The organism is Arsenicibacter rosenii, assembly GCF_001870735.1.
Taxonomy (GTDB): Bacteria; Bacteroidota; Bacteroidia; order Cytophagales; family Spirosomataceae; genus Arsenicibacter; species Arsenicibacter rosenii.
In genome coordinates this window covers 230,686-341,062 of record NZ_MORL01000003.1, presented here as the reverse complement: position 1 = coordinate 341,062, position 110,377 = coordinate 230,686, and the positions used below count along the sequence as shown (strand labels likewise).

Here is a 110,377-nt window from a genome sequence, read left to right as displayed (position 1 = left end):
CAGCTCCTCGTCGGCATCCTTCAGCAGCTGCTCGATTTTTTTCTGCTGCCGGTCGCGCTCCTGCTTATCGTATTTCTCCTCGATCTGCTTGAGCTCAACTTTCTCGGCACCGGCGATATTGGCCAGCCACGTTTTGCGCAGCTCAGCCGAGATTTTGGCATCGTTGGCCTTCTTCCGCTCCTTCTCATAGTTGGCTTTCACCCGCTCCAGCTCGCGGGTTTTCTCGTCGGCCTGCGCCTTTGCGCTCAGCTCGCGGATCGCCTCCTCGGCGTCTTCCTTTGCTTTGAGCCGCTCTTTCTCTTCCTTAGTCGGATCAATTTCGGTAGCGGTACCGGTTCCTGTTTTTGACGGGGGTATTCCAGCCGGCATTTTAGGGACGTCTTCCCCGAGCCGCGCCCGCCGCATCTCCCTGCGTACATCTAAGCTGTAGCCCTTAAGCCCTTTTAGTATTTCCTTCCGCTTTTCGATCTCCGCATTCAGCTCCGTTGTTTCCTGCTGGATCGCAGACAGCTCCTCATTGGTCATTTTACGGGTAATCTGCGCCTGACTACCGGCAATACCTCCGCCCCCGGGGCCGGCTTTTTCTGTTACCTCACCTTTGTTGAGATCCTTTACCCGTGCCGCCCGCTGCTTTTCCAGCTGGGCCAGCTCATTTTCCTGAGCCTTGATCGCGTCGCGGTTGAGGTACTCAGCCATATACTGCTGCTGCTCCATGAACTTCCGGGCCTTTTCAGTATTGATATCCATTGCCCTTCCATACTGATCGAAGCCGGAAGCAGCAATTGGCATAACCTGAGCTACCTTATCAACGGCCTTCCTGAGCTCATCCTGCTCTGTTTTCGAGAGGTTCGTCTTACTCTTAAGTTCGTCGATCCGGCTAAGTAATGGCCCGATCTGTGTATTTAGATTCTGAACCTTGTTTTTCTGCTCCTCAAACGCATGTATTGTATCTTCTGTCTCGGATTTTAATCCGAGCATTCTGACAGCAATGTCTGTCAACGCAGATCCCAGCCCCAGCAGTGTATCAGAGGTCAGTAAATTGGACACAAACTCGCCCAGCTTTTTCATGTTCACCGCCAGGGCGTAGTTACGCTTGCTGAACTCCCCGGTGATGCTGCTGGTCTGATCGATGCTGCTGCCGGCGAGCGCAATCTTCTGCTCGACCATGTCGGTATTAGTGGCCAGCTTCATGAAGATCTCCATGACCCCGGTTCCCGACAGGCCCATCTGGTCCATTTTCTTCGCCATACCGGTGGCCGACGTATCGCCGGTATTAAAGCCGCGGGCCACCGACAGCAGTGCGCCCATCAGGTCGTTATTGACCAGATCGGCAAACTGTTTGCTGCTTAGTTTCGCCCCGTCTGCACCAATAGCATACCGAGCAAATTCAGCCGGCGCCTTGGCCATGCCGTTCAGGATGTCGATTACCGCCGTTGAGCCCCGCTCGGCGGTTACGTTCATTTCCTGAAGGGCGGCCGAGAGTCCCAGCGTCTGAGCCGAGGTAAGGCCCAGCGGGATAGCCACCCCGCCGATCCGGCTGGTAAAGTCCGCAATCACGGGCGCCGTAGCCGCCCCCGCAGCTTCCAGTACGTTAATCGAGTTGGCAATGTGGAGCATATCCTGATCGGAGCGGTCGGTCTTGATGTCCTGGAGCGTATTGCGCAGGGTCATCATCTGGGTAACCGTCTGCTCGGCCCCGCCGAACTGATCGCCCAGCGCCACGTTGATCTTGTCGGCGCCCGCCACAAAGTCAGCCATCTGATCCTTCGCAATGCCGAACTGACCGCCCACTGCCGCCAGTTCGCGCAGATCCTTCGTGGCGGTACGGGTATTGAGTCCACGCAGCTCCTTGTTGAGCCCGGCGACTTCCAGATCGGTCATGTCGGCCGTTTTGGCGATATCGGCCAGCTGGTCCTTCAGTTCCATGCCACGCTGCGTGACGGCCGGAATCAGCCCCAGCATCTGCTGAAAGCCCATGGTCATCAGGTTGCCGCCCAGTACGCCCGCCGATACCTCGGCAAACCGCTGGCCGAACTTCTGCCAGGCGGTGGTGGTGTTATTAATCTGGGTGGCCATCTGCTTCTGGGCGGCCACCATCTTCTGGTATTCGGCGACCTTTGCCCGGTAGAGCTCGGGGTTGTCGGCCTCCTTCATTTTGATGATCTCCGAGCGCAGCCGGGCCGTGCTCAGGGTGATCTCCTTGAGTGATGTCTGGGCCTGCTGCCCGTTGATGACCAGGTTAATGACCGCCCGGTCCTGTTGTGTCATTCCCATGTTACGGAGTAAGGGTTATAGACGTTGATAAGGCGTTTTCAATCACGTCGACGGGTACCGTGACGTAGTAGCGGGCGGCCAGCTCACGCAGCCGGTGGGTTTCAAACGCCTTGCGCTTGCTGTACCAGCGTCTGGGCTGGCGGTTAAGCTCCTCGCCGTTGGCCTTGCGGCGGGCGTATTTTGCCAGCTGGTAATCCACGCCCCGCCCGACGCCCATGTCGACAAAGCGTCCGTATAACGGGAACGATAACTGCACCGCCCCGCCGCCGTTGCCGGCCGTTACCTGGCTGCGCCAGCTGTCGCGCAGCTGCCAGGTACGTTTCTTGAGCCACTTGCGCTCGCCCTGCCCGAACCGGTAGTTTTTGCCCAGGCTGGTTCGCTGCACGCCCCGGCGGTTGGTGATCAGCCCGTATACCTTGGGGGTGATCTCCTTCTGCTGAAAGCGCTGCTGCGCCACCCGGGTCCACGCCTGAAGCATGGCCCTCAGGTTAATTTTTGCGTTGATATCCAGATCGCGGTAGTCCATCAGATAATGTTATAGTCGTCGCCAGGTTCAAGCTGATACGTGGTGGTGTAGAACTGAAGGCCGGCCAGCATCGATCCGGACTGAAGCCGGTCGGCCAGTGTATTATTCTCCAGCACGGTCTGCGTGCCGGTGCCGTAATAAGTCTGGATCGTTTCCACGTCGGGCTGCGAAGAGCCTACTACATAGTCCACCTTTTTTCTGACCCTGAGCGGCAGTGACTGCACGGCCGCCGGGGTGATGCGCTGGCGCTCTTTCCAGCACTTCACGGTGATGGTAATGCGGCGCTCGACGAAGACCACGCCCGACTGCGAGCGCGAGGCCTGCGTGCGGGTTTCGGTCCACTCCACCCAGACCGGATCCGGAAATGACTCTGTGCCCAGGCTGATCGCTGCCGGCACGGTCTGAAACTCCCCGCGGACTTTGAGCAGGCCCGAGGGGCCCGGTGCTTCGGCGGTGATCTTGGCCGGCAGAAACTGACCCGGCTGGCGGTCAAACCACAGCATTACCGGCTTGTGCAGTTTCAGCGCGGCCAGCTCCTGCGCGGGAAGAAGCATGTCGGCCGTGACTTTGCGGGTATTGGACAGAAAGTAATAATACAGCGCCAGCCCGCCATGCCAGCCCCCGAAGCGGCCCGACAGGGCGGGGGAGAAGCTGCTGATCTGCGCCTGCGTCCCGTCGCGCACGGCCGACGTGGCCAGCGGATAGAGCGAACCGGCCGAATCCTTCTGCATGCCCATGTAGGAGAGCAGCCTGAGCCCGCAGCTGTTTTTGCGCTGGCCGTCGGTCACATACCGCGCCGAGGCCTGGTAGGCCGGATCCAGAATGTTGCCCGGCTGGCGCACCACCGGCACGATCCATTTAGCGGCCTGATTGTAGGGCGTCACCAGATAGGTGATATTGGCCGTACCGACGGGCATGGTAATCCGGTTTGCTCCGTCGCCGGATACGTAGGTTCCGGGCTGGCTCAGGGTCAGGCCGCCCTTGCCGTCGGGGACCTTATAGAGTTCATCCTCCGGATCCAGGTACTCCTCGATGGTGTAGCCCGATCCCGATGCCTCTTCAATGCCGTAGTCCGGCTTCTGAAAGCTCCGCCAGTCCCGGTCGGGCCGCTCCCGCCACACATCGGAAAAACACCGGATGGTGCAGGTCTTCTCCGTCGAGTTAAAGCCGAACACCAGCCCGAAGCGGGTTTTGACGGCCTTCAGAAAATCGCTGACGGTCATATCCGGCACATGGTAGCGGGGATAGACGTAATCGGGGAAAAGCGAGGAAAAGCCCGTCTTAACGCTCATGGCCGTCAGATTCAGCACCACCAGCCGGCGGATTTCGGGCCGGGAGAAAAAGTCCCCCTGCATGCGGTAGCCCGCAGCCAGCAGCACCTGTTCAACAATCCATGCCAGATAAAACTGCGGGCTGATCAGGTTGCCGGTTTTACCGGCCGAATCGACCACGAAATCATACCGGTCCCAGTTATTAATGTAGCTGCTGCGGGTAAAGCCCGGCAGCTTGTCGGCCCCGAACTCCGGCTCAATCATCAGCTCGTTGTACACCGGAAAAAACGTAAACGGGAAGGAGCCCGGCGCCATGGCGGCGATTTGTCTGAGCCTGGCCTTCAGCTGACCGGGATAGCCGGCCATGGGAATGCCGGCGGGCAGTACTTCCCCCAGCCGCTTCTCCTTGAGCTTTGAGAAGGCCTCGCCGCCGTCGATTTTCAGATACCCGTCAATTTTGGCGTCCCGGATCCGGTAGGAGAAGGTGCAGCGCCGGTAGAGCATGCCGGCCAGGTTGACGTTAACGGGCAGCTCCATCTGCGGGGAGATGTGGCCCGGCCGCCAGCTGTAGGACAGAAACCGCTCGTTGTGCTCGTTGAGCGGAGCGGTAATGGGGTAGGAGAAGGCGCCGGGCAGGTTGTCGTCCGACAGCCAGCCCGAGGCCTGCTCGACGGTGATGCCCTGCCCGGCGGAAAGCTGAAGGAATTGCCCCGCATCGTTACGGATCTGAATCATGTGGCTGCGGTTAATGGCCGGCGGGGCTGCGGGCTCCGCCGGCGGAAGAGTGAACGGTTACTTTGTAAGCTGCTGCCAGCCCCTGAGCTCGAAGTGCGGCATATCCGGCAGGCTGCGGAAGGTACCGCCCCACTGAATGCGGGGATCGGTCACCAGCCGGGCAAACTCGCGGAAGAGTTTTTCGTTCCAGTCGGTCTTCCCCGCCTTCACAAAAGCCACATCAAAGGCATAGCTCGGATTAAAGTTATGCGGTGACTGTCCGCCCCGGGCGTTGGTTACCTTCGGGCCGGGAGCCGTGCGGCCCTGCCGGTAGAGGGCGTCCTGCTCCTCGCGGGAGCGGTAGGTAGCCGTGAGCACGGGCTGGGCCAGCGACGGAAACTGCTTTTTCCATCTGGCAGAGGCATCCTGCCAGGCCGCGGCCAGAACAGGATGCAGATCGGATGTTGATCGGGATGGCATACTTGTTACGGATTCGGGGGTTGTTCTTCCTTCGGAGGCGCGTAGACCGGCACCTCAATGCCGTTTTTCATCAGCGTCATCTGTAGAATCAGCTTTTCCTTTTCCAGATCATAGACCCGCTGCTGAAGCAGGTTATAGCGGGTATCGGCGCGGGTTGTGTCTTCAATGTGCTTCAGCTTCAGCTCATCGACCAGTGTGTACAGATCCCGCTTGGTCTCAATATTGAGTTTGCGGCGGGTAAAAAAGAAGGTGATCAGCTGAAGGACGTTACCCGCACCGAGAACGGCAGTAAGAAATGTCCAGAAGTTGTCCGAAAGGGTGAAAAACTCAAGTAGTATCATGGTTGTTGGATTGGTTACGGGGTAATGGGGATCCGGCCGGCGGAATCAGTCAGCACCTGATCCGTCCGTGCCCAGACCTGAATACGATTCAGGGCGCGGACCGCCTCAGCCCGCCGCCGGCGGAACCAGCCGCGGCCGGCTATTTCCCGGAAGGACTGCGCCGATTCGGCGATGATGCGGTCTTTCCGGACCTCAGCTTCCGCCCGGATCGGACCGGTGCGCCTGTGCCAGGTCAGCTCGGCCAGATTAAGCGTGAGCTGCCGGTAGGCTACCGTATCGTAGCAGATGGTTAGCCGGGAGCTCACTGCCGGCAGCAGATACACGGGCGGGGCAGGCGCGGCACCGGTTGTCTGGTATACGTACCGGATCCGGGTTAAAAGCGGCAGGCGGCTGACTGAATCTTTCAGCAGCTGCACCTGCACGGCATCCAGCAGCTGCCGGCGCTGACTGGCGATGGCAATCTGCTGCTCGCGGGACTGAAGAGTCTGGTTTTCACTGACCAGCTCCGTATTGCGGAGCCGCAGGCTGTCGGCAAGGGCCGTGAGCCTGCTGACGGTGCGGGAGTGCCTGTAGGCGTTTACGCCCCAGAGCGAGCCCAGCAGCAGAGCTGCCAGCCAGAGGGGCAGGGAGAGATTAAGCAGTGTTTTCATAGAGTTACGTTTGGGTAAATACTCCGGCTTTCTCCCGCCGGCGGGGACTACAGATCGTTCTTCACCAGCTCGCCATACCGGAATACGGCATACGTCTCGCAGTAACTGTACATGAGCTCAACCTGCCACTGTGGCACACCGGCATCCTGTAGCGCGGTGTAGTACCAGGCGTTTGCTGTCTCTTCCGGCACAATCGCCAGCGAGCAGAGCCAGTCATGACCGAGTGACGGCAGAAAGCTCCGGCCGGCTCTCGGAATAAGCCAGTCCGGTACCCAGAAGGGGACCGATGCCCCGTCTGACACGAAGCCCGCCGGAATGACATAGCTGACACCATCGACGGTGATCGCTGCCTCCTCGGCCAGCTCCCACCAGTCGTATTTGGCGTCACTGTAGAGCTTTCGGACGGTTGCGTGCAGCAGATGGGCGGGCATGGCTACTGCGGGGTTTCGGTCTCCGGTTCCGGCTCTACAGGCTCTTCCGGCTCCACCGGCGGCTCCGGAATCACCGGATCAAGAATCGCCGGAAACGTGCCCCCGTTCTGCTCGATCAGCGCCGCCTGTATCGCCGGTTCATTCTGCACCAGATACCCCGCCACCCCGTGCATGTTCACAGGGTTCAGGCTGCTGATGCTCCTGAACGGCTTCGCCTCGCCGACAATATTCTCCTCGCTGTGCGGCCCGAACACGTACACCCGGCGGGTATTCGCGTTACCGGAGTAGTTGTTGCCGATTACCCGGCTGTTGAACGTCGCATCGACGACGTTTTCAATTACGCCACGTGCTTCCAGATCGGCTATCTGTTCAGGGCTTAGAAAGTCCCAGTTGCGTTTTAGGCTCTCTTTTGTTTCTTCGATTTGCATAGTGATTTAGTTGACGGAAGCCTGTAAAAATTGACTCGCCATTGATCGCGGGTAAATCCAGAGCTTGCGGATGTAGTTGTTGAACTGCTGGTCTCCGTTTACGAAAGATCCTAACCGGATTCCCGTAAACGGGCTTGAACTAAGCGAAACGGAACTTGATGTCAGGGATGAATTATTGCCGGGTGAAAAGGCCCGTACTTTCTCCCCCCGCCTGAATCCCACGGCAAACCGCTGCACCTGATTGAGCGAATAGGGGAGAAAGCCTGTGTTTCCTGCCCGGATATTTCGAAAATATATGAGCGTCGATGACTGCTGTACAAACCAGCTCCAATCCGTACCGAGCAAGGAAAGGAGACTCTGCCCAGCCCCTGCACTACCGTTAGAAAACTTGTTGATGTAGGTTTCCATGACGAGCGAAAACTGATCCTGATTGAACCATGACGGGTTAGCCGCTAATGATAGGTCAGTGTTTTCCCACTCACGGGTAACGGCGGCGGTTGCGGTTGGAATAGGAGACGTTGCAATAGAGCCAACTTCAAATTGTGCCGCAAAAAAAGCCAGTGTACAGGTATCTGTACTGGATGCATACCCGGCAATGTAATTTCCTCCGAGAGAAGGCGTTCCGGTCGCATCCGTCGTAAAGGTCATTATCGCGCGATACCAGCCATTCCCCCAGTCTTCCAGTGTTGCAGCTGCAATTGTTGCGCTCTTTGTCGTAGTTAGCGTAGCGAGGTTAAAACTGGCATTAGCCAGTCCGCTAGCACCCAATGTTACCTCCCAAACAAACCTCTTATTTGCCGTTGGATTGCTTGCAGCCAGGCACTTAAACAATATACTGCGTGTATAAGTAGTGCTATTTGCCAGAGTAAAGCCAGCCGCAAGGGGGATGGTAACAGCACTAAACTGACCTGATGTGTTAGTGAACGAAGGTACTAGCGAGCCGTCCGGCCCAATAGTCGCGTTTGCTGCCTTTATCGTGCTACCTGCCGTCGCCCAGCTACCGGGCGTAAAAGAGTTCTGGAAGTAGTTCGTCCGCTTCTCTTCAGTTAACAGCCCTCTACATGCCAGCGTGACAGGATCGTAGTCAATCCGGGGTACGTTGGCCGCTACCGTTTCCATTGCCCCCGCTGAATTAATCCGCGTTGCAATGCTGTTGCGGGTGAATGTGTAACCGGAAGGCATCACCCCTTTGGTGAAATCGTGAAATAACGACGGCGTGAACTGCCCGAACGATGATGCAAGGTCTCTCAGCATAGTGTTATAGCTTGATATAGGTTAACAGTGCCTCGGTGTTGCTGATGGCCAGAAAATGCAGCATTGTACGCCCCCCAACCGTAAGATTGAAATCTACCGCCGCCCCGCCCGGTGTCTTGATATCGCTGCCGAATGTAATCGAGTAGTTGCCTGATCCCCCCTGAATCACCGACAGCACCAGCACCCGCCCGAACGCCTTACCGTTCAGGTTGAAAGTCGCCACGTTGCCCGTCAGCGTGATTTCCTGCATGAGGTTGGGATCCGTCGCCATGTCGTAGGTCAGGGACGTATTCACACTGGCCGCCGGAATTACGTAGTTGGGCGTTCCCCGTCCGGCAGGTGATACGGTCCCGCCTGAAGCGATGCTTGCCGCCGCCGCTGCATTACCCACATAGTTGATATTTTGCAGCACGACGGTGGTAGCATTTGTCACCGACGACACCAGCATGTATCCCGCACCCGCGACGTACACCGCTATCCCGGCCGCCATCCAGGCCGTTGTCCCGACCGTAGCCGAAACCGTCCCGAGTACAGCCGGCATGGTGAAACCGGCTGATAGGCTAGTATAGGCGTTATCGCCTGTGTTGCCTTTTGCGGCAATCAGTTCGAGATTACTGGCACTGAAACTTGCGCCGGATGTGTGATCGGCCGTAACCCGGTAGGAGCTGCCGGTATTCGTTACGATATCATCTTCGTAGTACTGGGTAGTCGCAGCCCATGCACCGGCCGGATTCCAGCCCGACGCAATACGTGTCCAGTTGCTGCGGTTAAAGGTTGATCCGGACGTAAAATCCGATGTAGCCAGGTAGGCAGACCGGCGGAATACTACCAGATCGTTAAGCAGATAGTTTGTAGTCGCCGCCCACGAACCGCGCGGATTAACACCGGCAGCCAGTAAGTCCCAATTGGCTTTTGCGAAGGTAGACCCGCTGTTTCCGGCAGTCTTGCGCCGGTAAAACGAATTGCCATACAAAACACCGTCGCCGACGATGTAATCCGTGTTGGGTGCCCAGCTGCCCATATAGCGGTAACGGTTTTCCTGCGCGGCAATACGCTCCTGCTGGGCCAGCAGGGCCGATGCGGCAGCGTTAGTTTCGCTGGTTTTGGCATTATCTTCACTCGTTTTGGCAAAAACAGACGAACTGTAGGCGCTGTTCTTATAGGTGTTTGTCAGGTTCAGGTTGTTGCCAACCGTCTGTGTATCCGATGCTACCTGCTGACGGTCCTGATTAGTCGCCTGCCGGTCGTCAGCCGTCTGCTCCGACAACCCGATAATCACATTCTGACGGGTAATGATATCCTGCTGAATATCCTCCACGCTGCCCAGCTTCTCGTTTACATCATCCTGCACCCCCAGCATCTGCGCGATGATCTGATCCAGAAAGACGTAGACCATGTCACCGCCAAAGGTATGCAGCTTAAAGAAATCCTGCCGGGGCGTCTGTTCGGTGCGCAGATCAGCCGTCAGTGTGCCGCGCGTCTGCACCATACCGCCGTAGCTCAGCTCGACGTAGAGATTACTGTAATCCGATGCGGCCAGCATCTTGGGGCCGGAGATGACCAGAATCGCCAGATCCGGCCGGGTCTGGGGCAGGATAAACGCCGGCTTCAGGGAGGGAACAGGCGTCGGATCGTCCCCGAAATACACCTCTGCCTCCAGATCGGAGGGCACCTGCCCGCTGGCGAAGTACAGCGGAAGCCGGTACTCGTTCTGACGGTTGCCCGACAGTGACAGATTGACGAGTTTTTGTAGTGCAATCATAGTTGAAAATTAGGTTGTGATCCACCAGGGGGTACAGGCCAGCGACAACCAGCTGGCACCGATCGGTACGGATTTGATTGCGATATTGCCGTTTGGCGAAATCTGTATGCAGCCCTGCGTCGGAATCCTGAAGACAGTCCCCGCGCTGATCGGAGCCGTACCGGTCGAATACTCGTTTGCCGGTGCAGAGACGGTCAGTGTCCCTCCCTCGGTAAAATTCAGGTCGCGGAAAATCTCGGTCGTTGGCCGCAGCTCCGAGTCCGCCGGAATGTTGCCGATGACCGTGCCCGGTGCCAGATTGCCCCCGTTAATCATGCCGGTAAGAAAGACCATTTTCAGCCGCCCCTGCCGGAAGGCACGGACGACAGCTGACTCAAAGCCGGGCATTTGCAGCCAGCTGTTGCCCAGAATAATATTATAGTCCTGCGTGAAGGTAAAGCCCTCGTTAGGCGTCCAGAACTCGGGGCGCTTGCTGGCCGTGTCGTATACCTTCGTGCCGGACGGCGCGGCCGTCAGCAGCTCAAAAACCGTGTCAGCAAGCGCCTCCTCCGCCAGCACATTAATGCCGTTGGTAATCTGTGCCTGTAGCACGGTAATACCGGCTGTACGCAGATAGACGCGGTAAGTCGGCACGTTGATAATGACCGGAATGTAGTTTCCTGCCGTGTCTACCGCATCCGATCCGTCCGGATTTTTCTCGCGGCCTGCCACAAGCTGCATCACCGGTCCTTCCCGCAGTTCGCAGAAAACAGAGCGGCTTTCCAGCGTTGCCGGGCCGTTGAGGTGCTCGATTACGTCGATGCCGCCCCTTGTTTTTACAGAGAACAAAACAGCCAGATTCGTGCTGTCAGCCGCAAGGCCCCGCACACTGATCTGTACCTGACTGAGACTGCCGCCCGCGCGCGCATCGACGGTCGCCACGTAAAACCACTGGTTGCCGGATAAGCCGCCGCCGGCGAGCGTTTTCCACTGTCCCGGAGCGGTCTGCCAGAACTCGACAGCATCCATGCGGTAGCTGTCCGGCACATTCGGTCCGTTCTCGCTTCGGGTGCTGATCAGCGTGCTGGCATTGGCCACCTTGCCGCCCCTGCGGTTAAGTCCCTTGTCAAAAAACGGCAGACTCTCGCTGGTATAATTGAGCTGAATGCCGGGCGGTAATAAGTCTGTATCTGCCATTAGAATATTGATCCCTGCGCCGACCCGACCGGATAGTCAGAGGCGCTTTTATAGTTAAGCCATGCCAGTATTCTGCCCTCACCGGTTGCCGGATAGTTGCCGTTTTCAATGACGATATACTCGTCCCCGTCAACCTCCGTATAGATTTTCGGAGGCCCGTAGACCGTCTGATTAGGACCTGCCTGGATGCCCAGCCCCTCGTCCCGCAGCCACGGCACCGCGCCGTAACCACGGTGCATCAGTGTATACAGTATCCGGGAGGTGTAATTGGTCCCTACCAGATCGACCGACACCGTATAGGCGCTGTTGGGCAGCGGCACACGCATTTCGTTGCGGCCCGGCGCTAAATACCGTTTGATAGCGTAATTGATGCCCATGGGAATGGTCTGGTTACCGTCAATCAGGGCCTTCTGGCAGGGGATCACGCGTCCGGAGGCTATACGCCCCCCGTTCATAATGATATTGCCGACGTAGAGCGTGTTCCAGCCTTCTCCCAGTATCACCGTCCCCCCGTAGTATTCCATTGTCAGATTGCCGAAAAAAACCGGGGTAAAGTATTCGCCGGGGCCGTTGAGGTTCTTGAAAACAGGATACTCAATCACTTCCCCCGGCTGCTGGTCAGGATGCGGGTGTGTCCAGATTTCAGCCGAAAACGGGGCGTTATAGGGCAGGCAGTAGTCTCCGATCAGTACTACCGGGCCTCGCCCGTCCGTGTTGATGTAGTTGGTACCCTTCAGACCGCACCCCTTAAAACTGAAGTCTGCGCGGTCATCCGGACCCGTGCCCCGGTCACCTTCATAGGAAACCGGGGTAGCGCACTCGATATTAAAGTCGCAATCCTCACCCTGACAATACTCTGTAAAGTCACCTTTGCCGTTCAGGTGCTGAACACCGATCAGGTTGTCCATGAACCGGCAGTCCGTGTAACGCTGACCCTGAGCACCATTAAACTGTAAACCAATTGTGCCTGAATCACCTTTAAAGCGGATACTCCGGATGTAACAATGATTCAGCTCACTGATACCGGTTGTGTTGGGGATTTTCAGACAGACCCGCCGCCCGTACTCGTCCGGCTCAATTCCGCTATACTCAAAGGTCACCCCCCGGCTGATACCCCGCATGTTCAGGCCGAAATACCCGTTTGGCTTGACGAGTGTTCTGGTTAGTACGTAGGTGCCGGTACTGACGACCAGTTCCAGTTCGCGCGGCGCAACGTAGTTGATGGCGTTCTGCAGTGCGTCTGTCCAGGTGTTGCGGTCGTGTTTAAACCAGTCCGCCAGAACGGTATGCCCGGCGACCGGCGAGCGGTACCAGTAGCAGCGCGGGTCCGCATCACAGCGCAGGATCATTACCCCGTCCGGCTCGTCAAGGGCCACGCCCTGCTCATTGACCGGAAACGGTTTGCGCTCAAACCGGCTTCCCTCATGCGTCTGAATGCACTTCATTCGCCCCCGATAAGCCGGTATGTCTGACAGCTCAAAATGCCCGAAGTGGTTATGCAGGTAATTAATTGCCTCATACGCAAATTTGTAGGGCGTATCCAGCAATCCGCGCAAGTGCTCGTCATAGTCAGCAAGCTTGCGGTTTACCTTATTAATCCACGTTTGGTCACCCATATTTTACACCGGATACGATTCGTTAAACACCTCACAGGTAGCACCCTGCACGTTGATGGTAATCTGTTTGCCGCTCCACGGCTCGACCAGATACTTTTCAAATACATCCGGATTGCGGCCGGCGTGATACCACATCACTGACAGGTTGCGCTGCCCGTTTGCTGACTTATCCCGTAGCTTCAGCGCCAGACCACCGCGAACCTTGCCCGGTCCGGTGGCATTGTAGCCGTCATACATGGCAGCGATATCAAGAATCGTGGTTTTGTCTGCCTTTGGGTCTACCCAGGGCTCGTCGACCGGCGAACCATTTCGCTCTATGCACTTATACCGGCCGTCGCGCCACTCGACACCGGCCGTCGCAGCCGTGGTCTGATACATCTCAATCGCTTTGGGCGCAATCGACATGTAGCCCATCGGACTTTCCGGATAACCTTTGATGGCCGGATTGTAGGGGGCATTCGTATCATAGGTGCCGTCATTATTGCGCCAGCGAACCAGATTCGCCCGCTCCTGATTCGGGAACGGGTTGGGTTCGGTCATGTACTCCGGATTGTTGCCGTATATCTCAGAATTTTCCCAGTGGAAGTTATCGTTGATCGTTTCGCCGGTCGCCGCGATAACACCGATGGCGATGACAAACAGACAACCGGCCACAAATAATTCGTGATCCGCCTGCGGGTGTTCCGTGGTGACCACATGGCCACCTCTCGACGGAATCTCACGCCGGTAACGGGTCAGGTTGTGGATGGCCCAGGTAATCCCCTGTTCCGGTAGCTGCTCAATCTTGACCCAGAAATGAAACGCGTTCCGGTTTCGTGGCAGACCGTTATCCTGAAGCGTAGCAAACCTGCATACTTCGGCCACGTAGCATATCATGTAGAAATCCCGCCGTGACTCGAAATCTTCCAGATAGAATTTCATGTCATGCACCATACCCAGTTCATCATAGTTCAGCTGCCAGAACGGGCAGCTTTGCCGGGCAACGGCACGGTTCTGAAGCAGTGATTTGAAATAACTGTGTGTTGGCGGAACCGTCGTTCCGTCGATCCGGAATCCGAACTTCATCCGGTGCCGGAAGGTGTAAAAGGCTCCGTAGTTACATTTGAAGTAAGGCTTCCGGTTAGGGGCTTCACTGGCAAAACGTTCCTTAATCCGCGCGGCCATGCCCTGTTCAAATGCCGAAACGTGGTTACCCGATGTCTGCCAGCCGTGTTCCCGCAAATACCCTTCACCGACGCCCTCATGAGCGATTACCCCGGCCAGTTCGATGTAATTAGCGACGGCACGCCCCTGCTCATACGTCAGTTCGTAGGGCGTTGCATTCGGGTTAAAGTTGCCGCTGTTGTTCTGGTTAGGGATATACGCCTGAAAGTTCACCAGGATCGCCCACAGGTCATTGCCGATCAGCCACAGCCCTTTCGACGCCAGCGGAATATCAGGCTTTGACGGGTCCGGTTTAATGAGAATACTCACACCGGCACGTCCGATCAGATCAGACGGCGAATCAACCTGAATCACCTGATACAACATTGCCTTCGCGTTATCGACAACGGCAGCAATCTTGGGCCGGGTCACCCAGTCGGGTGCCCAGCGGAAGGTATTAAGCGGTGGTTTGTTGGCTACCGGCATCGTATGCAGCGTTTAACACGTTGACAATTTCCTCTTCGCTGCTGACCAGCTCCATGCGCGAGTTACCGGGGGCAATCTCTACGTGAATGGCAGGTGCGGCCATCAGGTTGGCGGAAAACAGCGGGTGTGTATTGTTGAGACGGAACAGGACAGCCACACCGGGCACCTGCTGGAAGCCCTGGCGGATCAGGGCCTCACGAAATTCGTTTGGTTGCATGAGACAGACAGTTAGACTATTTGAGCGATTGGTGAACCGGTCGGGTCGCCTGATTCGAGCATCAGTTCGGCAACCCGTGCGATTTGTGCGGTCGGGTCATACGGGTTCGACTTGTTGGAATCCATGACCTTGATCGACGTTTGCGTGTGTGGCGGCACCAGAATATTCACTTCGGATACGCCTTCACCTACGTGGGCATCTGAGTAATACACCTGCCACTTGCGGATGGCGGCCGGCAAGGTTGCCTGAACCCGCAGCCACTGACGGCCGGAGGCGGTAACCCATGTGAGCGTCGGATTGAAGAACGCATTTTCAGGGTCAGTATTGGAGACGCGGAACAGCTGGTTTGTGGTCAGGTTGTTGCCCTGCTGAAGTGCTTCCGGCCAGACCAGTGTTTCGACCGTACTGTTTGCCGTCAGCGGGGAAAGTACCGTATGAGTCAGCACGATCTCTGTAGTCTGTCCCTTGATCCGGAAGCGGACCGTCAGCGTCTCCCCGCCGGTCAGTTGTCCGAACGTAAATTCAAAGCGGCCGTTTGAGCCTTTCGGGATTTCATTCCAGATGTTTGTTTCAGGTGCAGTTGAGCGGTTGGCGATTACTTCAACATTCTGGGTGCCGGATACAACAGCCCCGAATGTTACATTGCCGTACGTGGTAATGCCTCCCATATTACCCGACCCACCGACGATGATGCCGCCGCCTGACGTGAAAAACCGACGATAAACTGCTGTTATCTGACTAGCTGCAACAGTTGCAGACAGGTTGAAACTGAACGATCCCTGCGACCCCTTGTCGCCGGTTGCCACAACACCGATTGTGCTGTTACCGGCAGCAGCAGCCGAACCACTCAACACAAATTCATTCGTATTGGTATCAAAGCTGATGGATACACCTGTAGGCACACCGGAATAGGTAAACGACTTTACTTCACCGGCCAGCCAGCCCGTGAAATCGGCCATCCGTTTGCTGATTGTCTGACCAACCAGTACGGGAACCGTACCCACGTTGGGCGGAACCAGCTGGTTTGTGCCGGTGCCTGCTGTAGGCGCTTCAGTCAAGAGCGGCGTAATGGGGGTATTCTGGACCGGATTGTAGTAGAAAAAGAAATCCTCACTGGTCGTGTCACCCGGCCGCTTCACGTCCACGGCATAGGCTTTGCCGCCGGCCAGACCACCGGTTCTCGGATTGAGCGAGAACGCATAGAAACCGGCCCGGAAATTGAACTCAGCGTTGCCGGTTGACGGAACCGCTGACTGAAAGTGACCCGCTCCGACCGGATCGGTACCTGTCTGGCTTCCGTTGGCCGCATTACCGGTATATACCGTGCTGTCCAGTGCCCGGAAGGCAACCAGAACTGCGTTCGTGTTTTCTGTCTGAATGAAAATATCAACGCCGCCCGTATTGACATCAATCCGCACAAAAACACCTTTCAGCCAGGCATTCACCGGATTCGGCGCGACAACCATCGTGAATTGCATGTCATCGGTCTGGCCGTCCGCATCTGTCCAGGTCAGCGTAACATAGTACTCACCAGGCAGGGTCGGGAAGCCGGGGAATTTGCCCGTTGCCGGATCAATGCTCAGGCCGTTTGGCAATCCGGCAGCCGCCCATGTACCGGTTTTGGTCACGCCGTCACCATAGCTTACCTGCGCCTGTAGCGGTGTCGTCTGACCCTGCACCAGCGTCAGGGCGGAAATCTGGGTAACAGTCGGCTGAGGCTTCTGCGGTACCGGGGCCGCCAGCACCCGGAGATTGAACGGCTTTCTGACAACATTGTCAGCCTGTAAGCCCGGGCCTACCGTACCGACCAGCACAAGCGGCCACGTGGTTTCTTCTGCAACCGTGCGGGTACCTGTCAGCCGGCGGCTGGCTGAAGAAAATGCAAAACCGGCCGGTGGTGTTTCCACCGCATATGAAACCGTGTAGGGGTATTTCGTGCCGTCCGCTTTGGTAAAGGCGGGTAAGGTGATGTTTAATGCAGCACCCGACGAAATAACAATATCAGCAATTTCGGCAGCAACCGGCAGTCCGGGGTCGACATCCTGCGTTTGCTCTTTATCGCCGGTCGCCAGCGCCATAAATTCGGCAAACGATGCCTTGAACGCAATTTTGCTGTCTTCACTGATGAGAAGAGGCGCAAACTTACCGGTGGCGGGTAACGGCTCCAGATCAAGACGCAGGCGGATTTCACCCTTATCGTCTTTCCCCTTGCCGATCACCTCTAAGCCGCGATGGGCCTTTAATTCAATTGTGGCACGATTGTCAATATCCAGCGCCTGATTGATGCCGTACGTATTGATCAGTAGTTTAAACAGCCCTTCCAGCTGCCCGCCGGCATCATCCAGCTTTACAAAGCCATCCAGCCCCAGCAAATCGCTGAGAATATCCTTCAGCTTCTCGTAGACAATAACCTTCACCTCTTTTTTTTCGCTCTCTTCATCCGGCCTGGTATAAGCCAGCAGTCCGGCCGCCTCTTCGGTTTCGGCAAAAGGAGCGGTCACCCCGCCCACCTCAAGGGGAGCATCCGGCGAGATGGCGTCCGATTTCAGGTAGGACAGATCGGCCTCGGTTCTGGTCAGCACCGTGCCCTTACGGGGAAACAGCAGATCGGCCGCAGAGGGGGAGAGCTTACCGGAGGTAGCGGCCGAGATCGCACTGATCTGGCGGATATAGCTCAGATCCTGGCTGGTGAGCTGGCGGGCGGCCGCGGGCACCGTGTTGTCCACAGCGGCGATGACCTGCGTCTGCTCGACGGTAATGGTGCCCACGCCCGAAAAGCCCGGTGGCGGGCCTTCGTCAAATTCGTCGTTGTCGGTGAAAAACATGTCCTGATAGAGAAACTGGAAGCTGAACGAATGCGCAAACAGCGAGTCCCCGTCCTTGGCCTGCTTAATGGATTTGCTGACCAGACCAACGGGTAAAACCTCACGCGACGGGCGGAGAAGGAACTTAACCGGCGAGCGGTAAAAGTCGCTGCAGCGGGTCAGAAAGCTCTCCGGCCGGAAACCGGTGGCTACTTCGTACTGCTGCTGGAGCTGCACGTCGTACTCGGCAAACTGCCCGTCAGTGAGGGAATACTGAAGGGGCAAAACACTTTCCGCCAGCTCGCTGACCCGGGAGAGCTCGGCCGAGCCTTTCCCGTAAGTGGTCAGCGTATCAAATGCGCCGAGGGAATTCAGGTAAATAAAATACCGGGTATAGGGCCGGAAGGCGTAGTCAATCGTGTAGCGGTATTCCGCACTGTAGTCGCTGCTCCCGTGGTGCAGCACCACAAAGTATTCGGTCAGGTATTTGCCCGCCGGCACCAGCTCCGCCAGGCCCAGCGCGTTAAAGCCGGTGGCAAAGGTGAGTTTGGCGCCTGCCGGAAAGGGCAGCTCCTCCACCAGATCAGTCCGGGTCAGCGAGCTGTTATCGTCAAAAATCAGCCGCACGGAGAGGCCGACGGTGGACTGAGCCGCATGAAAGTTAATAAATGTCAGGTAGGCCGGCTCGTTGAGCCGCACGTAGCGGCGGCGCGGGCCGTAGCGCAGCGCCCGGCTGACAGCCGGCTGAATGCCGCCCAGCTGCGGGAGTGAAAAACCGTCGCCGGCGGCATGAATGTAGTCCGCCCCGCCCAGATAGGCCCGTTTGACGGTGTCTTCCGTCACCAGGGCAACCTTCAGGGGAGAGCCCCACGCCTCGCCGTAAGCGACGTAATAGGGGCGGGCCGACAGGGTGTTTGCCTTACCGATCGCCTGCTCAAACAGGGGCAGATCGGCCGACAGGTGACTGTGCAGCATGGCCCCGCAGTCAAAGTCCGCGTAGCCGTCCGCATCCGTGTCAATCGTAGCGGCGTAGATGCGGTCAAAGTGATCCGGATCGGAGCCGTCAAGGCCGGGCCGGGCCACAAACAGCTCGACGTAGATGCTGTAGCGCTCGCGGATGATCTCGTCCTGACCGGCCAGAGCATTACCGGCCGACCAGTTGCCGCTCTGGCTGAGCTGGCGGATATTATAGACAGCACCCTCGCGGCGGGCCGTCAGGTTCACGCCCTCAACGCCGTTCAGGGCGCTGCGGAACACGGTAAAATCCTCCCGGAACGGCTGATACTGGCTCAGGTAATCCGCGATCGCGTCGGCATGGGCTGATCCGCCGTTACCCGCCGGCAGCTCGCCGGGTTCAGCGGGATTATTACGGATGGTCAGCGTTTCGGTCTTATCGCCCCACTGAAGCGTGATGCTGTTACCCTCTGCCAGCGGCCCGGTAATCACAAAGCCATTGATGGCAGCGGTACCGGCAGCGACCACGCGGCCGTCACCCTGAAAGCGGTAGGCGCAGCGGCCGCCCCTGGTGAGTGAAAGCGGATCGGGAGAAACGATTGTCGAGATGGCCATACGGGAGAAGAATGCTTGGTCCCGAAATAGCCTTCTTGCGGCCGCTGCTGCTCTGACAAACGTTGTACGTATCAGTCGTCCCAGCAGTCGTCGGGAGCGACCGACAGGGGAGCCGAGAGGGTAAACCCGTAACTCCAGCCCACGGCAATGCCGCCCAGCACCGGCGTGGATTCGCCCGTAAACGGCGGGGATAGCAGTACGCCCTTACCGAAGGCCTGTTTGCGGCAGTCGGCCCGGAAACGCCGCAGGATCTGGAGCGCTATCATCCGCGCCTGGTGGCGGGCGTCCCGCTGCGCCCGGCTGTTGCCCTGCTCAAAGCGGACAAGGACAGAAAAGCCGCCGGATACATTCACCCGGAAATTATCCTGACTGTCGTCCACGTCATCCACGTACTGATCCAGCAGCAGACAGGGCAGGTTTAGTTTTGTCCGTACTGCCTGCACAACCTCGGTATATTCATCGTTATCGGCTACCCAGAAGCGGGGGCAGGCTTCCGAGTGCTGAATGGCCGTATGGGCGGCGGCCAGCCCCTCAAAATAGCTGATGTACTGTTCTTCGGTCATGTTCGTCTGAGTTTTTCAAGTTCCTTCTGCTGCTGCTGATCCGCCCTGAGCTGCATGTCGAGCGCCCTGAGGGTCAGATACAGGTTGGTCTGTTCGTACTCCCGGATCCGCGTCGGGTCATATTTAGCCATCGACAGCGCCACATCCAGCCAGCCGGCCGACGGCTGGTTTTTTTCTCCCTCTGCCGGCGAAAACACATGCGGAAATGCGCGGGCGAGCACGGCAATGGTGCTCTCAAAGCTGTGGCGGACGGCGGCGTGTATCGCCGGATCCAGCGAGCGGAAGATGGCGGCCCGCTTATCGGCCCCGTCCGGATCAAACGGGCCGCGGACACCGTTTTTGGCCGGCCGGTAGAGAATCGCCGTCAGCGTAGCGTTATCAGCGGCCCGGTATGCCCGGTCGGCAAACATCAGCTCCCCGAAGGTAGCGTCCGTCATGGCCGGAGCGGGGCCGCACCAGACCTGACGGCGGAACAAACGGCCAATCAGGACCGCCGGCGTACCGAAGCGGTAACTATAGCGGGAAAACCGGGGCAGAAAACCCGCTTTTTCGTCGGGCCGCATCACAAAGCTGACCAGTTCCAGCAGCGACTGGCCCTGCTGGAGCAGCAGGGAAATCTCCTCCGGATCAAAGCCCTTATAGCGCAGCCAGCGCTCGTCGAAAAACCACCGCAGATGCCGGCGTTTCATGCCGAACAGCAGCGTCAGGGCGGGGAAAATACTCTCGGGGGCGTCGCTCAGGCGCTCCCGCAGCCGCATGAGCGCGATCCGCTGGCCTGCGGACAGCTCATGCCAGGCCGAAGGACCGGTAAAAAACAGGTCATAATCGGGGGTTTTGAGGTTGATGGTATGCATGGTGAGAATGAAAAAAGCGGCAGTTCTGCCGCTTTTTCTGGCTTAGATGGTGAATATTGCCCTACATCAGGGGTAAACATCGCAAAGGCAGCCCGCCGGATCCGGATTGGCAGAGTCGTTTAGGGAGCACGCAGACAAACAAGGAACCCGCCGTTTTGTGTGTAGTAGTCCGCAGCAGGTGCAGGTCAGCAATGGTTACGACTGAGCGTGCCAGATAGACCACGTAGCGGGTTTTCAGCGCAGGTTGAGCCGCAGGCCGGGCATTAACAGAAACAGCCGGCGCTGCATCAGTCTGACGGATGCTGTCAGCCACACGGATCGCCTGATCAGCGTGCAGCAGCGGGGTGATCGCAGCCTTGCCGGCCGCAGACAGCGAAACAGGGGCGCAGGAGAGAGCGGAATCCGGCGGATCCGCCGCCGTCAGCAGGACGGATACGCCCAGCAGAAGCCAGCCCAGGAGCAGAAACTTTTTCATGGCACTGAATCGGGGTTAAAGTGAAAACTATTACAGATACACGATCTTATCGCCGATCGGAGCGGGTGGAACAGGATCCTCAGTGTCGGGGGGCGGACTCAGCGCCGCCAGGGCATTATCCAGCGTCTGCCAGGCATCATCCGCCTGCCGGCGCAGCTTCAGTCCCAGCCGGTCGAGCAGCTCGGCCGAAGGCGCCGTAAAGTACTCACTGGCCCCGCCGTACTGGCTGGCCAGATTGACCTGAAGCGTCTGGCCGGAGATTTCGACGGCCAGATTGGGCATGCCGGCGGCAATGGTCTCAAACGCCACGGCATAGCGCAGCTGCTGCATGAGTGCCGTCTGCCGGGTCTGGTCTGTTACCTGACTGATCTGCGCCAGCCGGTCAGCCGCCGTCAGCTCGGCCCGGGTTAAAAAGGGCCGCAGCGCCCGGAACGTCAGACATTTTCCCTGAATCGGGTAGTAGGTGGCGAACTGCCGTGCCGACTGAAACAGGCTGCTGCGGTATTCATTGTAGCAGGGCGCATCCGCCCATGCCGTAAAGGTCTCTTCGTGCTCATCCAGGTGTGCCAGCAGCTTATCCAGCGCCTGCCAGCCGGACTGCGCCAGCCGGGCGGCCAGGTTGCGGGTCTGGTAGGAAAACGCGGCCTTACGGCCGTCAGCGGCCGAAATAGTCACTCCGTCGTCGCCGATCTGCGTCTCGGCAAAGGGCAGATACCGCTCAAAACCCAGGTTGGCCACCACCTGACGGAAATAGCTCACGGCCGGCACCAGAACGGGATCCGTCTGCACCGGAACGGCTGCTGCCAGCAGCTGCGCCGCCAGATCCGGGCCCAGAAAGCCCGTGCGGATATCCTCTTCCACCTGATCCAGATAGGGGCGAAGCGGCCCCACGCTGAAATTCATGGTTACCGGCACGTAGCGGCGGAAAAAGGCGGTATCGTCGGTAAACAGCGGCATCAGCTGACTACTTTTTTAGTGCCGGCTCCCGTATCCAGCGTGGTGAGTATCGTATCCCGGAAGCGGAAGGTCAGATTCGGGAAAGCGGCCTTCCAGCCGTTGTACTCGGCGATAAACTCCAGCGGTTCCAGCAGCATCTCCCGGAACGGTGCCAGCATCTGGAGGGCAATCAGGTAGGCCTCGCGCTTATCGGAGCCGCCGGATTTGGCCCCCATCTTATCGCCGCCGGCGAAGCCGACGATTGCCGGATCTACGCCGAGCGCGTAAAAGACATTCGCGGCGGCCTCCAGGTTGTCGTCGAGGAACTTGCCGTCTTTGGTCTTATCGTCGATGGTGGTGATCTGCACGTAATCGCGGACCTTGTTCTGGGCGGCAGGCTCAAAAGCGATTTCGGTCATAATCGCCTTGCCGGCATTTTCGGCGCTGGTCAGCGTATCGGTCAGCGTCTTGAGCCAGCCCTGAATTTTTGCCCGCTTCTCCTCGGCCTTGAGCTTATTCCAGACCTCCGCGCCGCCGAAGCGGATGGGCCAGTAGGCCTGATCGACCTTGATGTGGTATTTAACCGAAATCTGGTTCTTCAGCAGGTATTTTTTGTAGGCAGGTACGTCCAGATGCACATGGTACCAGCCCGACTGAATCAGCGCGTAGTGGTGGGCCAGCGAGTAGTAGCGCCGTCCCGGTGTGGGATAGCTGATGGGATACACGAACTTGTAAAAATCAGATTCCCGCACCCAGTCCACGCGGTCCCATCTGTAGGGATCCAGGGCGGTGAGTTTTTTGGTGTATCGCTCCTCGCTGATGGTCACGTTCGGCCAGGCACTGGAGAGATACACATGCGGCAGGTTGCCGTTTTCGTCCATGCGGCACCAGCGGCACTCCTCGGCGTTCAGCTCATGGATCTGCACGATTTTCTGACGATCCTTGGAGAGGATCAGCTCCGGCCAGGCGTTAAAAAACCAGGCGATATCGCCCGCTGATTCGCGCAGGTAGCGCCGGAAGTCAAGCTTCTGAAGAAATGTCCGGATTTCAGCAGCGACGGGATGATCTTTTGGCATCGGCACATCGGCCTCTTCGCCGGACTCGTCAACATCGGCCAGCACGGCCAGCACCCCGCGGCCGATCATCATCGAAGCGACCTTATCGAGCGTTTTGGGGATGATCGGATCGTTATTGTAGAGCACCGCCAGCTGCTGGGGGAAATCGTTTCCGTCGCCCCAGGGCATCACGTCGCCCACAGCCGAACCCATCAGGGCATCGGGCAGGGCGACGGCCGACGGAGCGGCGCCGGGCAGCGTCTCCTTTGCCAGCGCGAAGCTGACGCCCGGACTTTTTCCGGTGGCGGCGATGACGGCCACATCGTACTGATCCCCCTCAAAATATTCGATCATGCTACCGGGATGTTATTAAACCACAAAATCAGGTCCAGGTGGATCCGCACGGGCGCACGGGTGCCCCGCACGGAGCGGAAGTCCAGAATGCGCCTTGATGCCCGCTTTTTTGTCAGCAGCTCGGCCGACCGCAGCTCCCGCACCTGACCGCCCTCGCCGGTGGTCCGGTTGGCGGTGACAAAGGTGATGTCGAAGGGCTTGTCGGCACTGCGCATGCGCTGCACCATTTCCTGAACCGTAATCATAGCGGAAATTGCCCGGCCGGTGGCGGAAGCGGCCTGACAAACGTTGTACGCGGGAATTGTGTATTTTCGGCAAACCAATACCACCATGGCAAAAGAACTCACCACAAACCTGGCCTTTGCCCGGCTCATCGAGAGCCCCTACTACTGGAGTCTGACCGGCCTGGATAAGGGCCTCAGGCGCTATTACCGCTGCCAGCTGCGGTCGGGCAAAAAGAAAATCAGCATCGAGAAAAAGGAGGAGCTCCTGGAGAAGGCCGGCTTCAGTGTCCGGCAGGAAAAGACGTGGGACTGGCCGGAGTAGCACCTTTTTTAGTTACCTCATGTTTTCCTGTTAATACTTCACTGGGAAGCATGCCCACCTGAAAAGTTTACACCATGGTAAATATGCAGATTCCGGTCCCGGAATTACTACCGGAAAAGATCGCTGATGAAAAACTATTGAAAGATGCCGAACTGAGCCACGAGGCACTGGCAAGACTGGTTTCAATAGGAACCCATCTGATAGTATGGGAGACTGAGCGCACTGAACAGACTTTTGTAGAAGGAACGATTACGCTCGGTTTCCTGCGCCGTATCATTGAACTTACGGATTCGGTGTCGATTCTTATGCGGCATGCAACAGTCGAGCCTTGCCGGATTCTTGTCCGGGTGCTATTTGAGACAGTCCTTCAGTTTGAGTACCTGCTGAAAGATAAGACATATCTGCGGGCACACGCTTACGTATACTGTGTTAATCAGGCAAAGCGTAACAATTTGGAGCGGCACCATCCTGCACATAGGGGATATAAACAACTAAAAGAACATTACGAAAACAATTCATTTGCCAGTCCAGAGGTACCTGAAACCTCACTGAGTTCAGATCAGATAGATGATCTGAACAGGGCAATCAATCATGATATTTTCAAGGAAAAGCAGCCGGAAGACGGCATTTCGATCGAGCAGGAGTATATATCCAAAAAAAACAGAGACGTCGTTTGGTACAGCCTGTTTAACCCGAAGTGTGTTAATCTTAAAGAACTTGCTATATACCTGAACAAATTTGACCTTTATCAGGCTATCTATAAGCCATATTCAGAATCCACTCATTCGTCAAATACGTTGATGGGCAATTTTGAGACCAGTAACGGGAGGTTAACTATCGGAGATATCAGAAACGGTGATGAGCTTTTATTGGTGACAGAGCTAACAATCCGGCTGACGCAGATCGCATTCCGTTGTCTGACTGATAAGCTGCCGAAAGAGAAATGGCAGAATTATATATGGGAAATGCTGGTATTCGATAAACAGTTTCACAAACGAATTCACAGCAGGCTTGATGCGCTCAAACCTATACTACATTAAATAGATTTTATTTAACTTTATAAAGCTAAAAAAATCCCCCGATGGGCATCGGGGGATTTTTTTAGCGCCCTAAATAAACAACTAAACATATATTCACAATGGAGAAAGTAGATTTAAGCAGTATTAATTCATTTATGACATTTGAATCCTTTGATACGGATGTCGAGCTGGGTATGTATCTGTTTTCCATAACCAGCCAGAAGTACACTATTGCGCAGGCTTCAGAAAGAACCTGGGGACAAGTGCGGGAAAACGGTCTTTTCTATCAGATAATGCCGGAAGGGTTAGATAACGGCTTTTTTGACTGGTACATATCAGAGCGTCCCGACCATCAGTTTTTCCGCACGGTTGAAATGGCCGTTCTATACTTTATCTTTTACTGGAACATATGGAATAGTCTAAACCACTGATTCTGCCACACATGGAAAAGACTAACATCCACAAGGAAGAACCAATCACCGTTTTATCAAAAGATCTCACCAGCGAAGACATTAAGCTGTATGTAGAAAGCCAGGCAATACAGGACAATCCTCGCGTAAAATCTATCCACCATGCTTATGTGCAAAACAGCAAGATAGCTCACAAATTAGCTACATGCTGGGAAATTCATGATGAGCACAAGAAAGAGTTTCATCATTACGAACTTGAGATATTTCACTTCAAAAAATTCTCAAAAAAGGGTTGGGAATATGATTGTAAGTATCGGATAGATAATCTCGATCTGCTGTATAAAATCCATGACTTTCTTGATATTATAAGAAATGAAAAAATAGATGTTGCTGTCTTTCGAAATACAATTATACTCGATGAAAGGGAGTACAGACGTTTAAAGGAAATAGAGCAAAAAGGGCCTCAGGTTGATGATGTACTTGAAGACCCTCAAAGTTATGTTGAGCTTATCAGATCAGGAGGCGTAAAGCTACTGAAAGACTCACTCCGCTCTTCGATTACTGAGCGGGCACCGGAAGAACTCCAGCAGATGTTTGGTGAAATGACTCTAAACGAACTGAAACAGCTGCATAGCATGAGTGGAATTAGTCAGCTAAAAAACGTGCTTAAAATCTGGGATGAAAATCGGACGAATGACTCGGAGGAATTCTGGCAGCGCCTGTTTGAGAGTAACTCGTGGGTGATCTCTCAGATATTTTCCGCTCCGGCAGTCCTGCTATGTGAAAAAGCTTATGTAGGTGGTAAACGATTTGATAACAAAGGTGGCAACATTGCTGATTTTCTTTATGTCAATCAGCTTACATCAAATGCACTCATAGTAGAAATAAAAACGCCCACAAAGAAGCTTATGGGGAATGAGTACCGGAATACGTTCATTCTCTCTTCAGAATTATCCGGAGGTACAAATCAGGTTCTGAATTACAAAAATTCAATCATTACAAACTTTAATGCCTTGGTATCAGATGAGTACGAGCTGATAAGGTTTCATACGTTTGACCCTAAGTGCGTCTTGATTATCGGCAATTACAAAGATGAGATAGGGGATGACATCGGAAAAAGAAAGGCTTTTGAATTGGCAAGAGCCAACTCAAAAGCAGTAGATGTTATCACATTTGACGAATTGTTCGAAAAGATTCAGACAATGCTCAGACTCCTAGAGGGGATATAGCTCCTAAACAAACAAGCCCCGGCCGAATTGCCGGGGCTTTTCACTGCGGTACGTCAGGGCAGGGCTACCTGATTTGCTGCCGCGTATCCCTGCTGTAGCGGCCATACACCTCACTGACTGGATCCTGCGCAGCGGATCCGGTACCATTTGAATTATTGAATTGGTATGCTGCTGTCTGACGCTACCGGCGTAAGCGTCAGATAATATTCCTTGCCTGACTCGTACTGGCCGAACAGGGCCGGATTGGTAATCAGAAAATCCACGTTGCCCACCGGTGTATACTTCGAAAATGTTTTGTTTTCCTCGCAGTCAGCCGTTACCGGCTGAAAATACGGCCGCTGACTGCCTTCAAAGTGCTCAACCTTTATGCATTTAAGTTTTGCCTTCATGGTGATAAACCGGTTATGTCTCTATTATAGAGATCAAATTTCCCCCAAAAACAGGCGCAGCCGGTAGCCGTTAAATCAGAAGAAAACCGGCTAACCCACTGATACTGATATTGCAGCAAACGGCATCCGTTTGCGCCGGTCAACGGTATTCAGACCCGTTTTTATCGGGGTTTCGCTGAAAAACAGCCGGTTAGGGGGTGAAAACCCAAAAAAACGGCTCCGTCTGACACAGCGAACCCCGAGGCCACGCGCCTTTTCAAAATGCAATTGCACCGCCGGGCTGCACCATATATGATGAGGTGCTGGTGCATCCCGCACCTGCCCGCTGCCGCCTGAGCCGTCATCGTATCAGTGTGCCCGCTATCCGATCACATCGAACGATTCAGCACTCATGTGGCGGTGTACCTTCAGGGCACCCACCAGCAGCGTATCCGCCGAGTCCGAAAAGTGGGTGGTCTCGCGCTGATCCAGGTTCGGTTTGCGCTCATTGCCCTTATCCTTTTCGAATGCCCTGCCTCCTTCCTTGATAGACGCGTTCTGCATGGAGGTACGCAGGTACTCGGTATTGCCCCGGTTAAAGCCTACCTCCAGCAGCCGGTCACGGTTGCCCCTCAGACAGCTGCCCCATACCTCGTAGCGGTACTGATAGCTGGCTGTGTGCCCGATCCAGTAGGGCTCTACGGTCCAGCCAGCCTGGCTGAGCACATCCACGACGATATCCTTATAGGTCTGATCATCCTTAGCGTCCGAGCCGATAGCGGTGTGATCATAGTAGTAGCGCACATACTTGTTATGGTGATAGCGGTAGTAATTAGCAAACCCCAGCAGGGCATCGCGCAGCCGCTGGGGGTGGCGGGCATACAGCGCGTTGACAATGTTGTACTTCTTTCCCGCCGGCTGCCCCACACTGATACAGTTGATCGATGCCCCGTAATCCAGCCCGATCTCCAGCATCGCGTACGGATCCACATCAGCATCCTTACGCGAATCACGGAACTCCCCCTTACCGAATTCATAGGAGTCGATGTAGTCATAGTTGTAGGCGTCGTAGAAGTGGCGCTCATCCAGATCCGGATAGAAGGCGTTCTCGGTCAGAAACGGCCGCTCGTTGAGAATGGCCGTCCGGAAGATGAACGTCGGCAGGATCTGCCGCAGCCGGGCAATGTTTTTGCGCCCGAAGCCGTGAATGTTATCCAGCGTCGAGGCCTCGGAGAAAAAGACCGTACCGGCCCGAAGCTCATTCCATTCCTTCTGCCAGGCGTTAATCCGGCTCAGAATGCTTTTGCGCCGGGCCGGGTAGCACAGCAGCTGCTCGTAGAGCTTATAGATCTCAATCTGAATCGCCAGCAGGATCCGGATCCGGTCGGGATCCATGCGCTTCTGCTGCTCCAGAATCCACATGGCCTCCTTGGTGGTGGGCATGTCGGTACAGAACAGCAGGGAATGAAATTCGGGGATGCCGCCGAAATAGCGCTCATCCCCGCGGTTGGTCATTAACAGCTCGCTGTCGAGCTTCTGTTTATTGAGAAACTTGGCCTCATCCCCCGCAATCCAGTGTACGGTCTTGCCGTTGGCGCTGCCCGGCCGGTCCTGAGAGATCATGCTGGCGATCGCCCCGTTTCGAAAGAAAATGCAGTGCTCGGTGGTGATGGGCCCCACGATCGGCTCGGGGATGCCCAGCTTTTTAGGCGGCCGCTCCCGTATCCAGAAATCACGGTTGCGTTTGAGGCCCATGTTTTCCCAGCCCTTAATGACCGGTGGCAGCGTACGCTCCAGTAACTGCAGGTAGGTGGCGCCCACAAAGCAGCCGTGCGAGCGGGGCATCACCTGCATGTTGCGGTAGGTGCGGGGGGCAATCAACCCCTCGGATTTTCCGGTGCCACGGCCCCAGACGGCGTATTCCTCGTTGGCGCCCACCAGCATCGAGCGCAGCTGCGGCTTGTTGTAGTGCAGGTGGGTAATGTCCACGTCGGCCGCCAGCCCGCTTTCGGGCGCTTCCAGCCCGGCCAGCTGGAGCGTGGCGCCCAGATCATCGCGCAGCACGCTGTCCAGGGTTTTATAGGTGTCAGGCAGTAGTGTCGTCATCGTCCAGGGTGGTAAAGTCGCTGAATTCCTCCTCACGTTTGCGTTTATCGGCCGCTTTCAGGTTTTTGATCAGCTTCTCCAGCTGCTCGGGGTCGATCTCCTCGCCGCCCAGCTGCACCGGATTAAAGTTGAGCACGTTAATGACCGTTTTGTTTTCAACCTGCTCCTGGGGCTGATCGGCGCCGATCACCTGGGCATAGAGCTTGCTCAGGGAGGCGACCGCCTTGAAGTCTTCCGACCGGCGGGCGCGGCGGATATCTTCGCGGAGCTGACTGATCAGCATCACCCGCTCAAAATCCAGATTGGGTTTGCCCAGCACGGAGTAAAACCGCCTGGTGTCATCCAGCAACCGGCGGGCAACGCGTGCCTGCGTGCCGGGGTACTGCTTCTGTATGGCCAGTACCAGCTGCGATTCCTTTGTCTGGGCGCCGGATTCCATCAGCGCGTAGATCCAGGCCCACTGCCGGCGCTCCTGTTCCAGCTCCGCCGGCAGGGTAATACTGCCTGTCTCATCGCGGTACCAGCGGTAGACCCGGTCGAATTTATCCTCCCACTTAGCCAGCCCGCCGCCGGATGACGTTGTCAGCTCGCTGCTCATTGGACACGGATCTGATACGTGGTCAGCTCAGTACCGTCATCGCACTTAACCGGCTCGCCGGCAGGCTGGCAGACCAGGGCGCCGGATGCAGCCTGCTCTGCAAATGACTTCAGTAACTTACTGTCAATGCCGGCGGGCCGGGAGGAGATTGTAAATTCCAGACAGGGCCGGCCGTCGTCTGTTAATGAGAGGGATATCATCACGTTTGAGGGATAAAATTCACAGAAATCAATCAGGGGGTTCACAGGGTTCAATCCGCAGCGGCTTTCTGCAGCTCAGTTTCTACGGCAAACAGCTCGGCCCGGTAATGGTCGAGCTTGTGCTGAAGCCGGCTGATCTCGCCGGCCCCGTAGGCCTGCTGAAGCTGCTTGCTGTAGCGGGTCACGTAGGTCCGCAGCGTATTGCGGCGGGTGGTCAGCGCCAGGGGGGTGGTGCAGGAGGGGGGATCCGCATCGGGCAGATAGCCGTGCTGCTCATAGAAATCCTGCTGCCCGAAGTGCTCATCGAGCTGATCGTTGAGTGCCAGCACCTGAAAAGCCAGCTCCCGCAGCTGATCGCCGGAGGAGGTACCGCCCGCATGCAGCAGCCGCATGCGTTCCTTGAGCACGATCCGCTCGTCGAGCAGCTTTCCCGCCCGCAGCTTACCTTCGGCCAGCACCGGCGGCAGCTCCTGCTGCCGGGCCTGCTGCTCAGCCAGCAGCTGCGCATGTTTTTCGCTCAGCGCAGCTTCGAGCACCGAGCGGCTGTAGCTGTCTTCACCCGCCTTGAGTACCGAGAGTACAAAGCCGGTCCCGATCAGCCGCTCGTACAGCAGCACGCCGGCGGGATACACCGGAGCCTCCAGCCAGGCAGTAAGTCGTTCCAGGTCGGTCATACAAAAAAAGCCCGGGGGAAAGGCCGGGCTTTTGGTTACGGGTTGCGTGTCAGGTAGGGCACCTGCTCCGGAAACTGAAGCAGGTATTCCGCCTCCTCATCAGTGAGCCGGGCCAGATCGTAGCGTTTGCCCTCGAAATAGACCGGCATCTCATCCGCCGGCGCCAGACCCGTCACGCTGAAAAAGCGTGTCGCTGCCGGCTCGTTAGCTGGCAGGGGTGACTGGGACGGTCGCGGCATAGCGGTAGATGTAAGGAATGAAACCGGTCACTTCGAATTCCATGCCACGGCCGCGGCCGGAGTTTACGCCGGTCTTAAAATTCGGCGATACCCGCATCGAGAAACGTTCGTTACCCAGCTGAAGCATCTTGCCGTCTGGCAGCTCGGCGATCACGATGATCACATCGTTTTTGATCTGGTTAAAGAACGTGATGGCCGCATCCTCCAGACCCGGGTAGAACGCTTTCAGCACCGGCTTGAAGGACTTACCGTCCACCTCGCCGATCGACTGAAGCTCCAGGTCTCCGGTGTCCTGGGTGATATAGCACTCGTAAAATTTCTTGCCGGTTTTCATCTGAAAGGCCGACGTGAGAATGTAGGGGCTGGCCGGCGAAGCGGCCGGAGCGGACCACGTCTGGATATCGACCTTACGGGCGAACCACAGGCGCTCGGAGAGACCGCCCATGTTCACCTCTTCGCCGGTCGGCGGCAGCATATCTGCGTATGTAATAGCCATTGGTTAGTACTGGTTTACGGGTGAATACAGATCGGAATTACGCCTGTTCCGGTGTCAGCAGCCGCAGGTTACCCACGCCTTCCTTCACCAGCTCCTCAGCCAGTTTTTTGTTGGCCTTCAGCACCTCAAACGTTACTTCCTCGCCCTTCCAGCTAAAATCCGAGAGAAACTCGTATTCCTTCCTGGCGACGGTCAGCGTCGGTTTTGCGGGAGCCGTCTCTGCCGTAGCTTCGGCAGCAGTCAGCTTCTGGCGCAGCCCGGCAACCAGCCCGGCCGCAGCCGTCAGGTCCGTTTCCTGCGAGGCAATGGTCTTGTCCCTTGCGGCAATGACCTCGTCTTTCTTGATCAGCTGCTCTCTGAGATCAGCGATCAGTTTGTCTTTTTCGTCCATGGTAAAATCAGACGGTAACGCCCCGCAGGCAGGGCGTTACCGGAGGGTTAGCGGTTAAACCTGATCGTTGACAAAGAGCATATCCGGATCAGCGATCTGATAAGCCAGAATCATCTGGTACTTATAGGTCATGCCGTGGATGTGCGGAACCATGTTGCCGATCGAGTTGAGATCAGAGGTAAGATCCGTACCCATGTAGAGGTTTTCCATCTGGGTGGCGATGATGCGCTGGGAGCTGCCCATCCACGTGCACGGCTTGAGCTGCCATTTGTTCCCCGAGCCAAACACAAAGTAGTTCGGCGTACCCGGCACCTGGAAGGCGCTGGTACCATTGGTGAACTTATTGAGCAGCGAGAGCGCGTACTTCTGGTAGATGTCGTAGCTGACGTAGAAAAAGCCGCCTTTGGCCTTTTTCGCCGTAGTCATCGCGTTGTAGAAGTCCGTGACCTTGTCAAAGCAGTTGCTGCTGGTGATGGCGCCGGTAGCGATCTTGTTGGCCGTAGCCAGCCCGGAGGCGTACAGCTCGGCAATGATGGTACCGAAGCCCTTGGCCAGCACCTCACTGTCGCAGTCTACCCATTTGGCCGGGTTTGTCACCGGCGACTGGCCGGCCGTTGTGGCCGATACGCAGCGGTAAAAGACATTATCCGTAAACATCATCCGGTCACCCACTGCGTAGGTAGAGCCGGCATTGTAGGCAGCGATCGACTCGGAATCAACCCCGTAATAGGCGTTGTCGTTGATTTCGGCCTGAATCACGCGGCCCTGTTCGGCCCAGAAATACTGGGCAAAGCCCTGCGGATATTCCTTCTGATTTGCCGCCAGATCACGGCCCAGGAACGTCTTGCGGAGTTCTTCCGGAATGACATCCAGAATCTTCATCGACGTGCGCGGGGTAATGGTGCGCGTTGAGAAGCTGCCGGCTTTCCCCTTCGGCGTGCGGACGTCGGTATTCAGGGGACGCATGCCGCCGTTGCCGGAATACTTCGGCAGAATGCGGGGCTCGCGCAGGTTGCGGATCAGCGTCACATCGTTAACGATATCCAGACCATTCACAACTGACGCAATAATCTGGGACTGGTAGGATCCCGCGTAGCTGTTGATGGCGGAGATATCGTTTGTTGTGGTTACGATAGCCATAGTGGAAAGAGAGTGAGAAGTTACGGGTGAGTGTTGGTGAACGGTGGCTTATTTGCCCTGCTGTTTCTTCAGCATGCGCTGCATTTCGGCATCAGTTTCCGAGATCACCTGCGGCGTAGCGGTCGCCAGCGGCTCTTCGGCTTTCTCGACCTTGCTCGGCGTGGCACCCGGCTGCGAGCCGTAGGCCTCGGCTTTGGCCTTGTAGCTGTCGCGCTCGGCGGTCAGCGTGGTGATGGTGGTGTTGGCGGTGGCCAGGGCCGAAACGGCATTTTCTGCCTCGTTCAGGTAGCCGGTGCTGATCACCCGCACGCCGGTAATGCCCAGAGAATCGAGGTTGGCATTTACCTCGTTGAGCTGCTCGTCACTGACGGCAGCCTGACCGGCCAGAGCCGTCAGCTTTTTGTGTTTGTCGCCAAACATAGATGTATCGGGATTTTGGTTACTGGACTGAATTTGTGCGGCAGCTTCCGGGGCGTCGTCCGGCTCGTGCTCCGGATCCTCTTCCGGATCGTCATCCTCCTCGCCGGCATCGTCCGGGGCTTCGGATTTGAGGATGTCCTGAATCGTCTCGCCGGCGGCCATGCGGGCAATCAGCTGAAGGGCGCGGTCGGCCGTGCCGATCTCGTCGATGATGCCGTTTTTAAGGGCGTCGCTGGCTACGTACAGGGCGCCGCGCGTGGGATCATCGGCTTTGGTGATTTTCAGCTTACCGGCGCGATACTGTTTGACCGCAGCAATGAACAGCTGCGCTACCCGGGAGTTATTGGCCTCGTAGAGACTGTAATCCCCTTCCTGGGCGGCCCGGAACTCTTCGTTCTTGCGGTCCGACTCGGGAGCGTAGATGTCCTTCAGCGTAAAGCCGTACTGCTCCCAGAAGCCCGTATCGTCCATGAAGGTGCTGTAGACGCCGATCGAGCCGATGCGGTCGGTGGCACGGCTGGCCATGATGTAGTCGAATCCCAGGGCAAACCAGTAGGCGGCCGAGGCCATCAGGCCGTATTCGCACAGGGCGATTTTGGGCTTCTTAATCGCCTGGATTGTGTCAAACAGCTTATAGGCCGCCTGATCCACGCCGCCCGGCGAGTTGATCCTGCAGATAATACCGACGACGTTTTCGTTCATCGAGGCCTGCTGCAGCTGCCGGCAGAGCCAGTCGGCGTAAAAGCCGTAGAGCGGGTAGTCCACGCAGATAACCACCACCGAGCCCGGCATGGCGCCCTGCGTACCGCCGCCCATCAGGGACGGAGCCGAAGAACGGACGCCGGCATACGTAACGGCGGGTTCGGCCGGCTGTGCCTTGTTTTCAAGGAGCTGGCGGAGTACAAAACGGCCGGCCGCCTGATCAATCAGCCAGGTGTGCTGTATAAGAGAGGCAAGGGTCTGCATGCTATCCATGCCGGAAATTGCGCCCCCGCACGGCAGCTCTGCCTGACAATCGTTGTACGCAGAAAAAGCCGGACAGGATACCCGTCCGGCTTTATACGTTCCCAAAGTTCAATCAGTCAGTCAATCAATAAGGTCAGGCGGTGCGGTCAGCTGGCCGGCAAAGGTGATCCGGTTGCCGCGCCGCTCGCCGGGATTGGCACCCGGCGAAAAACTATAGCTGAAGGTAAGGCCCGCCCCGACCGCGCCGGCGCGGCGGACCAGCCCCTCGTTGTCTTCGCATTCAAGCACAAAGCGGCGGGTGGTCATTGCCGCCAGCCGGGCCCGGATAGCGGCCGAGTCGCCGGGCAGAAACGCCTGTACGCTCAGCTCCCAGACCGGCCCGTTATCGGTATCCTTCTGCTGCTCCTCCCAGCTGAGCGAGCCTTCCGAGCCGTAGCAGGAGAGCCAGCGGGCGCCGGCGGCAAAGGTTACCTCCGTACCGATGGCCGTAATGCTGTCGAGCGGGGCAAACCGCAGCAGAAACACCCCGCCGGTATTGGCGCTGCCGGGCGTAAAGTTCAGATCATTCATGGGCGTAAATAATCGGCGCGGCAGGGGCCGTCTCCCCGACAATCGTTGTACGCATCACCGAATCCCAGTCCGGCCGGCGGTAGGACTGCCGGTTACGGCCCGCGCGGGTACGGTAGTAGAGCTGCTCCAGACTGGCCTCCGAGAGGTCATCGTCCGAGAAATCATACCGGTCGGCAATGTTGCGGATCGCCCGCTGCACGGTCACGGCGGGATCCCGCGCGTCGATATCCCCCAGCAGATCGTCGAACATGAACTTAGTCACAATCCGGTTGAAGATCTGGAGCTCGGCGATGTTGAGCAGCAGCTGGGAGCGGGAGGTATGAAACTCGTAGATGCCCACCACGTAATTACGCGACATTTCGTCGAGCCGGTACTTGCGGTACCGTTTTACGCGGCCGCCGTGCTTCTGATAGAGGTGTACCTTTTCGCTTTGGGCCAGTGCCCACAGCCAGGTGCCGACCGGAGCATTCTCAAAGGTTGCCAGCAGCGGCTCACCGGCCAGCCGCACACGCAGATACTTATAGACGTGCTCGCAGACGGGCAGCGGAAAAATTACCGGATCGTTTCTCATTAGTTGACGGGGGTAAACCTGCCCCTAAGTTACCACCGCGGAGAGGGCAGGCGGTAGCCGCATAATCAGACTGCGGCACACGTAACCGCAAACCGTGAAAAACACAAAAATGCCGGATCAGCCCCGAAACAGGCCGGGAGAAGGGAAGGCGCAAAAAAAATGCGTGATGCCCAAAAGTGCGTAACGGTTTTCAAAATCCTCCCGCACTCCCGCAAATTCCCGCACGTCCCGCAAACTCCCCTGTGGTTTTTAATAGATAATAAATAATAAGTATATAATAATCAATAAGTTAAGTTAAGCAGGGAATTTGCGGGAGTTTGCGGGAGGATTTTCACGGGTTGCTACAGCTTTTCGTTTTTTCTCAAAAGCCAAAAACGACCCCGCTCAAAACGCCGGAAACGGCCTTTTTTATACATGACCATACGGTAATGGATGCGGGAGCGGTGCGGGACTTACTCGGGACAACTCGGGAGAACAGGGGAGAGCCTCCGGTTTTTGCCCCGGCAGGCTACTGTTAAGTTACTGATATTGGCACAGTGATAACTAAATAAATTAATTATCATTCATAATATCAAAATGGTGGATTTTGTAGACTAATCGGGCAAAAATTAAAAATGTCCAAAAAAAAAGGAGGCTTTTGCCTCCTTGTGTGATTTTGGGCTTGAAGCCCGTTCAGTCATGAAGATATTCCTTGACTTCTGCCCAGCTTGAAACGATAAAATTCGGGGTGTTCCAGGCGTTGGACAATTCTCCCGGATAATACTCGTCTCCGTTGCCTTTATCTGTCAAAACAACGGCTTTAAAAGATAACAAATCAGATTCATCTTCCCTGTATTCGTCTACTACTATCAGAAAAAGCGGATGCTTCTCTGTCCGCAGACGTGATTTAACGACAGTGCCTGGTTTAAACATGGTCCTTAAATTAATTAAATATCCTGTATGTAATATTTTAAAGAATCAATTCTATTTTAAGTGTCGGATAAAAACAGTAACACGAAATCGCATCGTTAATCAAGGTTGTCAGCGGCTCATACTGTGTCAAGCTCATATCCTCCACCGCTGACGCCATTTCCCTATCTGGATCATTGAAAGACTCCCCGTTGCTAAAATGATCAATTACAATCTGCCGGAGCGTTTCCGAATTGATTTCATAGAAAACCGGATCGCTCTTACACAACACCGCTCCCCGTTCGGCCAGATCCTCAATATCTACGTCACGTAGCTCTGTTACATTTTTATCGCCCTTCATTAGGCAATAATCGTATCCTTTTTCGATGGCCTCAGCCAGTGTCATTTGTTCCATAGCTTAATTAAATGTGTAGGGTTGGTAAATAATCGAGTTGCCATCATTACTCCAGCGGCCGATCGCCGGCGGATCCGGTTGCAGCAGTTTCATTTTTGGATCTGTCACCCAGTCCTTCGCTGCGTTATCCGGAGCGCCGGGCATCAGTACGCCGAAAACCTCATGCGGATACGCTGCCACGCAGATGCCGATCATCGCAATTTTACGGATCCAGTAGTTGGCTCCGATCAGAAACAGAATGTCATCGCCGCGCCGGAAATGGGGGCGCAGACCGCATATCAGGCGTTCGTTGGGCAGGAAACCTAAGGTTGCCAGCTGAGACTGAATTCCGGCTTGTGGATCTTCACCGGGCAGCCGGTTGCTGTTCTCTGCCTGAATCACTTCCGGGATCGATATCAGATCATCCCCGATTCTCAGCCCTCCTGACTTACATAGCAGGACAAGGTGCCGGTAGGCTGCCTGCCGTTCACTGAGTTCGCCGTGGCTGAAAATATGAAAGGTTGACCGGTTGACGATCGCTACGTTGTCCATGGTACGAAAGCCGCCGCCCTTCAGGGTATGCTTGTCCAGTGCCGGTACGTAGATTACCTCCAGATCAATTGTGCGGCCTTCTTCCTTGAGGTAGTATGTCCAGGTTACTTTCATGGTTTCTCGGCCAGCTCAAATTCATAGACAAATACCCACTTGTCATCCTGCCACGCCTGCGCCCCGCCCGTAACCGAGTGCAGGATGAATTCGAACCCGTTGCGGTAGCTGCCTTCGGGCGGATCTGTCCGGATCAGCTGCGCAACCTGTCCCTTCTCCAGCCGCAGGATACCGCAGTCAGCCCCTTCTGCCTTTGCGTCAGCCTCGCTGATCTGTCTGACCGGCTCGCAGCGTACCCCGGTGATCCGGATCCAGGCTCTGGCAGCTGATGCCGGCATGAACAGTTTGTTTTTCCATTTCACCTCACGGTTATCTCCTTCCCGGACCGGCCGGTCGAACCGGTAGATAAGCTGATTCGTTTCCGGATCTGTCTGATACGGCTCCTTCAGATAGAGCGTTTCGCCGGGCTGATAGCAGGGAAACACAAAATGGTACGTGTAGCCACGTTCCTTGTGCCGGAAAACGGCTACTTGTTTACGCCGGTCAGAACGTTTGAAGCCGTGAAAGGTGAGCTCATTGCTATTGCTGTCCACATATCCCCTCAAAACGTTCCTGTTGGTGGTATGCACTATAGAAAGAAGTTTTTCTCCCGGCTGTGCACCGGTGACGGTTAGCTTGCCGCTTTCATCGACCGGCCCGCAGCCAAGATGTAGCCAGGTATCGGCTGCTTCATTAATATATTCCAGCCCGCCCGTCCGGCGGGTCTGGGTCTTGATGCCGGCCACGGTACGCTCGTACATCTGCCGGATAAAATTGATGCCTTTCATATACTTTCTGTTTTGGGCTGCTCTCTGAGCTTGCCGTCGGGAGTATAATACTGATCGTGGAGCGCCTGATAGGCCTGCCACTTAACGAGCCATTCGTCACGGGAGCCGCGGTGATCGGCCGCTTCGGCGAAGGCCCGCCAGACAGCCTCCGGCATGGCCGGAGGGCATGGTCTGGCGCGGTAGGGCAGCGAGAAAATATCAGCTTTCATCGGCTTTGTTTGCGTGTTTCACCAGCTGCATGTACTGAATTTCCAGTTTAGCCATGGCAAAGAGCTTATCGACCTGATTGGCGATCTCGGCCGCCTGCGGGATGTAGCTCTTGTCAGCCTGTACTTTCCGGATGTTCTCCATCAGGATGTTCTTAATGTCGCCCGCTACCTGAAGCGACGCCGGTTCTCCGCTACTACGGCCGGCAGGGCTTCCTCGTCGGTTTCCAGAAACTGCTCCAGAAACCGGTCGGCGTTCACCAGCTCGACGGCCGGGAAGAACTTCCTGTCCGAAACCAGAGTCAGTCTGCCGTCCTGGATCTGGTAGTTTACAATCTTGTGGGCAAACGCATTGACCATGAATGTCTTTCCGATCATGGCCTTTACCCTGTTTTCAGTCTTCTGAATGCTCTGCGTTGTCATGTTTTATTAAGCGTTTAAGTTGTAATTGTGCCCTGCGGGCGTCGATGAGTTCGGGAAATTCCTTGAGCTGCTCGCGCAGCGCTGCGTTGCGGGGGGACATTGTCTGGGCCACATAGCCGTCGGTGAGCCGGATACTGCCCGAGTTTCGGATGGCGTTTTCCTTTAGGGTAATGAGCTCCAGGTTCTCCAGCCGGCAGTCCATCTGATCGCCGTTGCGGAAAACGACGATGTGTTTGTCCGGAATGGGACCGTTGGCCCGTATCCAGATTACCTGGTGATACTGCTGCCATTTGCCCATATCCAGCTTGATGTATTTGTAAGGGAGTTTCTGTCTTCCGGCACCGGTTTTAGCATGGCGGATCCTGACCACTTCGCCCTCATCGTAGATGGTATTCAGCGGCAGCTGCCCTTTTTTATAGTGCCCTGCATTAGGGCGTTTTCCGAAACGGCTGATCGCCTCTTTCGACCGCAGCAGATTGTAACGCCTGATAATTGACTTGACACCTCCTTTTGTCCGGCCCAGCTCCCTGGCAATTTCCTCGTTGGTCATCAGCTCGATGTTTTCCCTGACAAAGCCGATCTCGGCCTGGGACCAGATATTATCCTGCTTTTTAAACCGGTGATGGTGCTGACTGAACCAGCCGGCGGGGCGCGTTACCCTGAGCCGTTTATGAAGACAGGTCTGCACGGCCCCTTTCGTGCGGCCCAGTGCCACCGTCAGCTCCTCATTGGTCATGTGCAGGTAGTTGTCCTTCAGAAAATCAAGTTCCTGCTGACTCCATCCATCCGATTTTTTCCGGGACCGGGTCCGGAACCGGATGACCAGCTCCTTAGGCCGCTTCAGCTTCAGTCTGGCCGACAGCAGATCATTTACCGAGGCCAGGCTCCGGCCCAGCTCAGCGGCCATCTCCTGGTTGTTTTTCAGCAGGTAATTAGCCCGCACGTAACTGATCTCCTTCTCGCTCCAGCTAGCTGGTTTGCTTATATTGTCCGACGGGGTAAAAAAAGTAGGTTCATTGGCTGCGAGAGGTTAGAATGTCCATCAGCGTCATGTTCATCGTTACGCGGGCCATGCGGGCAGGCGGGTGACCGTTGAGTCCCCTGTTGCGGTATTTCTCCACAGCCTGATCGCGGGCAGCTGCCAGCTCTTCGGCCAGCAGCTGCATCTGGAAGTCCCAGGCCGTCCGGAATGCCTGTTCCTGTTCTTCGTTCACGGCTCACCTCCCTGCTCCCGTAGTTGTTTGTACTCAGACACGGTGATCTCGCTCATGTCGGGAAGCGGCGTGTAGTCCGCCCGCTCGTCGATGCTCACCAGATGGAAGTCCTTGCCGGTAAGTAGTCCGAAGCTGAAGAAATACCGGTCATCAACGCAATGGGCGACAAACCCGATGGCCTGATTCAGCTGATCCTGATGCACTTTCGGCAGCCTGCGGATACGCTCCAGAATAGCCTGATTTGCCTTTACGTTCCTTGGAAAATAAGCCGCTGCCCCGTGTCCCCGCTTCCTCACCCGCTTATAGGGCCATGCGGGCGGCTGCTCGCAGGTGATTGCTGTGATTCCGGTATCCACGTACAGTACTTCTCCATAATACCCGCTGCCGCCCAGTTCCTCCGTGACAGCAATTGCTTCCCTCTGACACCGCTTAATTTCAGCGGCGATGGCATTGATACGGGCGTAGGTTTCGGTCCCTGCCATTATCTTGAATTTCATACCGCACCCCCTTCCTGCACCATCCCCCGTTCACGCAGCCGGGCCCTGACGGCAAACAGCCACGCCGCCCGTACGTTTTTGGGATCGCGGTGCCCCATGTTGTTATTGTCACTGATCATGAGCCCCGCCCATTCCTCCTCCAGGGCGCGGGTATCGGCGCGCTTGATCACCTCCGCCAGCGGCCAGCTGCTCAGCAGCCCGAAGCGCTGAAAGATGACCATGGAGACGCGGTGCTCCAGATCCACCAGCTGCGGGAAGAACTGCTTCACCGGCGAGGGCATATCAAACAGGTAGGCCTCGCTGGCATCGTGCAGCAGGGCGGCCAGCTGGTGCTCGGCCGGTACCAGTTCCGCCACCCGCAGCGAGTGCTCAAGCACGGAGTAAAACCGCACCGTGTGCCCCGAAAACCGGCAGCGGTGGGAGAGCCCGTGGGCGATATCTTCCAGCTGGATATCGTCCTTTGTCAGGCCGGTTACGTCCACGTACCGGCCTGAATGAAGCCGGATTGTACCCGGCGTGTAGAGATTTTGTGTCGTTTCCATTCAGAATTGAAATGAGTATCCCCAACCCGGCGCATGGCCGGCTGTCAGTAGCAGAAAAATCAGGGAGCGTTAGGCGTTAGTAGCGGCGGGGACCGGATCCGGCTCCGCTTTCGGGGTGTTCTCCTGCTGCCAGAGCACGGAGCATTCGTTAGCAAATAATGTTGCGCTCAGCAGATAACCGCTGCCGTCGGGCATCACACATAGCAGGGAGGCATCCTGTAGGGAGCTCAGGATATTTACCGGTTTGCTGCCCTTCACCGGCAGCTTGCCGGTATGGATAAACTGCGTCCGGCGGGTTTTGCGGTTGGGCATCTGTTCGGCCCGCAGACGGGTTGCCGTCACGGCAACAATCGGTGGTTTTTCGGGATTGGTATTCATCGGAAAACTGGTTTAAACAAATTCATCAAAGGGATGGGTCAGCCGGCCACTGCCGATCAGGTAGTCAATCAGCTGAAGCGGCGTAACGGTATCGCCGCCGGCAGCGGCGTTTTCCAGCTCATGGCTGCGCACCGGTATCTCTTTCTTTGTGACCGGATCATAGACCGATATCGCTGATCCGAGGCGGATAATGGTAAAATCATCTTTCGTAAGTTTCGACTGCCAGGCCATGGGTTTTCAGATCAAGGTTAGTAATGAATAATTCTTCGAGGGTTTCGACCGTATCCCGCAGCAGCTGTGCATCCGAAGCGCCGTAATCGGCCTTGCTGCGGCGGATCACCGCATCGATGCCTCTGGCCAGCGCGTGCAGCAGGGCCGTGCTGCCTTCCGGGGTTAACCGGCCGTCGGGTCCGGTCCACTCTTCAGCATCCGGCGGCATCATCGCCGAGTAACCGACCCGCCAGCCGTGAAAGACGGTTTGCAGGGGCCCTGCCGTCAGGTCCATATCGACCGTTACCGTATACTGAAAGCGGGTCATGCGGCAACCCCTTCCCACGTTTCCAGCAGCTCTTTGCCGCGGCGTTTGGCGACCGGCAGCGTCAGCCCGGAGCGCATGATGATTTCCCCTTCGCGGCCCCTGGGCACCATGCACCGGTGAATAAACTGCGGGTTGACCAGATGCGATTTATGGATCCGGATAAAGCCCGGCACCGCCTGCTGCATCATCTTCAGGCACTTGCCCTGCACCAGCCGGGTGCCGTCTGTCAGATACACCCAGCTGTAGTTAATGTCGCCCTCCATGCGGACAATCTGGCTCAGGGGCACGGGAATAAACTTGCCGTTACGGCCGCGCAGGCGAACGACGGCGGGATTGGTTGTGATAGGCTGCATAGCGTTTTTTTATACGGTGAACCGGATCTGTGTTTTTAGCGGCGGCCGTCCGGGTAACCAGCCGCCAGCTGATCCCGCCCGCCAGTACCAGCAGGGCGGGCAGGGCTACGGGAAGCCACTGCAGCAGCGCTTTCATCAGAAGGGCAGGTCGTTATCGTCGGCGCCCGTCTGGCCCTGTACCAGGTTCTGCTGCGTGGTGTTAACCGGCGGTACCGCCGGCGGAATCGCTGACGTCCTGCCGTGGGATCCCGAGCCGAAAGGCTGTTCGGTTACCGGATCCCGCTGCGCAATCTGGCCGGCCATGCCCTGACCGGAGCCGGATTCTGATTCGGCTTTTTTGAAGACTTCCAGCCGCAGGGCCCGGACCTTGATTTTTGCGTGCACGAAGCCGTCTTTCTCATACTGCTCGGCAATGGGTTTCTGGGCCATCACCAGCACGCCGGCGCCTTTCAGCAGCAGCGGGGCTACTTTGGCGTTGTTGTAGGTCACATCGTACCAGTCGGTACGCTCCACGCGGTTGCCGGACTTGTCATTGTACGAATCATCGACAGCCACGGCGAAGGAGACAAATGAATCGCCGCCGGCGACCTCTACCACTCTGGCATCACGGCCCAGACGGCCCGAAAAAATGAACTGTTGCATGTTGGTACGAATTATTGGTTATCTGAAAAGTTTTACGTCCTGAATCGTTACAGTCATCACCGATTTGGCAAGGTCTCCGGTGTGATCGATCAGGTTGCGCAGCTGCGTGCAAAGCTGATCCTGCCTGACGCGGTCCGGACAACGCATGATTTCTTCCCAGTGACTCCGGAACAATGCCTGCAGGTCCGGATAATTAAGCCTGTTTCCAAAGACGGGATCATCAATCAACCGGCTGATCTGGCGGCGCAGCGAGTCGGTTTTCTGGATCAGCCGGATATCGGGTGCAAAGGTTTCCTGCTCAAGGTCAACACCGGCGCGGTTGCAGAAGCCGTTGTACAGCGTTCCGTCAGGTTTGACCTGCCAGAGGTCAATGTCATGCAGCACCAGTTTAGGTTCATCGGTTGTCTGCTCCAGTGTTGCGGTGATTTCCGGCTGTGAGCCGATCTGGTAGAGCTGATTAATCAGATTGTCGATTTCGGACAATTTCTCCTCCAGGGCGTTATTATGGAGGTCTGTCCATCCCTGCGGTCTCGGACCTTCGCTCAGCCGGAGCAGTAAAAGGTCGTCTCTCAGCCGGTAGAGCTGATTGCAGATACCGGTAATTGTTGGCTTTTCTGTCTGTTCTGCCATGTTGTTATTGGGGTTAAAATGGTTTACTCATCACTGCGCCACGGGGTCTCACCGCCCTGCTTCCAGCGGTTCACGGTCCGGGACCGGTTGGGCCTTGCGATCGTCAGCAGGCCTTGCGTCAGGGCGCTGCGGATCTCCTCCGGCAGGTATTCGTGCAGCAGCTGGGTCTTACACTCCAGCAGCTCCAGATGGGTTATCACCGGCCGGCCGCTGCGGAAGCCCTCGACCACCGACACCACCACCAGCCCCTCGCCGCTGCGGTTTCTCAGCAGCGTGCCGAATTTGACCAGCCGGAGCGGATCAGAAGACGGGGTCGCGCTGTTCAAATCCCTGTTCATAGGCGATGGTGTTTAGCTCCGTGACTTCGGTTACGTCCAGCTTGCGCAGGACGCCCTTGCCGGCAGCGTTCTGATACGGCTGCTCGCTGTAGGCACCGGAGACCTGGTAGCGGCCGCCGGGTTGCAGACCGGCATGGGCCAGATCCGGCGAGTAGCACTTGATGGCGTACTGATCGGTGTCGAAAATCTCCGACTCATGGTTTTTTATCATGGTAACCTGGAGCCAGAAAATGATCATGATCCCGGAGCCGGCGGGTACCTTCTCGATGGTTTTCACCAGCACGCCCGAAAAGCTCATCACCGCGCGGCTGTCGGGGCTCTCTTCCGGCGCCCGCTCCAGACTGATGCCCGAGCGTTCGGCCAGCATGTCGTAATCGAAAACCAGGGCGCTGGAGTTGGTGCCCTCGGTCCCGCGCTTGAACCAGATGCTGTTATTCCAGCCAATGTAGTAGGCCTGCTGGCGCAGATACACGGTCAGCGTCTGTTCCTTCATCGGCGTTTCGCCCTGCCGGCGGGCGTTTTCGGCGTAGGGCTTCCAGACGTTTTTCACCCGCAGGTACAGCAGCCGCTTCGGCTTGTCGAAGCTCTTCTCGTAGGCCTTCTTGTCGCCCCCGTGCAGCTTGACCGATGTAACGGTGTCGATGCGGAAATCCCAGCCGCCGGTAATCTCGGCGCGGTCGAGCAGATATTCCAGCATGCTCCAGAACGAGCTCAGCGCATCGGTTTCGGTCAGCAGCGCCGACATCTGCTTGATCATCTGAATGCAGTACTCCCAGATCTCAGGCGCCTCAAAGGGCCAGACCAGATCCTCCTTCAGCGTTTCGTAGACCGCCAGCAGGCAGGTGACGTTTTCGAACGTCCGGCTCTGGTACTGCTTGACCTCCAGCTGCTCCAGCCGCTCGCGCAGCTGCTCCTTGATTTTGCGCACCACGGTCTGATACTCCGTTTCCATTTTTTTCCGGAACGGCAGAATCTCGGTCAGAATGCCTGACAGGTTCGATTGCTGGAGATCCCGCAGCCGGTCGTAGTTGCGGATCTCTTCGTCCGTAAACGGATCGTCCTTGCGGTTGACAAACTCAAAGATCAGCGAGCGGCTGGTGACCGATCCGTCATCGCGGGTGGACAGGTACTGCCCCACAATCATCGGGGCGCAGTTCACATTCTGCATTTCCGATGACTGGGAATCATCCTTTTTCTGCCGCAGACGGCCCTCGTTGTCCCAGGCCGATTTGAACGCATCAAAGGCCCAGTCTTCCACCCGCTGATCGTCGAACTCGTTAAACACGTACGGGCAGTTGCGGTATCTGGACATTGCTGTCCAGAAGGCCGCTTTCGTGGGCGAGCTGGTAAAGTTGAGCGGTTTGATGAGCTTACCCGACGCGTCCAGCCCGCCGAAAACCAGGTACATGATCGATTCGGCAAACGTGGATTTTCCGGAGTCTCTGGGCCCGTAGCAGTAGATAATCGGAATCTTGCTGGATTTGAGCACCACGTCGCGGAACAGGGCCGTCACGGCAAAGACCGATCCGATGATCGCCCGCTCGCCGTATACTTTTTTCAGCAGGGCTGCCCACTCCCCGAAGGCGACCGGCGAGGGCTGAAACGACAGGTACTTATCAAACTGGTAGGCGTCGTCCTCCTGGCGGAAATTGGCGAAAATCGGGCTTAGTGCCGGCGAAAAGAAATGATCCCCGTTTTCCATCTTCACAATCCCGTGCTCATCGTAGTGCTCCAGATGTCCGTTGTACACCGCATTGCTCCAGGCAAAAAAACCTTCCGGCTGCCAGCCCAGCGTCTTGATGGGAAACACCTCCGGAGTCAATGCCATGATCTTGTTGGCAATGCGCTTGAGATGATCCCGCTTAAACTTCGCATCCGTCATAAAATGCCCGAAGTTGGAGACCTCCTCCTCGAAGCTCTGCACGGAGTTAAGCACCTTGGAGTTAATCTCGACGTACACCCGCTTGTGGCCGTTGGTCATCTCAACCAGCCGCCGCACGTTGCCCCGGTCTTTGATGTGATACAGCGGGGTGAGCACGAAGTTGGTCACCGGCATGCGGTCGAGCGAGCCCGACAGCGTGCCGAAGTAATAGCCCGTCGGCCACTGCTTATCGCCCTTGAGGCGCTCGGCAAATCCCCACTCGCGCACCTCGCGGGCTTCGACCCACTCGGGCAGCTCCCAGTGATCGTCGCCGTCATCGTCCCGGACCTCTTTGGCCGGGTTTTTCCGCTCCTGCACCTGTTTCCAGATGTCTTTCTGGTTCAGTCCGTATTTGCGGCGCTTGCAGAGCTCCGAGAGATACTCCTGCGCCCAGTGGCCGTCGCGCATGCTGGCCAGCATCTCCACGATGCGGCGGCTGCCCTCGACCCGCTCGTCGATCAGGTCCGTGCTCAGCAGCTTTTCGGCAAGGCTCAGAAAGCCGTCTTCCGATTCCTGCTCCACATAGCGGGCAATGCCCAGCGGGCGCTGGCAGTCTTCCAGCGGTGCGCCAAAGACCTTACTCACCCAGGTCAGCCAGTCGTCGGCATCGTGGAAACCGTCCGCCAGCCGGTAGATCTTGACCCTGAGGCCCGACAGCAGCAGGCTCTCCAGATTACTCTCCAGGGCCTTCTGGCCGGCGGTATCGTTGTCGTAGATCAGCGTCACCACGTCGCAGTGACGCAGCAGCAGCTCTGTCTGCTTCTGCGTCAGCGCCGTGCCCGATTTGGCCACCGCGTTCTCCAGCCCGGCGCGGTGCAGGCTGATTACGTCGGGCTGCCCCTCGACAAGAACCGCTTTTTTGGTTCGCTTCATTTCCCGGATCGCCCGGTGAATACCGTACATGGCCTCGGACTTTTCAAAGAGCACCGTGTTACGGATATTGAGGTATTTGGGCTGCCCGTCGGCGGGCTTACCCACCGTGCGGCCGGTAAAGCCCGTGACCCGGCTCTGCTCATCGCGGATCGGAAAAATGATCCGGTCGTAGAAAAAATCACGGTTGCGGCCGTTTTCGCTCACCACGACGCCCAGCTCCGCGGCCGGCTCAAATATGGCGTTCTCGATCAGCGAGGTCGTCAGGTGCCGCCAGTCTCTGGGGGCGTAGCCGATCTGCCAGTGGCGGATGGCGTCGTCGGTGAGGCCGCGGCTGTAGAGATACGCCCGCACCGGGGCGCTTTTCTCTTCCAGCAGGGTGCGATGGTACTTCTCGGCAACCTTCTGGTTGATCGTATAATAGTCATCATAACTGTATGTCCCGGAAACGGCTGGGTTTGTAGTCTGGGGATTCATATTCCACAACCTGGTGGCAGCGGCCGGCGATGTACTCGACGGCCTCGGTGAAAGTAAAACGTTTGAAATTCATCACGAACCGGAACACGTCGCCGCTCTGGCCGCACCCGAAACACTTGTATTTCTGCGTCTTCGGGTTGATGTTGAACGACGGGGATTTCTCTTCGTGAAACGGGCAGCAGGCCTTGTACTGGCTGCCGGCTTTTCTGATCTTGATCAGCTCGCCGGTGATCTGCACGATATCGGCCTGCTGCCGCAGGCGCTCGATAAAGTCAGCACGTATCATAATGGCGCATAAACGGGGTGTTATCCCACGGCTTGAGCACGGACGACGCGGCCGGCCGCAGCAGTACCGGCCGGCCGGTATCAGTGGTTGTCTTCGCTGCCGGCTTAATGTGGGCGCAATCAATTTCCAGCGCCTGTTCAATCAGCGACCGGAACGTGATATCGGGCAGCGCCCGCTCGTCGTTGAGCCGGCAGATCAGCTCCGCACGCTCCTGTTGGGGCAGGCCCTTGAAGTGCTCCAGATCCTCTTCAGTCATCTGCAGCCGGATGACATTGAAGAGTACAACGGGGTAGGTGATCTCGACAAGCATGGCTTAGCGGCGGGTTGTGTACAGCCGCTGACGGATGGCCAGCAGCAGATCAGAAATAAACGAGGTCCGTGCCAGGCAGCCCGGCTCCCCGGCCAGCAGAATCTCCCGGTCGTGGACAATGCTTTTCAGCAGCTCCAGCTCGCGGGTAGTCAGTACCAGCCGGTACTCGCGGCTGTCCCAGTCCTGAAGGTGACGCATCCGGATCCGCTCCAGTTGAATCCGGACGTCCTGCGGATTGCGGTCAAACAATTTGAGCAGGCTGCGGTCGTGGTGATCCGCCTTGCAGCAGGCACGGATAATTTCGTCGAGCGATGCCTGAAGCAGGCACATATGGGCGGTGGTGATGGTGACGGCGTGATCGTTGCGGTCAAAGAGGACCGGCGTGGGCCGTACCGACTGGACTTTGCAGGGTTTGGTAAGCATGGGAATCGGTGAGATTAGTCGTCGCATCCGGAGCGGATGGTCAGGATGGTTTCAATGTCAAGCCGGATTTTTTCCAGGGTAGCGTAGTGAACGCCGTCATCGGTCAGCATCTTGCCGGCAGTGACCAGCGCATCGAGCTGGTGGTCAATCCGGCCGGCCATCACCAGCAGCGCATCGGTCGGGTGGCCCCACAGATCGTTAAACAGCCATTCGGTATAGATCCGGTCCAGTGGCCAGTGGGTAGCCGTGAGTGACGGGGTATCCATACACGTTACAACCGGATGTGCTGTGTGACGCTAACCGTTACATCTCCTTCATAAAAGCCGCTATAGGCTCCTTTGTGATGTCGGATCTGCATACCGAGGCCTAACTCCTGGGCGAGCCTGACAAGCTGATTGAACTCTCTGGCTGATTCGTTGTAGCGGGCTTTCGCTGCCTTCAGCTTCTCAATCAGTTGCACCACTTCCTGATCGGCCGGTTCGGCGGCCGGGGGAGCTATGACCGTTTCATCCGGTTCTGACTGGCCACGGGCCTGCATGGCCTCGTCGATGACGGCCTTTTCGTCTCTGCGGCGTTTGATGTCCTCTTCAGCCTGGCTGATCCGGACGGTTTCCTGATTCATATCTGTGTTTATTACGGGTGATGATTGTAATGCTTCTTCGTAGTGTTTCTGCCGGTTGATCCAGAACTGAATGCTTGCACCCAGATAGATTGACAGCAGACGGGCAATCCCCGGGGTAACAGGGATCTCTGCGTCGAGCAGTTTCTGGAAGTCGGTGTCAGACAGTTCCAGTTTTTTAGCCAGATAACCCGGCGTGATTTCCTTCTCCAGCATCACCGACTTGATGGTATTGCCGGGTTTGGATGACCAGTCCGGCAGGAAAGGCTCCTGATCCGCGATCTCAGTATTTACTGTCTGGCTCATGCTTCAGCGGTTTGCAGGTTTGCGTTCTTCTCAAACAGGGGTGCCGATTCCGGCAGCAGCCGGACAAACGTATCGCGCAGGGGAGCGGCCGCATGGTACAGGTTATAGCCTGCCACGCTGGCCGTGCGCAGCCAGTGGTCAAACAGATCAGCCTTTTTCAGCTCCAGCTGAATTTCATCCCGTACCAGCTGATCCGCGTTCTGGTATAAGGTCCACAGGGCATTCTTGCTGCCCTCAATGCGTTTTTTCTTTCTTCCTGCCATAGTTGTTATGCGTTTTTCTCTGTGGTGGGACTGTGCTACAGAATACCGAGCATATTCAGGATCTGGGCAACCGACCCGGCGATCATCAGCAGCAGGACGACCGACACTAAGATCATTGTCTGCCACATGCCATCCGTAAACCGGCGGTAGGTGGCGTGCTGCACCTTGCCGGTCAGATACAGGCTTTCCATGCGTGTAATCTGCTGTCTGCTGCTCCGGATAAATACACCGTAACAGACGGCTGCTCCGGTGGTCAGCACCAGCGTGCCGATGAATTTGAGTAGGGGTGCATCCATAATCAGTTCGAGGCTACTGTTATTTTATCGGCTGTAGCACGCAGAATCATCACGGCCTGCGGGCGCTGAATATTCATAATCCAGTGCGCCTCATTCCAGTCAGGCTCACAGGTGAAGGCAATCACAATCGCAGGTGTCTCCTTCAGGCCGACATGCTTCTTGATAATAGCCTCGATCTCCTTACACATTGGTTGCAGATCTTTCATAAAATCAGTTGGTTAGTTGCGGTTTATAGCCGGTAAATCAGATGATTGTCCCGGAGATTGGTTACTACCCGGCGGCTTCGTTCTTTCGTGCCGATACTTAAATTTTGTCTGACGCAGTGCGGGATCACCGCGCCAGACGATTCACCGAAACGAAATCAAACCAATGAAAACCATCGCTCCGGATGCGTTGAAAGAGGGCTATCTGGCTTATCTCAAAGCAGGTAATGACCCCTCAGGAACTGTTAATCAATATCTCAATACCCGTGATGACTGCTGTAGTCTGCCGTTCCCGGAAAAGACGAAGCTGGGCGATGGCCTGCTCCGTGATCTGGAAGCCGAAGGGCTGATTCTGCGCGACCGGTATATGGCCAGACTCACCGAAACCGGCCATAAAGCCGCTGAAAAAGGCTACCGGAAGTGGCGTAAACGTCAGACTTTCGGTAAGGTTGTTGAAGCCATAGAGAAACGGGGTGTTTTGTCGAACATAGCGATGGCGTGCCTTGCTACTGCTGTTGCGGCCATCGTCGGATATTATACTGTTTATCCGCCTGCCAAACCTGCCCCCGTTTCAAAGCCTGATTCTGTTATCCGAAGCGATACCGGAGGTAAAGCGCCAGAAGCTGCGTTGAAATCAGGATCAGGTAAATAAAGCCCAGGAGGTTAATGCGTCCCCATTGCCGGTCAATTCGTTTGTTCTGGGTCTCAAGGTCACGCTCTACCTTTTGCAGCCTTCTGATAAGTGCGTCCTGTTCCATTGCGTTTATCTCTGTTTTAGCACCCGTCTGCCGTTAAATCACACTGCCTGTTTTTCTTGCCGCTTAGCCCCTCAAACTTGCCACTCGTTCATTTAAATGGCGTGCCCGGGGCTGTTTAGCTTGTTTTTCATCTACTCAGTGTATTCTTTTGCATTAGGTAATTGCAATAATTACAATGCAATAGTACTAAATATTTGCTATGTACGTCAATTATTTAAGGCAAAATATTTTTTGTGTGCATTCATTTATTCATTAAACGCCTATAAGTCAATGAGTTTTGATTTTCAAGAAAAGATACTCGCGTTACTGGATGAGCAGGGGAAAACCAAGAAAAGCCTGTATGACTTCCTTGGTTTGTCGCGTCAGGGCTTTGATGCTATGCTGAAGAACAATACTATATCAGCAGTCAAGCTCGCCGAGATAGCAGAATTTTTTGCTGTAGATGTGTCTCATTTTTACGGCACGGCAAATAATTCAGTCAAGAAGAGCTCTCTGGATAAGGGTGCTTTTGGTCAGGATGTACTTGATGCTCTGCAAAAATATTTCGAAGAAGAGCTTCGGGCGAAGAATGCCCAGATCGCTGGCATGCAGCGCACGATCGACGCATTGGTGGGAAAGTATGACGACGTAACAGTGGACCGGCTCCTGACACCGAGATTTATCCCGAAAAACAACCGGCAGCGGGCTAATGCCCGGGGCAACATGCCCCGCTACGTGGCTGCAAAAAATTTTTAGGGTTTACGAGGTTACGAGCGCGGTTACGTCGGGAAACCATAAAGAATAGTACCTTTGTGGCACGGTCAGAACCAAGGATTTAAGTGCTTAGACAGGGACAGACGTTTGACACCCTCTCTCTCTGCAAAAGCTAAAGCGCTCATAATCGAAAAGATTTTGAGCGCTTTTTTGCATTTACACCCTGAATAGGCCAGATGATATATTTATTATATGTTTGTTTGTATGGGACGATTCATTATATCAACAAGAAAAAATGGAGATTATCAATTTAATCTACAAGCGAGAAATGGCCAAATTATTTTAGCAAGTGAAGGCTATACTACTAAATCTGCTTGTGAAAATGGCATCCAATCAGTGATTAAAAATGGAATTATTGAGGAGAGATTTGATAAACGAATTTCTTCAAATGGTAAATACTATTTTAACCTTAAAGCAGGAAATGGACAGGTTATTGGCTCAAGTGAAATGTATGAATCAAGTTTGGCTAGAGATAATGGTATCCAGGCCGTTATAAAAAATCTTCTTAACTCTAATATAATTGATGTTTCGAACGAACACCCCTCAAATTATCTGCCATCAGTAAAAGATATAGGATCAATTAATTTAGAATTTCAACAAGATCTGAAAATTAACAGAATACAGATAAATAAAATAGGACCTTTTAACGAATTAAATATTTTTTTTGAAACGCCCCCTAACAATAATAGTGCTTCAGTATATATATTTACTGGTCAAAATGGAACAGGCAAGACAACACTTTTGCAATTATTAAGTTGTTGTGTGCCGCACTATGATAAAATGCTACTTAAGAAGTTTTGGAGTAAGAATGTAAATACAAGTAATTTCTTAATTAATTTTAGTGATGCAATCAAAACGAAATATGATAGCCAATACTTTGAGCATCTACTTGAAAAAGGTAGCATAGCAGTAAAAGATAACAAATTGATTAGTACTTTACATCCACAGATTAAAAATTATCTTGAGACAAGTGATTATGGGTTACATAACGTCGCATTTTTTGCTTATTCAGGCTACAGGAAGTTGTCAGACTCTAATGTCGACAGTTTAGGTAGTATCAATAGTAGTCCATTTGAGAATGCATTGGATTTTGATAAGTCTACCAATGCTAAAACATTTGTCAATTGGCTTGCTAACTTGATGACAAAAATTGCTTTAGCCACTGTTAAAAGAAGTGATACTGATCGGGATAGAGCTAATGAATATAGGCTAGTTTTATCTTACATTGAAAAGTCAATCTCTGATATTACTGATCAGAAAATAGAGTTTGAACTGCTAGAAGACCCAATTAAGATAATAATTATACTTGATGGTATACAACTTGAATTTGATCAGCTACCTGATGGCCTAAAATCAATTATAAGTTGGGTTGGTGATTTAATTATGAGGTTAGATCGAATTAAATGGATAAAGAATAAACCTATAATTGAGCAACATTTTATATTATTTCTTGATGAAATTGAAGTGCACTTACACCCGGCATGGCAAAGAAAAATATTGCCTGTACTTCAAAATTTATTTATAAACGCTCAGATATTTGTATCTACACACTCTCCTTTTGTTGTAGGCTCTGTAGATGGAGCATGGGTATATAGGTTTGTAAAAAAAGATAATGAAAGTATACTGGATGGAATGCCAGTTCTTTCTGAAGATTCTTATAGCTATGATTATATATTGAGCGAAATTTTTGGTGTCAAAGAACGCTTTGGACTTGAAGTCGAGAAAAAATTAGACGAGTTTTTAGAAATTAAAAATAAAATTTTAAATAATTTAGATTATGACCATGATCGGCTAAAGATTCTTTTAGAAGATCTTCAAAATCAAAGTATAGAAGTGCAAAATATCATTGGGATGGAAATGAGGCAATTAAATAGATTAACAGATCAAAGATTTGTAGATTTATGAAAGCTTTTAGCAGGTTATCATGCCCGCCGTTCTTGCTTGATGTAAGTAGAAAATTTAAGCAAGAAAGATGGGTGCTATATGGAGATAAATATAAACAAAATAGAATTAAAAATGCTAGTTTCATTTTTAAGTGGCCAACTCTAAATAAAATCACAATTAATCATTATATTCTACCTCAGCTACGAGCACAGACGGATGATCATTGTTCTTATTGTGATGGTTATCCTTTAAGAAAAGGAGATGAATCAATAGATCATTTTCTCCCAAAATCAAACAGTGATTTTTATCATTTGGTTTGTAGTTGGGAAAATCTATATCTTGCTTGTTCTCATTGCCAAGAATCTAAAGTCGAGAAAGTTGACCTTTTAGTGTTGAGACCTGATACAGTTGATTATTCATTTCAAAAATATTTCACATACAATTATATTTCTCATGAAATAGATATAAACCTTAAAGCTACCTCTGAAGATCAAGAAAGAGCAAAGGCAACTCGCAAACTTTTTGACTTTAATCATCCTGCAATGATCATAAGTAGGCGGCATGCATTTGAAAGGTATTGTAATGCGGCAAATCCTATATTGGAAGATTACAACTTTAGGTTTATGTTTGAATGAAGTTACATGAGCTGTTTTTTGGATGAAGGTGATATCATTACGCTCTATCAGATAAATGATTATCACTGAGGGTCAATGTCTTGGCTTACTAAACAGTGCTATTCTCCTATATTTATCGTTATAAGAAAGATTGATAGAACTTATCAAACATAAGTTTCTGTAAAAATGATATAGCATCTAATCTTCCTGCTTCCCCCTGAAAATCAATCCCCTAAGGCCTGGCATAATAGCCGGAATTGCCCTTTTCTGAGTAGTCTTAAAGAAAGGAATTTTTAGACTATTCTGCTATGCCCTCAGCCGACAACCCTTTGCCGCCCGCAAGTCCCGTTTACCGTGATGGCGTCAGTAGCGTCTACCGGAATTATGTCCTCTTTATGCTGACGCTGGTCTACGTCTTTAACTTTATCGACCGGCAGTTGCTCGTTATTCTGCAGGAGGCTATCAAAAAAGAACTGCTCCTCTCTGACACTCAGCTTGGCATGCTGTCGGGGTTTACGTTTGCCCTGTTCTACGTGACACTGGGTATCCCGATTGCGCGCCTTGCCGACAAAACCAACCGCCGGAATACGGTAGCCGTGTCGCTGGGGCTCTGGAGCCTGATGACTGCCTGCTCCGGTCTGGTGCAGAACTTCGGCCAGCTGCTGCTGGCACGGATCGGCGTCGGTGTCGGGGAGGCGGGGGGGAGCCCGCCCGCGCACGCCATGATCTCGGATTATTTCCCGCCCGAAAAACGGGCTACGGCCCTGTCGATCTATTCAAGCGGTATTTCATTCGGTATTCTGACCGGCTTTCTGCTGGGTGGCTACCTGAATCAGCAGCTCGGCTGGCGAACGGCTTTTTTGGCGGCCGGCATGCCGGGACTTGTGTTTTCGCTGCTGTTTTTTCTGTCGGTCAGGGAGCCGCGCCGGGGGGCCACGGATGCCAGCCACGTAGCCGGCCCTGCACCGGCTCTGCGCGAGGTAGTGGCACGGCTATATGCGTCTGAATCCTTCGTGTATCTGGCCATGGCAACCGGCCTGCATGTCTTTTGCCTGTACGGTGTGCTAAACTGGGCACCCTCGTTTCTGGCCAGGACCCACAAGATGCCGGGGGCCGAAATTGGTGCGACACTGGGACTGATTTTCGGTATTGGCGGCGCGGTGGGCTCATTCGCCGGTGGGTTTCTGACGGATTATTTCGGGAAAACGGATAACCGGCTCTACCTCCGCATTCCGGCCTATGCCATCATCCTGTCAATTCCGTTCGCGGCGGGGGCGCTTTTTCTGCCACATACCGGGCTGGCAGTGCTTTGTCTGGGTGTAACGGCAACGTTGCAGAACATGTATCTGGGGCCTTCCATTGCCGTGTCTCATAGCCTTGTTCCGGCATCCATGCGGTCGCTGACGTCGGCGATCCTGTTTTTTGTGCTCAATTTTATTGGCCTTGGTTTCGGCCCATTGACGGTTGGGATCATCAGCGATCTGCTTACACCAACCCTGGGGGCAGCATCGTTGCGCTGGGCTATGTCCATCACCCTCCTGATCAGTATCGGGTCGACCGCCCTCTTTCTGATTGCCGCCCGGAAGCTGGCTACGGGGCCGGTAAAATAAGCAACGTCCCGACCATACGTATGGCCGGGACGTTTACTTATCTTCCTGTAAGCTCCGTAAAGGGCCAAACTAGCATGAATTGCCTTGACCTGATATCGGGAATTTACGAAAACATACACAATTGTTACTGGCAGGATTGACCTGTAACATTGACATTCTGTGTTATTAGATCTCCGGCAGGTCCGTATACGGTCAACGTATAGGTTCCCGGCTCTTTTACGCCCACAGCTGATACACTACGGCTACCAAAATCTCTGTAGACATAGGTATATACATAACCGTTAGGGCCCGTAAAAACAAATTTGGTACCGTTACCTGTTCCCGTTAAGACGGCTGTGCAAGCTGGTGTACTACCAAGCGGAACGCTTACTGTTAGCCCTGAAGCAGCAGGTGCGGCGCCCACTGCGCCAGCGCAAAAGTTATCCCAATAAATATCATAATTAACACCTGCACTTGTATTATGGCCTTGTAAAATGACTTGTCCTAATCTAATGGTGCCATCAGCTGAGAAGGCGGTTGATGTTGCTTGAAGGTTACCTGCACTGTACTGAACTTCACCTGAAGCTAATACTTCCATCCTAAGTTTTACCCAACTATTGTAGGTAAAGCCCGCGGGTAGTCCCATATCAATCCAGCCATTATTTCCACCAACCGGATTATAAGCGCGGAATCTTGCTGTGCCGCCCTCGCTGGTAAACTCGATGATTGGGTAAGCTGATATATCATCATCAGAATTAGTGTTTGTATTGTAGCCAACTCCCCACAAACCTGCCATCCGCCGGCCTGATGTTTGCCAATCACTTGGAATATAAAGCTCAATATCCATACTTGTTACGCCGCCAGGTAAAATCAGAGATCGCCCTTGCGTTTGAAAGTAACTATCCGCAGTAGCTTCTGAACTAGAAATAGACTGCTTTAACCGGTTATCACCGGCGAAGTTAACCGGGGACGTAAAGGCATTGGGAGCTTTTCGGTCTACTCCCCAAACACTCGTTGTGGGCGTTGCACCAATGCTTATGGCAGAGGAAAAATCAGCTGCAACACTGCACACAGTTGATTGAGCAGAAATTGTTTGTAGAGACCCTAAAAGCAGGGCGACTGACTGAGCTGAAAGGAGCTTTCTTAACGAGAAAGAAGTAAAAGTTATCATGTGTTGGGAAAGTTAGTATTGAGCTTGATAAATAGGTGAGTATTGAAATGTTCTTTTGGTTACAAATTAATATAATTTTTTTAATAAATTAACTATAAACAATATAATAAGTTAATTTTTTTATAAAAATAGTTTATATTATATATCAGGATAAATGCGGGGACAAACTGTTCTTAACTGATCGCATGGCCATGACAGGTGTTGGATAGGAGCATGACTATAGGCAAAATTAAAGACATCTCTGCTTATTTGCCTGTAAGCTCCGCAAACGGAATCACGCCGATGCGCTGTGCCCATTGGCTATACTTCGCTTCCAGCTGTCTGACGCGGCCGGGGTCTTTGGCCGCGAGGTCGGTCAGCTCCGACCGGTCGGTTTTCAGGTTGTACAGGTGCCACTGATTGTCCGGAAATTCGGAGACCAGTTTCCAGTCGCCCTGCCGGATGGCGCGGTTGCCTTCGTGCTCAAAATACAGGGCGTCGTGGCCTTGCCAGGGCTTCCCCCGGAAAAGCGAAACAAGGCTGATCCCTTCGGCCGGCAGGATAGATTTGCCCTTGTACGTCTGCGGATAGGTGGCACCGGCCAGCTCCACGCAGGTGGTCATGACATCAACAATGTGCCCGGGCCGGTGGTCGATCCGGCCGCCCTGCACCACAGACGGGCCGTAGGCGACAAACGGCGTCGCCGTGCCACCCTCAAACTCCCAGTGCTTGTATAACCGGAACGGCGTATTGCTCAGATTCGCGCCCCGCTTGCCATAGGCCGTAAACGACGACCGGTCGCTGGCCGGTTTTTGACTGTCCTCCAGAATAGATGGCAGAAAACCGGAACCGTCGATGTCTTCGTGGCTGGCCCCGTTGTCCGACAAAAAGAGAATGACCGTATTCTGGTCTTCGCCCAGTTCTTTTAACTTTTGCCGTACGCGCCCGATGTTCTGATCCATGCGGTCGATCATGGCGGCATAAACGGCCATCTTATCTTCCCAGTCTGCCTTTTCGGCGGCCGGCAGGGCTTCCCACGCCGGAATCGACGGGTCGCGGGGCGATAGTTGGGTATCTTTCGGCAGGATGCCCATGGCTTTCATTCGGGCAAACCGCTCTTCCCGCAGTTTGTCCCAACCTTTGCGGTAAGCCGTTTTATACTTCGCAATGTCTTCCGGCAGCGCATGCAGGGGCCAGTGCGGGGCGGTATAGGCCAGATACAGGAAAAACGGCTTGTCTTTCGGGTTCTGCTCAATGAACTCCAGCGCATGGTCGGTGTAGGCATTGGTAGCATAATAGTCTTTGCCTGGCTGGTATACCTTATCATCCTGAATGATGGACAATTTCTGATTCGGGCGGTACGGCTGATCGCCGAAGTAACTGCCCGCGCCGTCGATCAGGCCGAAATAGCGGTCGAAGCCGCGCTTGACGGGCCAGTGTTGGGGCCTGGTGCCGACGTGCCATTTACCGGCCATGTAGGTCTGGTACCCGCTTTGTTGCAAAACCTCGGCAATCGTGACACACTGGTCGTTCAGGTAGCCCTGATAAGCGGGTTGATTGCGGGCATTGACCATGTCGCCGACACCCGCCTGGTGCTGGAACAGACCGGTCAGCAGCGAGGCGCGGGTCGGGCAGCACCGGGAGGCGTTGTAGAACCCGGTCATCCGCAGGCCGTTTCGGGCCATGTTGTCGAGGTTCGGCGTTTTGATTTCAGACCCGAAACAACCGATGTCCGAGTACCCCATGTCGTCGGCCAGAATCAGGATAATATTCGGCTTTTTGGTAACCGGCGGCATCCGGAACGCCAGGGCGACGGCGGCGACCAGAAACATGATGAACAGGTTCAGCTTCATTGTGTATTGAGCTCAGCGTAAGTATACTGAACCATCATTCAATAAAGCCGGGGGGGCGGATATTTACCCGTTACATCGTTACGCTCTGCCGCAATTACCCCGTTTTCTGTCGTTTTTACCCCTGTCAACTGTCACGATTTCGGCGGATATTTGTCAAAAACTAAACAACAATGCGAACACTGAAATTACAGGTACAGATGACCGTCGACGGGTTTATCGGCGGACCGAACGGCGAAATGGACTGGATGACCTTTGCCTGGGATCAGGAGGTGGTCGACTACGTGACCAACCTGATTGCACCGGTCGATACCATTGTGCTGGGCCGAAAACTGGCAGATGGCTTTATTCCACACTGGGCGGGCATTGCGGCCGATCCGGAAAGCCCTGAGAAGTCTGCCGGTGAATTTTTTACCAACACGCCTAAAGTCGTCTTCTCGCAAACGCCCCCTTCGCCGGACTGGGCGAATACGGTGGTCGCCACCGGTGATCTGACAGACGAGATCACGGCCCTGAAGCAGCAGGACGGCGGTGATATCATTGCCTATGGCGGGTCATCGTTTGTCGCGTCGCTGATCAAGGCAGGGCTGATTGATGCGTTTCATCTGTTCGTAAATCCCGTGGCCATCGGGCAGGGGTTGCCGATTTTCAACCTGCTTGACAGTAAACAACCCCTGACGCTGGTGAAGGCCACGCCGTTTGCGTGCGGCATTGTGGTACTGCATTATAAAAAATAAGCAATACCGTATCCGGATAAACAAAGCGGTCTGCGCCATCAACCGGCGCAGACCGCTTTGCAAAAATTACCGGGCAATTTTAAACCTGAATTTACCCTCAATTTCGGCAACTCCGTCAAACATAGGGTCGGTACCGCCGCTATACTCGATAATTCCTGCCTTCTTTAGGTAGAACGTTCCATACACTTTATCCCCGACACTGCCTCCGTTATAGAGAATCGTCAGATTACCGGGGCTTGGGTGGAGCGCTTTGTTCTGTTCATAATAGAAGGTGTAAAGCGGCTGGCCCTTTGGGTTAGTACTCAGCGTGATCATCGGAATCTGAAGCTCATTAGAACTATTTTCGAGTTGCCACGGCAAGATATAGGACGTGTTAAACCTGTTTTTAAGGTTGCCGGGCCAGTTCAGCGAAACCGTTGCCGATAATCCCTGCATGGTTACTCCCGTCTGAACCATGTGAAAATAACCGGTACCATGCTGAATCCGGCTCAACCCCAGGGGCGAAGTGGTGTAAATCCAAGGACCTTTGTTGATGCGGAAAATGAGTCCTTCCGGCATGATGAATATTCTTGCTTTAAGGGTAATCGTTTTCTCGCCGGATTTCAGGCGCAGACTCACGATGGCCGGATTTACGTCCGGAACCCGGTCCGGAGCCGTGTAGGTGATTCGGGTCCCCAAATTTTTCGACAACTTACCTTCGCCTTGTATTGACCACTGATCAACGTATTTGCTGTCGATTTGATCCATTCCTTTTAATAACACCTCTTTGTCATTTTCACTGATATCGGCATAGGCGTTGATATCGACGGATTGGCTGGGGTCAATAGCTGCCTGAGCCGGATCGATATAGGCCGTTTGCAGCATTGCCCAGTCGCTGAAGTGGGTTGTCTGCACCTTGATCGTGTGTGCGGTTGTGTCGAGGCTGTTATGGGCGGTTGCCATCCAGGTGCGGTCATTGGTCTGATAAGCAATACGCAGCAGTTCCGGGGCCGAGCCGTCGGTCTCAGCATCCTGATACCGGAAGCTGATGGTGGCCGGCTTCGCAAAGGTTAGTCCGTGCGGAAGTAGCCGGAAAGCAGCTCCCGTACCGCCGGGGCAGTTGTTTTTATCGAGTTCTTGTACCGAAACCGCCTGATTGGTCGTCAGGGCACCGGCCGGGATCGTGATCCGTACGGTCGAATCGGCAGAAAGGATCGTACCACCGGCCGGCCCGATGGTGGCGGTGGCCAGTTCGCCCGATGGTGTGCCTACATCCGTAACGGCGGGTGTATCGGGTGTTGTATTCGGGTCATCAGGGTTTAGTACATCGGTGGTTTTCTGACAGGAAAGGCTCGCGGCGGTTATCAGCGCGCCAAGGGTAAGCAGAGAAAACTTGTTCATCGGTCTGTTGTGTTGTTTACAGACCAAAATTGAGCACCTCTTACCGGATTGCCAGTCATCAACCCGTTGAACCGGTAAAATCTCCCTGTGAATCCGCAGACCTGATCTGTCAAACTGATCCGGATAAATAGTAAAAGCCCTGTACGGGTTTCAGACCGGTACAGGGCTCAGGTAGTAACGGGCTATACTTATTCTGCGTTGTAGGCGACTTTGATTGGCTGATCAAACGTGATGGTTCGCTGTGTTTGTTGCGGAACCGGGGCCGGTGTTTTCACCGTAACTGATTTTTCGTACGTGCCCGACTGGGTCACAATGCGTAACGTATACACGCCGTCATTTACGTCGCTCAGGTTGAACAACTGGGAAATTTGCTGCTTTTTCTTCGATAGCATACCGATGTACAGGCGCTGCTTGCTGTCGTTAACCAGCTCAATACGGGCATTTTTTTCTGTTTCAGGCTTGTCGATAATCAGCCAGAATGTCAGGGGTTCCCGCGCGGGAAAGACCGCCATCTGCACGTTTTCCGGAGCCGATTGTGCCCGGGCAATTAAGCCGAAACCAAACAGAAGTGCAAAAAGGAATGCCTTGGTTTTAGCGGTTTGCGTACTCATGAGTCATGTTGAGTTGTTGACAGCACAAAAGTACAAACCACTTACGATAGGCATTCAGCCCATAAATCAAGGTTTTATAAAGCCTTTGGCTGGCTCTTTAGCACCTGATTCATAGTTCCAATAAACAAGGGACGACAGCTGTTTAGGGGTACCATAGACAATTCGGTCTTTACCGGCAACCAAAGAATAGTTGGCTGCACTTGCTGATAAGGCCGGAATGAAGCCTTGTTTTAATAGATTATTTCGTGTTTTATCCAAATGTTACGCCTGCATGCCGGGCAATCAATAATACTCCAGCGTCGTGTTTGTGTTGTCGGTCCTGATCTGGGTCGGATAGGCCCCGGCGTTCAGCTTATAGGTTGCCGGAGGGGCGCTTTCCTGCAAATAAGGGCTCAGGAAGAAAGCAGATATGTAATGGCTGAGGCCTGTATAAGGGTTCTTTACAGCAGCATATTGATAGTTAAGAACCTGTACCGTTTGGCCGGCAGCAGCATTGGGCCGCGTCTCTTTAATAGCCGTGATGTTGTTATTACTGTCGTACGTTAGCTCCTGCGTTGAACTTAACTGCTTCGAGCCATCATAGATCTTTGCGGCGCTGAGCCGTTGCCGGTTGTCGTACACATAGTCGGTAACCGAACGTAGCTCCCACAAATTATTCTGCAACAGATAGGTTTTCCGGCTGCTGATTTTCCCCTCGCCGGTTGTTTCGATCTCATCGTAGGTATTCCAGCGTACGGGGCCGGAGCAAGTCGACGTACTGCGGTACATACAGTCGTTGGTAAATGTCTGCACATACCGCAGCCGGTTGTCGGCCGTGTAGCGGTATTGCGTGGCGGTCTGCACCTCGCCGTTCCGGTACATACGGAATTCTGCCAGCTGCCCGTTCGGGTGGTACCGCCATTCGCTGGATAGCTGTCCGGCGTTGTATTCTGTCTTTAAACGCCCCGATAAAGCCGCACCGCTCTGAACGGGTTCATAGCTGGTCGGCAGGTCGGCGAGGGTAGATACAGGATCAAAGTGTTTTGACGGCACTAATCCGGTCGTAGCCGGTTGCAGACTATCCTGGCCGGTACAGCCGGCTAAAAAAATAAGGAGCAGAAAAGGGAGGGTAGAGAGACGCATGGGTTGAGTTTTTTAAGAGGACCCAACACCACTGCAAGGGGTTGGAAATCAGGAACGCTTTTTTCGCAACCTGGCGACCCGCTCTACAGGGACACCTGCCATACCGGCTATTTTGTCATCACTAAAATCGGTTTCACGGATCAGGGCACGAATCATTAAGTCGAGGGCTTTCTTTTCCCCTTCAGCAAGGCCTTGCTGATGAGCGCGGGCTATGACAAATTCTTCAATTCCCATGGTTTGTGGCAGTTGATTCGTTAGTTGGTCTAGTCTTTCTTCAAAAATACGGTCTTTTATAGTATCTCCAAAACGTACGTACAGCTTCAGGAAATTCATCAACGCCCGAATTTTAGGTTTTGCATATTGCTTTCCCAGTAAATGTTTGGCCAGTGAGATTTTTTCCTCTAAAAGAGCATCTGTTTTGCGGCGTTTGTGGTGTATGGCTGTCCATGCTGTTAGAATAACCTGCGCAAACGGGTTGTTACTTTCTGCAAGCTTAACCGGATCCTGCTCCAGTACTTTATACGAATTGAAGGTATACTGTAATGTGGTACCCAGACACTGCTGTTTATATTGCGTCGGTTTAAACAGCTTGTTGCCATCCGTCAGAATGGCAAAGGCTGCAATCGGGTGGTTGTATTTGTCGTTGATGCGTGAATAGTAATGAAACATGCGGCTGGCAAAGGTTGGGTCTGAATTTCCCTGTACTTCAATGTGTATAAGTATCCATTGCTCCCCTCCGGTCTGTAGAAATACCCTGACTAATTTGTCCACATAACGAGGAGCCAAATCATCCGGGTTTGTAGGAAAGAGCTGTTCCAGTTCTTTATCCAGAAACTCAAAACCTTTATCCATCGCAAACAAACTGTCTGCTTCTGCTATAAAGAAGCGCAGGAAATCATCAAAGACATCCTCTAAAATTGCTTTCCACAAACTGTCATCCCGCTTCATGGGATAAAAGTATCATTTTTTTATTTGTTTGCGATAGGCGCCCGGCGACATACCGGTTTCCTTCTTGAATAGCCGCGAGAAGTAGGCCGGATCCTTAAAGTTCAGGAAATACGAGATTTCGGACAGGGAGTAAGTCGTATGAGTGAGGTACTTACGGGCTTCGTCGATGACAAAGCCGTGGATGACCTGCAAGGCTGATTTCCGGACCAGTGCCTGGCAGATACGATTCAGATGAACCGTGGTGATGTTTAGCCCGGCGGCATAGTCCTGTACGGACCTGACCTCATTGACCGACAGGCGGACGGCTTTCTGAAACGCCTGAAAATACGCCAGTGTCCGGTTGTCTGATTTGGGCAAAGGCATATCCAGTTCCAGACTCATCCGGTACAGACACAGCCAGAACTGCTGAAGTAAGAGTTGCAGACAGGTGTTTTTCTCGGCACGGTCATGGGTCAGCTCGTCACACAACTGCTCTTTCAGTTGATGCAGCGTTGATACCCCCGGATCGTCCGGCAGAAAGCGGAATAGTTTAAACCGGTTCAAGGCCAGTAAGATGTGTGGCAGGCTTTTAAACAACATGTCCAGCATCTGCTCACGGATGGTAAACACCTCCCCAACCATGTTGGCCGGAAAGGAAAAACCATGCAGGGTGTTGGCCGGAATCAGCACTACGCAGGGAGAAATCAGCTCAAGCCGGCGGCGTTCCGAAAACAAAACACCGCTTCCGGAACGGAACAGAAATACCTGCACCAGATCGGTATGCAGGTGCTCGTCAATGTCCCAGTCGTATAACCGGCTGCGAACCTCCAGCAGCTCATGATGAATAAACCCGTCTGCAAAAGGATGTTGCTGGTCACCGTAAAGGCCTTCAAAGTTTTTGAGTAGTTGCACCGGATGTTCGAAAAGGATAAAAACCGGCGTTAATTTCTTCGTAATGTTCGGTTTGTACAAGTTTAATTTTGGTTTATCCAGGATTTTTTATGACCGCGCTCATAGCTTTGCAGGTAAACATGCCTGTTAACCCGTACACCTGCCATGAGCCAGCTTGTATATAATGCATTCGACCGCGACGTACATCCGCCGTATCTTTCGCCCGACTATAAATCGACGGTCTTGCGGGCACCGTCTAAACCGTTGGTAGTAATCAAACACAGTTTGTCGGAACTGACGGGGCCGGTCTTCGGCGATATTCACCTCGGGGCACTCGATCACGATCTGACTAAAAATGCGAGAAAAAACGGCGAACCCCTGGGCGAACGCATTGTGGTACACGGGTATGTGTATGACGAAAACGGCCGGACCATTCCGAATACGCTGGTTGAAATCTGGCAGGCGAATGCGGCCGGCCGCTATGTCCATAAAGTTGATCAGCACGACGCCCCCCTGGACCCGAATTTTCTGGGCACAGGCCGCGTCATGACCGATGCCAATGGCTATTACAAGTTTTACACTATCAAGCCCGGGGCCTATCCGTGGGGGAATCACTACAATGCCTGGCGGCCGAATCACATCCATTTTTCCCTGTTCGGGCCTAACATCACTACCCGCCTGGTGACGCAGATGTACTTTCCGGGCGATCCGCTGCTGCAATACGATCCGATTTTTCTGGGCGTACCGCCCAAAGGACGTGACCTGCTGATTTCCGGCTTTGACTTGGGGATTACTGAGCCGGATTTTGCGCTTGGCTACCGGTTTGATTTTGTCCTGCGCGGCCAAAAGGCAACTCCGTTTGAGACTGTTTAACCTGAACCCGATCCGACAATGTTACAAACTCCCTCTCAAACGGTTGGCCCTTATTTTGCCTATGGCCTGACACCCGAACAATACCTGTATGATTTTAAAAGCCTCGTTGGCAATCAGCTGGTTAATCCGCTGGACGAGCCGGAGGCCATTACCATTTCCGGGCAGGTATACGACGGAAACGGCAACCTGATTCCGGACGCTATGATTGAAGTCTGGGATGCGTATAACCGGCGCTTTGGCCGCTTTGGTACGGGTACAGATGCGCAGAACCGGTTTGTGTTTCATACCGTAAAGCCTGGGTCGGTCGACGGGCAGGCTCCGCACCTGAGCGTGATCGTATTCATGCGCGGGCAGTTGATACACGCGTACACGCGGCTTTATTTTTCAGACGAAGCCGCCGCGAATGCTCAGGATACGGTCCTGAACCAGGTACCGGCCGAACGTCGTTCAACGTTGATAGCCCGGCAGACCGGCGGTGGCTATGTGTTTGATATTCACATGCAAGGGGAATACGAAACGGTCTTTTTTGACATTTGACAACGGGAAAAACCATCTTCCGCTAAACCGAAAACCATGAGCCTGTACACCAATCTGTTTTACAGCGAAGCCGCACAGCGTATCCTGAGCGATGAACAGCAGCTCAGCCGTATGCTGGCTTTTGAAGCGGCGTTGGCACAAGCCCAGAGCCGCGCCGGCCGTATACCGGACCCGGCCGCGCAGACGATTGCCGCAGCTTGTTCGGTGCAGGAACTGGATATTGACAGATTACGGCAGGAAACGGCCCTGGGCGGGAATGCGGCGATTCCGATGGTAAAACAACTGACCGGACTGGTGCGCCAGAGAGATGAAACGGCGGCGCATTTTGTCCACCTCGGCGCTACCAGTCAGGATGTGGTTGATACGGCGACGGTGCTCCAAATCCGCGATTATCTGCATTGGCTGCTGCCTCAGCTTGCCCGGATCGAACAGCTACTGACAGGCTTGACCCATACTCACCGCCAGACGGTTATGGTTGGACGGACACTGTTGCAACAGGCAAAACCGATCACCTTTGGTCTGAAAACGGCGTATTGGCTCGCCGCTGTCCGGAAGAGCCGGCAACAGATCGGGCAGGAGGGCAGGCGGATAGTGCAGGTGCAGGCAGGCGGGGCCGTCGGCAGTCGTAACGAACATATTACGGTGGAGGTTGTGGCCTTGCTGGCCGAAGTACTTGACCTGTCGGCGGCTACCCCCTGGCATACACAGCGGGAAGGGCTGGTAACGTTTGGTGCGTCACTGGGCTTGCTGACGGGAACGCTGGGCAAAATAGCCAAAGATGTGTCCTTGCTGATGCAGACCGAGGTGGCGGAAGTGCTGGAAGGGAAAGCCGCCGGAAAGGGCGGGTCGAGTACCATGCCCCACAAGCGTAACCCGGTCACGTCGGCGGCGATACTGGCCAACGCCACACGGGTACCCGGCCTGATCAGTACGCTCTATGCGACGATGCTCCAGGAACACGAACGGTCGGCAGGAGGATGGCATGCGGAATGGGAAACCCTGACCGACATCATGCAACTGACCGCCGGTGCCGTAGAAAAAGCCCTTGACCTTTTGACGCATCTCGAAGTAGATGCCAGCCGGATGCGGCAGAATCTGGAGCTGACCAACGGCCTGATTTATGCCGAAAACGTGTCGCTGGCACTGGCAGACAAGATCGGTAAAGCCGCTGCCCATGAGCTGGTTGAGCAGGCCTGCGCGGTGGCGGTGGCCGAAAAACGTCACCTGAAGGATGTTCTTACCGGTCTGTCTGTACCGGTTGCCGGGCTGGATACCTTATTCGCACCGGAACAATCGCTCGGGCAATCACTGGCTATTATTGATCAAATACTGGCAGAAGACGGGCAGTAACGCCGTGCCGGTACGGCTCCGGCGGAGTGCCGTTTACCTAATCAGACCATGAACCTCAACTATACGCTGCAAGGCACGCCCAATAGTCCGGTGCTGCTTTTGTCAAACTCACTCGGCTCTGAACAGATGATGTGGGACGAGCTGGTACCCCATTTATTGCCTTATTTTCAGGTGCTTCAGTACGATACACGCGGACACGGCAAGAGCCCCGTTACGCCCGGACCCTATACTATTGAACAGTTAGGGCAGGATGTGATTGCTTTGCTGGACTATCTGGGCATTCACCGGATTGATTACTGCGGTCTGTCGATGGGCGGACTCATCGGCCAATGGCTGGGAATACACCATCCCGAACGGCTGAGAAAGCTCGTACTCAGCAATACCGGTGCGAAAATCGGCAACGACGAACGATGGAACGGGCGTATCGCCACCATTACCGCACAAGGTATGCAGGCCATTGTTGACGATACGATGGAACGCTGGTTTACGGCGAATTTCCGCGAACACAATCCGGAGCGGGTAGCAGAGACGAGAGCGATGTTTCTGCGTAGTCCGGTGGCAGGTTACGCAGCCTGTTGTGCGGCCATCCGCGACGCCGATTTCCGGTCGGAGCTGTCCCGGATTCCGGTCGAAACGCTGGTCATTACCGGCGATGAAGATCCGGTAACCAACGTAGAGCAGGCGGAGTTTCTGGTCGCGAATATTCCGCATGCTCAGTTGAGGGTATTGCCGGCCCGTCATCTGGCGAGTACTGAGCTGCCGGCCCGCTATGCGGAGGTGCTGATTGATTTTCTGGTTGGCAGTACACCCTACGACCGCGGGATGCATGTCCGCCGGACGGTGCTGGGCGATGTACACGTCGACCGTGCCACTGCTCAAGCAACAGGCTTTACGGCTGATTTTCAGCGGTTCATTACCAATTACGCCTGGGGCGACATCTGGACCCGTCCCGGGCTTTCGAAACATACCCGTAGCCTGATTACCCTCTCGATGCTCATTGCCCTGAACCGGAAAGCGGAATTTCAGATGCATGTGCGGGCAGCCTTACACAACGGGGTTTCGGAAGATGAAATCAAAGAAGTGATCATGCACTCGGCCTTGTACTGCGGGTTGCCTGCGGCCAACGAGGCGTTTCATTCGGCCAGAGAAGTGCTTGATCAGGAGCGGATTAACCGATCAAACTAAAATGAAACACATACGGACACAGGTAGGGATTATCGGTGCCGGACCGGCCGGGCTGATGCTGGCCCACTGGCTGAAGCAGCACGGTATTGAGTCGGTTATTATCGAACACCGGAGCCGTGCGTATGTAGAAGCACGGGTGCGGGCCGGATTACTGGAACAAAATACGGTTGATATCCTGAAAGGCCTCGGGCTGGCCGGTCGCCTCGAACGGGAAGGGCACCTGCACCACGGTGTTTACCTGAGCTTCGACAGTGAGCGGGTACGGGTGCCGTTCGGCAAGCTGACCAACGGACGAAACATCACGATTTACGGGCAGCAGGAGGTCGTTAAAGACCTGACCGATGCCTGGCTGGCCGGGGGCGGGCAACTGTTGTTTGAGGCGCCGGCGTTGCAGATCGAAGGATTTGATTCACCAGCGCCGAAAATCCATTTTGAGCAGCAGGGCGAAAAAGGCGTGATCGACTGCGACTTTGTCGCGGCCTGCGACGGTTTCCACGGTATCGGCCGGAAAACACTGCCGAAACAGTTGTATACCGAATACTCGATCACTTACCCGTTCAGCTGGCTGGGTATTCTGGCCAATGTCGCGCCGTCGACCGACGAGCTGATTTATACCTATCATCAACGGGGGTTTGCCCTGCACAGCCTGCGTTCGTCAACTGTAAGCCGGTTGTACATTCAGGTGGATAACAACGATCACATTGACAACTGGTCTGACGATCAGATCTGGGACGAACTGTCGGTGCGGCTGGGTACGCCGGGATGGAGCCTGCAAACCGGCCCCATCTTCGAAAAAAGCATCACGCCGATGCGCAGTTACCTGATCGATACCATGCAGGCGGGGCGCTTGTTTCTGGCGGGGGATGCTGCCCACATTGTGCCGCCAACCGGTGGTAAAGGGCTTAATCTGGCCGCCGCCGACGTGAAGCACCTGGTCGACGGGCTGGTAGATTACTACAAAAACGGGTCAATGCGTAGCCTTGACCGATACACCGAAACGGCCCTGAAACGCATCTGGCGGGCGCAGGATTTCTCGAACTTCATGACCACGCTGTTCCATAAACAGGACGAACACGGATCGTTTCAGTATCAGCTTCAGCGGGCTAAGTTCCGGTATATCAGTCAGTCGGAGGCGTATGCTACCACCATTGCCGAGAACTATGTCGGCCTGCCGTTTGAGGCGTTTACTTAAACCACAAAGACCGTAAGACGTTAAGGGCACTAAGTTTTCTTTAATCTTCGTGCTGCTTCATTACTTAGCGCCTTCGTGGCCAAAACAATATGAAACAAGTACCTATAATTGACATAGAAACCGCCGCTGGCCTGGTCAACGAAGGCGATACGCTTCTTCAGGGCGGCTTTGGCATGACCGGCAACCCCGTTCACCTGATGCATGCCCTGGCTGAGCAGGGGACCAAAAACCTGACTTTTGTCGGCAACAATACCGGGGAAGCCGGTTTGGGAGGCGGCCGGCTGCTTCGGAACGGCCAGATCAGTAAGATGATCGGCTCCTTTTTTACCTCCAATCCCGACGCCGTAAAGGCCGCGCAGAGCGGGCAGGTAGCCTATGAACTGCTGCCGCAGGGTACGCTGGCAGAGGCCATCCGGGCGGGTGGGGCCGGTATCGGTGGTTTTTATACCCCGACTTCGGCCGGTACACCGCTGGCGCAGGGCCGCGAAACCAAAGTAATCGACGGCGTGGAGCAGGTGTTTGTGAAAGCCATCCGGGGCAACGTGGCGTTTATCCGGGCATGGCGCGCCGATACAGCCGGTAACCTGCAATACCGCATGACCGAAAATAATTTTAACAAGGCCATGGCGACGGCGGCCGATCTGGTAATTGCCGAAGTGGAAGAGATCGTGCCGGTAGGGGCCATTGCCCCTGAACACGTGCATACGCCCGGCTGTTTCGTGGACTATCTCGTACAGGCGACGCTGACCCTCGACGACCTGGGTTCGTCGGCGTCGGTGGCTTCGTCGAAAAAGGTCGACGAAGCGCGGATGCACATGGCCCGCCGCGCCCTGGCTGAGCTCAAAAAAGGCGATGTCGTCAATCTGGGTATCGGTATTCCAACGCTGGTCGCCGACCTGATTTCGGAAGAGCACGGTATTATTTTGCACACTGAAAACGGCATGTTGGGTGTCGGACCTGTACCGGCCGACGGCGGCGGGGCGATGGACTATCCGGTGAATGCCGGTAAAATTCCGGTTACGGCGCTGAAAGGCAGCAGTTATTTCGACAGCGCCGATTCGTTTGCTATGATCCGGGGCGGACATATCGACGTGGCAATCATGGGTGGCCTGGAGGTGGACGAGGCGGCGAACCTGGCTAACTGGGCGGTGCCGGGCAAACCGTTGTTAGGCGTTGGCGGGGCGATGGACCTCGCCAAAGGCGCAAAACGGCTCATCATCACAATGACCCACACGAACCCCGACGGCTCGTCCAAAATTGTGCCGTCGTGCACGCTGCCGCTGACGGCTACGGGTGTTGTGGATATGGTCATCACCGATCTGGCCGTGTTTGCCTATCCCGATGGGCAGCTCACCCTGATTGACCTCATGCCCGGCGCCACCCTCGACGAGGTTCGGGCGAAGACGGGAGCGGGCTTCATTGAGCGGTTGAGTGATTGAGTGATTTAGCGAGGGCTTTCGCCTGTTCAAAATCATTTACGAAACACTCAATCACTCATTCACACAAACACTCAATAAGCTATGGATTCATTCATTATAGATGCCGTCCGTACTCCGATCGGGAGCTTTGGCGGGAGCCTGTCGCCGGTGCGGGCCGATGATCTGGCGGCGTTGCCGATTAAGGAATTACTGGCCCGCAATCCGGCTATTCCGGCCGAAGGTATTGATGATGTGATACTTGGGTGTCACAATCAGGCGGGAGAAGACAACCGGAATGTGGCGCGCATGGCGTTGCTGCTGGCCGGTTTGCCGTATACCGTTCCGGGCGAAACCGTCAACCGGCTGTGCTCGTCGGGAATGTCGGCGGTGATCCACGCCAACCGCGCCATTAAAGCCAGCGACGGCGATGTATTCATTGCCGGTGGTATGGAGCATATGACCCGCGGGCCGTGGGTGATCTCGAAAACGTCGAAGCCATTCGGCAACGATGCGCAGATGTTCGATTCGAGCTTTGGCTGGCGGTTTGTCAATCCGAAAATGCAGGAGCTGTATGGTACTGATGCCATGGGCGTAACGGCCGAAAATCTGGTGGATCTGTATGGGATTAGCCGCGACGATCAGGACCTGTTCGCCTGGCGGTCACAGCAAAAAGCGGCCGTGGCGCAGGCGTCGGGACGGTTGGCTGAAGAGATTGTGGCCGTTGACATTCCGGCTAAGAAAGGACCGGCAACGCTGTTCAGTAAGGACGAGTTTATCAAGCCGGGAACGAGTCTGGAGGTGTTGGCGACACTGAAGCCGTCGTTCCGTAAAAATGGGACGGTAACGGCCGGGAATGCCGCTGGTCTGAACGACGGGGCCGCAGCGATGCTGGTCGCGTCGGAGGCGGCGGTGACGCGTTACGGCCTGACGCCTATGGCACGGATTGTCAGCTCGGCCGTGGTTGGGGTTGAACCGCGCATCATGGGCATCGGCCCTGTGCCGGCCACACAGAAAGCGCTCGCCAAAGCCGGTCTGACGCTGGCAGATATGGACGTAATTGAGCTTAACGAAGCCTTTGCCGCACAGTCGCTGGCGTGCATCCGTCAGCTGGGCCTGGCCGATGATGATCCGCGCATTAACCCCAATGGCGGGGCCATTGCCCTGGGCCATCCGTTGGGTATGTCGGGGACACGCCTGCTGCAAACAGCCGCGCTTGAGCTCCGGAAGCAGCAAAAGCGTTATGCCCTCGCTACCATGTGTGTCGGCGTCGGCATGGGCTATGCCGTTGTGATTGAGCGGGTGTAGTCTATAGAGGGGAGACTATAGTGGTGGCACGACTCAAAGTCGTGCCACCACTGAACATCAAGATTACTTTCTCCTGAGTTCTGTCAGCTTGATATAACCTGGCAGCGCTATAAGTGTCTCGCCCTTAAAGCAGGAATTATTCGTAATGCCGCTTACATAAACAGTATCACCTGCCTGAATATTCTTCTCTGTGAGTTTGTCGTTGTTACAAACTGTAAAAAAGTAGCCTCCTGTGCCTAACGTCCTGATTTGAGTGTTTGTATAAACGGCAAGCCTGTCCGTAAGTACAGTGCCGCCACTACCGTCGCAGCCGCAGTCTGGTTTAGCTTCCTGGCAGGCACTAAAGAGCAGGCTGACGCCAATAAGGTGTAGAAGATGTTTTTTCATGTTATCGGGTGTTTTGCACAAGAGTCTATGAGCGGTGAAATGGTTGGAATGGATTAATTAACGCGGGGTCTTGTTCAAGCCTTGCCACCACTGATTTCAGACCGTAATTTCGACAATGTTGTTTTCAGGATCCAGCACCACACTTTCGTAGTAGCCGTCGCCTGTCGCCCCGAAATACTGCGTATAAAATGCCTTCATCGTTTCCAGGTCGCTGACCCAAACGGCAATGTGTTCGATTTTCATTGTAGCCTTTATTGGTTTACTGAGTTACCTGCTCAGGATTCATAACCAGACTCTGTGTTCTTTGTGCAACCCTCTGTGAACCTCTGTGGTTAAAACTATACCTCACTCCAGCCGGTACACCTCAATCAGCACATGGTCGGGGCAACGCTGGGCGGTGGCAATAAAAACGGCCGTTGTCAGCCACATATACGCAGGAGCTGCCGTGTCAAACTGCATCGTAGACCGGAAATAATACGCCGACGGATCGACCTGCTCACCGCGTGCCAGTTGCCGCATCACGGCCGGCGGTCCATGCCGTATGCCTTTGTTGACCAGCGTGATCACGGCCCCGTCGTGGGTTTGCAGCAGATAACGGGCTTCGAGTTCGGCCACACCGTCGCTCCGGATCAGCTGCCAGTCATACCCGCCCGCCAGAATGTCGCCCCGGATGGCAGGCCCCTCAAAAGTACCGCCCAGAATCGGGATAACCCGCCGGATGCCCTGCGGGGTCGGGCCCAGGTCAGTCATTGGACCAACCAGAACCCGTAACCAGAACGCAAACGTTTGGTCAATACCTGTCATGGTTAAGTACCGGCGGTCCGTTTTTTGTTCAGCGTTTCCTTATCAAAGCCCGCCACCTGCCGGTAATTGTCCATTACGGCTTTCAGCCCGGCATACGGGATGGCATCGTCGGGGTTAGTAAATCCGTCCGGCGCGGCCTCCTCCATCATGTCCATGATCTGGTCAGGGCCTTTTTGCCGGTTCTGCAATACCACGCTGGTCGTGGCCGGAACACGTTCCCGGTCATAGCGGTCGAGTGCAGTCAGCGGGTCTGCCTCGGTCAACAGCGCGTTGGTCAGGGCCTCGGCATCCAGAATAGCCTGTGACGCGCCGTTGGAACCAATGGGGTACATCGGGTGGGCCGCATCGCCCAGCAGGGTGACCCGCCCGAAACTCCAGCGATCCAGGGGATCACGGTCCGACATCGGGAATTCAAATACGGCAGGTGCGTTGGCAATCATCGCGGGTACATCCAGCCAGTCAAACTGCCAGTTCCGGTAGATGTCCACCAGCCGTTGCTGATCGGCCTGCCGGTTCCAGTCGCGAACGGTTGTCTGGTTGTCGGGTTCCCGCAGATTCGCCACCCAGTTGACCAGCTGATTTCCGTCGGCATCAACTGCCTGAATAGGGTATACGACCATTTTCTGCTTTAAATGGCCGATCATGGCCATAGTCCGGCTGGTCAGGAACGGCGGCATAACGGTGGTGCCCCGATACAGCACATTCCCCGAAAAACGGGGTCCCGATTCTTCCGGATAAAGCTGCTTCCGGACGACCGAATGAATCCCGTCGCAGCCAATCAGCACGTGGCCGGTAGCGTTGCAAACGACCTCACCCGTCGTACGGTTGATGAACGTGGCAGTCACCCCGGTGTCATGCTGTTCAAACGAGACCAGATGATGGCCGGTATGCACGGCCCCGGCACCGATGGTTTCCTGTACGGTGTCGAACAGAAGCTGTTGAAAATAACCCCGATGGATGGAAAATTGCGGCCAGTGATAGCCTGCATGCCGGCCACGGGGCTCTTCCCAGAACAACTGGCCATGCTTGTTGAAATACCGGAGATCCTGCGTTTCAACGGCGATACGGGACAGTTTTCCCTGTAGGCCGAGGTCGGTCAGTACGCGGACAGAGTGCGGGAGCAGGTTGATCCCGACACCAAGGGGTTTCACCTGTTGGGCCGATTCAAAGACCTGCACCGAAAAACCGGCCTGGTGCAGGCAAAGGGCGGTGGTCAGGCCGCCGATGCCACCACCAACAATAAGTACATGCATGAGAAGTGAATTACGATGTGCGAATTACGATGTACGAGTTCGGGGTATCTGTTAATTTAACCGTTTCCGAAAAGCATGCGCATCAAGAGGTATAAAACAGACGGACACGACAAGCAACCGAGCCCTGTGTAGAACGTAGCAGTCAGGGCACCATATGGTACGAGCTTAGGGTCGGTAGCCGCCAGACCGGCCGACACACCGCTGGTAGTACCCATCAGCCCGCCGAAAATCATGGCCGTATGCGGGTTGTCCAGCCCGATGAAGCGGGCCAGAAACGGGGTGGCAATCGTCACAAAAACGGCTTTTACCACACCGGCAGCAATGCTCAGGGCCATGACATCGGAACTGGCCCCGATGGCCGCTCCGGTAACCGGTCCGACAATGTAGGTGCAGGCGCCGGCCCCGATGGTAGTCAGGCTAATCGCATCCGTGTAACCCCAGAGCAGCGCAACGAGTACCCCGCCGATAAAGGACAGCACAATGCCCAGAAACAGCGACAGGGCACCGACCCAGCCGGTTTTGCGCATAACCACAAAGCTGGCCCCCATGGCCGTAGAGACAATCGCAAAGTCGCGGAGCATCGAACCGCCCATGGTCCCGAAACCCGACAGGGCCTTCATATCGGCAATGCCTTTTTCGCCGCCGGTCACACGCCCGCCGATATAGGCCAGCACCAGCCCCATGATAATGGCAATGGCCGAGCCCGGAATCTTGCGGTTGGTAAGCCGGTCCGACAAAACCGAAGAAACGTAAGTAATGAGGCCTACGCAGAAAAACGCTACGATAAGGCCGTTTTTATCAAGAAACCGGACTATAATCTCCATGTTCAGGGACTTTTTTGGTGAGTTTAGCCAATACAGGAATCATAGCCAGACAGAGCAATACCGGCAGAATACCCGCCAGCAAGGCAATCAGCCCGCTTGAAACGGCAACTTTCACATTTTGGGTGGCCGACATTGCTACTACAATCGGAATATACATCTGGCTCCAGAACTGAATACCGTTTTCGGTCAGTTTATCCGGCCCGCCTTTTTTCGCGAACCAGTCGTTAATCAGAATCAGCAGGAGCATGGCAAAGCCCACGCCGCCCACATTGGCATCTATGCCCAGCGCCTTACCCAGAAATTCACCGGCCAGCTGACCGGTGATGTAGCAGAAGGCCAATATCGCAACCCCGTAAATAATCATCGAAAAAGGGTTTAGTTGGTTAAAAACAAAGGTTTGAGGTCGTTTTTGGTCACTTTGCCCATGGCATTGCGCGGCAGTTCGGCCACGATCCGGTACTGGCGCGGGATTTTGTAGCCCGGCAGGCGTTCCCGCAGCCAGCTGTTGATCCCGGCAGGTGTTACGTCCGTATCTTTCAGGATGAGCACCGCCGAAACCACCTCGCCCCATTCGTCGTCAGGAACGCCAATGACGCTGCAATCGCTGATGGCCGGATGGGTACGGAGAACCTCTTCCAGCTCAAGGGCCGAAATTTTATAGCCACCTGATTTAATGATATCAATGGAGTCGCGGCCAAGCATCCGGATATAGCCGTCCTCGTTGACCGCAATGTCGCCGGTGCGGAACCAGCCATCGGCGGTAAATGCTTTTTGCGTGGCTTCCGGGCGTTGCCAGTATTCCAGAAAGACGTTCGGCCCTTTCACCTGAATTTCGCCGGGTTGCCCGTCCGGAACGGGTTCGTCAGTCTCATTCACCAGCCGTACCTGCACGCCCGGCAGTGGCTGACCAATGGCCCCGACACGCCGTTCGCCCTCGTAGGGGTTGCTGATGCCCATGCCGATTTCGGTCATGCCGTAGCGTTCGAGCAGCGTGTGTCCGCTGATGACCTGCCATTTCTCCATGACCGTAACCGGCAGCGCTGCCGAGCCCGAAACCATCAGCCGGAAGCGGGCCAGCGTCGCCGAAATGGCCTGTTGTTCGTCTGCCGGCAGTTGCTCCCAATAGGCAATCAGCTTAAAATAGATGGTCGGCACTGCCATGAAGACGTTGATGGCCCCCTGTGCAAAAGTGTTAAAAACGCCCTCTGCCGAGAAATTGGGCATAAACTCAACCGTTGCCCCCGACCAGAGCGCACACGAAACGACGTTGATGATGCCGTGAACGTGGTGCAGCGGCAACACACAAAGAATGTGGTCGTCGGCCGACCAGTGCCAGACCGATACCAGCGTCGACACCTGCGCCTGAATGGTGGCATGGGTGGTTACCACGCCTTTGGGCAGGTTGGTTGTGCCGCTGGTGTAGAGAATCATGGCCCGCCGGTCCGGCGACAGCGCGGGAAGTGTCGGCTGACTATGTGTAGGCTCGTTCTGACCTAATACCAGCAACCGGATACCGCGTTCGGCGGCCAGCGGTGCCAATATCCCGGCATAGGCAGCGTCGGCAACAACGATGTCAGCCTCGGTATCGTCGAGTACGTAGCGCAGCGACGGGGGTGGGTAGGAGAGAGCGAGCGGCACGGCAATTCCGCCTGCCCGCCAGATGCCCCACTGTACGCGGACATAGTCGAAGCCCGGGGTAATCATGTAGGCGACACAGGTTTCGGCAAGGTCGTCTCGGCCATCGAGCAGCCAGCCTGCCATCGTTGCCGAGGCATCCAGTAACTGTTGGTACGTATAGGTTTGACCGTCGGCGACAATCGCGGCCTGGTCGGCGTGTTGGGTTGCGTTAATGATAAAGGGTTGCATTATGTCGGGCACCCGAAACGGATGAAATTTGTTATATTTGTTAACACACAGGTAAACGCTGTACGATATGGTTATCAGAATCAAAAAAGACGCACCGGCTTCGGCCATTGATGAAGCCCTGAAAACGCTCGCTAATCAGCCCAAAACCGCCCGCAAGGGGTTTGACCCGAAAAAATATGCCGGGAAAATAAAATTTCCGGCAGACGGATTAACATACCAAAAACAGGTAAGAGATGAATGGGAGTGAGGCAATGGATTTGCTAAAATTGACGGGCTACAACTGATTTTGCTGGAGCTATAACCGGTCAGCTGATGCTCTTCGACGAAATATAGATCGTCATCAGACCGGCCAGAATCGTCGGGACGGCATAAATCAGAAAGTTGGTCGCCATCGACAGGCCCATGCCGATCAGAACGCCGCCCACCGCCGGACCAATAATGCCGCCCAGCCGCCCAATGCCGATTGCCCAGCCGACACCGGTAGTCCGGAATTCTGTCGGGTAGAGACGGGCCGCCACGGCATACAAGCCAACAAAACCGCCCTGAATTCCGAAGCCTAACAGGCCAAATACCAGCAACAGCGCCGACGAGCCGAAGAACAGGCTGAAACCCGCCATGAGTACTCCCGTCATGATCAGAAATACCCCGATGGTCTTTTTCAGACCAAACCGGCTGGAGAAATACCCCTGCGTAACAATGCCGAAAAAGGCCCCGACGTTGAAAACCGTGCCCGCATAAATCGCCAGTTCGATGGAAAGGCCCGCGTTGGTCGCGAGTTTCGGAATCCAGCTGGTCAGGAAGTAAAGCGTGGCAAAGGCCAGAAACAAGGCTATCCACAACTGAATGCCCGATACCTTAAATTCGGCATTCAGCAGTGATCTGACCGGAATGCCGGACGATTTCGCGGGTTTGTCGGGTAAGGTGGCAAAAGACCCTGCCCCGATTTTCGTCAGGATTTGATTCGCGCGGGTAAGGGCGGCCTTCGGTTGTGATTTCAACAGAAAATCAAGCGATTCGGAGAGGAAAAAGTAGATCAGCGGCAGCGAAAAAAAAGTAGCCGCCCCAGCCAGCTGAAAAATGGATCCCCAGCCGGCTGCCGGAATGGTTTTGGCGGCGATCAGCCCCGACACCACGGCTCCCACCGGATAGCCTGCCACCACAAAGCTGACCCAGAAGTCGCGGGAGTGGTTAGGCGTGTATTCGGCGGCGAGTGCGGCAGTGCTGGCCAGCATGCAGCCGATGCCCAGCCCGCTCACAAACCGGAAGGCAATCAACGCGGTTATGGTGGTGGCGTAGGCCGTCAGAAAAATACTCAGTCCCATCAGAAAGGCGCTGAGCAGAATCATGTTCTTACGCCCGGTAACGTCGGCGTAGGGAGCCATAAACAGAGCCCCGAAGGTCATGCCGAACAGGCCCGAGCTGAACACAATGCCCAGCGCTTCGGGCGTAACGCCCCAGCCTTTGGCAATAGCGGGAGCTGCGTAGGAAATCACCATGACATCCATGCCGTCGAGCATGTTCATCAGGAAGCAAATCAGAATAGTAGCGTATTGCAGGCCTGAGATAGGCCGCTGGTCAATGAGTGACCGGACACTGACAGTCATAGCAGGTTAAGGTTAAAACGCTCCGCGTCCTGCCGGTGCACAACGCGGAGCGGAATGATGATAGGTCCGTTCAGATTAAGGGGTCCCCCAGACTTTAGTGGCGGTATTGACAACCAGTTCGATTTTGCGCCATTGGTCGTCGTGGGTCATGTCGTTGCCATGGTGCGTCGAGGAAAAACCACACTGCGGGCTGACACACAGATTGTCGAGCGGGATGTACTGTGCCGCTTCGTCAATGCGTTTGCAGAGGTCGTCGATGGGTTCCAGTGTGTTTACTTTCGACGAAATAATGCCCAGCACCACCATTTTGTGGTGGGGGACAAAACGCAGGGGAGCAAAATCGCCGGATCGCTCGTCGTCGTATTCCAGGAAGTACGCATCGACGTTGATGTCGTTAAACAGCACTTCGGCCACAGGCTCGTAACCGCCTTCGGCAAACCACGTGCTGCGGTAGTTGCCCCGGCAGAGGTGAATACCAACGGTGAGGTCGTCGGGGCGGTTATCAATCACCGAGTTGATGAGCCGTGCGTAGGTGCGGGGCAGTTCATTCGGATCTTCGCCGCGTTCGGCAGCGGCCGCCCGCATTTTAGGGTCGCAGAGGTAGGCCAGATTGGTATCATCCAGCTGCAGATACCGCAGGCCGGCCTGATAGAGGTGATCGATTTCCTCACGGTAGGCCGCCGACAGATCGGCAAAGAACTGGTCCATGTCAGGATACGACTGAATATCGATTGACTTACGGCCGCCGCGGAAGTGGATCATGGTAGGCGATGGAATGGAAACCTTAGGCGTCTGTGTCACGACGGTTTTCAGGTAGTTGAAATCATCCACCTGAATGTCTTTCTGATGCCGGAGTTTGCCGGTCACACTCAGCACGGGAGGCTTAAAGCCATCTTCGGCCACTTTGGCGTGCGGATTTGCCTCAATGCCGCCCGTTACGCTGACGCCCGCCAGCTCTTTCAGGAAATCGAGGTGGAAATAATCCCGCCGGAACTCGCCGTCGGTAATGGCGCGCATACCGGTGGCTTCGAGCCGCTGTACGGTTTCTTTAATGGCCTGATCTTCCACCGCGCGGAGTTCTTCGGCCGGAATTTCGCCTTTTTTCCACTTCAGGCGGTTTTCTTTAACGGCCGGGGTCCGGAGCAGACTGCCCACATGATCGGCACGGAAAGGAGGGGTTTTCATATAAATTGGTTAAGGGTAGTTTTCAGGGGTTAGCGTACCTGCCAGATTTCGATCACGACGTTGTCGGGGTTCCGGAACGCATTGGCAATGTAAAGGGCATCATTCAGCCAGGCATATTTACCGGCCGGGGCTTCGAATTTAGGCGCCGTCCGGAAGTAATATTCCGACGGGCTGACCTGTTCGCCGCGGCCGATGCGGGCGGCTACTTCGGGCGTGGCCACACGAAGGCCAACGTTTTTAATATAAACCGTGACACCATCATCGGTCCGGAACTGGTAATGCGCTTCTACCTCCGCAACCCCGTCCTTACGGACGATCTGCCAGTCGGCACCGCCGGGGAGAATGGTGCCTTTCAGTTGCGGGCCTTCGATGGTTCCGCCCGTAATCGGGATGATCCGGCGGAGGCCGTGGGCCGTTTCACCAACAATATAAGGCTGACCGATGGTTACGTTGAACCGTGCGACAAACGCAAGTTCAGGGGCTTTGGGCTGAGCGGTTACCCGGGTGCCTGTCAGGGCAAGTATCAGGCTGAGGCACAGCATGGCTGTCAGCCGGCAGGCGCTAAAAAAGCCAGTCATTACAATAAGTTAAGGTTAAGGAACAAGTCCGGCAATTGACTGGCAATAATTTAAAAAAATAGGCAGAAAGTCTAATTATTTCCGAAGTTCTTTTCAAAAAAAACAGCCGCAAAACGTCCTGTCGTTTTGCGGCTGCACCAATAGGGCATTCGTCGGAAAGCGATTAAGAAGGGAACCCGTCAATTTGCTTCCGGAGTTTATCCCGGCACCGCTTCAACCTCATTTTTACAGCTGATGGCTGCATATTCACTTGTTCGGCAATCAGCGGAATGCTCAGATTATGTTCGTATCGTAAGCGTAGAATTTCTTTTTCGAGATCGGGTAAGCTGTGTAAAATCCGAAAAAACTCATCAAACGGATAGTCGGCTACCGGTGCAGGCTCAGCCAGTGTAATGAGGTAGTCATCAAGAGCTACAAAGCGGAACGGTTTATGACGTCTTTGCTGGGAAAGACAATAGTTGCGGGCAAGGACATATAACCACGTTGAAAAACGACTTTTGTGTTTAAACGTGTGCAGGTTGATCAGGGCTTTTTCAAAAACAGTCTGTGCAAAATCCTGCGCTAAATCAGGGTCTTTTGTAAAGGCAAGACAATGTCTGAGTACTAATCCGTAATGGCGCTGATAAAGCGGTTGGAAATAGCGTTCCTGCGTTGTGTTCAGGTACAGCTTTACCAGCGCTTCGTCAGTAGCGAGGCGGAGAGATGATTGTTTCACAAGTTTATTGCTTTAGGAATGGCTTAAACCAATTGCTTGGCTTAAGTAAACAGGCTGTACATTTAAAGTAACTTGTAATTTTTGAATTTTGTTTCTTCCGGCTCGACTTCTTTCAACAAAAAGGACAATTCTGCCAATCTTTTTCTGAAAACCGGATCTATATAAATTAATTATAGCATTATCATTTCAGGCTTGGTTCAGATCAGCCGTTTTGACTGATTTGCCGTGAAAACACACAGGATTCGGTAGAATAAAAATAAAAAAAGAAACTGCTGTATTATATATGTAAAAATACTGTTGAGATTGGATGAGATGGTATATTAATGTAGTTGACCCCGGATTACAGGTCAGAGATACAGCTACTTATCAGATTACGTTGTTTACCACCGATAGCAATGAATTATTATGCCCGCACGATACCCACTGAGAATGACTGGAAAGAACTGTTTAGTATTGTAGAGCAAGGAGATTTAAACACCTTTAAGGCCAGGAAAAGTGTGTTTACCGAAAAGATACATCTGGGCAGAGCCTGCAAAGGCTGGCGATTTTTGTTTAACCACAACAACTGGGAATATTATCATTCTGCAGATGATTTCTGGGCATGGCTTCAGTCAAAACGTATCGTTGATGAACACGAACGATCGGTTGATTATGTCGAATTTCTAAAGATTGTTCTGGCAACAAAAGACGGTAAAAATGCCTGGCACTATAAGCAAAAATATCCACAGCTATACATCTATAAAGATGATGCCTTTTTTTTTGAAGATGTCGTATTTTTCTAAAACAATAACCCGACCGGTTATTAGTTGGTTTAAACTATAAATTGTAGTGAAAAATGACTGATCAGGCTGTTTCAACGGACAGAAAGAGTAGCGGGCCGGGTAAATGCGGGATTCCGGATAAAGGTGCTATCAGTGAATGTCAGCAGAAAGGCTTTCAGATCGGCTTTGTCGGCGGCGGTAAGCCGGAGGCCACCAGCCTGGCGGGCAGTTAGTTCGCGGCTGAGATTCGGACCGGCTTGTACGTGGTCACTGTAATGGTCGATCACCTGATCAAGGGTTGTAAACCGGCCGTCGTGCATGTACGGGCCGGTCAGGGCAATATTGCGGAGTGTCGGTACACGGAAACGCCCGCGATCAAGGCTCATACCGGTAACGGCCTCCCGGCCGGTATCAGTTATATGCCGGTCCAGACCGTTGTTATGGAATAACTCCTGATAGAGTTTAGGACCACCGTGGCAGTGAGCACAATTGCCGCCACGGATACCACGTGCCGGGTCAGGAGCCTGCATAAATAAGGCCATGCCACGGCTTTCTGCTTCCGTTAGCGCGGCTTTTCCGGCCAGATAACGGTCATAGCGGGAGCTGGCTGATATAAGCGTTCGTTCGAACTGGGCAATCGCCTTGCCGATCAGTGTATCGGTAAGGCTATCTGTTCCGAAAACCTGCTTAAACTGCTGCGTATAGAGAGGAACGTGCTGTATTCTTCGGGCGGCTTCGCCGGGTTTCATACCCATCTCACCGGCATGGTGTATTGGCATAATAGCCTGTTCCTCGAGACTGCCGGCACGGCCATCCCAGAACAACTGCCGGACCCAGAGCAGATTGGTTAGTGACATGGCGTTCCGGGACGTTGGCTGACCGTTAACCCCGATGCTTTTCGGCCGCCCGTCCGTAAAGGCGCGTTCCTGCCGGTGGCAAGTGGCGCAGGAGATGGTACCGGTATGGGAAAGCAGCGGATCGTAGAACAGAAGCCGGCCGAGGTAAACGCCTTCCTCAGTCGTCGGGTTGTCGGCGGGAATCGTAAACCGCCCCCCAAACGAAGCCGGAAACCGGAGCGCATAAGGCGTCAGCGGTGTATTAACGGCCCGCCAGCTCGTCCAGCCGGTCAGGGCCAGAGCCAGAGCTATTGCCAGACATCCGTACAGGCGGTATTTGCTGCTCATTTGGCAAAGCGGATATCAATAGACCTGACCTCGCGGACCCAGCGGGCGGGCCGCTTTTCATTTGGGACAACGATGCGGAAAGGACCGGTGCCTGCCGGTAAGGGGGCTCCGTCGACACGATTGGCCAGAATAATTACCTGGCTGGCAAAGGCCGGATCAAACTCCGGCAACGCAAACACGACTTCGTAGCCGTCAATGGCTTTCACAACGGCATATTTGGCCAGATTCTCGCCCCGCAGCTCACCTCCGGTCGTAACACCGGCCTTTTTGAGTAGTTCAATCACCGGCACACCTGAGAAATGAAGTTCCTTACCATCGCGGTCTTTACCCGTGACTTCCTGATGGGGAAGTGCTTTAATATCTTCGGCTGACAGGGTGACTGGTCTGGCAACTTCACCAGAGATTGTAAGCGTCTGGGCGTTCAGACGGGTGGCTAGGCAAAGCAGGCATAACGTGCATAAAAGGAATGGCTTCATAGGCTAATGCAATAGCGTTATTTTCGGTCAAATATAACGCTTGCCGCAGTGAATGCAAAGCCCGGAAATTAGTAGCAGGAGGTTATAAATGTTTCATTTAGTCTGGTCCGGAAGATGTACAGGCAGTTCCTGAAACCGGAGAGAGTCAGCCGCCACATCGGGCGTATCGATCCGCATCAGCCGCTGAAAAGCATCACGCCGGTGAGGCAGCGGGCCTTTATCGAAAATCTGATAGGTATCACGATCTACATAGGCAACATTATCGGGCGTCAGATAGCCGCCATGGGTCAGTTTGTCGCTATCCAGGGCAGGAACATAAACGACCGTCAGTGTGATCGATGAGGCTTCGCCTTTGGGATAATAAGTCCATGTTAATTTCATGATACTACTGACGGTTTAGTTTCTGCCGTAACAATCAATCGGTGATAGATGTTTCACCGGATTCGCGGAGGGCGGCGGCAAGACCCTCCAGCAGCGACGGCATTTCGCCTTCAGAACCGGTTTCGGGGCTGAGCGCCGAGAGTAAATCCGCAATCTGACCCAGGGATGTCCGGACATCGGTATCGTTTACCGGATCAGCCTGAAGCCGGGTTTTCAGCTGCGCCAGGGCATCGGCAATGGGTTTGGTATTTGGCGCTTGTCGTAACGGCCCGATCCACTCGTCCAGAATGGTAATACCGGCTTCGGGAGCCGGCGAATTACGCAGAAAATCGGTTGTTTGCTCCAGTAAGCTGGTCGCATCGGCTAATGTCATCATGTATGAATAACCAGGCCTGCCTCCTGATAGCTGCGGTAACCTATCAAATGGGCTCTTTCGGTTTCGCTGGCTTAGTAAACGATTTTTCTGAGTTTGGATGGTTAAAAGTAATGGAAATAACGGATATTTTTCAGGTAGATCGTTTACTTAAACGCAATATTTTGCCAAAATCGTAGCTCAAACCGGCCTATGTATTGACAGAATTTAAACCGGATTCTATTTTCAAGGGCCGCAATGTTACTGTTTCATGGAGAGACAGTGAGAAAATCCCATTGCTTGAAACCCCATGAAACGTACCTTTCTAATCTTTCTGATTAGCTTAACCTGGCATGTCGTTTTTTCACAACGCTGGCAACAGGTCGGTAAAGCCGGCGACTGGCAAAATACCATTGCTGTCGTTGCGCTGAACGGGCATCTGTACAGCATTGAACAAGATGGTACCTTGTTTAAAACCGATAAGCAGGGTAATTATGAACAAGTAGGCGCCAAAGGCGAGTTTGATCATGCCGAAATTCTGGTGGCCATGGATGGCGAAATCTGGACGATTGAGGACGGATCGCTGTACCGGACAAATCCTGCCTCCGGCGGATGGCGTCAGGTTGGTAAAACCGGTGATTGGCAGAATACCGAAGGTATGGTTGCCATGAACGGGAAACTGTACAGTATTGAAACCAATGGTACGCTGTATGAAACGGCCAAAAACGGCACGTGGCGGCAGATTGGTGGCAAAGGCGAGTTTGAGGATGCCGACATGCTCGAATCCATGGGTGATTACCTGTGGACGGTTGAAAACGGTACGCTGTACCGCACCAGCGTTCGCTCTATGACCTGGCAGCAGGTTGGCAAAAAAGGCGACTGGGAAAACACAGTGGCCATGGTGGCCGACCAGAATTACCTGTGGAGCGTTGAGAAGGATGGCACCCTGTTCCGGACCGATATAAACGGTAATTATGAACAGATCGGGCCGGAAGGTATCCTGAAAGATGTCAGCCTGATTGTGGCGATGGACGGTATGCTGTATGTAGTAGAAAACGGCACGCTTTACCGGACAAAAGGGTAAACCCGCCTGAACGGCAAAAATGCCGGCACCTGCGCAGGTGCCGGCATTTCGTTTTTATAACCCGAGCAGCAAACGGGCCTGTGCCTGATCCTTGCCTAACTGCTCAATCAGGGCCGGTAAGCCGCTGAATTTCTGCTCGTACCGGATAAACTCGCGGAACAGCAGGCTGATGTGCTCGCCGTAAATGTCCTTGTCAAAATCAAAGATGTAGGTCTCGATGGTCTGATGGGTTCCTGCGACCGTAGGCCGGAAACCAATATTAGTCATGCCGCCGAATGTCTGCCCTTTGTACAACACTTCGACGGCATACACGCCGTTGGCCGGAATGAGTTTGTTGGCATCATCGACCTGCAGGTTGGCGGTCGGGAATCCGATGGTACGCCCCAGCTGACGGCCTTTCACGACGGTTCCGTTCAGGTTATAGGGGCGCCCCAGAAACTTAACCGTGGTCTGCACCTGTCCGTCGGCCAGGGCGTACCGTATTTTCGAGGAACTGACGCCCACGGCATCAACGTCCTGACGCGGTATTTCCTCAACCTCAAAGCCGTACTCTGCCTGGTGTTTCTGAATATAATCGAACCCGCCTTCGCGGTCGCGGCCGAAGCGGTGATCGTAGCCGATGACCAGTTTTTTGGCCCGGATTTTATCAATCAGAATAGACTGGATAAACTCTTCGGAAGTAAGCTGCGAAAACGAACGCGTAAACGGAATGACAACCAGATGATCAACGCCTGCCTGTTCGAGCAAGGCAATTTTTTCGTCGAGGGTTGTCAATAACCTGAGGTTCTGGCTGTCATTCGACACCACCGTCCGGGGATGTGGCCAGTATGTAAGCAACACCGACTGCCCGTTATGGGTGCGGGCTACTTCTGTCAGCCGTTCCAGAATCTTCTGATGTCCCCGATGTACACCGTCGAAGGTACCGCTGGTCACGACGGAATAGGAGAGTTCCGGAAACGAATCTAAACTAGTATGAACAATCATAGTTAACAGGCGCACACCGGCTGGTAATCAGGCGGATTGCTCTTTACACTTCTCAATAAATCCCTCAATCGAATCGGCGTCTTCAATCCGGAAGGCCCCGATCCGGGTGCGGCGCAGGCTGCTCATGTAGGCTCCGTTCCGGAGCAGCAGGCCCAGGTCGCGAACCAAACTGCGAATATACGTGCCTTTCGAACAAACGATGCGAAAATGTAGCGTAGGAAACGGGTCTGTGCCCAGGGTGTCGGTCGTGATATCGAAGGCAGAAATCTCCACGGTACGGCTTTTGATACCGCCTTCTACCTGATCGGCGGTTTCGCCGCGGCGGGCCCGTTCGTACAGGCGCTCGCCGTTGACGCGGATGGCCGAATAAATCGGCGGGATTTGCTGAATACTGCCGGTCAGTTGTGCGACGGCGGCTTTGACATCGCCGGCGGTGATGGCAGACGTATCAAATTCGGCGTCGAATTCCGTCTCCAGATCGACCGACGGGGTGGTGCGGCCGAGTACCAGTGTGCCGGTATATTCTTTTTCCTGCGCCTGGTAGCTGTCGATTTCCTTGGTTTTTTTCCCTGTGCACAGGATGAGCAGGCCGGTGGCAAGCGGGTCAAGTGTGCCGGCGTGGCCGATTTTCTTGAACTTACAGGCCCACTTTAACTTTTTAACGACATCGAACGAGGTCCATTCGAGCGGTTTGTCGATCAGGATAACCCGCCCCGGATCGCCCGGTTGATTTTCTGGTTTCAATGCAGAATCAGTTGATATAAATACTGTATCGGGGTTGGGGTTGCCATGCTCAGTCCGTACCGGACCGGTGCTTAAATGACATCCAGTTTAACCCCCGAAGCTACCAGACCTAACAGGATCAGGCCAAGGATAATTCGGTAATACCCGAAAACTTTAAAGCCGTAGCGGGTCAGGAAACCGACAAATCCGCGGATGGCCAGCAGCCCGACCACAAACGCAATGGCGTTGCCGATCAGCAGCGTCTGAATATCGTCGGGGCTCAGCAGTTTGTAGGTTTTCAGCAGTTTGTAGCCTGTTGCCGCTGCCATTGTCGGTACGGCAAGGAAAAATGAAAACTCGGCGGCCTGTGTACGCGTAAGGCCCTGAAACATGCCGCCGATGATGGTTGCCGCCGAACGTGAAACGCCGGGAATCATGGCAATACACTGGAAGAAACCAATGCGCAGCGCTTCGGGAAAGGTCACGTCATAGTCGCGGGTGCGCTGCTGCATAATGCGGTCGATATAGACGAGCACAATGCCGCCAAGCAACAGGGAAATGGCCACCACTACCACGTTTTCGAGCAGCGAGTCGATGAAATCGTTCAGCAGAAATCCGATGACCGCTGCCGGTAAGAACGCCACGAACAGCTTCAGGTAAAAGTCGATGACCCCTGCAAACGAACCCAGCTTCTGCTGCACCGAAACCGGGAGCATGGTATACCAGCGGGCCAGTTCGGATTCGCGCGTACGGGTATCGATCAGGAAGCGGCGGCGGTACAGAACCAGTACCGACAGGATACAGCCAAACTGCACATTTACGGTGTAAAGCTTCGTGAATTCATCGCTGGCAATACCGGCCAGTGACGAGTAGATGATCATGTGGCCGGTCGACGACACCGGCAAAAACTCAGTCAGGCCCTCGATGATGGCCAGTAAAACAGCATGTAGGATGTCCATGAATGGTATAAAATGCAGAATCAGCGCAAAGCCTTACCGGTGGGGCAAGGCCTTGCGCTGATTGCGGATACGGATGATTAGGCCTGATTCGGCTTCTTCAGAATCGCAAAAAATTCAATAATGAAACCGGCCATGACGATCAGCGGGCCAACGGTGAGGCCCATGGCACCGAATCCGAAGGTTTCCTTGTCAAGCGACATGACGATAAACCCTACCAGAATCACCAGGATACCGGCGACCATAAGCTGGTAGTTTGCCTTGCCAAACGGAAGCGCTGCGGCTTTGTCGGGCTTCGGTGTGCTTGTAAACCGTGAAACAACCGGCTGGCTTTCTGCGACTTCCGGTGTTGTTGTTTCTTTTCCTTTAGGACTGACTTTTGCCATATGCTTACGAATTTATAGATGACCGGTGCTGGCGGGCGCCGGTTCGTTAATCAATTAATGCAGATCATCCAGGTGTACGCCCAGATACCGGTTAACGGCCTGAAATGTACTGAGCAGACCAATAAAAACACCCAGTAAAATGATGCCACCCAGCAGCAGTACCAGCTTTACCGGTTCCTGTAACACCGTAAGCTCCGGCAGGTTATAGAGGGCCAGCTGTAGCGTTCCGGCCACCAGACCGGCCGCAATGAGGCCGCTGATAAAGCCCTGGCTAACACCCCGAAGCAGGAAAGGCCGGGTAATGAAGCCGTTGGTGGCGCCAACCAGCTGCATACTCCGGATCAGTAACCGCTGCGAATACAGCGCGAGCCGGATGGTATTGTTCATCAGCACCACGATGATCAGAAGCAGAAAAACGGCAAACACCGACATCACAATGTAAATCTTGGTGATGTTGCGGTTGATGCTGTCAACAATATTTTCCTGGTACACCACATCGGCCACCCCGTCAATCTGATCCAGATCGTCTTTGATGGCTTTCAGTTTGGTTTCGTCGAAATAATCTTCCCGGAGCTTAATCCGGTAACTATCGCGGAGGGGGTTGTCTTCCAGAAATTCCTCGAAATTCTCCTTCGTCTCGGCAATGAAGTCGCGGGCCGCCTGTTCTTTCGACACAAACGAAACCTGAGGCGTGTCATTGGCGATGGCTACATAAGGCCGGCTCTTCAGCGATTCCTTGACGCGTTCGATGGCCGCGGGCTTCACGTCTTTGTCGAGAAATGCCCTTACCTCATAGTTTTCACGGATGTAGGTGACCAGACGCTTCGACTGAATAGCCAGTAAGCCACAAAAACCAATGAGAAACAGCGCCAGCGTCATGCTGAACAAAATCAGGCCTGCGGGATATTTGCCAACTTTTTTCTTTTTTCGAGCCACTGCTGCTTACCATTAAAACGTTAGACGGAGAGACCGTAGACAAGTGCATACTACCCGACCGGCAACGATGTCTGTCGGCCTAACTTATGCAAAAATAGGTCTTTTCCCCAAAAACGAGCGAACACCTGTACAATGTGCCGTATATTTAGGAAAATTTAAGAGTATAAAAGGTAGCCTTACGGCCTCTTCAGGTAAATAAACCGTAAGCCAGTAAAAACTGTCCTTGCGGCGGGGCACTCCCGCCCGTATGGTGTCCTGGTCTCCTGTCAATCCGGAAAGCTGATCTATTGCTCCATGTTGTCAACGTTTTATGTCATTCGTTCGTTCTGGCTCTGGTTGCCTCTTTTCACGGAGCCTGCTGCTGCAAAACTACCTGTCTGTCAGGGCGCAACGGCTGTTTATGCAGATACCACCATTGTTATCCGTGCGCTGGCGGGTCTTCAGTACGAACAAACGCGGATTGTGGTGAAGCCCAAAACACGCTTCCGGATCGTACTCGAAAATGCCGACGATATGTCGCACAACCTGGTGGTAACCCGTCCGAATTCGCGTATGAAAGTGGTGGAAGCGGCCCTGAAAATGGGAACCGAAGGCGCCAGAAAAAACTATGTACCGAACCTGCCGGAGGTGCTCGCCAACATACCGCTGCTGGAACCGGACCATACGGATACGCTGACCCTGACGCTCGACGAAGGGGCTTATCCGTTTGTGTGTACCTATCCGGGACACGGGTATGTGATGTACGGCGTTATTCATGCCACCCGCGAGCCGAAGCGTCTGCCGTCGGTTGAGGCAGATCCGTACGTGCCGAAACGCACCGGGGCGGGCGATCATAGCGCCCATCAGATGGCGTCGCCGCATCCGTACAAAATGACCTTTCCGGCCCTGTACCGCACCTTTATGCCCGAATGTGGGCCTGCCGCCATTGCCGTTGGCCTGCCGGCCGATGCCGCCGTCGGGCAGCAGTCGTATTGCTGGGATGCCGGATCGTGCCGGTTGCGGTATGTCTGGACGGGTGGTTTTGTCGATAGCTACGGCCACTGGGAAGGTAACGGTAACCGGTTGACAAAGGTAGTCGGTGATATTTATTACAACGACCGGTCGGGATTCCCGTTCCGGATCGGCAACACAACACCCGTGCCGCAGTTCAGAGGATATGAGCTGGTGAACCGTTATCCGAAGTTTATGTATTCGCTGGGCGGCATACAGGTGACGGAGCTGATTAAGGCCGTTCCGGGTAAACGGGGTCTTGTACGGCAGTTTACCCTGTCGGCCGGCAAACAGCCTGTTACGTTCCTGCTCGATCAGCAGGAGGGTGTACAGTACCAGACCCGGATCAATAATGTGGTGGCATCGGCGAAAAACGGCCGTTTGCTGCTACCGGCGGGTACCCGTCAGTTTACCGTAACCATGCTTGTTCCTTAACGACTTACATTCATGCTGCTGACACTGCTTGTATCAACTCTGCTGGCCGTTGCCGCGCCGGCCGATACCCTAACGGATTATTATACCGTCGAAACGATTCCGACGCCCGAAGGCCTGATTGTTGAAACAGGTGGCATTGCCTTTATGCCCGACGGGCGGCTGGTGGCCTGTTTTCACCGCGGGGAGGTGATGATGTATAACCCGAAAACCAGAAAATGGTCGCTGTTTGCCGAGGGGCTGCACGATCCGCTGGGCGTTTTGCCGGTGAGCAACAACGAAGTGCTGGTAATTCAGCGGCCTGAACTGACGCGGATTAAAGACGTGAACGGCGATGGTGTGGCCGACCGCTATGAAACAGTTACGGATCAGTTCGGCATGTCGGGGAATTATCATGAGTTTGCGTTCGGGCCGGTGAAAGATGCCAAAGGGAACCTGTATTTCAGCCTGAATACGGCCTCGAACGGGGCGGGTATCCGTGAGGAAATCCGCGGCCAATACGATTCGCTGGGCCGGCAGGGGCGTATGTATGCCTGTGTGCCATACCGCGGCTGGGTGATGCAACTGTCTCCCGACGGCAAACTGACCCCCTGGGCATCCGGCTTCCGGTCGCCGAACGGCATCGGTTTTGATGCCAAAGGCCGCCTGATGGTTACAGATAACCAGGGCGACTGGCTGGGGACGAGTAAGCTGTATGTCGTCGAAAAGGGAAAATTCTACGGTCATCCGGCGAGTCTGGTCTGGCGGGAGGGCTTTCCCGACATTGATCCGCTGACGCTGACGCCGGAACAGCTCGACAGCATGCGTACCCGGGAAGTGGTGGCGTTTCCCCATCAGCGGATGGCGCATTCGCCGACGCAGATGGTGGCCGATCTGACGGGTGGTAAATTCGGGCCGTATGCCGGGCAGTTGTTTGTGGGCGAAATGGATTTTCCGCGCCTGGTCCGGGTGATGTTCGATGAGGTTGATGGCGAATTGCAGGGGGCGTGCGTGCCGTTTATGGACAAGGTGGGGCTGCGGCCAGGTAATAACCGGCTGGTTTTTGCCCCGGATGGCAGCCTGTGGGTCGGGCAGAACGATCACGGCTGGGTTGGTGCCCGCGGCCTGCAACGGATTGTTTACCAACAGGGCATCCCGCTCGATGTGATGGCGATGCATCTGACCGCTACCGGCTTCGACCTGACTTTCTCGCAACCACTCGACGAGGCCGCAGCCCGTCAGTTGGCCAACTACGCCTTCCGCCGGTTTTATTACAAATACCACCGTGCCTATGGCTCGCCCGAAATGGATAGCCAGCCGGTGCCGGTTACGGAGGTGAAACTGTCGGCCGATAAACGAACCGTTTCGCTGGCCCTGAGCGAGCTGAAAAAGGGCTATGTCTATGAGCTGACACTGGGCAAACTGCGGTCGGCAGATGGCAAAAAAAAGGTAGCAAACCAATTGGTTTGCTACACGCTGAATCGCCTGAAATCATCCGCAACGGCTACCGTGCATACGAAGCCGTAATGGCCTGATACAGCAGAATTTTGAATTTGTCGCCAAGGTCGGGATAGCTGTTGGGTACCTTCTGGGTATAAATCAGCCCAATCACTTTTTCTTTGGGATCCGCCCAGTAGGTAGTGCCGAAATAGCCGCCCCAGGCAAATGACCCTTCAGAGACCGGAATCCGGGCTTCGCTTTTGTCGGATGTCAGGTTGAAGCCAAGTCCGAATTTGTCCTGTCCCAGGGACAAATCGCCGATCTGGTTAGACAGGACCGTCCGCACCGTAATCGGGCTCAGAATCCGTTTGCCGTTGTATTCACCGCCATTGAGGAGCATTTGCAGGAAAACCGCGTAGTCGTACATGGTCGACGACAGACCAGCTCCGCCCGAAAAATAGGTTCCGTTGGTGGCTTTCGGATAGTCGGGTGAGACGCCTCGGGTGCCTTTTTCAACCAGTAACGATTTGTCGGGCCCTTCGGTGTAAATCGGCGAGAGCCGGTTCTGTTTGCTTACCGGCAGGTAGAAATAGGTGTCATTCATACCGAGCGGATCAAATAGCCGCGTCTTCAGAAACTGGTCGAGCGGTTGGCCGGAAATGACTTCAATCAGATAGCCGACAACGTCGGTGCTCAGGCCATAGGTCCATTTTTCGCCGGGCTGGTGCATCAGGGGCAGTTTACCCAGACGAGCCATCACATCGGCAAGCTTGTAAGTTGGCGTACCGATGCCGCTGGGCACGTTGTTTTTGGCGTAAATGGCCACGGCTTCCTTGCTGCCGATAGACGGATAGCTAATGCCCGACGTATGCGTCAGCAGCTGGCGGATGGTGATTTCGCGTTTGGCCGGTACGGTCGTGTAGGTGGTATCTTTGGGTTCGTACTTATCGAGCACCACCGGATTTTTAAACGCCGGAATGTATTTCGAGACCGGATCGTCCAGCAGAAATTTACCTTCTTCGTACAGCGTCATCAGGCCCATGCTCACGATGGCCTTCGTTTGTGAGGCAATCCGGAAAATGGCGTCGCGTTTCAGCGGCTCTTTGGTGTCCGGATTTGCGTAGCCAAAGGCTTTGTGGTGCACGATTTTACCATTCCGGACAATCAGCACGCCGATACCGCCCTGATAGCCTTTGTCGATATAGTCCTGCATCACGCGGTCGAGGCGCTGGAGGCGTTCGGAACTCATGCCGGCCAGTTCGGGTTTTGCTTCCTGAAGTGTCTGAGGCGGAGCAACTTGAGCTGTGGCCTGAAGCAGCCATGCGGAAAGAAAAAGAAAGATTAGCGTTTTTTTCATGAATATTGGTTTTAGGGTAAGGCGAAGATACAATAAGTCAGGATTCTAAGGATGTATCTTTTTCCTGGATTCATACTGAATTGTGCCCCCATTTTCGTGAGATTCAGCTATTTTTGCGCCGTAAACAGATTGATTCTGTACCTGAATTATTTGCCACTGTGGAAACTGTACGTGTTTTTGCCCCTGCCACTGTCGCTAATGTGGCCTGTGGTTTCGATATTTTCGGCTTTGCCGTTGATCAGCCCGGCGATGAAGTAGTCCTGACCCGACGCGATGAGCCGGGGGTCACCATTGTTGCTATTCTGGGTGACGAAGGCCGCCTGCCGCGTGAGGCGGCGCGTAATACGGCCGGGATTGCCATCCAGAAATACCTGGAACATATCGGCCGGACGGATGTTGGCGTCGATGTGATTCTGCATAAACAAATGCCGTTGGGGAGTGGCCTGGGCTCCAGCGCTGCCAGTGCGGTAGCGGGGGTATATGCCATTAACGAACTGCTGGGCCGGCCGCTGTCAACGATCGACCTGTTGCCGTTTGCGATGGAAGGCGAGCGCGTAGCCTGCGGGTCGGCCCATGCCGATAACGTCGGGCCGTCGCTGCTGGGTGGTTTTGTGGTTGTCCGCAGTTATAATCCGCTGGATGTGATCAGGATTGATACGCCGACCGGTATGCATGCCACGCTGGTTCACCCTGATATCGAGGTGAATACCAAAGATGCCCGCTTTATTCTGCGTAACGAAGTCTCGCTGAAAAACACAATTATTCAGATGGGCAATGTGGCCGGTCTGATTGCCGGTTTGATGAAGCCTGACTATAGCCTTATCAGCCGTTCGCTGGTCGATGTAATTATCGAACCGGTGCGCGCCATTCTGATTCCGCAGTTCGACGAAGTAAAACAGGCGGCACTCGATAACGGAGCTTTGGGATGTAGCATTTCGGGTTCAGGCCCGTCGATGTTTGCCCTGAGCGCCAACGCCGAAATCGCACAGCAGGTAGGGAAGGCCATGCAGGAGGCATTCCTGAGCGTTGATATTACGAGTGAACTGTACGTGTCTGAAATTAACAGCCAGGGCCCTAAAGTACTCGAACCTGTGTCAAATCTGACGGTTTAGGGGGGGACGCTGTGTTGATACAGAAAAGAACGTTTTCCTGCCCCCACCCGAGGGGGAGGAGTAATCAAAAGTTAACGGCACAAAAAAGGCGGAGGGTCGACCCTCCGCCTTTTTTGTGCCCTGACGTCAACAGGGCTACAACTGTTCCCACTTCAGCCGCCAGCCTTCGGCTAGCTCGTCGCGGAGCGGAATCGGAACGCCCGGCTGTTTGGTGCGTTCAACGGCTGATAGTTTCAGCGGAATAGACTCCTGTGTCTTACCTGACATAAGCTTGTCGGTCCGCAGGTAAACCCGTCCCGAGGTCGGTTCGATCATGTCGACGTGTGCGTATAGCACATCGCCTACTGCCACCGGAATGCCGTTCAGTACATCCGGCCGGATAACTTCAAACATACAGATCTGTCCTTCGGCGAGCGGCTCTGTGCCGATACGGCGGGTCAGTAACTGATTGGCAGCGTCGGTAGAGACAAAATTGGTAGCGGCGGGGGCCTGTGACGGAATCGCTGCCGGAGCCGCGTCCGACAACGGAGCTTCTTCCGGTTCTGGTTCCTCGTCCAGGATCGACACTTCGGCAACGGCTTCCTGTTCGTCCTGCTCATCGGTCAGCAGGGCTACGGTTGCGGTATCGGTCAGCATCGGATTATCCGAAATAGAAGCGGTAAGGGTGGCTTCTCCGGGGCCGCCGTCGCCGCGACCGGCTTTTTCGGTTGATTCGTAGTAGGCCAGAATGGCTTGTTTTTCAGACGCAGGGAGGGCTTCTGTATTTTTATTGAGCTGGGCCAGCGCACGGTCGCTGAGGAAATCGCGGTAGGCGGACGGGCGGGTGAGCAACTCCTTAATGGCAACCGCCTGATAGATGTACGCTTTGGTTTCGTGGGCGCGGAAGGGAAGCGTGATCGGGTGGCGTTCGGGGTATCGTCGTTTCAGGGCCTGTATGTAATTCGGACCGGCATTGTAGGCGGCGGCTACCAGCATCCAGGAACCCAGCTGATCGTGCAGGTCATTGAGGTAGCGGCAGGCAGCATGCGTTGCTTTCGTCAGGTTAAACCGTTCATCCCTGCCCCGGGCAACACTCAGGCCCAGTCGTTTGGCTGTTTGCGGCATAATCTGCCAGAAACCGGCTGCTCCCCGTCGGGAAACTGCCCTGGCCACAACGGCGCTTTCGAGCAGGGGGAGGTATTTAAAATCTTTTGGAATGCCATACCGCTCGATAATCGGCTCAATGATGGGAAAAATGGCAGCCGCGCGGCGTTTGAGGGTAGTCAGATGATCAATGTACGAAGCCTGACGATTCAGGGTGCGTAACCAGCGTTGTGAGACCGAAGGCAGGTTTTGGGGAATGTTCTCACCGCAAAAATGGACTTCCGGAGCCGGTTGGGCAAATGTTGGCATACACCACGTCAATCCCGACGCAGCTGCCAGCAAAAATAATTTCCGCATAACAGACTAGTTAAGTACAAAACGAAGCGTTCTCCCGAACGTTTCTATATGAATTACGGCTGAACTAATCTCACGAAATTCCTGCTACACCTATTCTGACAGCCGTTACTGATACGCTCACATCGTGGTGACCAGCCACGTTAATTCACAACGAAGAAAAGAGGGCTTTTAGCGCCCGATGTTGTTTTTTAGCAGCATAAACGTATACTCCCTATGCTCTACAAGTTGCCAATGCTGGCCGGGATGGGAGGGCTAAAGTATAAAGGATATTGGATAAAAGCAAGAAGTTGTTTTTATTCGTGCAGATATGCGGCTGAAAATGAACAGGCCCGGTCTTATGTAATTTGTTTTATATTATATGTTTACATCCCGGACCAGGCCGGTCCGGGAGGCAGGAAACCGTTATTTCTGCGCTATGACTCCCGTTTCGGGGTCGACGACTTTGTTCCTGATTTTAGGAATAGTTCTGAGGTATTGGTAGATCGAACCGACCTCATAATCGGTTAGTGTAATGTGCGGAACCATCGGGTAACGCGTTACCGATCCGTCGGGCCGGGCACCTTGTTTCACTACCTTTATAAACTGTTCTTCGGTATATTTTTTACCGATGCCCGTTTCGTCATCGAACGTAATGTTGGCCGACGGAACCAGTTTTCCCTCCAGGTTCAGCATCGGATTTCCGCCGCCGTAGAAGCCCAGCGATTTTTCGGGTTCAATGTCGTTGAGGGCTTTAAAATCGGCCGAGTGGCAGGCGTAGCAACCCACCATGCCGTTGGCAATGTACCGGCCAAACGCCACACGGTCGGTGCTGTCGGGAATGGTAATGGCTTTTTGCGGATACGGATAGGGCTTCATGACAGTATTGGTCAGCGCCTTAATCAGGAAATTGTATTCTGTTTTCGGCGCTTCTTCTTTGGAAGGCTGTACCTCAATACGGTCCGAATGTAGCCAGGCAATGACTGATTTCAGGTCTTCGTCGGCCATGTTCGGGAATTTAGGCATCAGCGGATTGTAGGAGCCATCGCGCTGGATACCGGTTCGGAGAAAAAACGCCAGTTCACCGTCGGTCCAGGTACCGATACCGGCTTCCTTATCCTGCGTAATGTTGGCCGAATAAATCTGACCAAAATCTTTCGGCGCATCGGCAATGAGTTTGCCGGTCAGTTGGGCCCCTTCGCCCCGGTGGCATTGAATGCAGAGCAGCTGGGCAATTTTAGCCCCGCGTTCAATGCGGGCAGGTGTCACATCGACGTGGTAATCAGGGAGCTTCTGCGTTTCGTAGGAGGGAACCCCTCTGCCGGCAATGTACCCGACAATGCCGAAAATGATGACGGCAACAAGGCCAATAATCCATAAGACGATACGGATTGCTTTTTTCATGGTAGTAAAAGGTTGAAGAAATACAAACGGGGTAATCTATAAGGAGGTAGGATTCAAAAGCAAGTTATTTTACGAAGTGGTTAAAAAAGTTTCGCTTTGTAGCTACTAGCGTGTTAACAGAAAACTAATGTTGCGGTAAGGACGATCATAGCGCTTTTTTTGTTATATCTCCGGAGGCAGGTTCGAGTGCCTCAGAAACTTGAGTTTTTTATGCAGACATCAGCAGAACAAGGAACAAATGCATCTCTTGCCGCGCAGGCGGGGACGATTACAGTAGGTGATTTAACCGTAAACCGGATGGCATACGGCGCCATGCGTATCACGGGCGACGGCATCTGGGGACCGCCTAAAAACCATGATGAGGCGATTCGGGTGCTTAAACACACTCTTGACTTAGGCATTAATTTTATTGATACCGCCGACAGCTACGGCCCGCATGTGTCGGAAGAACTGATTGCCGAAGCGCTGTATCCGTATCCCGAAGGGCTGATTATCGGTACCAAAGGCGGCTTGCTGAGGACCGGCCCCAACCAATGGCCGGTAGATGCCAGTCCGGCGCACCTGGACGAAGCCCTGAAAGGCAGCTTACAGCGCCTGCGGGTCGACCGGATTGATTTGTACCAGCTGCACCGCTTCGATCCGAAGGTGCCGAAAGACGAGACGCTGGATTTCCTGAAAGAAAAGCAGCAGCAGGGCTACATCCGGCACATTGGTCTGTCGGAAGTGAGCGTTGCCGATATCGAATACGCGCGGAAGTTTGTGGACGTGGTGTCGGTGCAGAATATGTACAACTTCGGACAGCAGAAATGGAACGACGTACTGGCTTATTGTGAGCAGCATCAGATTGCGTTTATCCCGTGGTATCCGCTGGCGAGTGGCAATCTGTCGGCCGAAAAAGCGATTGAGAAAGTAGCGGCGCGCCACAACGCCACGGCCTACCAGATCGCCCTTGCCTGGTTGTTGGCGGCCTCGCCGGTGATGTTGCCGATTCCGGGCACCTCGTCGGTTAAGCACCTTGAGGAAAACACCGCCGCCGCCGCGATTCAGCTAACCGACGAAGATTTCAGCGACCTGCCAAAGCCGGTTGTGGGGTAGTGGGGTGTTGGTAATTAATGTTAGCAGCGAGTGGAGGCACGCACCCACTAAGTCGTGCCTCCACTGTCAGTATATATTGAGACGTGCTAATAGCTAATGATGATACTCTATAAAGACAGAGCATTTATTACCATAGTAACCACTTTAATATTGTCACAAAACCAATAAGTAATGCAACAACAACGAGTAATGCGAAAAGACTAAAAGCTAATCCAACTAACTTGCCGGAAAAGTAAGGACTGTTCTTTTTGATAATCTTTGGTACTGGCTTTTCAAAAACCGGATGAATGTATTGAATAAGTGTGTCGCTATGTTCATCTATCCAATCTTCATCGTAAATTAGTGAAATAGTGTTTTGATTAGCTGTTGAAGAGGTTAAATCTATATCCAGTGTTGACCTTAATAGTTGAAGCGCAAATAATTGAAGCCCTTCTGTGTTTGCTTTAATAAAGCTTTCGTCTGTATTATTACCATAGTGATAAATTCCGAAAAATGCTTTCTCTTTAAGCCTTTCTTCCGGGAATTGATCAATAATGTTTTGTAGCTCCTTTTGCTTTAGCATTATCTTTATGAAGTATTTATGTTATATGATTTTGATACTTTTGTGACTATCAAGTCATATATATTCAAGTGATAATTTCAAAGAAGTGATTACTTAATTGTTGAAAATATCTTTACTTCTTATAGCCAAAAGTTACCAATCGAATAGGTTTTGGCGTGTCCGCTGATGATGACCCGGTCGCCGAGATCTTCACAGTACAGGTGGCCCATTCGTTCGGATAGTTGCTGTGCGTATAGTTCTTTTTTGTGTAGCCGTTCCGACCAGAACGGAATCAGGGAACAATGCGCAGAACCCGTAACAGGATCTTCTAAAATCGAAGCCTGTGGCGTAAAAAAACGCGAAACAAAATCACACGCCTCGCCAACAGCCGTTATAATGACGCCCCCGGGATCAAGGTTGATCTGATCAAACAGGTGCCGGTCAATCGTGAGGTTCCGGATGGCTGTTTCGCTGTCATACACCAACAGATAGTCCCTTGATTTATACACCTCCCTCGGCGGATGGCTTAACGATTTGGCAATAGTCGCCGGCAAGTGGTCAGGAACAGGCATCCGCGCCGGAAAATCCATTTTATACAGTCCGTTTTCGGTCCTGACGATCAAATCACCACTTATCGTTTTAAACGTGATTTCCTGCTTTGGGTAGCCAAGGATTGCTTTTAGGCTATGTGCCGTTGCCAGTGTAGCGTGACCGCACAAATCCATTTCTATTTCGGGTGTGAACCACCGCAAGTGCACTTTTTCGCCTTGATCGACAAAAAAAGCAGTTTCCGCGACAGCATTCTCTTTGGCGATTTTTAACAGAATATCGTCAGATAACCAGTCGTTAAGCGGTACCACACAAGCCGGATTCCCTCCGAAAATTGTGTCGGTAAATGCGTCAATTTGATAGAGCGTAAATTTCACCGGTCTGTTACTGAAAGGGCTGTTTCTTTCCAAATATACAAAAGCGCTGCTTTCGTTCGGGGCGGTTGTCTGCAGGTTAAGGGCGTTCAATCCCAAAAACAAATTCTTCCCTGAACGTGAGAAATAACCGGGCGGTTGCTTATTTTTAAGTCCTTACCCAATTGTACGATGCATACGACTGGAGCTCAACGTTTCCTTGATGACTTAACTATTGCTAATGAGCGCTTTGACTTACTGACCAGGGCCTCCCATGATGTGATCTGGGACTGGGACCTGGAGCAGGATGTGATCTTCTGGAATGAAGCGTATCAGACGATGCTGGGCTATACCGACTACGAGTCGGCGAAGCCCATTGACTCCTGGTCCGACTATATTCATCCGGACGACAAAAAACAGGTCGTTGCTAAACTGAAAAAGGCCATCAGCCGCGGTGATACGCAGTGGAATGACGAATATCGTTTCCGGAAAGCGGATGGCACCTATGCGTATATCCAGGACCGGGGGTATGTGATCCGGCGGGGCGGGAAGCCGGTCCGGATGGTCGGTGCCATGCAGGACATAACCGACCACCTCCGCCTGCAACAGGATCGGGACAACAGCGTTTTTCGGGCCAATATGGCCATTGAAGCGTCGGGCATGGGCGTGTGGAGCGTCTATGCGCTGGAAGACCGCATGGAGCTTGACGACCGTTGTCAGGCCATTTACCACTGGCCCGGCCGGTCGCCGAAACTGACGGAGATGCTCGCCTGGATTCACCCCGACGACCAGGCACCGATCTATGATGCGATGGCCAGAACGCCCCGCTCCAGTCTGAATAAACCCGCCGTTATTGAATTCCGGCTGACCAGCCCCATTGACCGGAAAACCCGATGGATCCGCCTGATCGGGCGGGCCTATTTTAACGAAACCGGTCAGGCTCATTATTTTACAGGTATGGCTGCCGATATTACGGAAGAAAAGCGTAAAGAGGAGGCCCTGAAACAAGTCGAAGAACGCTTTCAGAGTGCTTTCGACCATGCGGATGTGGGAGTGGTTATCAGTGACCCGAAGGGCAAATTCCTGCTCGTCAACAAAGGCTACTGCCAGATGACCGGCTATTCTCCCGAAGCGCTTTACGAAGGTAGTTATGCCGACCTGAATCACCCTGAGGATGCTCCCCGTAAGAACGCACTGTTTAAGGAGAAAATGGAGCAGAAAGCGAGCTCATTTACCATCGACAGCCGTTATGTCCGGAAAGATGGCCGCCAGATCTGGGTGAATCACCATGTTACGCTGATTTATACCGCTGCCGGCGACCTCGACAGTATCTTCTCGATTTTACGGGACATTACCGAAGAGAAAAAGCAAAGCGAAGAGCAGCAGAAACTGCTGTTTCTGGTCGAAAACAGTTCCGACTTCATTGTGCTGTCGGACTGGAACGGGCGGGTAACGTACCTGAATGCGGCCGGACAGCGGATGGTCGGGCTGGATAACATGGAGGAGGCCAAACGCCAGAACATCGACTATCTCATGCCGGAAGAAATAGACCGGGTCATTCCGCAGATCGCGCCGAGCTTACTGGAGCATAATCGCTGGTCGGGGGAGGTGCTGTACCGTCATTTCAAAACGGGAGAGGCCATCCCGGTTCATGGCACGATGTTGCTAATAACCGATCCGGTAACGAAAAAGCCGATCGGGCGGGCGTCGGTCGTGCGGGATTTACGTCCGGAAAAGGCGGCTCAGAAGAGTATTCTGGAAAGCGAACGCCGGTTCCGCGAAATGATCACACAGGCCCCGGTGGCTATCGGGTTGCTGCGGGGTGAGCAGTTTGTCGTGGAGTCGGCAAACGAAAAGCTGCTGGCCATGTGGCAGCAATCAGACAGCCTGATCGGTAAAAAACTGACCGAAACGCTGCCGGCTGATCAGTACCAGTATTTGTTTACCATCCTGGATAAAGCCTACCAATCGGGCGAAGTGGTTCAGGTCGAAGAGCAGAAACTGGAACAGATACAGGATGGAAAACCGCAGCCGCGCTATGTAAACGTGACCTATAAACCGCTACAGGACGACCGGGGGGGCGTGTATGCCGTTCTGATCATGGCAATCGACATTACAGGGCGCGTACGGGCACGCCAGAAAAGAGCCGAAGCCGAAGAAGTACTCCGGGGGGCCATTGAACTCGCGGGCCTCGGGACGTGGTGGATGGATGCCCGGACAAACACGCTTTACTTCTCAGACCGGATGGTAGACTGGTATGGGCTGCCCGGAAACCAGGCTTCGCTGGACTTAATTGAACAGGCGGTGGATGTCTCTGACCGGGAACGGTTAGTGAAAGCGGCAATGCGGGCGTTCCGGCTGGGACTGAACGGGAAATACGAAGAAGAGTATACCATCCGTAACCTGGTGACGGGCCGGAAGCGGATCATCAGCGCACAAGGAAAGGTAACGCTGAATGCTGAGGGTGAGCCGGTGCTGCTGCGTGGAACGGCTCAGGATATCACGGCCCGGAAAATGACCGAGCAGGAGCTGGAACGTCAGGTCGATCTGCGGACACAGGAGCTGCGCAAACTTAACGCGTCGCTGCTGCAAACCAATCAGGAGCTGGAGCGGTTCGCCTATATCGCCTCGCACGATCTTCAGGAGCCGCTCCGGAAAGTGCAGGCATTCGGTAGTATTCTGGAAGAAGAATATGGGAGCCTGCTGGACACCCATGGCCTGCAGATGCTAAACCGGATGCAGGCGTCGGCAAACCGCATGTCGTTGCTGATCAAAGATATCCTGGAGTTTTCGCGGACCAGTCAGTTGCAGGGCGGCGCTACCTATGAACAGATTGACCTGGCTCAGGTGATCGGCGACGTACAAAAGGATCTGGAGTTGTTAATCACTCAGAAACAGGCTGTTATTGAGGTGGGTGAGCTGGAGCCCGTCGAAGGGGTTTCGTTACAGATGTACCAGTTATTCTATAACCTGATCGGCAATGCGCTGAAGTTCTCGAAGCCGGCCGAAGCACCGCATATCCGGATTCAGATGATCAGGCTGAGTCTGGCCGGACAGGCTGGTTATCCGATGATTTATCAGGGAAATGAGCACTGCCGGATTTCGGTAACAGACAATGGCATCGGGTTTAATCCGCTGTATGCCCAGCAGATTTTCGGGCTTTTTCAGCGGCTGCATGGCAAACAGCAATACGAAGGGACGGGGATTGGCCTGGCCCTTTGTCAACGGATTGTCATGAACCACCAGGGCGAAATCCGCGCTGAATCGGTTGAAGGCGAAGGCGCAACTTTCCATATTGTGTTGCCCTATAAACAGCCTGGTACACGCTAGCTGGCCGGACGTTTAAACGGAAGCTTGTCGGTTTCGTAACGTTTTTTGTCAGCTTTATGAGATTCGTCAGCAGGGAAGTGCCAAATGACGTGTTGTTTTGGACCATTCATTCATCTACTGACGAAAGATGGTTCGATTACTTGCACTTTGTATCTTATATAGCCTGACGGCACAGGGGCAGACCGTTGTGACCTCCGTGCAGGAAGCATTGGCACTGGCACAGAACCGGAATCCTGACCTGCAGAACTCGCTGCAAAACCGGCAGCTTCAGGATCAGCAAAAGACGGTGGCACGGGCCGCCCGCCTGCCGCAGGCGCGGGTATATGCCAACTTTGACTATAACTATGCCCTGCCGACGCAACTGCTGCCGGCTGAATTTTTAGGCGGAAAACCCGGTGAATTTCAGAAAATTCAGTTTGGAGTGCCTTATGTCTTTACGCCGACGGCCGAAGTTACCATGCCGCTGATAAACCGGCCTGCCCGCGTTGATCTGGCCATTACGGATCAGAACCTGAAAATCCTGGACGATCAGAAACTGGTGTTGCAGGACGACATCTCAACCCAGACCGCGCGTATTTACCATGCCACCTTGCTGGCCCGTGCCGCCATCCAGATTACGGGTCGCAACCTGTCCAGCGCCGATACGCTCGTACAGATTGCCCGCGACCGGCTGGACAAGGGCCTGATCGAACCCCTCGAATATAACCGCATCCGCTCCGTTCAGCTGACAACTGCTGATGTGCTCCAGCAAAACGAACTGATTTATGGCCGCAATCTGAACCAGCTCAAGGTATTGCTGGGCCTGACCGTGGCCGATAGCCTCGTATTGACCGAAAGTTTGCTACAGCCAGCCATGACCCCTGAGGGGCCTGTCGCCGGCATGTGGCCGAAACGACCGCAGATTACGCTCAAAGAATCGCAGCTGGCGCTTTACCGGCTGCAGCTCGACCGCGAGAAGGCGATGCGGTGGCCTACGCTGTCGGCCTACGGCCGTTTTGCCGAACAGGCGCAGCGCAAGCAGTTTGATTTTTTCAACCTGAATCAGCCATGGTATGCGGTTGGGGTTGCCGGGCTTCAGTTTAACCTGCCCCTGTATTCGGGCGGTTTACGGGACAGCAACATCGGGCGTGCCCGGATGCGCATAAAGCTGGCAGAGGCCGAACTTGCCTATGAGCAGATTAAACAGGACCTCGATCAGGCCGATCTACAGAATACCTACCGGCAGGCGGTCCGTTCGCTTTCGCTGAACCGGCAGAACTACGAGCTCAGCCAGCAGAATGTGCAGATTGCGCTCGTGAAATACCGTTCGGGCCTGTTTGCCTACGATCAGTACCTCAACGTTTTCAACGATGCCCTGACGGCACAGAACCGTTATCTCAACAACGTCTCAAACGCATTTATCAATCAGACCATTCTTCAGATTCGCCATGGAAAGTAAACGTCTGACCGGCCGCCGGCAACCGGCCGGCACTGCCCTGCTATTCTTCTCGCTGCTTACGCTCGTTTCTGTTTCCTGCAAAAAAACGCCGGAGGGTACATCGCCAACCTATCAGGATTTGACCGAAGCCGTGTATGCCTCCGGCTCGGTACTGCCCCGGGGCGAGTATACCGTTACGGCAGATGCGCAGGGAATTATCGAACAGCGGCTCATCAGCGAAGGCGATTCGGTGCATAAGGGGCAACTCCTGTTTACACTCGAAAATGCGTCGGCGCAGGCCCGCCAGCTGGCGGCATCGAGCGTCTTACGGCAGTCACAGGCCAATTTAGAGGCCGGTTCACCGGTATTGGCAGAGCAGGAAGCCCAGGTCCGTAACGCCCGTACCCGACTGCAGAATGACTCGGTAAACTATGCCCGTTTCCGTGATCTGTATGCGCAGAATGCCACGTCGCGCGCCGAGGTCGAGCGGTCGGAGCTGAACTATACGGTGTCGAAAAACAACCTGCGGGCGCAGCTCAATACGCTGCAACGAACGAGGAATCAACTGAAGGTGGAGGTCGAAAACAACCGGAGCCAGCTGGTCGCCTCGCAGGAGGCAGGGCAGAACACGCGGGTGCAAAGCTTTGTGAGCGGTAAGGTCTATGAGGTGTATAAGGATCCCGGTGAGGTAGTACGCCCGGGCGATCCGCTGGCGCTGGTCGGTAGCGGCAACAATCTGTATGCCCAACTGGCCGTCGACGAAAGCGATTTCAGCCGGATCCGGATCGGGCAGGAGGTCATGATTAAGACGGATGTATACCCCGATAAGCTGTTTAAGGCGCGGATCAGTAAAATCTATCCCAAACTGAACCGCGCGGATCAGTCGTTCCGGGTCGATGCGGAGTTTACCGGCGAACGGCCGGCGTCGTACTACGGCCTGACGCTGGAAGCCAATATTATCATCAGCCGGAACCGGCGCGTACTGACCATCCCGAAAGCCTATGTGTTTGGCAACGACAGCGTTTGGGTCGAAGACGGCAAGGAACCGAAAAAAGTACGCTTCCGGAAAGGCGCCGAAAACTTTGATCTGGTCGAAGTAAAAGGTGGCCTGACGAAGGAGACAAAACTAATTGTGAAAGAGTGATTGAGTGGATTCTGGTCCCGGACGAATACAGGCTTATTCTCCTCAATCCCTCATGGCAGCGGCTTTTTTACCGCGCCACTGTCGCTCAATCACTCAATCACTCATTTTCTATGAACCTACACATTGCGGCTGAGATTGCGAAGACGCATTTGCTGGCCAAAAAAAAACAGACGATGGTGGCAATGCTGGGCGTTACGTTCGGAATTGCCATGTTCATCACGATGATTTCGTTCATGCAGGGGGTAAACCAGTTTCTGGAAGATTCGGCGCTCGATGCGAGCCCGCATGTCCGGATGTACAACGAGGTGAATACCCAACGCCCCGGCCTGATCGACGAAGTAAATCCCGGCGGCTTCAACGTGGTCTACCACCAGAAGCCGAAGGATGAGCTGTCGCGGCTGAAAAACGGCATCACCATTGCGGAGCGCATTGAGAAAGAAGCAGGGGTACTGGGCGTATCGCCTCAGCTGTCGACCCAGGTCTTTTTCAACAACGGCCCGATCCAGATTTCCGGCACCGTGGCCGGGGTAGATATGGAGCGTGAAAACCGGCTCTATAACCTCAGTTCACGGCTTAAATCGGGTAGTCTGCGAACCTTGCAGAGCAATCCCGATGGGTTAATCATGGGCGCCACCCTTGCCCGGAAACTGAATGTACGCGTCGGCGACAAGGTTAGTGTAACCACACCGCTGGGTACCAACCGGATTCTGCGCGTGGTCGGCACGTTTAGCTTCGGCATCGGTACTGTCGATAACATCAAGAGCTACGCCAACTTGTCGACCGTACAGGAAATGCTCCAGAAAGACCCCGGCTACATTACCGATATTCACATCAAAATGGTCGATCCCTTACAGGCCATTCCGTTCGGGAAACGGCTGCACGCGATATTCGGCTACCATACCGAAGACTGGGCAACCGCCAACCAGGCGATTCTGGCCGGCGAGAATATCCGGAATGTCATGACGTTTGTCGTATCGTTTACGCTGCTGGTGGTGGCCGGTTTCGGGATTTACAACATCATGAATATGACCGTGATGAACAAAATCAAGGACATTGCCATTCTGAAGGCCACCGGCTTCGACGGGAAAGACATTGTCGCCATTTTTCTGCTGCAGGCTGTTTTTATCGGGTTGTCGGGCGGTATTCTTGGGTTACTGATTGGTTTTGGCCTGAGTTATCTGTTGTCGATTATGCCGTTTGACGCGGGTGATGTGCTGAGTCTGAAGACCTTTCCCGTCATATTTGCGGCCAAATACTACATCATGGGGCTGCTCTTCGGTGTAACGACTACGATCTTAGCCGGATTTTTTCCGTCACGCAAAGCATCCAGAGTTGATCCGGTCTCCATTTTACGCGGATAAAAAAAGAACATGGAAACAGTATTAAATGCCGCCCGCCTCAACAAGTATTTTTACGACCCTGAGAAATTTCAGGTACTGAAAGACGTGACTTTCGCGGTGAAAAAAGGTGAATTCCTGTCCATCATCGGTAAATCAGGCTGCGGTAAATCAACGTTGCTGTACCTGTTGTCGACGATGGATACCGAATACGAAGGCACAATTGAGATGGCAGGGACGTCGCTGACGGGCCGGAGTCAGGATTATCTGTCACACTTCCGCAACGAACATCTGGGATTTGTGTTCCAGTTTCACTTTCTGCTGCCTGAGTTCAGCGCGCTGCAGAATGTGATGTTGCCCGGGCTGAAGCTGGGTCGCTACAGTGAGAAAGAGGTAGAAGAGCGGGCTATGGAAAAACTCCGGCTGATCGGGATGGCCGACTTTGCCCGGAAACCGGCCAGTAAACTGTCGGGCGGGCAGCAACAGCGCGTCGCCATTGCCCGTGCGATGATCAACGACCCGACCATTATCATGGGCGATGAGCCAACCGGTAACCTCGACCGTGCCAATACCGAAAATGTATTTCATATCTTTAAGGAACTGGCGGGCATGGGGCAGACAATCATTGCCGTTACCCACGACCCCGATTTTGCCGCCGGCTGCGACCGTGTTATCGAAATGAGTGATGGGATGATTATCAGGCAATAAAATGACTTTCAGGAACACAAAATACATACAGATTGCCTTTCTCTGGTTTGCAATGCTGGGCGTACTGCTGCGCCTGTGGATTATTCCGGAGATCACGCTGGCGAAGAACAGTATCCTGTTCATGACGTCTTTTCTGGCCCTGAACCTGATCTGGTACATTCACCTGCGGATTAACAGCTACCTGGACCGCCGGTTACCATTCGAAAAATCGGTAACGTGGCGGTTAATAGCGCAGCTTTTCGGCGGCTGGACAGTGGTAAAAACCATTCTGTTTTTGTCGGGCCTGATCATGATTAATTACATACTGCCGGTGCTGCGGTTTTCGATGAACCGCCTGACACTGGTAACGTTTACGCTGGCGATCTTTCTGGCAAATATGGCGATCAGTCTGGGGCTGATTGCCTGGCAGTTGTTCCGCCGGTGGAAAGAAAATGAACTTAGGGCGGCTAATCTGGAAAAAGAAAAAACGCAGGTACAGTACGATAACCTGCGGAATCAGCTGAATCCTCATTTTCTGTTCAACAGCCTGTCATCGCTGGATGGGCTGATTGAAGATGATCCGGCATTGGCACGGCAATTCCTGCGGCAGTTGTCGAAGGTATTCCGGTATGTGTTGCAGCATAAACACAAAGCGGTTGTTGCTCTGGAAGACGAGGTGGACTTCATCCGGATTTACGTGTCGCTGCTGAAAACCCGTTTCGATGGAGCCTTTCAGGTAGCATTTGAATTAACCGATGAAGCGATGGATGCCGGTATTGTTCCTGTTACATTACAGGTGCTGATAGAAAACGCCATTAAGCACAATGTTATCAGCGACAAATATCCGCTGACAATCAGCATAAAAACGCATGACGGCTATCTGCTGGTGAGTAATAACGTACGACGGAAAGGGAAAGTCGAGACGTCGAATGGCGAGGGATTGGCTAATCTGAAGCACCTGTACGGTTTTTTGAGCACGCAGCCGGTTGCCGTGGTGGAGGAGGAAAATCTGTTTTGTGTCCGGATTCCGTTGCTGGCGGTCGGGCAGGAAACGGGTCTGCTGGCCGTTAAGGAATAGTTTTCTGTCATCCCGACCGGTACGCCGGGGCAGAAGGCGGGATGACAGAAAAGGAAATGACAGAAACGGTCTTTACGCGTGCAGGGCCGAAATTTTCGCAAAAGCGGCTTCGAGTTCTGTCAGCTGTTTATGCAGGTCTTCCTTGATATAGGCCGGTAAGTGCTCGTTTTCGATGGAATCCTTATAGGCTTCGATCGCCGCGTTTTCGCCGAATTCGACCGAGCTCAGAACGGTGTCTTTATCTTTACCCGTCAGCGCCGATTTGATGTCGATCCACGCGCGGTGAATTTTGCTGCTGAAGTCGGTAGAGGTAGCATCCGAAACGGCCTTACCATCAATCCGGACGATGTGGTCGGCAAGCTGGCTGCGGAAGTTCTGGCTCTGAATAACGTAGTGGCGGAAGAGGTCGTCGAGGTCTTTATCTTCGTTGTCTTCGATGGCTTTTTCGTAGCCCATGATACGGTCGTTGTTGATTTTCACCAGTTCGTTCAGTGCATCAACGATATCGCTGTTTTTCATTTTACTGTTTGTGTTGAGTTTATCCTATTAACCCTGCACCTGCCCGATTGTTTATGAATTTTCAATTAAACCGGATGCTTGATGATGACCATATTACTGATCGAAGATGAGCCGTTAGTGGCCAGAACGCTGGAGAAGATGGTGCGTAAACTCGAACCCGGTGCCGACATAGCCGGGCCGCTGGCTAGTGTGGCTGATACCTGCGCCTATTTGCAGACTCACCCGTCGCCCGACCTGATTGTGTCAGACATTCAGCTGGCAGACGGCGTTAGTTTTGACATTTTTCAGCAGGTAGATATGGCCTGTCCGGTAATCTTCACGACAGCTTACGATGAATATGCCATCCGTGCTTTCAAACTGAACAGTATTGATTATTTGCTGAAACCGATTGATCCGGAAGAGTTGCAGAAAGCCTTTGCCAAATTCCATCGCTGGCAACCCGACGGGCAGAATTTTAAGCAGCAGTTCCGGGAATTTCTGGCCGATTTGTCGAACCCGGGACAGGGGACTACGCGGAAATACAAGCGCCGGTTCACGGCCCATTACCTGCGGCAGATTGTGCCGGTTGCGCAGGAGAAAGTAGCTTGTTTTTGCCGCGACGAAGTAATTTACCTCCATACCACCGAAGGCCAGAAGCTGATTACGGATTACAACACCCTCGACGAGCTGGAAGAACTGACCGATCCGGCCGTTTTTTTTCGGGCCAACCGTCAGTATCTGGTTAATCTGGAGGCAATTGCCAGTTATCAGCCGCACTACAGCGGTAAACTGCTCTTGACGCTCCACAAGCCCAACACCGCCGAAATCATCATCAGCAAGGAAAAATCACCCGTTTTCCGGGATTGGTTTGAGGGGAGTGT

Annotated in this window: 126 protein-coding genes (2 of these 126 running past the window's edge); 31 read left to right on the top strand and 95 right to left on the bottom strand. The window is 54.2% G+C overall.

The genetic code is table 11. The annotated features are described in order from the left end of the window. The 21 genes from BLX24_RS08230 to BLX24_RS08130 form a co-directional block, all read right to left on the bottom strand. Positions 1-2,268, bottom strand: the 5' portion of a protein-coding gene (locus BLX24_RS08230; protein ID WP_177225802.1) for a phage tail tape measure protein. It extends 1,029 nt beyond the left edge of the window; only the first 2,268 of its 3,297 coding nucleotides appear in the window; the start codon lies at positions 2,266-2,268; its stop codon lies off the left edge, out of view. A gap of 7 nt (positions 2,269-2,275) precedes the next feature. Next, positions 2,276-2,800 (bottom strand): hypothetical protein, encoded by a 525-nt coding sequence (locus BLX24_RS08225; protein WP_071502631.1) that lies wholly within the window; start codon positions 2,798-2,800, stop codon positions 2,276-2,278. Next, a complete protein-coding gene (locus BLX24_RS08220) occupies positions 2,800-4,806 on the bottom strand; it encodes a hypothetical protein (RefSeq protein WP_071502630.1) in 2,007 nt (668 codons plus the stop codon). The genes BLX24_RS08225 and BLX24_RS08220 overlap by 1 nt, the downstream gene beginning before the upstream one ends. 57 nt (positions 4,807-4,863) lie before the next feature. Then, the gene (locus BLX24_RS08215; protein ID WP_071502629.1) at positions 4,864-5,265 is read right to left on the bottom strand and encodes a M15 family metallopeptidase; all 402 of its coding nucleotides are present in this window, start codon (positions 5,263-5,265) and stop codon (positions 4,864-4,866) included. 5 nt (positions 5,266-5,270) lie between these two features. Continuing rightward, positions 5,271-5,606 (bottom strand): hypothetical protein, encoded by a 336-nt coding sequence (locus tag BLX24_RS08210; protein WP_071502628.1) that lies wholly within the window; start codon positions 5,604-5,606, stop codon positions 5,271-5,273. Between the two features lie 14 nt (positions 5,607-5,620). Then, positions 5,621-6,256: a hypothetical protein gene (locus BLX24_RS08205; RefSeq protein WP_071502627.1), complete on the bottom strand. Its 636-nt coding sequence runs from the start codon at positions 6,254-6,256 to the stop codon at positions 5,621-5,623. A 47-nt stretch (positions 6,257-6,303) separates the two neighbouring features. Next, positions 6,304-6,687, bottom strand: a complete 384-nt coding sequence (locus BLX24_RS08200; protein ID WP_071502626.1) for a DUF1353 domain-containing protein — start codon at positions 6,685-6,687, stop codon at positions 6,304-6,306. A gap of 2 nt (positions 6,688-6,689) precedes the next feature. Continuing rightward, positions 6,690-7,115, bottom strand: coding sequence for a hypothetical protein (locus BLX24_RS08195; RefSeq protein WP_071502625.1), 426 nt, complete (start codon positions 7,113-7,115; stop codon positions 6,690-6,692). 6 nt (positions 7,116-7,121) lie between these two features. Beyond that, on the bottom strand, positions 7,122-8,369 hold the full coding sequence (locus tag BLX24_RS08190; RefSeq protein WP_071502624.1) for a phage head spike fiber domain-containing protein: 1,248 nt from the start codon (positions 8,367-8,369) through the stop codon (positions 7,122-7,124). Positions 8,370-8,373: 4 nt separating this feature from the next. Continuing rightward, complete coding sequence (locus BLX24_RS08185; protein ID WP_071502623.1) at positions 8,374-10,131, bottom strand: hypothetical protein; 1,758 nt, start codon at positions 10,129-10,131, stop codon at positions 8,374-8,376. A 9-nt stretch (positions 10,132-10,140) separates the two neighbouring features. Continuing rightward, on the bottom strand, positions 10,141-11,307 hold the full coding sequence (locus tag BLX24_RS08180) for a hypothetical protein (protein WP_071502622.1): 1,167 nt from the start codon (positions 11,305-11,307) through the stop codon (positions 10,141-10,143). Next, positions 11,307-12,923, bottom strand: a complete 1,617-nt coding sequence (locus BLX24_RS08175; RefSeq protein WP_071502621.1) for a hypothetical protein — start codon at positions 12,921-12,923, stop codon at positions 11,307-11,309. Before BLX24_RS08175 ends, BLX24_RS08180 begins: the two co-directional genes overlap by 1 nt. A gap of 3 nt (positions 12,924-12,926) precedes the next feature. Further along, positions 12,927-14,552, bottom strand: coding sequence for a hypothetical protein (locus BLX24_RS08170; RefSeq protein WP_071502620.1), 1,626 nt, complete (start codon positions 14,550-14,552; stop codon positions 12,927-12,929). Further along, a complete protein-coding gene (locus BLX24_RS08165; protein ID WP_071502619.1) occupies positions 14,524-14,769 on the bottom strand; it encodes a hypothetical protein in 246 nt (81 codons plus the stop codon). The genes BLX24_RS08170 and BLX24_RS08165 overlap by 29 nt, the downstream gene beginning before the upstream one ends. Before the next feature lie 11 nt (positions 14,770-14,780). After that, positions 14,781-19,142: an Ig domain-containing protein gene (locus BLX24_RS08160; RefSeq protein WP_071502618.1), complete on the bottom strand. Its 4,362-nt coding sequence runs from the start codon at positions 19,140-19,142 to the stop codon at positions 14,781-14,783. A 71-nt stretch (positions 19,143-19,213) separates the two neighbouring features. Then, positions 19,214-19,705, bottom strand: a complete 492-nt coding sequence (locus BLX24_RS08155) for a hypothetical protein (RefSeq protein WP_071502617.1) — start codon at positions 19,703-19,705, stop codon at positions 19,214-19,216. Then, positions 19,702-20,559 (bottom strand): GPW/gp25 family protein, encoded by an 858-nt coding sequence (locus tag BLX24_RS08150; protein WP_071502616.1) that lies wholly within the window; start codon positions 20,557-20,559, stop codon positions 19,702-19,704. Before BLX24_RS08150 ends, BLX24_RS08155 begins: the two co-directional genes overlap by 4 nt. A 61-nt stretch (positions 20,560-20,620) precedes the next feature. Next, positions 20,621-21,034 carry a hypothetical protein gene (locus tag BLX24_RS08145; protein WP_071502615.1) on the bottom strand — a complete coding sequence of 138 codons (414 nt, stop codon included), beginning with the start codon at positions 21,032-21,034 and terminating at the stop codon, positions 20,621-20,623. A 30-nt stretch (positions 21,035-21,064) separates the two neighbouring features. Next, complete coding sequence (locus BLX24_RS08140; RefSeq protein ID WP_071502614.1) at positions 21,065-21,991, bottom strand: DUF6712 family protein; 927 nt, start codon at positions 21,989-21,991, stop codon at positions 21,065-21,067. Beyond that, entirely contained in the window at positions 21,991-23,379 is a 1,389-nt protein-coding gene (locus tag BLX24_RS08135) for a hypothetical protein (protein WP_071502613.1), read from the bottom strand. The genes BLX24_RS08140 and BLX24_RS08135 overlap by 1 nt, the downstream gene beginning before the upstream one ends. Beyond that, the gene (locus tag BLX24_RS08130) at positions 23,376-23,729 is read right to left on the bottom strand and encodes a hypothetical protein (protein ID WP_143092606.1); all 354 of its coding nucleotides are present in this window, start codon (positions 23,727-23,729) and stop codon (positions 23,376-23,378) included. The genes BLX24_RS08135 and BLX24_RS08130 overlap by 4 nt, the downstream gene beginning before the upstream one ends. Here BLX24_RS08130 and BLX24_RS08125 point away from each other — a divergent pair. The 4 genes from BLX24_RS08125 (at position 23,710) to BLX24_RS08110 (ending at position 26,583) form a co-directional block, all read left to right on the top strand. Next, the gene (locus tag BLX24_RS08125; protein WP_071502611.1) at positions 23,710-23,925 is read left to right on the top strand and encodes a hypothetical protein; all 216 of its coding nucleotides are present in this window, start codon (positions 23,710-23,712) and stop codon (positions 23,923-23,925) included. The genes BLX24_RS08130 and BLX24_RS08125 overlap by 20 nt on opposite strands. 74 nt (positions 23,926-23,999) lie before the next feature. After that, positions 24,000-24,965 (top strand): DUF5677 domain-containing protein, encoded by a 966-nt coding sequence (locus tag BLX24_RS08120; RefSeq protein ID WP_071502610.1) that lies wholly within the window; start codon positions 24,000-24,002, stop codon positions 24,963-24,965. A 98-nt stretch (positions 24,966-25,063) separates the two neighbouring features. After that, complete coding sequence (locus BLX24_RS08115) at positions 25,064-25,375, top strand: hypothetical protein (RefSeq protein WP_071502609.1); 312 nt, start codon at positions 25,064-25,066, stop codon at positions 25,373-25,375. 11 nt (positions 25,376-25,386) lie between these two features. Beyond that, the gene (locus BLX24_RS08110) at positions 25,387-26,583 is read left to right on the top strand and encodes a Shedu immune nuclease family protein (protein WP_071502608.1); all 1,197 of its coding nucleotides are present in this window, start codon (positions 25,387-25,389) and stop codon (positions 26,581-26,583) included. A gap of 152 nt (positions 26,584-26,735) precedes the next feature. Here the strand turns inward: BLX24_RS08110 and BLX24_RS08105 are convergent, their stop codons facing one another. The 40 genes from BLX24_RS08105 to BLX24_RS07920 form a co-directional block, all read right to left on the bottom strand. Next, positions 26,736-26,972, bottom strand: coding sequence for a hypothetical protein (locus tag BLX24_RS08105; RefSeq protein ID WP_083421857.1), 237 nt, complete (start codon positions 26,970-26,972; stop codon positions 26,736-26,738). A gap of 360 nt (positions 26,973-27,332) precedes the next feature. After that, on the bottom strand, positions 27,333-29,057 hold the full coding sequence (locus BLX24_RS08100) for a hypothetical protein (RefSeq protein ID WP_071502606.1): 1,725 nt from the start codon (positions 29,055-29,057) through the stop codon (positions 27,333-27,335). After that, a complete protein-coding gene (locus tag BLX24_RS08095; RefSeq protein ID WP_071502605.1) occupies positions 29,038-29,655 on the bottom strand; it encodes a hypothetical protein in 618 nt (205 codons plus the stop codon). The genes BLX24_RS08100 and BLX24_RS08095 overlap by 20 nt, the downstream gene beginning before the upstream one ends. Next, the gene (locus BLX24_RS08090) at positions 29,652-29,855 is read right to left on the bottom strand and encodes a hypothetical protein (protein WP_143092605.1); all 204 of its coding nucleotides are present in this window, start codon (positions 29,853-29,855) and stop codon (positions 29,652-29,654) included. The genes BLX24_RS08095 and BLX24_RS08090 overlap by 4 nt, the downstream gene beginning before the upstream one ends. Before the next feature lie 50 nt (positions 29,856-29,905). Beyond that, positions 29,906-30,529 (bottom strand): hypothetical protein, encoded by a 624-nt coding sequence (locus BLX24_RS08085; RefSeq protein WP_071502603.1) that lies wholly within the window; start codon positions 30,527-30,529, stop codon positions 29,906-29,908. Positions 30,530-30,564: 35 nt separating this feature from the next. After that, positions 30,565-30,768 carry a hypothetical protein gene (locus tag BLX24_RS32085; protein ID WP_143092604.1) on the bottom strand — a complete coding sequence of 68 codons (204 nt, stop codon included), beginning with the start codon at positions 30,766-30,768 and terminating at the stop codon, positions 30,565-30,567. After that, positions 30,734-31,264, bottom strand: a complete 531-nt coding sequence (locus BLX24_RS08080) for a hypothetical protein (RefSeq protein WP_071502602.1) — start codon at positions 31,262-31,264, stop codon at positions 30,734-30,736. Before BLX24_RS08080 ends, BLX24_RS32085 begins: the two co-directional genes overlap by 35 nt. 37 nt (positions 31,265-31,301) lie before the next feature. Then, positions 31,302-31,655, bottom strand: coding sequence for a hypothetical protein (locus BLX24_RS08075; protein WP_071502601.1), 354 nt, complete (start codon positions 31,653-31,655; stop codon positions 31,302-31,304). A 54-nt stretch (positions 31,656-31,709) separates the two neighbouring features. Further along, positions 31,710-32,795 carry a hypothetical protein gene (locus BLX24_RS08070; RefSeq protein ID WP_071502600.1) on the bottom strand — a complete coding sequence of 362 codons (1,086 nt, stop codon included), beginning with the start codon at positions 32,793-32,795 and terminating at the stop codon, positions 31,710-31,712. 48 nt (positions 32,796-32,843) lie between these two features. Then, positions 32,844-34,181 (bottom strand): S49 family peptidase, encoded by a 1,338-nt coding sequence (locus tag BLX24_RS08065; protein ID WP_177225800.1) that lies wholly within the window; start codon positions 34,179-34,181, stop codon positions 32,844-32,846. A 120-nt stretch (positions 34,182-34,301) separates the two neighbouring features. Further along, a complete protein-coding gene (locus BLX24_RS08060) occupies positions 34,302-34,751 on the bottom strand; it encodes a hypothetical protein (RefSeq protein WP_071502598.1) in 450 nt (149 codons plus the stop codon). Further along, entirely contained in the window at positions 34,744-35,322 is a 579-nt protein-coding gene (locus BLX24_RS08055; RefSeq protein WP_071502597.1) for a hypothetical protein, read from the bottom strand. Before BLX24_RS08055 ends, BLX24_RS08060 begins: the two co-directional genes overlap by 8 nt. A gap of 672 nt (positions 35,323-35,994) precedes the next feature. Then, positions 35,995-36,234 (bottom strand): hypothetical protein, encoded by a 240-nt coding sequence (locus BLX24_RS08050; protein WP_071502596.1) that lies wholly within the window; start codon positions 36,232-36,234, stop codon positions 35,995-35,997. A 37-nt stretch (positions 36,235-36,271) separates the two neighbouring features. After that, positions 36,272-36,625, bottom strand: a complete 354-nt coding sequence (locus BLX24_RS08045; RefSeq protein ID WP_071502595.1) for a hypothetical protein — start codon at positions 36,623-36,625, stop codon at positions 36,272-36,274. Between the two features lie 3 nt (positions 36,626-36,628). After that, positions 36,629-37,270: a hypothetical protein gene (locus BLX24_RS08040; RefSeq protein ID WP_071502594.1), complete on the bottom strand. Its 642-nt coding sequence runs from the start codon at positions 37,268-37,270 to the stop codon at positions 36,629-36,631. Further along, positions 37,267-38,037, bottom strand: a complete 771-nt coding sequence (locus BLX24_RS08035; RefSeq protein WP_071502593.1) for a hypothetical protein — start codon at positions 38,035-38,037, stop codon at positions 37,267-37,269. Before BLX24_RS08035 ends, BLX24_RS08040 begins: the two co-directional genes overlap by 4 nt. Next, positions 38,034-38,246 carry a hypothetical protein gene (locus tag BLX24_RS08030; protein ID WP_071502592.1) on the bottom strand — a complete coding sequence of 71 codons (213 nt, stop codon included), beginning with the start codon at positions 38,244-38,246 and terminating at the stop codon, positions 38,034-38,036. Before BLX24_RS08030 ends, BLX24_RS08035 begins: the two co-directional genes overlap by 4 nt. Next, entirely contained in the window at positions 38,236-38,388 is a 153-nt protein-coding gene (locus BLX24_RS32645; RefSeq protein ID WP_177225799.1) for a hypothetical protein, read from the bottom strand. The genes BLX24_RS08030 and BLX24_RS32645 overlap by 11 nt, the downstream gene beginning before the upstream one ends. 23 nt (positions 38,389-38,411) lie before the next feature. After that, positions 38,412-38,666: a hypothetical protein gene (locus tag BLX24_RS08025; protein WP_071502591.1), complete on the bottom strand. Its 255-nt coding sequence runs from the start codon at positions 38,664-38,666 to the stop codon at positions 38,412-38,414. Further along, a complete protein-coding gene (locus tag BLX24_RS08020) occupies positions 38,638-39,609 on the bottom strand; it encodes an HNH endonuclease signature motif containing protein (protein WP_071502590.1) in 972 nt (323 codons plus the stop codon). Before BLX24_RS08020 ends, BLX24_RS08025 begins: the two co-directional genes overlap by 29 nt. Before the next feature lie 70 nt (positions 39,610-39,679). After that, positions 39,680-39,880 (bottom strand): hypothetical protein, encoded by a 201-nt coding sequence (locus tag BLX24_RS08015; RefSeq protein ID WP_071502589.1) that lies wholly within the window; start codon positions 39,878-39,880, stop codon positions 39,680-39,682. Continuing rightward, positions 39,877-40,377, bottom strand: a complete 501-nt coding sequence (locus BLX24_RS08010) for a hypothetical protein (protein WP_071502588.1) — start codon at positions 40,375-40,377, stop codon at positions 39,877-39,879. The genes BLX24_RS08015 and BLX24_RS08010 overlap by 4 nt, the downstream gene beginning before the upstream one ends. Then, a complete protein-coding gene (locus BLX24_RS08005; protein WP_071502587.1) occupies positions 40,374-40,919 on the bottom strand; it encodes an HD domain-containing protein in 546 nt (181 codons plus the stop codon). Before BLX24_RS08005 ends, BLX24_RS08010 begins: the two co-directional genes overlap by 4 nt. Positions 40,920-40,988: 69 nt before the next feature. After that, entirely contained in the window at positions 40,989-41,297 is a 309-nt protein-coding gene (locus BLX24_RS08000) for a hypothetical protein (protein WP_071502586.1), read from the bottom strand. A 12-nt stretch (positions 41,298-41,309) separates the two neighbouring features. Continuing rightward, entirely contained in the window at positions 41,310-41,528 is a 219-nt protein-coding gene (locus tag BLX24_RS07995) for a hypothetical protein (protein WP_071502585.1), read from the bottom strand. Then, on the bottom strand, positions 41,497-41,835 hold the full coding sequence (locus BLX24_RS07990) for a hypothetical protein (protein WP_071502584.1): 339 nt from the start codon (positions 41,833-41,835) through the stop codon (positions 41,497-41,499). Before BLX24_RS07990 ends, BLX24_RS07995 begins: the two co-directional genes overlap by 32 nt. Further along, positions 41,832-42,188, bottom strand: coding sequence for a LytR/AlgR family response regulator transcription factor (locus BLX24_RS07985; RefSeq protein ID WP_083421856.1), 357 nt, complete (start codon positions 42,186-42,188; stop codon positions 41,832-41,834). Before BLX24_RS07985 ends, BLX24_RS07990 begins: the two co-directional genes overlap by 4 nt. After that, positions 42,139-42,324, bottom strand: coding sequence for a hypothetical protein (locus BLX24_RS07980; protein WP_071502582.1), 186 nt, complete (start codon positions 42,322-42,324; stop codon positions 42,139-42,141). Before BLX24_RS07980 ends, BLX24_RS07985 begins: the two co-directional genes overlap by 50 nt. Continuing rightward, on the bottom strand, positions 42,324-42,830 hold the full coding sequence (locus BLX24_RS07975) for a single-stranded DNA-binding protein (RefSeq protein ID WP_071502581.1): 507 nt from the start codon (positions 42,828-42,830) through the stop codon (positions 42,324-42,326). Before BLX24_RS07975 ends, BLX24_RS07980 begins: the two co-directional genes overlap by 1 nt. A gap of 18 nt (positions 42,831-42,848) precedes the next feature. Further along, a complete protein-coding gene (locus BLX24_RS07970; RefSeq protein ID WP_071502580.1) occupies positions 42,849-43,460 on the bottom strand; it encodes a hypothetical protein in 612 nt (203 codons plus the stop codon). Positions 43,461-43,483: 23 nt separating this feature from the next. Continuing rightward, on the bottom strand, positions 43,484-43,798 hold the full coding sequence (locus tag BLX24_RS07965; RefSeq protein WP_071502579.1) for a hypothetical protein: 315 nt from the start codon (positions 43,796-43,798) through the stop codon (positions 43,484-43,486). Continuing rightward, on the bottom strand, positions 43,761-47,066 hold the full coding sequence (locus tag BLX24_RS07960) for a toprim domain-containing protein (protein WP_071502578.1): 3,306 nt from the start codon (positions 47,064-47,066) through the stop codon (positions 43,761-43,763). Before BLX24_RS07960 ends, BLX24_RS07965 begins: the two co-directional genes overlap by 38 nt. After that, a complete protein-coding gene (locus tag BLX24_RS07955; RefSeq protein WP_071502577.1) occupies positions 47,017-47,352 on the bottom strand; it encodes a CHC2 zinc finger domain-containing protein in 336 nt (111 codons plus the stop codon). The genes BLX24_RS07960 and BLX24_RS07955 overlap by 50 nt, the downstream gene beginning before the upstream one ends. Beyond that, on the bottom strand, positions 47,339-47,662 hold the full coding sequence (locus BLX24_RS07950; protein ID WP_071502576.1) for a hypothetical protein: 324 nt from the start codon (positions 47,660-47,662) through the stop codon (positions 47,339-47,341). Before BLX24_RS07950 ends, BLX24_RS07955 begins: the two co-directional genes overlap by 14 nt. A gap of 3 nt (positions 47,663-47,665) precedes the next feature. Then, positions 47,666-48,085 (bottom strand): hypothetical protein, encoded by a 420-nt coding sequence (locus BLX24_RS07945; protein ID WP_071502575.1) that lies wholly within the window; start codon positions 48,083-48,085, stop codon positions 47,666-47,668. Between the two features lie 14 nt (positions 48,086-48,099). Continuing rightward, the gene (locus BLX24_RS07940) at positions 48,100-48,351 is read right to left on the bottom strand and encodes a hypothetical protein (protein ID WP_071502574.1); all 252 of its coding nucleotides are present in this window, start codon (positions 48,349-48,351) and stop codon (positions 48,100-48,102) included. A 5-nt stretch (positions 48,352-48,356) separates the two neighbouring features. Next, complete coding sequence (locus BLX24_RS07935; RefSeq protein WP_071502573.1) at positions 48,357-49,010, bottom strand: helix-turn-helix transcriptional regulator; 654 nt, start codon at positions 49,008-49,010, stop codon at positions 48,357-48,359. Continuing rightward, on the bottom strand, positions 49,007-49,273 hold the full coding sequence (locus tag BLX24_RS07930) for a hypothetical protein (protein ID WP_071502572.1): 267 nt from the start codon (positions 49,271-49,273) through the stop codon (positions 49,007-49,009). The genes BLX24_RS07935 and BLX24_RS07930 overlap by 4 nt, the downstream gene beginning before the upstream one ends. A gap of 35 nt (positions 49,274-49,308) precedes the next feature. Further along, positions 49,309-49,569: a hypothetical protein gene (locus BLX24_RS07925; RefSeq protein WP_071502571.1), complete on the bottom strand. Its 261-nt coding sequence runs from the start codon at positions 49,567-49,569 to the stop codon at positions 49,309-49,311. Positions 49,570-49,571: 2 nt separating this feature from the next. Next, positions 49,572-49,775: a hypothetical protein gene (locus tag BLX24_RS07920; RefSeq protein WP_071502570.1), complete on the bottom strand. Its 204-nt coding sequence runs from the start codon at positions 49,773-49,775 to the stop codon at positions 49,572-49,574. 163 nt (positions 49,776-49,938) lie between these two features. Between BLX24_RS07920 and BLX24_RS07915 the strand changes: the two genes are divergently transcribed. The 5 genes from BLX24_RS07915 to BLX24_RS07900 all read left to right on the top strand — a co-directional run bounded on the left by BLX24_RS07915 (position 49,939) and on the right by BLX24_RS07900 (position 55,391). After that, positions 49,939-50,424 (top strand): helix-turn-helix domain-containing protein, encoded by a 486-nt coding sequence (locus tag BLX24_RS07915; RefSeq protein ID WP_071502569.1) that lies wholly within the window; start codon positions 49,939-49,941, stop codon positions 50,422-50,424. Positions 50,425-50,800: 376 nt separating this feature from the next. Then, complete coding sequence (locus BLX24_RS07910) at positions 50,801-51,265, top strand: hypothetical protein (protein WP_071502568.1); 465 nt, start codon at positions 50,801-50,803, stop codon at positions 51,263-51,265. Positions 51,266-51,487: 222 nt separating this feature from the next. Continuing rightward, a complete protein-coding gene (locus BLX24_RS07905) occupies positions 51,488-53,188 on the top strand; it encodes a DUF1508 domain-containing protein (RefSeq protein WP_143092602.1) in 1,701 nt (566 codons plus the stop codon). Further along, positions 53,185-53,802 (top strand): HNH endonuclease, encoded by a 618-nt coding sequence (locus tag BLX24_RS32080; protein ID WP_143092601.1) that lies wholly within the window; start codon positions 53,185-53,187, stop codon positions 53,800-53,802. The genes BLX24_RS07905 and BLX24_RS32080 overlap by 4 nt, the downstream gene beginning before the upstream one ends. Before the next feature lie 287 nt (positions 53,803-54,089). Next, entirely contained in the window at positions 54,090-55,391 is a 1,302-nt protein-coding gene (locus BLX24_RS07900) for a spinster family MFS transporter (RefSeq protein WP_083421855.1), read from the top strand. A gap of 124 nt (positions 55,392-55,515) precedes the next feature. Here BLX24_RS07900 and BLX24_RS32075 read toward each other — a convergent pair whose 3' ends face one another. After that, positions 55,516-56,541: a hypothetical protein gene (locus BLX24_RS32075; RefSeq protein WP_143092600.1), complete on the bottom strand. Its 1,026-nt coding sequence runs from the start codon at positions 56,539-56,541 to the stop codon at positions 55,516-55,518. Between the two features lie 245 nt (positions 56,542-56,786). Continuing rightward, a complete protein-coding gene (locus BLX24_RS07890) occupies positions 56,787-58,373 on the bottom strand; it encodes an arylsulfatase (RefSeq protein WP_071502565.1) in 1,587 nt (528 codons plus the stop codon). 170 nt (positions 58,374-58,543) lie between these two features. Between BLX24_RS07890 and BLX24_RS07885 the strand changes: the two genes are divergently transcribed. Next, a complete protein-coding gene (locus tag BLX24_RS07885) occupies positions 58,544-59,107 on the top strand; it encodes a dihydrofolate reductase family protein (RefSeq protein ID WP_071502564.1) in 564 nt (187 codons plus the stop codon). Positions 59,108-59,173: 66 nt separating this feature from the next. On the opposite strand, the gene BLX24_RS07880 is transcribed toward BLX24_RS07885, so the two are convergent. From BLX24_RS07880 to BLX24_RS07855, 6 genes are all read right to left on the bottom strand, one after another. Continuing rightward, complete coding sequence (locus BLX24_RS07880) at positions 59,174-60,487, bottom strand: hypothetical protein (RefSeq protein WP_071502563.1); 1,314 nt, start codon at positions 60,485-60,487, stop codon at positions 59,174-59,176. Positions 60,488-60,675: 188 nt separating this feature from the next. Next, positions 60,676-61,098, bottom strand: coding sequence for a hypothetical protein (locus BLX24_RS07875; RefSeq protein WP_071502562.1), 423 nt, complete (start codon positions 61,096-61,098; stop codon positions 60,676-60,678). 66 nt (positions 61,099-61,164) lie between these two features. Continuing rightward, positions 61,165-61,356, bottom strand: a complete 192-nt coding sequence (locus BLX24_RS07870; protein WP_071502561.1) for a hypothetical protein — start codon at positions 61,354-61,356, stop codon at positions 61,165-61,167. Positions 61,357-61,380: 24 nt separating this feature from the next. Then, positions 61,381-62,220, bottom strand: coding sequence for a toxin-antitoxin system YwqK family antitoxin (locus tag BLX24_RS07865; protein WP_071502560.1), 840 nt, complete (start codon positions 62,218-62,220; stop codon positions 61,381-61,383). Between the two features lie 48 nt (positions 62,221-62,268). Next, positions 62,269-63,168, bottom strand: coding sequence for an RpnC/YadD family protein (locus tag BLX24_RS07860; protein ID WP_071502559.1), 900 nt, complete (start codon positions 63,166-63,168; stop codon positions 62,269-62,271). 12 nt (positions 63,169-63,180) lie between these two features. Then, complete coding sequence (locus BLX24_RS07855; protein WP_229201735.1) at positions 63,181-64,119, bottom strand: helix-turn-helix domain-containing protein; 939 nt, start codon at positions 64,117-64,119, stop codon at positions 63,181-63,183. A gap of 84 nt (positions 64,120-64,203) precedes the next feature. Here BLX24_RS07855 and pcaH point away from each other — a divergent pair, with 84 nt between their 5' ends. From pcaH to pcaF, 7 genes are all read left to right on the top strand, one after another. Then, positions 64,204-64,911 carry a protocatechuate 3,4-dioxygenase subunit beta gene (gene pcaH, locus BLX24_RS07850; protein ID WP_071502558.1) on the top strand — a complete coding sequence of 236 codons (708 nt, stop codon included), beginning with the start codon at positions 64,204-64,206 and terminating at the stop codon, positions 64,909-64,911. Positions 64,912-64,929: 18 nt separating this feature from the next. Then, the gene (locus BLX24_RS07845) at positions 64,930-65,448 is read left to right on the top strand and encodes a peptidase associated/transthyretin-like domain-containing protein (protein ID WP_071502557.1); all 519 of its coding nucleotides are present in this window, start codon (positions 64,930-64,932) and stop codon (positions 65,446-65,448) included. Positions 65,449-65,484: 36 nt separating this feature from the next. Next, entirely contained in the window at positions 65,485-66,798 is a 1,314-nt protein-coding gene (gene pcaB, locus BLX24_RS07840; protein WP_071502556.1) for a 3-carboxy-cis,cis-muconate cycloisomerase, read from the top strand. A gap of 48 nt (positions 66,799-66,846) precedes the next feature. Further along, positions 66,847-67,983: a bifunctional 3-oxoadipate enol-lactonase/4-carboxymuconolactone decarboxylase PcaDC gene (pcaDC, locus tag BLX24_RS07835; RefSeq protein WP_071502555.1), complete on the top strand. Its 1,137-nt coding sequence runs from the start codon at positions 66,847-66,849 to the stop codon at positions 67,981-67,983. A gap of 1 nt (position 67,984) precedes the next feature. Continuing rightward, positions 67,985-69,175 (top strand): 4-hydroxybenzoate 3-monooxygenase, encoded by a 1,191-nt coding sequence (locus tag BLX24_RS07830; RefSeq protein ID WP_177225798.1) that lies wholly within the window; start codon positions 67,985-67,987, stop codon positions 69,173-69,175. 89 nt (positions 69,176-69,264) lie between these two features. Continuing rightward, the gene (locus BLX24_RS31620; RefSeq protein WP_083421854.1) at positions 69,265-70,614 is read left to right on the top strand and encodes a 3-oxoacid CoA-transferase; all 1,350 of its coding nucleotides are present in this window, start codon (positions 69,265-69,267) and stop codon (positions 70,612-70,614) included. A gap of 81 nt (positions 70,615-70,695) precedes the next feature. Beyond that, complete coding sequence (pcaF, locus tag BLX24_RS07820; protein WP_071502554.1) at positions 70,696-71,898, top strand: 3-oxoadipyl-CoA thiolase; 1,203 nt, start codon at positions 70,696-70,698, stop codon at positions 71,896-71,898. A 63-nt stretch (positions 71,899-71,961) separates the two neighbouring features. Here the strand turns inward: pcaF and BLX24_RS07815 are convergent, their stop codons facing one another. From BLX24_RS07815 to BLX24_RS07790, 7 genes are all read right to left on the bottom strand, one after another. Next, positions 71,962-72,285 (bottom strand): hypothetical protein, encoded by a 324-nt coding sequence (locus BLX24_RS07815; protein ID WP_071502553.1) that lies wholly within the window; start codon positions 72,283-72,285, stop codon positions 71,962-71,964. Positions 72,286-72,381: 96 nt separating this feature from the next. Continuing rightward, positions 72,382-72,528 (bottom strand): VOC family protein, encoded by a 147-nt coding sequence (locus BLX24_RS32640; RefSeq protein ID WP_177225797.1) that lies wholly within the window; start codon positions 72,526-72,528, stop codon positions 72,382-72,384. A gap of 102 nt (positions 72,529-72,630) precedes the next feature. After that, entirely contained in the window at positions 72,631-73,089 is a 459-nt protein-coding gene (locus BLX24_RS07810) for a DUF3237 domain-containing protein (RefSeq protein WP_071502552.1), read from the bottom strand. 2 nt (positions 73,090-73,091) lie between these two features. Then, the gene (locus BLX24_RS07805; protein WP_071502551.1) at positions 73,092-74,342 is read right to left on the bottom strand and encodes a flavin-dependent oxidoreductase; all 1,251 of its coding nucleotides are present in this window, start codon (positions 74,340-74,342) and stop codon (positions 73,092-73,094) included. 56 nt (positions 74,343-74,398) lie between these two features. After that, positions 74,399-75,166, bottom strand: a complete 768-nt coding sequence (gene madM / locus BLX24_RS07800; RefSeq protein ID WP_071502550.1) for a malonate transporter subunit MadM — start codon at positions 75,164-75,166, stop codon at positions 74,399-74,401. Then, positions 75,141-75,530, bottom strand: a complete 390-nt coding sequence (gene madL / locus BLX24_RS07795) for a malonate transporter subunit MadL (protein ID WP_071502549.1) — start codon at positions 75,528-75,530, stop codon at positions 75,141-75,143. Before madL ends, madM begins: the two co-directional genes overlap by 26 nt. Positions 75,531-75,541: 11 nt before the next feature. After that, on the bottom strand, positions 75,542-77,032 hold the full coding sequence (locus BLX24_RS07790) for an acyl-CoA synthetase (protein ID WP_071502548.1): 1,491 nt from the start codon (positions 77,030-77,032) through the stop codon (positions 75,542-75,544). Between the two features lie 67 nt (positions 77,033-77,099). On the opposite strand from BLX24_RS07790, the gene BLX24_RS07785 reads away from it, so the two are divergent. Then, entirely contained in the window at positions 77,100-77,279 is a 180-nt protein-coding gene (locus BLX24_RS07785; protein ID WP_071502547.1) for a hypothetical protein, read from the top strand. A gap of 58 nt (positions 77,280-77,337) precedes the next feature. Here the strand turns inward: BLX24_RS07785 and BLX24_RS07780 are convergent, their stop codons facing one another. From BLX24_RS07780 to BLX24_RS07765, 4 genes are all read right to left on the bottom strand, one after another. Then, a complete protein-coding gene (locus BLX24_RS07780) occupies positions 77,338-78,636 on the bottom strand; it encodes an MFS transporter (protein WP_071502546.1) in 1,299 nt (432 codons plus the stop codon). A 75-nt stretch (positions 78,637-78,711) separates the two neighbouring features. Continuing rightward, on the bottom strand, positions 78,712-79,821 hold the full coding sequence (locus BLX24_RS07775; RefSeq protein WP_071502545.1) for a 5-methyltetrahydropteroyltriglutamate--homocysteine S-methyltransferase: 1,110 nt from the start codon (positions 79,819-79,821) through the stop codon (positions 78,712-78,714). Positions 79,822-79,850: 29 nt separating this feature from the next. Next, on the bottom strand, positions 79,851-80,399 hold the full coding sequence (locus tag BLX24_RS07770) for a DUF3237 domain-containing protein (protein WP_229201734.1): 549 nt from the start codon (positions 80,397-80,399) through the stop codon (positions 79,851-79,853). 163 nt (positions 80,400-80,562) lie between these two features. Next, positions 80,563-81,114, bottom strand: a complete 552-nt coding sequence (locus tag BLX24_RS07765) for an RNA polymerase sigma factor (protein ID WP_071502544.1) — start codon at positions 81,112-81,114, stop codon at positions 80,563-80,565. A 395-nt stretch (positions 81,115-81,509) separates the two neighbouring features. Between BLX24_RS07765 and BLX24_RS07760 the strand changes: the two genes are divergently transcribed. Then, positions 81,510-81,896 (top strand): hypothetical protein, encoded by a 387-nt coding sequence (locus BLX24_RS07760; protein WP_071502543.1) that lies wholly within the window; start codon positions 81,510-81,512, stop codon positions 81,894-81,896. Positions 81,897-81,967: 71 nt separating this feature from the next. Here BLX24_RS07760 and BLX24_RS07755 read toward each other — a convergent pair whose 3' ends face one another. The 4 genes from BLX24_RS07755 to BLX24_RS07740 all read right to left on the bottom strand — a co-directional run bounded on the left by BLX24_RS07755 (position 81,968) and on the right by BLX24_RS07740 (position 84,292). Then, positions 81,968-83,059: a cytochrome-c peroxidase gene (locus BLX24_RS07755; protein WP_071502542.1), complete on the bottom strand. Its 1,092-nt coding sequence runs from the start codon at positions 83,057-83,059 to the stop codon at positions 81,968-81,970. Further along, positions 83,056-83,535, bottom strand: a complete 480-nt coding sequence (locus BLX24_RS07750) for a molybdopterin-dependent oxidoreductase (RefSeq protein ID WP_071502541.1) — start codon at positions 83,533-83,535, stop codon at positions 83,056-83,058. Before BLX24_RS07750 ends, BLX24_RS07755 begins: the two co-directional genes overlap by 4 nt. 93 nt (positions 83,536-83,628) lie before the next feature. Further along, complete coding sequence (locus BLX24_RS07745; RefSeq protein WP_071502540.1) at positions 83,629-83,916, bottom strand: hypothetical protein; 288 nt, start codon at positions 83,914-83,916, stop codon at positions 83,629-83,631. Between the two features lie 34 nt (positions 83,917-83,950). Then, a complete protein-coding gene (locus BLX24_RS07740) occupies positions 83,951-84,292 on the bottom strand; it encodes a hypothetical protein (protein WP_071502539.1) in 342 nt (113 codons plus the stop codon). Positions 84,293-84,578: 286 nt separating this feature from the next. Here BLX24_RS07740 and BLX24_RS07735 point away from each other — a divergent pair, with 286 nt between their 5' ends. After that, positions 84,579-85,352, top strand: coding sequence for a hypothetical protein (locus tag BLX24_RS07735; protein ID WP_071502538.1), 774 nt, complete (start codon positions 84,579-84,581; stop codon positions 85,350-85,352). 54 nt (positions 85,353-85,406) lie between these two features. On the opposite strand, the gene BLX24_RS07730 is transcribed toward BLX24_RS07735, so the two are convergent. The 5 genes from BLX24_RS07730 to BLX24_RS07710 form a co-directional block, all read right to left on the bottom strand. Continuing rightward, positions 85,407-86,336 carry a bifunctional riboflavin kinase/FAD synthetase gene (locus BLX24_RS07730; RefSeq protein WP_071502537.1) on the bottom strand — a complete coding sequence of 310 codons (930 nt, stop codon included), beginning with the start codon at positions 86,334-86,336 and terminating at the stop codon, positions 85,407-85,409. Positions 86,337-86,363: 27 nt separating this feature from the next. Continuing rightward, complete coding sequence (truB, locus tag BLX24_RS07725; protein ID WP_071502536.1) at positions 86,364-87,080, bottom strand: tRNA pseudouridine(55) synthase TruB; 717 nt, start codon at positions 87,078-87,080, stop codon at positions 86,364-86,366. Between the two features lie 71 nt (positions 87,081-87,151). Further along, positions 87,152-88,018 (bottom strand): undecaprenyl-diphosphate phosphatase, encoded by an 867-nt coding sequence (locus BLX24_RS07720; protein ID WP_071502535.1) that lies wholly within the window; start codon positions 88,016-88,018, stop codon positions 87,152-87,154. Positions 88,019-88,095: 77 nt separating this feature from the next. Beyond that, positions 88,096-88,401, bottom strand: coding sequence for a DUF3098 domain-containing protein (locus BLX24_RS07715; protein WP_071502534.1), 306 nt, complete (start codon positions 88,399-88,401; stop codon positions 88,096-88,098). A 54-nt stretch (positions 88,402-88,455) separates the two neighbouring features. Further along, positions 88,456-89,337 (bottom strand): cell division protein FtsX, encoded by an 882-nt coding sequence (locus tag BLX24_RS07710; protein ID WP_071502533.1) that lies wholly within the window; start codon positions 89,335-89,337, stop codon positions 88,456-88,458. Positions 89,338-89,631: 294 nt separating this feature from the next. Between BLX24_RS07710 and BLX24_RS07705 the strand changes: the two genes are divergently transcribed. Both BLX24_RS07705 and BLX24_RS07700 read left to right on the top strand, forming a co-directional pair. After that, positions 89,632-90,762: a plastocyanin/azurin family copper-binding protein gene (locus tag BLX24_RS07705; RefSeq protein WP_083421853.1), complete on the top strand. Its 1,131-nt coding sequence runs from the start codon at positions 89,632-89,634 to the stop codon at positions 90,760-90,762. A 12-nt stretch (positions 90,763-90,774) separates the two neighbouring features. Next, the gene (locus BLX24_RS07700) at positions 90,775-92,265 is read left to right on the top strand and encodes a PQQ-dependent sugar dehydrogenase (protein WP_071502532.1); all 1,491 of its coding nucleotides are present in this window, start codon (positions 90,775-90,777) and stop codon (positions 92,263-92,265) included. On the opposite strand, the gene BLX24_RS07695 is transcribed toward BLX24_RS07700, so the two are convergent. Next, positions 92,243-93,535 (bottom strand): serine hydrolase domain-containing protein, encoded by a 1,293-nt coding sequence (locus BLX24_RS07695; RefSeq protein ID WP_071502531.1) that lies wholly within the window; start codon positions 93,533-93,535, stop codon positions 92,243-92,245. The two genes, BLX24_RS07700 and BLX24_RS07695, sit on opposite strands and share 23 nt — an antisense overlap. Positions 93,536-93,693: 158 nt before the next feature. Between BLX24_RS07695 and BLX24_RS07690 the strand changes: the two genes are divergently transcribed. Continuing rightward, positions 93,694-94,647: a homoserine kinase gene (locus BLX24_RS07690; RefSeq protein WP_071502790.1), complete on the top strand. Its 954-nt coding sequence runs from the start codon at positions 93,694-93,696 to the stop codon at positions 94,645-94,647. A gap of 135 nt (positions 94,648-94,782) precedes the next feature. On the opposite strand, the gene BLX24_RS07685 is transcribed toward BLX24_RS07690, so the two are convergent. Both BLX24_RS07685 and BLX24_RS07680 read right to left on the bottom strand, forming a co-directional pair. Next, a complete protein-coding gene (locus BLX24_RS07685; RefSeq protein ID WP_071502530.1) occupies positions 94,783-96,087 on the bottom strand; it encodes a lytic transglycosylase domain-containing protein in 1,305 nt (434 codons plus the stop codon). 402 nt (positions 96,088-96,489) lie between these two features. Beyond that, positions 96,490-97,467, bottom strand: coding sequence for a c-type cytochrome (locus BLX24_RS07680; RefSeq protein ID WP_071502529.1), 978 nt, complete (start codon positions 97,465-97,467; stop codon positions 96,490-96,492). Between the two features lie 210 nt (positions 97,468-97,677). On the opposite strand from BLX24_RS07680, the gene BLX24_RS07675 reads away from it, so the two are divergent. Next, positions 97,678-98,562, top strand: coding sequence for an aldo/keto reductase (locus BLX24_RS07675; protein ID WP_071502528.1), 885 nt, complete (start codon positions 97,678-97,680; stop codon positions 98,560-98,562). 127 nt (positions 98,563-98,689) lie between these two features. Here BLX24_RS07675 and BLX24_RS07670 read toward each other — a convergent pair whose 3' ends face one another. Both BLX24_RS07670 and BLX24_RS07665 read right to left on the bottom strand, forming a co-directional pair. Continuing rightward, positions 98,690-99,124 carry a hypothetical protein gene (locus BLX24_RS07670; protein ID WP_071502527.1) on the bottom strand — a complete coding sequence of 145 codons (435 nt, stop codon included), beginning with the start codon at positions 99,122-99,124 and terminating at the stop codon, positions 98,690-98,692. A 119-nt stretch (positions 99,125-99,243) separates the two neighbouring features. Beyond that, complete coding sequence (locus BLX24_RS07665) at positions 99,244-100,029, bottom strand: PhzF family protein (RefSeq protein WP_071502789.1); 786 nt, start codon at positions 100,027-100,029, stop codon at positions 99,244-99,246. 168 nt (positions 100,030-100,197) lie between these two features. Here BLX24_RS07665 and BLX24_RS07660 point away from each other — a divergent pair, with 168 nt between their 5' ends. From BLX24_RS07660 to BLX24_RS07635, 6 genes are all read left to right on the top strand, one after another. Further along, a complete protein-coding gene (locus BLX24_RS07660; protein WP_083421852.1) occupies positions 100,198-103,335 on the top strand; it encodes a PAS domain S-box protein in 3,138 nt (1,045 codons plus the stop codon). A 127-nt stretch (positions 103,336-103,462) separates the two neighbouring features. Next, positions 103,463-104,773, top strand: coding sequence for a TolC family protein (locus BLX24_RS07655; protein WP_071502525.1), 1,311 nt, complete (start codon positions 103,463-103,465; stop codon positions 104,771-104,773). After that, complete coding sequence (locus BLX24_RS07650) at positions 104,763-105,896, top strand: efflux RND transporter periplasmic adaptor subunit (protein ID WP_083421851.1); 1,134 nt, start codon at positions 104,763-104,765, stop codon at positions 105,894-105,896. Before BLX24_RS07655 ends, BLX24_RS07650 begins: the two co-directional genes overlap by 11 nt. Before the next feature lie 110 nt (positions 105,897-106,006). Continuing rightward, positions 106,007-107,257: an ABC transporter permease gene (locus BLX24_RS07645; protein ID WP_071502524.1), complete on the top strand. Its 1,251-nt coding sequence runs from the start codon at positions 106,007-106,009 to the stop codon at positions 107,255-107,257. A 9-nt stretch (positions 107,258-107,266) separates the two neighbouring features. Next, positions 107,267-107,941: an ABC transporter ATP-binding protein gene (locus BLX24_RS07640; RefSeq protein WP_071502523.1), complete on the top strand. Its 675-nt coding sequence runs from the start codon at positions 107,267-107,269 to the stop codon at positions 107,939-107,941. Between the two features lies 1 nt (position 107,942). Next, positions 107,943-108,998, top strand: coding sequence for a sensor histidine kinase (locus BLX24_RS07635; RefSeq protein ID WP_071502522.1), 1,056 nt, complete (start codon positions 107,943-107,945; stop codon positions 108,996-108,998). Between the two features lie 72 nt (positions 108,999-109,070). On the opposite strand, the gene BLX24_RS07630 is transcribed toward BLX24_RS07635, so the two are convergent. Further along, entirely contained in the window at positions 109,071-109,517 is a 447-nt protein-coding gene (locus BLX24_RS07630) for a PA2169 family four-helix-bundle protein (RefSeq protein WP_071502521.1), read from the bottom strand. Between the two features lie 84 nt (positions 109,518-109,601). Here BLX24_RS07630 and BLX24_RS07625 point away from each other — a divergent pair, with 84 nt between their 5' ends. Next, positions 109,602-110,377 carry the 5' portion of a LytR/AlgR family response regulator transcription factor gene (locus BLX24_RS07625; protein ID WP_071502787.1) on the top strand. The gene runs 4 nt beyond the window's last position, so the window shows 776 of its 780 coding nt (coding positions 1-776); it begins with the start codon at positions 109,602-109,604; its stop codon lies beyond the right edge, outside the window.

Excerpts from the sequence above, each read along its gene's own strand:
- BLX24_RS08225 (WP_071502631.1), bottom strand. The coding sequence starts at position 2,800 with ATGGACTACCGCGATCTGGATATCAACGCAAAAATTAACCTGAGGGCC.
- BLX24_RS08220 (WP_071502630.1), bottom strand. The coding sequence starts at position 4,806 with ATGATTCAGATCCGTAACGATGCGGGGCAATTCCTTCAGCTTTCCGCC.
- BLX24_RS08215 (WP_071502629.1), bottom strand. The coding sequence starts at position 5,265 with ATGCCATCCCGATCAACATCCGATCTGCATCCTGTTCTGGCCGCGGCC.
- BLX24_RS08210 (WP_071502628.1), bottom strand. The coding sequence starts at position 5,606 with ATGATACTACTTGAGTTTTTCACCCTTTCGGACAACTTCTGGACATTT.
- BLX24_RS08205 (WP_071502627.1), bottom strand. The coding sequence starts at position 6,256 with ATGAAAACACTGCTTAATCTCTCCCTGCCCCTCTGGCTGGCAGCTCTG.
- BLX24_RS08200 (WP_071502626.1), bottom strand. The coding sequence starts at position 6,687 with ATGCCCGCCCATCTGCTGCACGCAACCGTCCGAAAGCTCTACAGTGAC.
- BLX24_RS08195 (WP_071502625.1), bottom strand. The coding sequence starts at position 7,115 with ATGCAAATCGAAGAAACAAAAGAGAGCCTAAAACGCAACTGGGACTTT.
- BLX24_RS08190 (WP_071502624.1), bottom strand. The coding sequence starts at position 8,369 with ATGCTGAGAGACCTTGCATCATCGTTCGGGCAGTTCACGCCGTCGTTA.
- BLX24_RS08185 (WP_071502623.1), bottom strand. The coding sequence starts at position 10,131 with ATGATTGCACTACAAAAACTCGTCAATCTGTCACTGTCGGGCAACCGT.
- BLX24_RS08180 (WP_071502622.1), bottom strand. The coding sequence starts at position 11,307 with ATGGCAGATACAGACTTATTACCGCCCGGCATTCAGCTCAATTATACC.
- BLX24_RS08175 (WP_071502621.1), bottom strand. The coding sequence starts at position 12,923 with ATGGGTGACCAAACGTGGATTAATAAGGTAAACCGCAAGCTTGCTGAC.
- BLX24_RS08170 (WP_071502620.1), bottom strand. The coding sequence starts at position 14,552 with ATGCCGGTAGCCAACAAACCACCGCTTAATACCTTCCGCTGGGCACCC.
- BLX24_RS08165 (WP_071502619.1), bottom strand. The coding sequence starts at position 14,769 with ATGCAACCAAACGAATTTCGTGAGGCCCTGATCCGCCAGGGCTTCCAG.
- BLX24_RS08160 (WP_071502618.1), bottom strand. The coding sequence starts at position 19,142 with ATGGCCATCTCGACAATCGTTTCTCCCGATCCGCTTTCACTCACCAGG.
- BLX24_RS08155 (WP_071502617.1), bottom strand. The coding sequence starts at position 19,705 with ATGACCGAAGAACAGTACATCAGCTATTTTGAGGGGCTGGCCGCCGCC.
- BLX24_RS08150 (WP_071502616.1), bottom strand. The coding sequence starts at position 20,559 with ATGCATACCATCAACCTCAAAACCCCCGATTATGACCTGTTTTTTACC.
- BLX24_RS08145 (WP_071502615.1), bottom strand. The coding sequence starts at position 21,034 with ATGAAAAAGTTTCTGCTCCTGGGCTGGCTTCTGCTGGGCGTATCCGTC.
- BLX24_RS08140 (WP_071502614.1), bottom strand. The coding sequence starts at position 21,991 with ATGCCGCTGTTTACCGACGATACCGCCTTTTTCCGCCGCTACGTGCCG.
- BLX24_RS08135 (WP_071502613.1), bottom strand. The coding sequence starts at position 23,379 with ATGATCGAATATTTTGAGGGGGATCAGTACGATGTGGCCGTCATCGCC.
- BLX24_RS08125 (WP_071502611.1), top strand. The coding sequence starts at position 23,710 with ATGGCAAAAGAACTCACCACAAACCTGGCCTTTGCCCGGCTCATCGAG.
- BLX24_RS08120 (WP_071502610.1), top strand. The coding sequence starts at position 24,000 with ATGGTAAATATGCAGATTCCGGTCCCGGAATTACTACCGGAAAAGATC.
- BLX24_RS08115 (WP_071502609.1), top strand. The coding sequence starts at position 25,064 with ATGGAGAAAGTAGATTTAAGCAGTATTAATTCATTTATGACATTTGAA.
- BLX24_RS08110 (WP_071502608.1), top strand. The coding sequence starts at position 25,387 with ATGGAAAAGACTAACATCCACAAGGAAGAACCAATCACCGTTTTATCA.
- BLX24_RS08105 (WP_083421857.1), bottom strand. The coding sequence starts at position 26,972 with ATGAAGGCAAAACTTAAATGCATAAAGGTTGAGCACTTTGAAGGCAGT.
- BLX24_RS08100 (WP_071502606.1), bottom strand. The coding sequence starts at position 29,057 with ATGACGACACTACTGCCTGACACCTATAAAACCCTGGACAGCGTGCTG.
- BLX24_RS08095 (WP_071502605.1), bottom strand. The coding sequence starts at position 29,655 with ATGAGCAGCGAGCTGACAACGTCATCCGGCGGCGGGCTGGCTAAGTGG.
- BLX24_RS08090 (WP_143092605.1), bottom strand. The coding sequence starts at position 29,855 with ATGATATCCCTCTCATTAACAGACGACGGCCGGCCCTGTCTGGAATTT.
- BLX24_RS08085 (WP_071502603.1), bottom strand. The coding sequence starts at position 30,529 with ATGACCGACCTGGAACGACTTACTGCCTGGCTGGAGGCTCCGGTGTAT.
- BLX24_RS32085 (WP_143092604.1), bottom strand. The coding sequence starts at position 30,768 with ATGCCGCGACCGTCCCAGTCACCCCTGCCAGCTAACGAGCCGGCAGCG.
- BLX24_RS08080 (WP_071502602.1), bottom strand. The coding sequence starts at position 31,264 with ATGGCTATTACATACGCAGATATGCTGCCGCCGACCGGCGAAGAGGTG.
- BLX24_RS08075 (WP_071502601.1), bottom strand. The coding sequence starts at position 31,655 with ATGGACGAAAAAGACAAACTGATCGCTGATCTCAGAGAGCAGCTGATC.
- BLX24_RS08070 (WP_071502600.1), bottom strand. The coding sequence starts at position 32,795 with ATGGCTATCGTAACCACAACAAACGATATCTCCGCCATCAACAGCTAC.
- BLX24_RS08065 (WP_177225800.1), bottom strand. The coding sequence starts at position 34,181 with ATGCAGACCCTTGCCTCTCTTATACAGCACACCTGGCTGATTGATCAG.
- BLX24_RS08060 (WP_071502598.1), bottom strand. The coding sequence starts at position 34,751 with ATGAATGATCTGAACTTTACGCCCGGCAGCGCCAATACCGGCGGGGTG.
- BLX24_RS08055 (WP_071502597.1), bottom strand. The coding sequence starts at position 35,322 with ATGAGAAACGATCCGGTAATTTTTCCGCTGCCCGTCTGCGAGCACGTC.
- BLX24_RS08050 (WP_071502596.1), bottom strand. The coding sequence starts at position 36,234 with ATGTTTAAACCAGGCACTGTCGTTAAATCACGTCTGCGGACAGAGAAG.
- BLX24_RS08045 (WP_071502595.1), bottom strand. The coding sequence starts at position 36,625 with ATGGAACAAATGACACTGGCTGAGGCCATCGAAAAAGGATACGATTAT.
- BLX24_RS08040 (WP_071502594.1), bottom strand. The coding sequence starts at position 37,270 with ATGAAAGTAACCTGGACATACTACCTCAAGGAAGAAGGCCGCACAATT.
- BLX24_RS08035 (WP_071502593.1), bottom strand. The coding sequence starts at position 38,037 with ATGAAAGGCATCAATTTTATCCGGCAGATGTACGAGCGTACCGTGGCC.
- BLX24_RS08030 (WP_071502592.1), bottom strand. The coding sequence starts at position 38,246 with ATGAAAGCTGATATTTTCTCGCTGCCCTACCGCGCCAGACCATGCCCT.
- BLX24_RS32645 (WP_177225799.1), bottom strand. The coding sequence starts at position 38,388 with ATGGAGAACATCCGGAAAGTACAGGCTGACAAGAGCTACATCCCGCAG.
- BLX24_RS08025 (WP_071502591.1), bottom strand. The coding sequence starts at position 38,666 with ATGACAACGCAGAGCATTCAGAAGACTGAAAACAGGGTAAAGGCCATG.
- BLX24_RS08010 (WP_071502588.1), bottom strand. The coding sequence starts at position 40,377 with ATGAAATTCAAGATAATGGCAGGGACCGAAACCTACGCCCGTATCAAT.
- BLX24_RS08005 (WP_071502587.1), bottom strand. The coding sequence starts at position 40,919 with ATGGAAACGACACAAAATCTCTACACGCCGGGTACAATCCGGCTTCAT.
- BLX24_RS08000 (WP_071502586.1), bottom strand. The coding sequence starts at position 41,297 with ATGAATACCAATCCCGAAAAACCACCGATTGTTGCCGTGACGGCAACC.
- BLX24_RS07995 (WP_071502585.1), bottom strand. The coding sequence starts at position 41,528 with ATGGCCTGGCAGTCGAAACTTACGAAAGATGATTTTACCATTATCCGC.
- BLX24_RS07990 (WP_071502584.1), bottom strand. The coding sequence starts at position 41,835 with ATGACCCGCTTTCAGTATACGGTAACGGTCGATATGGACCTGACGGCA.
- BLX24_RS07985 (WP_083421856.1), bottom strand. The coding sequence starts at position 42,188 with ATGCAGCCTATCACAACCAATCCCGCCGTCGTTCGCCTGCGCGGCCGT.
- BLX24_RS07980 (WP_071502582.1), bottom strand. The coding sequence starts at position 42,324 with ATGAAAGCGCTGCTGCAGTGGCTTCCCGTAGCCCTGCCCGCCCTGCTG.
- BLX24_RS07975 (WP_071502581.1), bottom strand. The coding sequence starts at position 42,830 with ATGCAACAGTTCATTTTTTCGGGCCGTCTGGGCCGTGATGCCAGAGTG.
- BLX24_RS07970 (WP_071502580.1), bottom strand. The coding sequence starts at position 43,460 with ATGGCAGAACAGACAGAAAAGCCAACAATTACCGGTATCTGCAATCAG.
- BLX24_RS07965 (WP_071502579.1), bottom strand. The coding sequence starts at position 43,798 with ATGAACAGGGATTTGAACAGCGCGACCCCGTCTTCTGATCCGCTCCGG.
- BLX24_RS07960 (WP_071502578.1), bottom strand. The coding sequence starts at position 47,066 with ATGAATCCCCAGACTACAAACCCAGCCGTTTCCGGGACATACAGTTAT.
- BLX24_RS07955 (WP_071502577.1), bottom strand. The coding sequence starts at position 47,352 with ATGATACGTGCTGACTTTATCGAGCGCCTGCGGCAGCAGGCCGATATC.
- BLX24_RS07950 (WP_071502576.1), bottom strand. The coding sequence starts at position 47,662 with ATGCTTGTCGAGATCACCTACCCCGTTGTACTCTTCAATGTCATCCGG.
- BLX24_RS07945 (WP_071502575.1), bottom strand. The coding sequence starts at position 48,085 with ATGCTTACCAAACCCTGCAAAGTCCAGTCGGTACGGCCCACGCCGGTC.
- BLX24_RS07940 (WP_071502574.1), bottom strand. The coding sequence starts at position 48,351 with ATGGATACCCCGTCACTCACGGCTACCCACTGGCCACTGGACCGGATC.
- BLX24_RS07935 (WP_071502573.1), bottom strand. The coding sequence starts at position 49,010 with ATGAGCCAGACAGTAAATACTGAGATCGCGGATCAGGAGCCTTTCCTG.
- BLX24_RS07930 (WP_071502572.1), bottom strand. The coding sequence starts at position 49,273 with ATGGCAGGAAGAAAGAAAAAACGCATTGAGGGCAGCAAGAATGCCCTG.
- BLX24_RS07925 (WP_071502571.1), bottom strand. The coding sequence starts at position 49,569 with ATGGATGCACCCCTACTCAAATTCATCGGCACGCTGGTGCTGACCACC.
- BLX24_RS07920 (WP_071502570.1), bottom strand. The coding sequence starts at position 49,775 with ATGAAAGATCTGCAACCAATGTGTAAGGAGATCGAGGCTATTATCAAG.
- BLX24_RS07915 (WP_071502569.1), top strand. The coding sequence starts at position 49,939 with ATGAAAACCATCGCTCCGGATGCGTTGAAAGAGGGCTATCTGGCTTAT.
- BLX24_RS07910 (WP_071502568.1), top strand. The coding sequence starts at position 50,801 with ATGAGTTTTGATTTTCAAGAAAAGATACTCGCGTTACTGGATGAGCAG.
- BLX24_RS07905 (WP_143092602.1), top strand. The coding sequence starts at position 51,488 with ATGGGACGATTCATTATATCAACAAGAAAAAATGGAGATTATCAATTT.
- BLX24_RS32080 (WP_143092601.1), top strand. The coding sequence starts at position 53,185 with ATGAAAGCTTTTAGCAGGTTATCATGCCCGCCGTTCTTGCTTGATGTA.
- BLX24_RS07900 (WP_083421855.1), top strand. The coding sequence starts at position 54,090 with ATGCCCTCAGCCGACAACCCTTTGCCGCCCGCAAGTCCCGTTTACCGT.
- BLX24_RS32075 (WP_143092600.1), bottom strand. The coding sequence starts at position 56,541 with ATGATAACTTTTACTTCTTTCTCGTTAAGAAAGCTCCTTTCAGCTCAG.
- BLX24_RS07890 (WP_071502565.1), bottom strand. The coding sequence starts at position 58,373 with ATGAAGCTGAACCTGTTCATCATGTTTCTGGTCGCCGCCGTCGCCCTG.
- BLX24_RS07885 (WP_071502564.1), top strand. The coding sequence starts at position 58,544 with ATGCGAACACTGAAATTACAGGTACAGATGACCGTCGACGGGTTTATC.
- BLX24_RS07880 (WP_071502563.1), bottom strand. The coding sequence starts at position 60,487 with ATGAACAAGTTTTCTCTGCTTACCCTTGGCGCGCTGATAACCGCCGCG.
- BLX24_RS07875 (WP_071502562.1), bottom strand. The coding sequence starts at position 61,098 with ATGAGTACGCAAACCGCTAAAACCAAGGCATTCCTTTTTGCACTTCTG.
- BLX24_RS07865 (WP_071502560.1), bottom strand. The coding sequence starts at position 62,220 with ATGCGTCTCTCTACCCTCCCTTTTCTGCTCCTTATTTTTTTAGCCGGC.
- BLX24_RS07860 (WP_071502559.1), bottom strand. The coding sequence starts at position 63,168 with ATGAAGCGGGATGACAGTTTGTGGAAAGCAATTTTAGAGGATGTCTTT.
- pcaH (WP_071502558.1), top strand. The coding sequence starts at position 64,204 with ATGAGCCAGCTTGTATATAATGCATTCGACCGCGACGTACATCCGCCG.
- BLX24_RS07845 (WP_071502557.1), top strand. The coding sequence starts at position 64,930 with ATGTTACAAACTCCCTCTCAAACGGTTGGCCCTTATTTTGCCTATGGC.
- pcaB (WP_071502556.1), top strand. The coding sequence starts at position 65,485 with ATGAGCCTGTACACCAATCTGTTTTACAGCGAAGCCGCACAGCGTATC.
- pcaDC (WP_071502555.1), top strand. The coding sequence starts at position 66,847 with ATGAACCTCAACTATACGCTGCAAGGCACGCCCAATAGTCCGGTGCTG.
- BLX24_RS07830 (WP_177225798.1), top strand. The coding sequence starts at position 67,985 with ATGAAACACATACGGACACAGGTAGGGATTATCGGTGCCGGACCGGCC.
- BLX24_RS31620 (WP_083421854.1), top strand. The coding sequence starts at position 69,265 with ATGAAACAAGTACCTATAATTGACATAGAAACCGCCGCTGGCCTGGTC.
- pcaF (WP_071502554.1), top strand. The coding sequence starts at position 70,696 with ATGGATTCATTCATTATAGATGCCGTCCGTACTCCGATCGGGAGCTTT.
- BLX24_RS07815 (WP_071502553.1), bottom strand. The coding sequence starts at position 72,285 with ATGAAAAAACATCTTCTACACCTTATTGGCGTCAGCCTGCTCTTTAGT.
- BLX24_RS32640 (WP_177225797.1), bottom strand. The coding sequence starts at position 72,528 with ATGAAAATCGAACACATTGCCGTTTGGGTCAGCGACCTGGAAACGATG.
- BLX24_RS07810 (WP_071502552.1), bottom strand. The coding sequence starts at position 73,089 with ATGACAGGTATTGACCAAACGTTTGCGTTCTGGTTACGGGTTCTGGTT.
- BLX24_RS07805 (WP_071502551.1), bottom strand. The coding sequence starts at position 74,342 with ATGCATGTACTTATTGTTGGTGGTGGCATCGGCGGCCTGACCACCGCC.
- madM (WP_071502550.1), bottom strand. The coding sequence starts at position 75,166 with ATGGAGATTATAGTCCGGTTTCTTGATAAAAACGGCCTTATCGTAGCG.
- madL (WP_071502549.1), bottom strand. The coding sequence starts at position 75,530 with ATGATTATTTACGGGGTTGCGATATTGGCCTTCTGCTACATCACCGGT.
- BLX24_RS07790 (WP_071502548.1), bottom strand. The coding sequence starts at position 77,032 with ATGCAACCCTTTATCATTAACGCAACCCAACACGCCGACCAGGCCGCG.
- BLX24_RS07785 (WP_071502547.1), top strand. The coding sequence starts at position 77,100 with ATGGTTATCAGAATCAAAAAAGACGCACCGGCTTCGGCCATTGATGAA.
- BLX24_RS07780 (WP_071502546.1), bottom strand. The coding sequence starts at position 78,636 with ATGACTGTCAGTGTCCGGTCACTCATTGACCAGCGGCCTATCTCAGGC.
- BLX24_RS07775 (WP_071502545.1), bottom strand. The coding sequence starts at position 79,821 with ATGAAAACCCCTCCTTTCCGTGCCGATCATGTGGGCAGTCTGCTCCGG.
- BLX24_RS07770 (WP_229201734.1), bottom strand. The coding sequence starts at position 80,399 with ATGACTGGCTTTTTTAGCGCCTGCCGGCTGACAGCCATGCTGTGCCTC.
- BLX24_RS07760 (WP_071502543.1), top strand. The coding sequence starts at position 81,510 with ATGAATTATTATGCCCGCACGATACCCACTGAGAATGACTGGAAAGAA.
- BLX24_RS07755 (WP_071502542.1), bottom strand. The coding sequence starts at position 83,059 with ATGAGCAGCAAATACCGCCTGTACGGATGTCTGGCAATAGCTCTGGCT.
- BLX24_RS07750 (WP_071502541.1), bottom strand. The coding sequence starts at position 83,535 with ATGAAGCCATTCCTTTTATGCACGTTATGCCTGCTTTGCCTAGCCACC.
- BLX24_RS07745 (WP_071502540.1), bottom strand. The coding sequence starts at position 83,916 with ATGAAATTAACATGGACTTATTATCCCAAAGGCGAAGCCTCATCGATC.
- BLX24_RS07740 (WP_071502539.1), bottom strand. The coding sequence starts at position 84,292 with ATGATGACATTAGCCGATGCGACCAGCTTACTGGAGCAAACAACCGAT.
- BLX24_RS07735 (WP_071502538.1), top strand. The coding sequence starts at position 84,579 with ATGAAACGTACCTTTCTAATCTTTCTGATTAGCTTAACCTGGCATGTC.
- BLX24_RS07730 (WP_071502537.1), bottom strand. The coding sequence starts at position 86,336 with ATGATTGTTCATACTAGTTTAGATTCGTTTCCGGAACTCTCCTATTCC.
- BLX24_RS07720 (WP_071502535.1), bottom strand. The coding sequence starts at position 88,018 with ATGGACATCCTACATGCTGTTTTACTGGCCATCATCGAGGGCCTGACT.
- BLX24_RS07715 (WP_071502534.1), bottom strand. The coding sequence starts at position 88,401 with ATGGCAAAAGTCAGTCCTAAAGGAAAAGAAACAACAACACCGGAAGTC.
- BLX24_RS07705 (WP_083421853.1), top strand. The coding sequence starts at position 89,632 with ATGTTGTCAACGTTTTATGTCATTCGTTCGTTCTGGCTCTGGTTGCCT.
- BLX24_RS07700 (WP_071502532.1), top strand. The coding sequence starts at position 90,775 with ATGCTGCTGACACTGCTTGTATCAACTCTGCTGGCCGTTGCCGCGCCG.
- BLX24_RS07695 (WP_071502531.1), bottom strand. The coding sequence starts at position 93,535 with ATGAAAAAAACGCTAATCTTTCTTTTTCTTTCCGCATGGCTGCTTCAG.
- BLX24_RS07685 (WP_071502530.1), bottom strand. The coding sequence starts at position 96,087 with ATGCGGAAATTATTTTTGCTGGCAGCTGCGTCGGGATTGACGTGGTGT.
- BLX24_RS07680 (WP_071502529.1), bottom strand. The coding sequence starts at position 97,467 with ATGAAAAAAGCAATCCGTATCGTCTTATGGATTATTGGCCTTGTTGCC.
- BLX24_RS07675 (WP_071502528.1), top strand. The coding sequence starts at position 97,678 with ATGCAGACATCAGCAGAACAAGGAACAAATGCATCTCTTGCCGCGCAG.
- BLX24_RS07670 (WP_071502527.1), bottom strand. The coding sequence starts at position 99,124 with ATGCTAAAGCAAAAGGAGCTACAAAACATTATTGATCAATTCCCGGAA.
- BLX24_RS07660 (WP_083421852.1), top strand. The coding sequence starts at position 100,198 with ATGCATACGACTGGAGCTCAACGTTTCCTTGATGACTTAACTATTGCT.
- BLX24_RS07655 (WP_071502525.1), top strand. The coding sequence starts at position 103,463 with ATGGTTCGATTACTTGCACTTTGTATCTTATATAGCCTGACGGCACAG.
- BLX24_RS07650 (WP_083421851.1), top strand. The coding sequence starts at position 104,763 with ATGGAAAGTAAACGTCTGACCGGCCGCCGGCAACCGGCCGGCACTGCC.
- BLX24_RS07645 (WP_071502524.1), top strand. The coding sequence starts at position 106,007 with ATGAACCTACACATTGCGGCTGAGATTGCGAAGACGCATTTGCTGGCC.
- BLX24_RS07640 (WP_071502523.1), top strand. The coding sequence starts at position 107,267 with ATGGAAACAGTATTAAATGCCGCCCGCCTCAACAAGTATTTTTACGAC.
- BLX24_RS07635 (WP_071502522.1), top strand. The coding sequence starts at position 107,943 with ATGACTTTCAGGAACACAAAATACATACAGATTGCCTTTCTCTGGTTT.
- BLX24_RS07630 (WP_071502521.1), bottom strand. The coding sequence starts at position 109,517 with ATGAAAAACAGCGATATCGTTGATGCACTGAACGAACTGGTGAAAATC.